We start from the raw sequence: 103,972 nt of genomic DNA on the forward strand, positions 1-103,972 counted from the left end.
TGTCTAAAGAAAAATTTGAACGTACAAAACCGCACGTTAACGTGGGTACAATCGGCCACGTTGACCATGGTAAAACCACTTTAACAGCAGCTATCACTACCGTATTGGCAAAACACTACGGCGGTGCAGCACGTGCATTTGACCAAATCGATAATGCACCTGAAGAAAAAGCGCGTGGTATCACCATCAACACTTCACACGTTGAATATGACACCCCAACCCGTCACTATGCACACGTTGACTGCCCGGGACACGCCGACTATGTGAAAAACATGATTACCGGTGCGGCGCAAATGGACGGTGCTATCTTAGTAGTAGCAGCAACCGACGGTCCTATGCCACAAACTCGTGAGCACATCTTATTAGGTCGCCAAGTAGGTGTTCCTTACATCATCGTATTCTTAAACAAATGCGACATGGTAGATGACGAAGAGTTATTAGAATTAGTTGAAATGGAAGTTCGTGAACTTCTTTCTCAATATGACTTCCCGGGCGATGACACCCCAATCGTACGCGGTTCTGCATTAAAAGCGCTTGAAGGCGATGCCGCATGGGAAGAAAAAATCCTTGAATTAGCAAACCATTTAGATACTTACATCCCGGAACCTGAGCGTGCTATCGACCAACCGTTCCTTCTTCCAATTGAAGATGTGTTCTCTATCTCCGGTCGTGGTACCGTAGTAACGGGTCGTGTTGAGCGCGGTATCATCCGTACCGGTGATGAAGTTGAAATCGTGGGTATCAAACCGACTGCAAAAACCACCGTAACCGGTGTTGAAATGTTCCGTAAATTACTTGACGAAGGTCGTGCGGGTGAAAACATCGGTGCATTATTGCGTGGTACTAAACGTGAAGAAATCGAACGTGGTCAGGTATTGGCGAAACCGGGGTCAATCACCCCGCACACTGACTTCGAATCTGAAGTGTACGTATTGTCCAAAGAAGAAGGTGGTCGTCATACTCCATTCTTCAAAGGTTACCGTCCACAATTCTATTTCCGTACAACTGACGTAACCGGTACTATCGAGTTACCTGAAGGCGTGGAAATGGTTATGCCTGGCGATAACATCAAAATGACCGTATCCTTAATTCACCCAATTGCGATGGACCAAGGTTTACGTTTCGCTATCCGTGAAGGTGGCCGTACAGTGGGTGCCGGCGTGGTAGCTAAAATTATCAAATAATTGATAAGACAAACCAAAGTAAAACTGAAAAGGCGTATCGAAAGGTACGCCTTTTTGTTTGGTATCAAATCAGTAATTTTTAGATTGTTCTTTATCCACGACGACCGGATCTACATAATAAACAGCCGGAATTTCCTGTTTATTGATTTGTTTTAACGCATGCTCAATAGCAATAGCCACTTGTTTTTTCGGCAGCTGATCAATAGTATTTTGCATTTTGCCTTGTTTTACATATTCAATGGCAAGCGGAATACCATCATAGCCGGTAACCAATACTTTGCCTGCCAGACCGGCGTTTTCCACAGCCGTAACCGCACCGATTGCCATATTATCGTTAGCGGCAAAAATACCATTAACATTTGGATTAGCGGTTAAAATATTAGTAGTTACATTAAGTGCTTGTTCGGTTTCCCAGTTTGCTGATTGTGATGCCACGATTTTTATGTCCGGATATTCGGCAAAGGCTTTTAATGCACCACCTTTGCGTTGTTCGCCATTATCAACGCCCGGGATGCCCTCCAAAACCGCGACATTACCTTTCCCACCCAACGCTTCGGCAAGATTTTTCGCTTCCAGATAACCACCGTTAAAATTATCTACGCCCACATAATTAAATTTCAGTCCCGCTGCTTCAGCCGCTTTTGCATCAAGACGAACATCCAGATCAATAATAGGAATCCCTGCTTTTTGTGCTTTTTGTGCTTTTTGGAACGCCGGAATGAAAGCGATAGAATCATTCGGCGTCACAATAATTGCATCGACTTTTTTGGCTATCATATTTTCAACCAAGCCCACCAATTGTTCCGTAGAATCTTCTTTCTCGGCTACCTGAATAATTAAATCAACATTTTTTTGTTTAGCAGCTTCCTCTGCCCCCTGTTGCATTGAAATAAAATATTCGTTGCTTAGTGTTTTCATTAATAATGCAATCTGTGGTTTATCTGCCGCTACCGCAAGCGTTGGTAGCGCAGCAAGCAATGCACCGATTTTGAATAGATTTTTTAATAACTTTAATTTCATATAACACACTCCCTGATTTAAGATTAAATAATTTGTTTCTTGACTTGAAACTGCTCTAGTTTACTGAGATTCAATGTTGAAAACTGTGAACTTTCTCCCATTTTTTGCATAAAAAATAATCTATCCTATGAATTTCTATTTAGCTGAAACGGCGGAGGTTAAATGAGTGAAAATATAATTTTAGAATTAAAAAATATATCCAAGCATTTTTTCGGTGTAACCGTACTAGACGACATTCATTTGGATATTCGTCAAGGGGAGGTACTTTGCCTGATAGGTGAAAACGGTGCCGGAAAATCGACTTTGTGTAAGATTATTGCCGGTATTTATCATTGTGATGACGGCGAAATGTTTTATTCCGGCCGAAAATATTCTCCGGACACCGTCAAACAGGCGCAAGAGGCGGGAATCGGGTTTATTCATCAGGAATTGATGCTAGTCCCTAAATTAACTGTACTGGAAAATATCTTTCTGGGTTCAGAGAAAACCTCCGCTTTCGGGCGCATGAACTGGACGGTCATGCGGGAAAAAACGCAACATATCATTAACGAACTGGAACTGGATATAAAGCCGGACGATTTAATTTCCGACTTATCCATCGCTCAGCAACAAATGGTAGAAATCGCTAAAGCGGTATTCAGCGAATATAAGATCATTATTTTTGACGAACCGACATCGTCCATTTCTCGCAAAAATACCGAGGTATTGTTTAACATTATTCATCAACTAAAGGCGAAAGGCGTGGCAATGATTTATATTTCGCATCGTCTGGAGGAATTCAAATATATCGCCGATCGCGTTACCGTTTTAAGAGACGGGCGAATTACGGGAACGATGCGCTATCAGGATACATCGCCGGAAGAAATCGTACGTTTGATGGTCGGACGTAAAATTGATTTCACTAGATACCTGCGTACAGGTTCCTTTAACCAGGAAAAATTACGGGTGGAAAATTTACACAACAAATATATTAAACCGATTTCTTTCAGTGTACACAAAGGAGAAATCCTAGGCTTTGCCGGACTTGTCGGTGCGGGACGAACCGAAGTACTGAGAGCGATTTATGGTGCGGACCAGACCAGTGGAAAAATTTATATCGACGGGAAAGAGATAAAAATCAATTCTCCGGAAGATGCGGTAAAGCATAAAATCGGGTTAATTACTGAAGACCGAAAATCCCAAGGTTTGGTACTTGGTATGAGTATTCGGGAAAATATCACACTACCGATTTTAAAACACTTTTGGCGTAAATTTTATCTGGATAAAAAACAAGAACGGAGAGTCGCTGAAAAAAACAGAACCAAACTACATATCGTTTCTCACGATCAGGAACAGCAAACCAAAACCTTATCGGGCGGAAATCAGCAGAAAGTGATTTTGGCTCGCTGGTTAGAAAGCGGGGTGGATATTTTATTTTTTGATGAACCGACTCGCGGCATTGATATCGGGGCAAAGTCGGAAATTTATGATTTAATGCACCAATTTACCGAAAGCGGCGGCACTATCGTGATGATATCGTCGGATTTACCAGAATTAATCACCATTTCCGATCGCGTCATAGTAATGCGTAACGGTGAAAAAATAAAAGAAATCGCCGATCGCACCGAGATGACGGAAGAAAATTTAATGCGCCTGATGATAGGTGTTTAGAATAAGGATGACACTATGTTTTCATTGAAAAAAATAATCTCCAAATTAGGGATCGGGTTAGTTTTATTTTTCATGATTTTAGGGATGTCTTTCACATCAGAGGCCTTTTTATCGACTAACAATATTTTTAATATCCTATTACAAGTATCCGTCATTTGCGTGATCTCCGTTGGTATGACTTACGTCATTCTAACCGGCGGTATTGATTTATCGGTAGGCTCGATCGTCGCATTGAGTGCTGTTTGTTTGGGATTATTCACCCATTGGGGAGTAGCTCTTTTAGGTGAAAATCCGACGGAACCTATGCTTTCGATCGTTGTGATAGTATCCGTGCTTGGTTCCATCGGCGTTGGAGCCTTATGCGGGTATGTAAACGGTGTGATTATCGTTTACGGCAAGGTTACTTCGTTTATTACTACCTTAGGCATGATGGGAATTGCACGAGGGCTGGCACTCACGCTGTCTAACGGTAAAACTATCTATAATTTTCCCGAAGCATTACGTTTTTTTGGTAACGGGCGATTGAATATAACGTATGGCTTTGGTATTCCGATACCGGTAATCATTGCTTTAATCGTCGTATTAATCAGCTTTTACATCTTAACCCAAACCGTTTTTGGACGGCAGGTTTACGCGCTTGGCGGTAATCGTGAGGCGGTGAGATTATCCGGCATTAATGTAAATAAACTGGAAATTAAAACCTATGTGATTAACGGCGCACTAGCGGCAATCGGTGCAGTGATATTGGTGGGACGCTTAAATGCCGCCCAACCTATCGCCGGAACAGACTATGAACTGGATGCCATTGCCGCAACGGTGATCGGCGGAACCAGTTTGATGGGCGGCGTCGGTTCGGTGATCAGCACCTCCATTGGCGCGCTGATTATGGGCGTGCTGCAAAACGGACTAACGCTTCTGAACGTCACCTCGTATCTGCAACGTTTGATTATCGGCTTGGTTATTATTCTTGCCGTATTTCTTGATCAATTGCGTCGCGGAGAAGTTTCCACTGGTCGTTTAAGACGTATTTTCTTCAGAGAGTAACGAGTATGCATTATTATTTAGGTATTGACTGCAGAGGTACTTTTATCAAAGCCGCGCTTTTTGATAAAACGGGAAAAATCCACGCCTGCGAAAGAGAAAGTCTCAGTGTAATAAGCGAGCTATGCCGAACGGGATATGGACGAGCTTTGGCGGGCATGTGCCAATGTTATTCGCACTACCATAAAACACAGTAAAATTGAACCGCACTTTATTAAAAGTGTCGGCATTTCCGCCCAAGGTAAAGGCGCTTTTTTGCTGGACAAAGAAAATAAACCGTTAGGGCGGGCAATTCTGTCTTCCGATCAACGCTCGCAACCCATTGTTAAACGCTGGCAGCAAGAGGGGCTGGAAAAGAAAGTTTATCCGCTTTCCTATCAAGGGTTATGGACCGGTCATCCTGTTTCTATTTTACGCTGGTTGAAAGAAAACCAACCGCAACGTTATTATGCGATCAATAAGTTACTCATGGCGCACGATTACCTGCGCTTTTGTTTAACCGGAGAGTTGTATTGTGAAGAGAGTAATATTTCGGAAAGTAATTTATACAATATGGCAATAGGAAATTATGAACCCGAATTGGCTCGATTGCTAGGCATTGAAGAAATCATAGGTAAACTGCCCCCCATTGTAAAACCAAATCAAATTGCAGGCTATATTACACAACAAGCGGCTCACCAATGCGGTTTGGCAGTTGGAACGGCAGTAGTCGGCGGTGTATTTGATGTCACAGCAATGACCTTGTGTTTGACCGATGATAATGACGAAACCAAATTAAATGTGCTGTTAGGCACCTGGTCAATTGTGACAGGAATTTCCCATACGATTGATGAAAACCAAACTCTACCATTCGCCCACGGACGTTATGTCGAACAAAATACCTTCTTGATTCAGGAAGCAAGTCCGACTTCTGCCGGCAATTTAGAATGGTTCATCAAGCAATGGAATTTAACTTATCATCAGACAAATCAAATGGTAGAAGCATTACCGCCGGCACAAAGTGCGGTCATTTTCATCCCATTTTTATACGGAACTAACGCCAAATTAGGCATGACTGCCGGATTCTATGGCATGCAAGCCCACCACACTTTGGCACATTTACTGCAAGCGGTCTATGAAGGTGTATTATTCAGCCTCATGATACACTTAGAGCGGATGTATCAACGTTTTCCTCACGTACAACGTTTGCGTGTAACAGGCGGCCCGGTAAAATCACAAGTTTGGTTGCAAATGCTGGCAGATTTTAGTGGAAAAACCTTGGAAGTTCTGCAAACTGAAGAAGTCGGCTGCCTCGGCGCGGCTTTAATGGCCGCGGAAGGAGCCAATCACGAAGCAGCCACTTTAAAACGTAATCAGAAATTAAAAATTATTCATCCTAATTCCTTTCATTTCGACGCATATCAACAGAAATATCAGAAATATCGTAAGCTAGTTAATCTACTGAGCGAAATGGCATAAAGTGCGGTTAACAACATTTCAGATATTTTTAATGCGCTGAAGTTGCCTTACCTCTTCCAATTCTTCAACGCGTCGGCAAATGCGTTGCCCATAGCGTTATTGGTTCTTGGCGCATTACGTTCTTGACGAGAAGCATTGGTGCGTGGTTTTGCCGATAAAGTGCGGTCGGATTTGCCGTCGTTTTTCACCGCACTTTCATCTAAACGCATCGTCAGCGCAATACGACGACGCGCGACATCCACTTCTAGTACTTTCACTTTGACTATATCACCGGTTTTCACTACTTGATGCGGATCTTCCACGAATTTATCGCTTAAAGAAGAAATATGCACCAAACCGTCTTGGTGAACGCCGATGTCCACAAAGGCGCCAAAATTAGTGACGTTAGTTACCGTTCCTTCTAAAATCATGCCCGCTTTTAAGTCGGTAATCTCCTCCACACCATCCGCGAAGGTCGCGGTTTTAAATTCGCCGCGCGGGTCGCGTCCCGGTTTTTCCAATTCTTTGAAAATATCCTGCACCGTCGGCAAGCCGAATTGTTCATCAGTAAACTGTTTTGCATCAAGCTGACGCACCAAACCGGCATTGCCCATTAAATCCTGAATGGACTGTTCCGTTGCCTGCAGGATTTTTTCCACAACAGGATAAGCCTCCGGGTGTACGCCGGAAGCGTCTAATGGATTGTTGCCCGCCGCAATACGCATAAAACCGGCACATTGTTCAAAGGATTTCGGTCCCAAACGCGGCACTTTTTTCAGTTGCTCACGGCTGTCGAAACGCCCATTTTCATCACGATATGCCACAATATTCTGCGCAATGGTTTTGGTCATTCCCGCCACACGTGCCAATAACGGTACGGAAGCGGTATTCAAATCCACGCCCACGGCGTTCACGCAGTCTTCCACTACGGCGTCCAGTTTGCGCGCCAGCTGGCTTTGATTCACATCATGTTGATATTGCCCTACACCAATGGCTTTCGGTTCGATTTTTACCAACTCCGCCAACGGATCCTGCAAACGACGAGCGATAGATACCGCACCGCGCAACGACACGTCCAATTCAGGGAATTCCTGCGCCGCCAATTCGGAAGCGGAATACACGGAAGCGCCTGCCTCACTCACCACTACCGTTTGCGGTTTATTCTCTTTGATTTCTTTAATCACATCTTTGGCAAAACGCTCCGTCTCACGGGAAGCGGTGCCGTTACCGATGGCGATTAATTCCACATTATGTTGCTTAATTAATTGGAAAATGGACAACATGGCGCGATCCATTTGTCCCGTATGTGGATAAATGGTGTCCGTTGCCAATAATTTACCGGTGCTATCCACTACCGCCACTTTCACGCCGGTACGCAAACCCGGGTCTAGACCCATAGTATTTTTCGCGCCTGCCGGTGTCGCCATTAAAAGTGCGGTCAGATTTCGAGCAAAAACATCAATGGCTTCTTCTTCCGCTTTCTCACGCAACGTTGCCATCAATTCCGTTTCTAAATGCAGCGCCACCTTGATTTTCCATGTCCAGGCGATAACCTGCTCACGCCATTTATCCGCAGGTTGTCCGGTGAAACGAACGCCCAAATAGTCGCGGATAATCTCTTCGCAATAACTTTGGCGGCTTCCTTCTTCCGCGTCGGGATCGGCATTTAAACTTAGCTGCAAAATGCCTTCGTTACGCCCACGAAACATTGCCAACGCACGGTGCGAAGGTACATTTTTGAATAACTCCTGATGGTCAAAATAATCTTGGAATTTTGCACCTTCCGTTTCTTTGCCCTCAAGCACTTTGGAAACCAATAAGGCATTTTTGCTTAAATAATCGCGCACTTTCGCCAGTAAGCCAGCGTCCTCGGCGAAACGTTCCATTAAAATATAACGGGCGCCGTCCAGTACCGCTTTGCTATCGGCAACACCCTTTTCCACATTAATGAATTCATTTGCCGCCGTTTCCGGATCGGTTTTCGGTTCGTTCCAAAGTAAATCCGCCAACGGCTCAAGCCCGGCTTCAATGGCAATTTGTCCTTTGGTGCGGCGTTTCGGTTTGAACGGTAAATATAAATCTTCCAATTCAGTTTTGCTCTGCGTAGCTTGGATTTTGCCACGCAATTCATCCGTTAATTTGCCTTGCTCTTCAATGGATTTCAGAATGGTTTGACGACGTTCTTCCAGTTCATGCAAATAAATTAAACGGGTCTCAAAATGGCGTAATTGGGTGTCGTCCAGCCCGCCGGTGGCTTCTTTACGATAACGGGCGATAAAGGGAATGGTGTTGCCATCGTCTAACAGTTGAATGGCGGCGAGAATTTGGTTATCACACACATTCAATTCCTGCGCGATAAGTTGGCTGATTTGTTGGTTTAACATGATATGTACTTCTTAGTAATGAAAAAAACGGGCATAGCATACTGTTTTTGGACAAGAGGCTCAAATGTTTGTTTTACACCTCCGCATTGCTAATTCAGTGTGACAATAGAATAATGATTTCGTTCTAAAACCACTCAATTCAGAAAGTGAGGTCGTTACGATTTTCATACTTAACAAAATTAATCGCAAATTAACCGCACTTTTTCATATCATGGATTATTTAAGTATGTTCAACAGCCCAATAAATCGCCCAATTGCTGATGAAAGGCGTTTTTCTTTATGGTAAATATAATTTATCCCACGTTTAAATTGAAAACTGTCTAATTCTACAGCCTTCAACATACCCATTTTCAGTTCGTTTTCAACGGAAAATCGAGAAATAATGGAAACCCCTAATCCATTCATTACACAACGTTTAATACCTTCTAAACTATTGATTTCCATAAACTTAAGCAGAGAAATCTGATCTTTTGAAAATTGCTGTAAAAGAAATTTTCGGGTTTGAGAATTCTTCGGTTTAATGATAAATAATTCGTCACAAAGTTGCTCAAAATGACAAGATTCATATGTGGCTAACACATGATCAGGAGGAACAATCAAAATCAGTTCATCAGACAAAAAACGATTAACATCATATTTTTGCGGATCAAAATAAATTTGGTCAGACATAATAATAAAGTCAATGGAATGATTCTCCAGCCCCTGAATCAGCTGTTGGGAAGAAAGAATCTCAAGACGAAGTTCTACATTCGGTGATAATTTTCGATACTCTGCAATAACCTGCGGTAACAAATAAACACCGACAAAATGGCTTGCGCCGATAATAATCTTGCCATAATTAGGATCATCATATTGATGTAGGTGCTCCACTGACATTTCTAAGGTACTAATTATCTGTTCCGCATAACTATAAAAAATTTTACCTTGTTCTGTTAAATACAAGCGGTTGTTGATTCGCTCAAAAAGTACAGTATTTAAGGTCTCTTCCAATTTGCGGATTTTTATACTCACCGCAGGCTGTGTACAAAACAAACGCTTCGATGTTTCAGTCACACTCAAACAATCGGCAAGCACAATAAATGTCTTTAATTGGTTTATATTCATATAATTCCATTAAATTATTTTATGATCCTTATAGGATAATACAATTATTCGTCATGAAATGAAATCACTATAATCGGCATTGACAGATCACTATAAGGAGTTATAGGTTATGAACAAAGCTATTCAGACTACCCCAATAGAGAATAAAGAAACGAATAAACTTCTCAAACAATTAGGTATTCCTCTGGCGCTTGTCATCTTACTACTTTTAATGTGGATGCCTACCCCGGAGGGGCTAACCATTCAGGGACAAAAATCCATTGCAATTTTTGTTGGCGCCTTGATTTTGTGGGTGTGTGGTTCTATTCCTATTTATTTGACATCAATGATTGTCATCATCTTATTATCACTCACCCAGACTGTGGAAAAAGATAAACTTGTTTTTGCCACATTAGGGTATGATGTGATTTGGTTAATGGTATCGGCATTTGTTCTCACCTCGGCTATGATCAAATCGAATATCGCCCGCCGTTTTGCGCTTTGGATGATTACTCATTTTGGACAAACACCGAAGAAAGCCTTATTTGTGCTTGTATTAATTAATTTTATACTTGTTTTCTTTGTTCCTTCAACAACAGCACGAGCCTCATTAATGGTTCCTATTTGCTTAATTCTTTTAGAAATTTATAAAGCCATGCCAGGTGAAAGCAATTTTGGACGATTGATGATGTTACAAGGTGTACAGGCCGATGCGATTGCCATATCGGGTGTGATGACAGGTACTGCTGCCAACATTATTTCCGTTGGTTTTATCAATAGCCAAGCAAACGGCGATATCGGTTATATTGACTGGGTAATAGCCTCCTTCCCTATTGCCTTTATATCCATGATGATTTCTTTTATGGTGGGCTTTAAATTATTTTCTATTAAAAAAGAAACACAATTTATTGAGGCATTGGGGCTCTTACAGGCGGAATTCAAAAAACTTGGTAAATTTACCTTAGATGAGAAGAAAGCCATGGTAATCTTCTTGCTCACCGTGGTGTTATGGGCAACAGAAGATTATCAAAAAATCTTATTTGGTTTCAAAATCAGTGTATATATGACTGCCGTTATTGCAGCCGTACTGTGCTTAATGCCTAAAATTGGATTACTAACCTGGAATGAAGCAAAAATCAAATGGGATTTAATGCTATTTGCTGCCGGTGCTTACGCCGCAGGAAATACGCTTGAGTCAACCAAAGGTGCTCAATGGATTATGGATAAAATTGTTCATGGATTGGGTTTAGAGAGCATGAATCATGCCTTCGTCTATATCGCCGTCATTTTTATTTGCATGTATAGTCACCTGATCTTCACCAGTAAAACCGTACGAACTACGATTCTAATTCCATCTATTATCGCATTAGTCCAATCTTTAGGGATAAATCCGGTGACACTCGCACTCTCAGCATCATTTACTCTTACCTACACTATAACCTTACCGCCACATTCTAAGGTAAATACCATTTATTTTGCGACCGGCTATTTCAGTGTATTAGATCAGATGAAGTATGGATTAATCACCTGTTTCATTAGTGCCTGCATGATCTGCCTTGCAACCTTTACATGGTTCCAATTACTCGGATACGGTTTATAAGGAAAAATAAAATGCGTTTAATTTTATTAAGACATGGTGAAACTTTATGGAATAAAGAACACCGTCTACAAGGACACCTAAATTCTCCACTTTCGGAAAAAGGTATTGCTCAAGCAAAAGCGATTAAACCTTTAATCGAAAAATTTTCCTTAAAAAAAGTTATTTGCTCCGATTTGGAACGCGCCAAGCAAACCGCTGAACTTATCGGTTTTCCCAATGCCACACCGGATAGCCATTTGCGCGAACTTGCCATGGGGGAATGGGAAGGGCGAAAAAAAGACGAGATTATGCAAGAAACCCCATCCTTTACCAAGACTGGAGAAACGGTAACTACACACCTAGAGGTGGTGAGAGTTGGCAAGATTTTTGTCATCGAATTTCAACCGCACTTTTTCAGTGGACAAATAAATCTGATGGAGACATCTTAGCCATCGTACATAGTGGTGTAGTTCGCGCTGCCTGTGAAAGATTAATTTCTTTATCAACCAAGCATCTATTACCGGTAACCCAGGGAACACTTACTATTTTTGACATAACGCCAAATCATCCCATCAAGTTAGAAGCCTATAATCTAGGAAGTTTTGTGCCGGAAATCAATGTGGCAGATTAATAAGCTAAAGCAATTTAAAAGTAAAATACTTTTTACAGACAGGCATTGATCATTTATAACGTTGAATGCGATTTTATGTGCTGCACTTTTAAATTCAGCTCTATTGATAAGATAATTGTATTTTTCATTTGTAAATTCAAAAAGATAGACTAAAGCCTTTACCAAAGACACCTTCCCTGTTCTTGCTAACTTTTTTATGTTTCAACCCTTCGAAAAAAACATTAGCAGCGATTTGCCAAAAAAATGGCAGAATAAATATTAAATTATTTAACGGAACTTTTACTATTCTTTGCTGAAATATCGTACAAAGCATAAATATTGCAATTATCGGTACCGGCAGCGAATGACATTCACTTCCGGCACTTCTACTTTGACCACATCACTGGTTTTCACCACTTGGCGCGGATCTTCCTATCACTTAAGCAAGGAATATGCACCAAACCGTCTTGGCGAACACCGATGTCCACAACGGCGCCTAAATTGGTAGCGTTAGTTACCGCTCTTAAGTCGGCAATCTCTTCCACGCGATCAGCGAGAGCCGCAGTTTTAAATTCACCGCGTGGGTCACACCCCGGTTTTTCCAGTTCTTTAAAAATGCCCTGTTCTGTTGGTAACCCGGAATGATATATACTTCTTAGTAATGAAAAAACAGGTATAAAATCCTATTTTGAGACAATAGGTTCAAATGTTTGAGCCTTTTTCGATATAATTTTGCAGCAGTTGAGGACATTATTATGGCAAAGTCAAATTACATCACCCGACAAGGCTGGAATATGCTGGATCGGGAATTGAAATTTTTATGGAAAGAAGAGCGTCCGCAGGTGACGCAAGCCGTCTCCGACGCGGCGGCATTAGGCGATCGCAGCGAAAATGCGGAATATATTTACGGTAAACGACGCTTACGGGAAATCGATCGCCGTGTACGCTTTCTGACCAAGCGTCTGGAAGTATTGCAAATTGTGGATTATTCCCCCAAACAGGAAAGCAAAGTGTTTTTCGGCGCATGGGTGGAACTGGAAAATGAAGACGGCGAAGTGAAACAATATCGCATTGTCGGCTGTGATGAATTTGATCCGGCAAATAACTGGATTTCCATTGATTCACCGGTGGCACGCGCACTAATCGGCAAGCAGGAAGATGACGAAATTACGGTGGACACGCCTGCCGGTAAAATTTGGCTATGTGTGAATCGAATTTGGTATGAAAAAAACGCATAGCGCCAGAATTGCTTTTCAATAGATGAAAAGTGCGATCGAAAAAACATATAAATTTCTCACCGCACTTTTAGGATACTTAATATTACCGAGCCTTCTCATTATCCGGTTGTTCAGCGAATTCGTGCATCATATCGTGCATTTTTGCGCAATTTCGAGCAAAAGCACGACAGTACGGACAAATAGCCAAATGCATATAAACCTGACTGTGTTGCAACAAGGAAAGCGGTTTTTCCTGACCATCGGAAATTAACTTGGTAACCTGTTTACACTTCATGATGTTTTCCCACTTTATTTCTTTTCATCAAACCAATTATTAGACAGGCAGGCTTGCAACTGTAAGCGTGCGCGATAAAGTAAAACATGCAGATTGGAGACGGATAAATCACATTCCTCACAAATCTGTTCACTTTTCATTTCAAAATACTCGCGCATCATAAATACGCGGGCTTGTTGTGCCGGCAAATGCTCCAAACAAGCTTCAAAAACAACCCAAAATTCCCGTTTATGTACCTGATTATCAGGTTCGTGCCAGGTTTGTGGGGAAAAATGGCTGCGATCCCAGTGACCGCTCTGATCAAAAAAGGCATTGGGCTCATCTGCCTCATCCTCGTCATCATAAATTTCTGACACATTCACCGTACGTTTACGATAATTAATCAAATCAATGATTTGATTCTTCAAAATGGCAAAAAACCAGGTTTTCAGCGCAGAAGCCCCTTTAAATGAGGTCGCATGTTGATACGCTTTCACTAAGGTTTCCTGCACGACATCTTCCGCTAAATCTTCGTCCCTTAACTGTAAAGTGGCAAATTTCAGCATCTGCCGGCGAATATCCTCAATTTCTTGAGATGAAATGTGTTGAAAAGAAAATTGCATTGTTGAGTCCATTTTATTTTAATGAGTAGAAAAGAGAGTATTCTACCATCATATAATACAATGCACCTATAATATCTTAAAAATAAATAATTAAATTCAGCAGCAGGCTAAGATTTTTGCAAAAAAAGGACTTGTTCACCACAAGTCCAAAATAAGTGATTATTTATAATGACTTGGAGTGAAAATTACATTTTGTGATCTTTCATTTCCTTGTCCATTTTATGGTCCATGGACTTACCGTCTTTCATCATTTTGTCTTTTTTATGATCCATCATTTTGCCATCCTTCATGGTTTTATCCATTTTATGGTCCATCATGGCTTTATCATCTTTCATGGTATGCTCCATTTTATGTTCCATACCTTGTTCCATTTTATGGTCCATTGCTTTCATTTCAGCTGAAGCTTGAGTCGCCATTGCCATAGTGAATACACCTGCTAATGTAGCGAATAATGCTGTTTTTTTCATAATAAACTCCTTTAGAGATTGTGAGATTTGTTATTTATAGAAAAGTGCTTTGTACGTGAAAACCTTACGATTTTCACGTATGTGCATTAGACAGAGTTACCTCTGATTTTCTTACAAAAAATTTTAAATTTTTTAAGTTTTTTTATTGAAAGGGAGAAAATAATTTTACCTGATTATGTTACAATGCCTCTAAGATGCATTTTTTGCGAAATCACGAACTGGGTTCCCTAACCCCAATTTAAACTAAAAAGGTAATTTCAAATGACATATTCATTTTCGATCTTTAACGATCAGCAAAAACGTCGGGCATTGGTGCTGCTCAGTTTTTTCCATATTTTTATCATCACCGCCAGTAACTATCTCGTCCAAATTCCCTTTGAAGTGCATGTGCCATTGGCTTTCTTCGGCGCACAGGAAGACTTCATGTTTCACAGCACGTGGGGCACACTAACCTTCCCGTTTATTTTCCTGGCGACAGATTTAACCGTTCGGGTGTTCGGCGCCAAAGAAGCGCGCTGGATTATTTTCGTAGTAATGATTCCGGCGTTAATTATCAGCTATGTAGTTTCCACGCTATTTTCAGACAGCCAATACCAAGGCTGGCAGGCATTAACTGCGTTCAACTTATTCGTGTTCCGCATCGCACTGGCAAGTTTCTGCGCCTATGTGTTCGGGCAATTATTAGATGTATTGGTGTTCAATCGCTTACGCCAACTGAAAACCTGGTGGATTGCACCGACCAGTTCCATGGTATTCGGTTCCATGGCGGATACCTATTTATTCTTCGCCATCGCATTCTACGCCAGCAGCGATCCCTTTATGGCGGCGCATTGGATGGAAATCGGTTTCGTGGATTATTTGTTCAAATTATTCATCGGATTATTGTTGTTCGTACCCGCTTACGGTGTGGTACTAAATGTGATTTTACGCAAGATTCAAACCCTAACGGCAGCCATGCAAACGGAATTTGGCGGAAAAATAGAAGAAGCGAACGGATAACAAAATGCCCTGATAATTCAGGGCATTTTTCATTTGGGAATTAGTCTTTTTGGGAATAAGTGCGGTCTATTTTTCAGGTGTTTTTTCTGCCGCCTGCGGCTTTCGGATTGCCATCATGGATTGCAGACCATCCTTGCGTAATTGTGCAGCCGCCGCAGTGTCACCCACCTGTTCAAACACATAAGACGCCATGGTGATGTCCGCCGGCTCCAATTTATCTTTATTCGCGATTAACGCCTTAAACACCTCATTGGCTTTGGCAAAATCATTGTTGCGCATATACAGATAACCTAAAGCGCGGTTGGCGCCGCATTGCACCGACGGATTAGCGCCTTTTAACCACTTGCTGATAAATTTAATCAATTTCGTATTATCTTCCGGCTGCAAACGGCTAATTTGCTTGAAGAGTTCCTGATTTAGCGGGCTGTTTTCATCGTCCAGTTTCTTCACCAATTCCAACATGAGTTCATAAGCAGATTCATGGTCGTTGGCATCAATTAAACGGCTGATAAGCGCCAGTTTGACATAGGCATCGTTACGACGTTTACGTGGTTGTTCATCCCACCAATCCAACAAACCGTCCACGCCTTCTTCGTTCATTTTTTCATCCAGCAAACCGTCTTCCACCTGATGCTGTAACTGAACAAAGCCTTCTGCCGAGTACAAACCGGATTTTTCCACTTGTTCCAAAATATTATCTAACGCCTGATAGGCTTTGGATTTCAAATAAATATCCACCGCCAGTTTTAATACTTCCTTATTGCGCCCTTCCATCAACAACAAACTGTCTACGGAGCTACGTGCCGCCGGTAGTTTATGCTGTTGTAACAAAATGCGGGTGCGCGCAATTTCCAGAATCAAACTGTCGGAACCGGCAATTTCCGTGGCTTCGATTAAATAACGATTCGCGCTGAATTCATCACCCCGTTGCTGCGCCGCTTCCGCCGCTTTAATGAAATTCAATACCGGCTCATCGGAATGTTTGGCATTTTTGCCGATAAGTTTTTCTGCCTTGGAATAATCGCCTTCATCCATGCGCATTAAGCCTTCCAGCGTTTGTTTTTGCGCTTTTGCCCGTTTACGGCGGGAAAACCAGCTGTAAGTGTTATTGCTCAAACGGAAAAAGCGACTAATCGCCACTTCAATGCTGTACACCAACGCTAGCGCAATCACAAAGAAAATCACCAATGTAGTAATGGACATTTCGATGATGTTGCTTGCGGTTTCAATGCGCACATAACCCTGTTTGCCCGACAAATATGGACCGGCAATTAAGCCTGCCAGCAGCAACAACATTAAAAATAGCACTCTGACCATAATCTATTTCTCCTATTGTTGCCCTTGATTGGAATCTTGGTTTGCTTCATTTGTCGGCGCAGAACCCGCTTCATTTTCGTTTGTAGGTTTGTCGGCAGCCGGTTTGTCCGCGGTATCGGTTAAATCTTTGTCCACGGAAAGGGTGATTTTTTGGACTTCCTGCGGTTGTTTATCCAACAATTTATCCAACGCATTCAAACTATTTAACCGGGTCGGGACATCCACATAAATGGACTGTTCCGCCAGTTCATCAAGGGTTTTCAGGAAAATTTGCGCCACTTCGGTGTTGGTATCAAAATAGCTTCTGATCCAGGATGCCACGGTTTCCAGGGATTGTTTATACAAATCGTCCTGCTGACGCGGTACGGCGAGAATGGCAATTTGCAAACGTAAGCGAATGTTTTCGCGTAAATAAATATCCTGATTCGGCGCTAACAACGCTTTGCTGTCCGCTTTCTTCGGCGTGATACGAATAAAATGATTTAAAAAACTGACCGCACTTTTCTCTGCGTTTTCCTTCCAATCGTCTAAGGAATCCGTCAACTTGTCGCTGCTCGGATCTTCATCAAAATTCACATCCAGTACCGTCAGCTCATCTACGTTATTCGCCAACTGGGATAAATTCTGCATGATGGCGTTTTGATCCACATTGTTAAGGGACAACAATTGTTTTAAATCGGCGTTAATGGCGCTACGCACCTGCGCCACTTGCGGCATGGCGACTTTGGAAAGGGTTTCATCGGCAACTTTCAGCAGGGACACGCTGGTATCCACGTCATTATCCAACACCAATTTGCGCAAAGCGTTATTTAACAGAAAATCCGCTTCGGTCAGCAGCCAATCATTCGGCTGCTCCGCTTTGGCTTGATTGGACAAACGTTGCACCTGTTGTTGCAATGCCGACAGGCTTTGTTCTTTGGCGGACAAACTCTGATTCAAGGCGCTGATTTGATCGCTTGCCACTTGGGAAAATTCCGTTAATTTCGCCAGCTGATTTTTCTCCGCACTAAAGTCCGGCATGCCGGCGGCATCGGCAGAAGCGCCTTTTTGTTGCAATTGGCTTTCAAGTGCGGTCAGTTTTTGCTGTATTTCGTCAACCTGCAGCTGACCGAAATAGTAGCCCGCGCCACCTAAGCCCAACGCAATTAAAAGTGCCAGCAAGCCTAATGCGGAACCGGTTTTCTTCACCACAACGGTTTCATGCACGATCGGTTTTTGCTCTGACGGCGCGATTTTTTCTTCACTTTGTTGCATCGTTTCTGTCTTATCCTCTGCATTTGTTTCAACGTGTTCATTAGGCGTGGTATCTTGTGTCGCTAAATCAAGATCATCGCTGACATCAATTTTATGTTCAATTCCCGCATTGTTTTTCGGATGATTGGATTTCTTGTTAGCCATATTCGTTACCTATAAAAGAAAGTGTTGTTTAACGACATTGTAATAAGGTTTGTAATAAAGTTTGATTATCCGCACGCGGAGAAATCACCACATTTTTCCAGCCTAACGCTTCCGCCAAATGGGCGATTCGTTCGCTTACTGTAATAAGTTGACAACTTTTTAACCAATTATGTTCATTTTGCGGCACAAAATCCACTAATTGGGTGAGAATTTCGGCACTGGTCGCCACAATGGTTTGAATGCCGGCACGCTTACAAATGCTGGTTTGCTCGGCGTTATTATAAACAATGGGCTCACGTCGATAACATTCGACTGTCTCCACGCTCGCACCACGCTGTTGCGCCTGTTCGGCAAATAATTCACGCCCACCGTTGCCGCGCAAAATTAACACGGTTTTATCGGACAGATCCCGCATAGCGCTTAATTGCAATAACCCTTCGCTGTTTTCCTGCGCGGTGGGATAATGCACCGGCATTTCCGTCGTGGCGGCGAAATACTGTGCCGTACCTTGTCCGACGGTAAAATAATGCAAATCCCGGCGCCACACAAACCCTGTTGCCGTTAAGGTTTTGAAAGCAAAATCCACCGCACTTTTTGAGACGGCAAAAACATAATCGCCGTTTTTTAGCTGCGCAAATTTATTCGGCAATTCATTCAGTTCCGCACCGCTTTCGATACGAAATAACGGCAAATGAATGGCGACAACACCGGCTTTCGCCAACATATCCACCAACTGCTGACCGCGTTCATCGGGGCGGGTAACCAAAACTGCCATGCGTTTTCTTCCTTACGCGTAAATGTCCTGCAAAATTTTATCCGCCCCCTGCGCCAGTAGCTGTTCGGCAATTTGCACGCCTAAAACATCGGCGTTTTCCACCGCACTTTTGCCTTCCGCGCGAATAATCGTCGAACCGTCCACACTGCCTACCAAGGCGCGCAAATACAATTCACTATCACGCAACACCGCATAACCGCCGATAGGCACTTGGCAACCGCCTTGTAAGTGATGGTTCATGGCGCGTTCCGCCAGCACGCAAGAGGTAGTTTCCGCATCCGCCAGTGGCGCCAGTAATTGTTGAACCGCAACATCGTCTGTCCGACATTCGATGCCCACCGCGCCTTGTCCGGCAGCAGGCAAGGATTGCTCCACATCAATAAAAGAAGCGATACGCTCTGCTAAACCTAACCGAATCAAACCGGCGGAAGCCAAAATAATGGCATCATAATCACCGTTATCTAATTTACTCAAACGCGTACCCACATTGCCGCGCAAAGAACGAATTTCCAAATCGGGACGTAATGTTTTTAACTGACATTGACGGCGTAAACTGGAAGTGCCGACCACGGCACCTTGCGGTAATTCCGCTAAAGTGCGGTAAGAATTTGAGACGAATGCATCACGCGGATCTTCACGTTTGCAAATCACCGCCAACCCAAGCCCTTCGGGAAATTGCATGGGCACATCTTTCATGGAATGCACGGCAATATCCGCCTCTTTATTCAGCAGCGCATTTTCCAGTTCTTTGACAAACAAACCTTTGCCGCCGATTTTCGCCAACGGCGAATCCAAAATCACATCGCCTTTGGTGACCATTGGGACGAGTTCCACATTCAGATCAGGATATAACTGCTGCAAGAGGTCTTTCACATAATTCGCCTGCCATAATGCCAAGGGACTTTGGCGGGTGGCTATTTTTAAGCTTTTTTGCGTCATGCTGATGAAATATTTCTTAATGATATAATAAGCACTTATCCTATCATTGTTAACCAAGAATGTCAGTTTCCATTTAATTTTTTTGCTTTCGCGACATTACGATGGTAGAGTAAGCGCCAACTCAGTATTGCCGTTGTCACAGGTTAGGATATTACTTGAAGCTTGATCTCAATAAAGCCAGAAAACGCGTGGATTATTTAGATAAACTTCGCATTCAGCGCGCTCTATCCGATACGCCTGAATCCTTTCAACAAGTATTCCGCCTGATTCCGCTGTTGCTCCATTTTAACCACCCCGATTTGCCCGGCTACATTGCTGATGCGCCGTGCGGTATTGTGCATTTCGTCGCTAATAAATTTCAGCAGAATTATCTCAAACACAATTATGCCCCTGACAGCGTAAAAAACATTTTAAAATCCCACCGCACTTTTCACGAACGGGCGATTCTCGGCGTGTATGTGATGGGCAGTATCGCCTCCATTGCGCAAACGCCTTCTTCTGATTTGGACATTTGGCTTTGTCATCGGGAAGATTTAAGTGCGCAATCCCGCCAATTATTACAACAAAAAATCGAATTGATTCAACAATGGGCAAAACGGTTTCATGTGGAAATCAATTTCTATCTAATGGATCAAAAACGCTTCCGTTGCTTTCATGACACCGAACCCGTCGGCATTGAGAATTGCGGTTCGGCGCAATATATGTTGTTGCTTGATGAATTTTATCGCTCCGCCATTCGTCTCGCGGGTAAACCCTTGTTATGGCTACATTTAGCCGTTGAAAACGAAGCGGATTACGAAGCGGAAATCGAGCGTCTGGCACAAAATGGCGAGCTGGATTTAAATGATTGGGTGGATTTCGGCGGATTAGGCACTTTATCGGCAAATGAATATTTCGGCGCCAGCCTCTGGCAGTTGTACAAAGGGATTGATTATCCGTATAAATCCCTGCTCAAAATTTTATTGTTGGAGGCTTATTCGCACGATTATCCGAACACCTTTTTAATTTCCCGCGAATTCAAACAGGCGCTACTGAGCAATCAGCTTAAAGTTGAACACAAATTTGACGCTTATCTTGCCATGTTGCAACGGGTAACCGCCTATTTAACCCGGCAAAAGGAATTCAAGCGCTTAGATTTCGTGCGTTGCTGTTTTTATATCAAAGTGCATGAAAATGAAGTGGGGCCGGAACAAAGCAACTGGCGTCTGGACGAATTACTCAAACTCACCCAGCAATGGGGCTGGAAGTGCGGTCAGCTGGAGCACTTAAATCACCGTGCCCAGTGGAAAATCAAGCAAACCATCAAAGTACATAACGATTTGATTAAATTTCTGATGTTAAGTTATCGCAATTTGGTGAATTTTGCCCGCAAACATCAGGTCAATGCCAGCATTATGCCGCAAGATATGAGCATATTAACCCGCAAGCTCTATACCGCATTTGAAGAGCTGCCGAGCAAAGTGACCTTGCTTAACCCGCAACTTGCGGTGGATTTGTCGGAAAAATACCTGACCTTCATTGAAGTGAAAAACAACCGCCACTTTAGAGACGGCTGGTATCTCGTCAACCAAACGCCGACGGTGCAAGGTTTTAGCCGACCGCGTTACACGGAATATAATGAAAGCCTGAACAAATTGGTGGCATGGGGATACTTCAACCGCCTGCTGACCGCCAACACCGAATTATTCATTACCAGCAAAAACGTGGATCTGAAAACCTTACGCCAATACGTCACCGATTTACGTTTAGCTTTCCCGCTGGAAAACCGATTCGCCAATAATTCCGAGCTGAGCCATCCTTGTGAAATTCGTAATCTGGCGGTCATCGTCAACTTAACGCAGGATCCGACCCGTCATTTAACGGAAGTCAAATCCAGCATTCAATCCAGTGATTTATTCAGTTTCGGACCGAATGAAGAAAGTTTGGTGGGCAGCATTGATCTCACTTATCGCAATGTGTGGAATGAAATCCGCACGTTACACTTTGAAGGGGCAAATGCGATTTTATTGGCGTTAAAAGTGCTTTCCAACAAAATCTATCGTGGCGCGCCGTTGCCGCAACAGGTTCAGGTATTCTGTTACAGCCGTTATTATCGCCACGCCTTGCGCCGCATCGTAACCACCCTGATTAACAAATGTATCAGCATCCAAGTGGGTACCGCCGAACCGCCGAAAAATAACCTGTTACGTGTTGCCGGCAAAAACTGGCAATTCTTCTTTGAAGAACGCGGCATCAGCCTGCAGGAAATTCATCATGCGGACATCGGAAAAACGCACCAATTAGACACCGCACTTAATGCCAAAGTCAAAGCGACAGAGCCGAAAATCGTCAAACTGCAGAAATACCCGCACGAGATTGACATGTTCGCCAGCGAGGGCTTCCTGCAATTTTTCTTTGAAGATAACGCGAACGGCAGCTTTAACGTGTACATTCTCGACGAACTGAATCGAATTGAAATTTATCGCAACTGCGACGGCACGAAAGAGAAAAAAATTCATGAGATAAACCGAATTTATCAGTTATCCGGCTTGGATGAAAATGACAATCCGTATAAAATCGTGCAACGTGATTTTAACTACCCGCAATTTTATCAACTCGTCACGACCAAAGAAGGCACGACCATCGTTCCGTTCCATAGTCGCTTGGCTTTATCCTAAAGGTTTTATATGACTGATAAATTAAAAGTATTAATTATTGATGACCATCCGTTAATGCGTCGCGGAATCAAACAACTCGTTGAGCTGGAAGAGGGTTTTGAATTTGTCGGTGGTGCAGGGAACGGCACTGAAGGCATTAATCTGGCATTACAAACCTCGCCCGATTTGATTATTTTAGATCTGAACATGAAAGGGCTTTCCGGGTTGGATACGCTTAAAGCATTGAGAGCGGAAGGCGTGGATGCACGCATCGTGATTTTAACCGTTTCCGATGCCAAAAATGACATTTTCACGTTGATTGATGCCGGCGCGGACGGTTATTTATTGAAAGACACCGAGCCCGATACTTTGCTTTCTCAGCTGAAACGAATCGCCCGGGGGGAAGTGATTTTAAGCGATTCCATCAAAAATTTATTGCTGGAACGTCAATCTGCTCAAGAACCCATTTATTCCCTCACCGATCGCGAAATGGGCGTACTACGTTTAATCGCCACCGGGCTTTCCAACAAGCAAATTGCAGGACAATTATTCATTTCGGAAGAAACGGTAAAAGTGCATATTCGCAATTTGTTACGCAAATTGAACGTCCATTCCCGTGTTGCGGCAACCGTATTATATTTTGAACATAAAAACGGTTAAGCCCGTTTATTGAATCTACCTTCCAAATAGCCGGCATGATTGTCGGCTATTTTTTATGGAAAACCCTTGACCGACCTCAGAAAATATTTTGGAAATCCACCGCACTTTGCATTGCAGGGCTTTAGCCTAACGGGTACACTACTGGCGTTTGATTTTGAGGTAAATATGAAGCAATCGGGCAATCGGATAACACATTGGGCAGCCAAGACAATTTTCATTTTTTGTTTTCTTTGGCATCCGTCAGTATGTGCGGAACATCTCGTTGATTTGCAAGTCAGCGGCATCAAAAACGAAAAATTAAATGAAAACGTGCAGATTTATACCAATGCCATAGAAAAAGAAGACATGGACGGTTCCGATCGTTATCAGGAATCCGTTCGTCAGGCGGTGGATAAAGGCTTGCGTGCTTTCGGTTATTACGAAAGTGCGGTCAGTTTTGAACTCAAAAATCGCGCCAAGCCCAATAAACCCTTATTAATCACTCACGTCACCGTCGGCAATCCGGTGAAAATCGCCGCCACTGACGTGGTTATCAGCGGACAGGCGGAAGAAGATCCCGAATTTGCCAAGCTGGAAAGAAAAGTGCCGAAACCGGGCACAGTGCTGAATCACGAAACCTACGACGATTACAAAAGTTCGTTGCAACAACTCGCCTTAACACGCGGCTATTTCGACGCGGGGTTTGAAACCTCACGATTGGAAGTCATGCCTTCCACTTATCAAGCCTGGTGGAAGCTCGACTTTAATTCCAAAGCACGTTACCACTACGGCAAAATTCATTTCCAACACGCGCAAATTCGCGAAGATTATTTGCGCAATATGCTGAATATTCAGCCCGGTGAAGACTACTTACTCAGCGATCTTTCCACGCTGACCAATAATTATTCTTCCACCAACTGGTTTAGCTCGGTGCTGTTACAACCGCATTTGGACGATGAAAATAAATTGGTCGATCTGGACGTATTGCTTTATCCGCGCAAGAAAAACATCATGAGCGTGGGTGTCGGTTATTCCACCGATGTAGGTCCGCGCCTGCAATGGAGCTGGACCAAGCCCTGGATTAACGCTCGCGGGCATAGCGTAAGAAGCAATATGTATATTTCTTCGCCAAAACAGACATTGGAACTCACGTACAAACACCCTTTATTGAAAAATCCGCTGAATTATTACTACGAATATTCCGCCGGTTTCGAAAATGAAAATACAAACGACACCAAAACCACCGCCTCTACCCTTGCCGCCTTGCGCTACTGGAATCATCCGACGGGCTGGCAATACTCGCTGGGGTTACGGGTGCGCCATGATTCTTTTACCCAAGCGGAAATCAGCGATAAAACCTTACTCATCTACCCAACAACCTCCCTCACCCGCACCCGGTTACGAGGCGGCGCGTTTCCCGATTGGGGCGATTCACAACGTATCACGTTTGATTTCGGGCGCAAGTTTTGGCTATCCGACGTGGATTTCTGGAAAATTCAGGCATCCACCGCATGGATTCGAACCTACGCGCAAAATCACCGCTTCCTCACGCGATTAGAAGCCGGCGTGTTAAATACCGCCAGCATTCACCGCATTCCGCCTTCTTTACGTTTCTTCGCCGGTGGCGATCGTAGCGTGCGTGGCTACAGCTATAAAAAAATCTCACCGAAAGATCGTAACGGCAAACTCATCGGCGGTTCGCGCTTACTTACCGGTTCCATCGAATATCAATATCAGGTTTATCCGGATTGGTGGCTTGCCACCTTCGTGGACAGCGGGCTGGCGGCAAATTCGTTTGATATGAACGAATTGCGTTATGGCACGGGCGTAGGTGTGCGTTGGGCATCGCCGGTAGGCGCGATTAAATTTGATATTGCCACGCCGGTGCACGATAAAGACAACAGCAAAAATATTCAATTTTATATCGGGTTAGGTTCCGAGCTATAACCAGGATCAGCGAGAACGGATAATGAAATGACAGAACACACGGAACAAGCACCGCAAACCCCTGCACCAAAAACGAAAAAAAGCAAATGGCATCGCCGTCTCTGCGCCGTAAGTGCGGTCGTTTTTTTTGCTGTTTTTGCCCTGTTGGGTATGCTTGCCACAGAAAACGGGCAGCATAAACTGATTCAGTGGGCGGATGATTTCACAGATGCCCTTTCCATTAAACGGATAGAAGGCAATTTGAGCGAAGGTCTGGTGCTAACCAATGTACGTTTCCAAACGCAGGGCATCGGCGTCCAGGTAAACCAAGCCCGCCTGCAAATGCAATTAAGCTGCTTATGGAAATTAAAGGTTTGCGTTGATGACATCAGCCTGCAACAACCCGGTATTCAAATTGATACCGCCCTATTGCCGCCGTCGGGGCAAAAGCTCAAAGAAAGCGCACCGATGAAGCGTATTTCCCTACCGATCTCCGTGCAGGTCAATCAGCTTGCCGTGAAAGATTTGAGCTTGCTGATTGACAAAAACCAAATGCACTTGGCGACATTTCACACCGCCGCCGGTTTAAATAATGAAACGGGGATCACCTTATCGCCAACTCAAATCGACGATTTTCGTTTTGTTCAACAGCTGACTGAAAACACGTCACAGAAAGCCGAGGCTAAATCGGCAGACACCGCAGCAAGCCCGCCGATTAACTGGGAAAAACTGGAACAGGATCTTAGCCGTCCGTTACTTGCCGATTTACCAAAAATAGACTTGCCCTTTGATATGCACGTTCAAGGCATTAGCGGAAAAAACTGGCAATATCAACTGATTAACGATAAACAGGAAACCCTGCAAGACATTCTGGTTTCTTCTGTCGAACTGCAAGCCGACGCAACGGATTATACGGTGCAGTTACAAAAATTTGACGTAAAAAGCTCTCTCGGTGGTTTAACGGCAAGTGGGCAAATGCAGCTCAGCGAAGATTTCCCGTTGCAATTTAAATTATTAGGCGATTTCAACACCTTCAGACACAATAATAACGTGTTGCTTCCTGCAAGCAAAATCGATCTAACGCTTTCAGGATCGCTGAAAAAAAAGACCGCACTTTCCCTGCAAACCCAAGGTGCGTTAGAAGCGACACTGGAAGCGCAGGCACAACCTGCTGCGCCGAAACTGCCGTTAACGCTGCACTTCACTGCCGACAAAGCACAATACCCGTTTAACAATAAAGATCCGCTGCAAATTAACGATCTGGTGTTGGATATTGAAGGAGATTTACTGACGGCACAAGTGAACTTAAAAAGTGCGGTCAGTGGCATGGGAATTCCAACCAACACTCTTAAATTACAGGCAGTTAGCCATTTATCCAATGTGGAAATTCAGCGTCTCTTGCTTAACGCGTTAAGTGGTTCGGCAGAATTACAAGGCAATTTGAACTGGCGTGACGGCATTGCCTGGGACAGCCATTTACAGTTGGAGAAAATCAATGTGGGCAAATATTTATCCGCCTTCCCGGCCCAGTTATCAGGCAAATTAAGCTCGCAAGGCAAAGCCAATCAAAGCGGTTGGCAGGTTGCCGTGCCGGAATTGGATATTCAAGGTACGCTGTCCCAACGCCCGCTGAACCTGAAAGGCAATTTCACTGCGGGCAATCAGCAGTTGCTCAATATCCCGCAGTTATTGCTCACTTATGGCGACAATAAAATTGAGGCGCAGGGCCATCTCGGTGATACATCGGATTTTAACCTGGACATTAATGCGCCGAATTTACAGGGCTTGTGGGCGGATTTATCGGCGGGTTTGAAAGGCAACGTAAAATTAAACGGCAGCATCGCCCGACCAAGCATTCATGCGGATTTAACCGCAAGCCGCTTTGCATTACAACACATGCGCCTGAACCAAGCCCTGATTAAAGGCGAAATCAACAGCGCGGAACAAATTAGCGGTCAGCTTGAAGTGAATTTAAACGGCTTTAATTACGATGACATCAAAGTAAATCAGCTCAAATTGACGGCAAACGGCGACGAACAAAAACACAGTTTGCAGCTACAATCGGACGGCACCCCTGTGGCGACCAACTTAAATTTCACCGGAAATTTCAACCGCACTTTACAGCAATGGAAAGGCACGTTGAGCCAAATAATGATTAAATCGGAATTCGGTAACCTGCAAACCAACAAAAATGTTGCCGTCACTTACAACAATAAAACCACCGAAGCCACTATTTCTGCGCACTGCTGGATACACAGCCACGCGGATTTATGTTTCCCGCAAAGCTTTAACGTGGGCGCAAACGGTGAAGTGCCGTTTGATATTAAGCGCTTTAATCTGGCTTTCATCAATAAACTGCTAGAACAGGAACTACTCAGCGGTCAGCTAAACAGTCAGGGCAAAGTGGCTTGGTTTACCGATAAGCCGTTACAGGCTGAGTTACAACTTAACGGCAATCATGTGTCGCTAACGCAAAAGGTGGATCGTAAAACCTTCCGCCTGGCAATTCCGCAAATCGGTTTAAATGCCAATTTAGCCAACAATAACCTGGCGCTGAAATCCGATATTAATCTTCAGGATCAAGGACGAATCGGCGCCGATTTGAAACTATCGGATATTGCCAATGCCCGTGAGTTGGGCGGTACATTCAGCATTCAAAACCTGAATTTGAATCTGGTGAATCAACTGCTTAACCGTGATGAACAGGTTAATGGCGCGCTGAGAGCCAATCTCACCCTCGGCGGCAGTTTAACCGCGCCGACCCTCAACGGCGATGTTAATCTAAACAAACTTACTGCCAAAATACGCGCATTGCCTTTTGATATTACCGAAAGTGAGCTGACGCTACTTTTTACCGGCACCGGCTCCACCCTGAAAGGGTATGTACAAACTGCCGACAGCCGTTTACACCTGAGCGGTGAGGCAAATTGGAAAAATGTGAATGACTGGCGTACCCGTTTACACGCCGAGGCGGATAAATTTAAAGTGGATATTCCGTCTATGGCAAGACTGAGAATCAGCCCGAATATCGACATCAGTGCGACACCGAAGCTGTTGGAACTTTCCGGCAATATTGATATTCCTTGGGCACGCATTGCCATTGAAAACCTGCCGGACAGTGCAGTGGCGGTCAGCTCCGATGAAGTGATTTTAAATGGCAATAAGAAGAGTACTCTGCCGAAAACATTGCCGAGCGAAACCCAAAGCGGCATGGCAATTCGTTCTGATTTAAGAATCAATATCGGCGATGATGTCAGTTTAAATGCCTATGGCTTGAAAACCCATCTCCACGGGTTGCTCTCGGTGAAACAGGAAAAGGGCAATTTGGGGCTTTACGGCGAGGTCAACCTGAAGAACGGTCGCTACGCCTCTTTCGGGCAGGATTTAATTATTCGTAAAGGGCTCATCAGTTTTGTCGGTCAACCGTCGCAACCGATGCTGAATATTGAAGCAATTCGTAATCCGGAAGCCATGGAAGACGCAAGCGTTACTGCCGGTGTGAAAGTGAATGGTATAGCGACCGCACCCAGTGTAACCATTTTCTCCGAACCGGGAATGCCGCAGGATCAGGCACTATCTTATATTTTAACAGGCCGCTCCTTAGAAAACAGCGGCGATACCGCTTCCAGCGGTTCTGTAGGCGCCGCTTTGCTCGGCATGGGGCTCGCTAAAAGCGGTAATGTGGTCGGGGGAATCGGAAAAGCCTTTGGTATCAAAGATCTGAACCTAAGTACCGCCGGGGTGGGCGACAGATCTAAAGTAGTGGTCAGCGGCACCATTACACCGCGCTTACAGGTAAAATACGGCGTTGGGTTATTTGACGGTTTAGCCGAAGTGACCCTGCGTTACCGATTATTGCCGCAACTTTATGTTCAATCCGTTTCGGGTGTTAATCAAGCCTTTGATCTACTCTATCAATTTGAATTTTAATTATGAATAACGAAAATTTACTAAAGAAAGCTAACGAACTCTACGCCCGACGTGGCGAGGTGCGTGAAATCGCCGCGATCGACTTAGGTTCCAACAGCTTTCATATGATCATCGCCCGCATCGTCAACGGCACGTTACAGGTGCTATCCCGTCTGAAACAGAAAGTCCAGCTTGCGGAAGGCTTGGATGAAAACCAAGTGTTAAGCCAGGCAGCAATTGAACGCGGGGTAAATTGTCTGGCGTTATTTGCCGAACGCTTGCAGGGATTTTCTGCCGAAAACGTGAGCGTCGTCGGCACTTACACCTTACGACGCGCGGTAAATAACGACGTGTTTTTACGCCAAGCCGCCAACGTATTTCCTTATCAAATTAATATTATCAGCGGCAAAACCGAAGCCAAAACCATCTACGCCGGCGTTTGCCACACCCAACCGGAAACCGGACGTAAATTCGTTATTGATATTGGCGGCGGTTCAACAGAGATGATTATCGGCGATAATTTCACGCCGTTAATTTACGAAAGCCGTCATGTGGGCTGCGTCAGTTTTGCGAAAAAATTCTTTCCGAACGGCGAAATCAGCGCGGAAAATTTCCGGCAAGCAAAACAAAGTGCATTGAATAAAATTGAAGATCTCGCCTGGGAATACCGTAACCTGGGTTGGCAATCGGTGCTGGGTTCATCAGGGACAATCAAAACCGTACACCAAGTAATTTACGAAAATATCGATCCCAACGGCACCATCACGGCACCGCGCTTAGACCAATTGATTGAACAAACCTTACAATACTCTCATTTTAACCAACTGAAATTTAATGGCTTAAATCCTGACCGTGCCGATGTTTTTGTGCCAGGATTAGCGATTTTAAGCGCGGTTTTTGAAAATTTTCACATTGAAAAAATGCGCTATTCCGACGGCGCATTGCGCGAAGGCGTAATGTACAGCCTGGAGCAAAATTTTCAGGTCAACAATATTCGGGAACGTACGGCACTGGGTTTGGCGGAGCAATTTAATATCGATCAGGCACAGGCAGAGCGGGTGTATCAAAGCGCGGTTTTATTGTTTAATCAATATAATGCCTGGCAAAACACCGAGCTAATTCCGGAAATGCAGGATGTGCTTTTTTGGGCGGCGCGTTTGCATGAAGTGGGCATTGTGATTAACCATAAAGCTATGCAGAAACATTCCGCATACATTTTATACAACACGGAACTGCCCGGCTTTGACAACGAACAGCATCGCCTGCTTTCTACCCTGGTGCGCTATCATATCGGCAACTTTAAACTGCCGGATATGTTCAAGTTTTCCCGCTATAACGAAAAAGACGTTTTAGCCCTCATCCGTATTTTACGTTTGGCGGCGATTATTAACCGCTCCCGTCAAGCCACCGAGAAAACCGAAAAAATCATCTTGAAAAACGACCGCACTTTTAGCAACTGGCAGTTGGAATTTGAAACGGATTATTTAACCCATAACCCGTTACTGAAAAATGATTTGGCATTGGAAAATCGTTTTTTACAAACCTTGGAATTAAGCCTGTCGGCACGTTGATTTTCGTGATAAATAAAAAACCCCCGTTACATCATATAACGGGGATTTTTGTTATATAAGCCGATTACGCTTTGGGACCGGCAGAAATTAAGGCTTTGCCTTCTGCATTGGTAGCGTATTTTTCGAAGTTCTTCACAAAACGACCGGCAAGATCTTTCGCTTTGGCTTCCCATTGCGCTTTATCGGCATAAGTATCACGCGGATCTAAAATAGCCGGATCAACGCCGGGTAATGCCTTAGGAATTGCCAAATTGAAGATTGGTAACTCACTCATTTGCGCTTTTTCGATAGAACCGTCTAAGATGGCGTCGATAATACCCCGGGTATCTTTAATGGAGATACGTTTGCCCGTGCCGTTCCAACCGGTGTTCACCAAATAGGCTTCCGCACCTGCCGCTTGCATACGTTTTACCAACACTTCCGCATATTGGGTTGGGTGTAAGGTTAAGAACGCCGCACCGAAACAAGCGGAGAAGGTTGGGGTCGGTTCGGTAATACCACGTTCAGTACCGGCTAATTTCGCAGTGAAACCGGATAAGAAGTAGTATTTGGTTTGTTCCGGTGTCAATTTAGATACCGGCGGCAACACGCCGAAAGCGTCAGCGGTTAAGAAAATCACTTTAGTAGCGTGACCTGCGCGGGAAACCGGTTTAACGATGTTATCGATGTGATAAATCGGATAGGAAACGCGGGTGTTTTCGGTTTTGGAACCGTCATCGAAATCCACTGAACCGTCTGCACGCACCACTACGTTTTCTAATAAGGCATCACGACGGATTGCGCGATAAATATCCGGTTCGTTTTCTTCGGAAAGGTGAATGGTTTTCGCGTAACAACCACCTTCAAAGTTGAAGATACCCACATCATCCCAACCGTGTTCATCATCACCGATTAGCTCACGTTTCGGATCGGTAGAAAGGGTGGTTTTACCGGTGCCGGACAAGCCGAAGAACACAGCAACATCACCGTCTTTGCCTACGTTAGCGGAACAGTGCATTGCGCCCACGCCTTTTAGCGGCAGGAAGTAGTTCATCATGGAGAACATACCTTTCTTCATTTCACCGCCGTACCAAGTGCCGCCGATTAATTGAATGCGTTCGGTTAAGTTAAACGCCACGAAGTTTTCGGAATTCAAGCCTTGTTCTTTCCAGTTCGGGTTGGTGCATTTAGAACCGTTCATCACCACGAAACTTGGTTTGAAATCTTTTAATTCGGCGTCTGTCGGACGAATAAACATATTTTTCACGAAATGCGCCTGCCATGCCACTTCAGTCACGATACGCACCGCAATACGGTCTTTTTCGCTGGCACCGCAGAAGCCGTCAATCACGAATAAGCGTTTGCCGGAAAGTTCTTTGGTGACGATGTCTTTTAAACTTGCCCAGGTTTCTTGGGTCATCGGTTTATTATCGTTTTTCGCCGCGTCGGAAGTCCACCATACGGTGTCTTTGGTGGTATCATCTAAAACAATATATTTATCCTTAGGAGAACGTCCGGTAAAAATGCCGGTATCCACAGCGACCGCGCCGGTGGTGGTGACGGTGCCTTTTTCGAAACCTTCCAAGCCCGGTTTGGTTTCTTCTTCAAAAAGTTGTTCATAACTTGGGTTATAAACCACTTCTTTTACATTATGAATGCCAATTGCCTCAAGCTCTTTAACTACGTTGTTTACATCTGTCATATACTTCACCTCATTGTGTTAAAAGTTAAAAATTGGACAACATTCTATGAAAATTTCTCCCTAAAAACTGTTAGCTTGATCAAATATTTGAACATTGCTTTATTTTTTATTGCATTTTAGGTAAATTTACCCGCCGATTTGAGAAGCATTTTCGCTCTATTAAAAATAACGCAAAAAACCACCGCACTTTCAATGGGAACTTATGATTTAGCGCCCGTTCTAAGTAACACAATGATCAACCACCCGGAAGGAATAGCATGAAATTACGCAAAACCTTTTTACTTGTCGCTTTACTTTACTTTCCCGCCGCGTGGGCTGCAGACCTTGCCGGTTTAAACATCAAATACAGTTCCAATTATTTAATGCCGGCTTATGTACATTTCAAATCGGACGGCTTTGAATATACAATTAAAGCTAACATTAACGTGCCTTTATACAACATTCAGTTCACCTCCAAAGGTACGCAAAGTAGCAACTTTTTCAATATGTTAAGTTATCAAGACACGCGTAACAACAAACCTTATGCAAAAGCCAAAATCGCCAATCATAAAATCGAATACGGCAAAGTAAAAAACGGCTTAAAAACCGAAGATTTAACCTTGCCGACCTATGATTTATTCACTGTGGCATTCCAGCTCAGTTATTATGATAAACTGCCGAACAGCTTCCAAATCACCAACGGCAAAAAACTCTACCCAATGGAAAATGTAGTGCTGAACACCAGCAAGAAACAGGTTAAATATAACAAACAAGAGGTGACCGAAATCACCTACAAATTCAAAACCGGCGATAAAGACATTATGGTGAAAAAACACGAGGGAGAAAAATTCCCTCGCTTTATTTCCTACAATCGCGACGGCGATAAGTACGAACTCACCTTCAGCGAGTTTGTGAAAGACTAAAATTTTATCGAAAAACAAGGCCGCCTGAATAAAAAAATTGACTTTTTATTGAAAAGTGCGATCACAAAAAACAACGTTTTTTTAAATCGGGTGAATAAAAATTTATGTATTTTTCACGCAGTTAAACAGGTGCTAAAAATGGACGCTATTCAGCCTGAAGATAAGGGCTTTTGGCTTTTCACTCAGGGATCAACAATACATTTAATTGACGGCAAGCTTCCTTTCGGCAATGCCGCCGAACTGGGTTTCGTCGGGCTTCATGCTATGCGCATCGGCGAATGGCTGGAGCAACCGTTATATTTGGTGGAAACCCAACCGAACGACAACCGCACCTATTTTTCTTTACGCGATCAACTGCCGCTGCCGCAAGCGCAATTTAATCTGTTGAGCTGCGGCGTGGAGTTAAATCATTTCTATCAGACCCATCAATTCTGCGGAAAGTGCGGTGGAAAAACCGAGCAAATGCAGGAGGAATGGGCGGTAAAATGCCGTGCCTGCGGTTTTCATACCTATCCCGTCATTTGCCCTTCCATTATCGTTGCAGTACGACACGATTCACAAATCCTGCTGGCAAATCATATGCGCCACAAAGGCGGCATTTACACCACGTTGGCGGGTTTTGTGGAAGTAGGCGAAACCTTTGAGGATGCGGTACATCGCGAAATTTGGGAGGAAACCCAAATCAAAGTAAAAAATTTGCGTTATTTCGGCAGCCAGCCTTGGGCGTTTCCTAATTCGCAAATGGTGGGTTTTTTAGCCGATTATGAAGGCGGCGAGATTACTATTCAGCGTGAAGAACTTTATGACGCACAATGGTTTGATTGCGACCAACCGTTGCCCGAACTGCCACCGCGCGGCACCATCGCACGCAAATTGATTGAAACCACACTTGAATTGTGTAAACAGTATAAAAATAAACCATGATAAGGAACGGGTATGACTACATTGAAAAATGATCGTTATTTGAGAGCGTTGCTACGCCAACCGGTGGATATGACGCCGATTTGGATGATGCGTCAGGCGGGACGCTATTTGCCGGAATATAAGGCGACCCGTGCACAGGCAGGCGATTTTATGTCCCTGTGCCGCAATGCGGAATTGGCGTGTGAGGTGACGCTACAGCCATTGCGTCGCTATGATTTGGACGCGGCGATTTTATTTTCCGATATTTTAACGATTCCTGACGCCATGGGGCTGGGATTAAGCTTTGGTGCAGGGGAAGGACCGAAATTTGAACGGGTTATCGACAGCAAAAGTGCGGTGGAAAATTTACCCGTTCCTGACCCGGAACAGGAGCTGCAATATGTAATGAACGCCGTGCGCACTATTCGCCGTGAACTGAAAGGTGAGGTGCCGCTCATCGGTTTTTCCGGTAGCCCGTGGACATTGGCGACCTACATAGTGGAAGGCGGTTCTTCCAAAGCCTTCACAAAAATTAAAAAAATGTTGTATGCCGAACCGCACTTATTGCACGCGTTGTTGGATAAACTTGCCGACAGCGTTATTTTGTATTTGAATGCACAAATTAAAGCGGGTGCGCAAGCGGTGATAGTGTTTGACACCTGGGGCGGCGTGTTGGCGCACCGCGATTATCCAGCATTTTCGCTGCACTATATGCACAAAATCGTGGACGGCTTAATTCGCGAACATGAAGAGCGTCGCGTGCCGGTCACGTTATTTACCAAAGGCGGCGGACTCTGGCTGGAAGCCATTGCCGACACCGGCTGTGATGCGGTGGGGCTGGACTGGACGGTGGACATCGCCGAAGCCCGTCGTCGTGTGGGGCATAAAGTAGCGCTGCAAGGCAATTTGGATCCGAGCGTGTTGTACGCACCGGCAAACCGAATTGAAGATGAAGTGCGGTCAATTTTGGCGGCGTTTGGTGCGGGCAACGGCCATGTGTTTAACCTCGGTCACGGCATTCATCAGGATGTGCCGGTAGAAAGTCCGAAACGGTTGGTAGACGCAGTACATCAGCTGTCTCAGCCTTATCATCTCTAAAGTGCGGTGGAAATATGATGCGAAATCCTATTCATAAACGTTTAGAAAATTTAGCCACCTGGCAACACCTGACTTTCATAGCGTGCCTGTGCGAGCGGATGTACCCTAATTATCAGCTGTTTTGCCAAATTACCGAACAACCACAACATGCCAAGGTGTATCACAATATTCTGAATTTGGCGTGGGAATATTTAACCGTTAAAGACGAGAAGATTAATTTTGAAAATCAGCTGGAAAAACTGGAAAACATCATTCCCGATGTGAATGACTATGATTTTTACGGTGTGGTGCCTGCGTTGGATGCCTGTGAAGCATTATCGGAAATGTTACATACCATCATTGCCGGCGATTCCCTAACCCAAGCGGTGAAATTAAGCCAATTATCTTTGCAAACCGTGGCGGATTTGCTAGCGGAACAAAATGAACGCGAATTATCCGAGACAGAATTAAAGGAAAGCGAGGAAATTCAGCAAGAATTGGACGTGCAATGGCAAATTTATCGCGCACTGAAAGACGCGGAAAAGCGCAATGTTGAGCTGATTCTGGGTTTAAAAAATGAGTTACGCGAGGTAGGAATTTCGAATATTTGTGTAAAAATTGACCAATAGTGCGATATTTTCTGCAAAAATAACATTTCCTGCTTTGCTTTAAGTGCAACTTAGATTAAGCTTTGCACTGCACTGATTCCAGTGATTATGGTCATTGAATAGATAATCTTAAACGTTGTTTATTCCACCAATGTCAAATTTATTTAAAAATAGAAGGTACTAGTCTATGAACAAAACAGATTTAATTGATGCTATCGCAAGCTCAGCTGAATTGAACAAAAAACAAGCTAAAGCAGCTTTAGAAGCAACTTTAGACGCTATCACCGGCAGCTTGAAAAAAGGTGAGGCGGTGCAATTAATCGGTTTCGGTACATTTAAAGTGAACGCACGCAAAGCGCGTACCGGTCGTAATCCGCAAACCGGCGCAGAAATCAAAATTGCTGCATCTAAAGTTCCGGCATTCGTTTCCGGTAAAGCATTAAAAGATGCTGTTAAATAATTAGCCCCTGTCTTTAATGAACTTAACCCTGTTTATCAAAACAGGGTTTTTTATTTGCTATTTCCGAAAATTCTTCCGTTTACACCCAGCCTAAATACCGCTAAACTTTCGAACCGAAATTTAATTTGAACTATTTTGACCCAAAAATGACTAAGCGAAACATTCAGACCCGTAATACGCAACAGCGTCGCCACGGCATCATGCAATTATTGCAGGAACGGGGCGAAATCAGCGTCGAGCAATTGGTGCAATTATTCGATACCTCGGAAGTGACTATTCGTAAAGATTTATCGGTGCTGCAAAGTAATGGTTTTCTGCTGCGTCGTTATGGCGGTGCGATTTTAATGCCGCAGGAATTGCTGGAAGATGCGCAAGAAGATTTTCTTTCGGAACGAAAGTTGGCAATTGCGAAAGTCGCGGCGGAACGCATTCGCGATCATAATCGTATTATTATCGACAGTGGTACCACCACGGCAGCATTGATTAAACAGCTAAATCACAAGCAAGGTCTGGTGGTGATGACCAATTCCATGTATGTAGCGAATGAGTTGCGTTCTTTAGAAAATGAACCGACCCTGTTAATGACCGGCGGCACTTGGGATAACCGTTCCGAATCCTTTCAAGGCAATGTGGCGGAACAGGTGTTGCGTTCTTATAACTTTGATCAGTTATTTATCGGCGCGGATGGCATTGATTTTGAACGTGGCACGACCACCTTTAACGAATTGGTTGGTTTAAGCCGTGTTATGGCGGAAGTGGCACGTGAAGTGATTGTGATGGTGGAATCACAAAAAATCGGGCGCAAAATGCCCAATGTAGAATTAACCTGGCAGCAAATTGATGTATTAATTACCGATAGTTTGTTGTCGGAAGAAAGCAAAAACCGTATTGCAGCCCATGGCGTAGAGGTGATCTGCGCCTAAAGTGCGGTGGTTTTCGCAAGCGTTTTTTTATTTAATTCAGGAGAGCTAAAGCTTATGTGTGGAATCGTCGGTGCAGTAGCACAACGTGATATCGCGGAAATTTTAATTAACGGATTGCATCGTCTTGAGTATCGTGGTTACGACTCGGCAGGTTTGGCGGTGGTCAATTCGCAACATGAATTGCAACGTGTGCGCTGCTTAGGCAAAGTGAAAGCGTTAGATGATGCAGTGGAAAAAACGCCATTAATCGGCGGCACCGGGATTGCGCATACCCGTTGGGCAACCCATGGCGAACCTTCCGAAGAAAATGCCCATCCGCACGTTTCCGGCAATTTTGCCGTGGTGCATAACGGCATTATTGAAAATTACGAAGAATTGCGTACATTGTTGAAAGAGCGCGGTTATGTCTTTACCTCCCAAACCGACACGGAAGTGATTGCGCACTTGGTGGAATGGGAAATGCGCACGGCGGGTAGCTTATTGGAAGCGGTGCAAAAAGTGGTGAAACAATTAACCGGTGCTTACGGCATGGTGGTGATGGATCGTATGCAACCGGAACATTTGGTTGCCGCCCGTTCCGGTAGCCCGTTGGTGATCGGTTTAGGGATTGGTGAAAACTTCCTTGCTTCCGACCAGCTTGCGTTGTTAAGCGTGACACGTCGCTTTATTTTCCTGGAAGAAGGCGACATCGCCGAAATTACCCGTCGTTCCGTGGATATTTACGATCGCGACGGCAACAAAGTCGAACGTGAAGCGCACGATTCCAATTTAGAAAACGATGCGGCGGAAAAAGGCAAATATCGCCACTTCATGCAAAAAGAAATTTACGAACAGCCGACCGCACTGATTAACACCATGGAAGGTCGTGTGACCCACAATAACGTGATAGTTGAAGCTATCGGTAACAGTGCCAAAGAAATTCTGGAAAAAGTCGAACATGTTCAAATCGTTGCTTGCGGTACGTCGTACAACTCCGGTATGGTGGCGCGTTATTGGTTTGAAAGCATAGCAGGCGTCAGCTGCGATATTGAAATCGCTTCCGAATTCCGTTACCGCAAATTCGTGGTGCGCCCGAACAGCCTGTTGATTACCCTTTCCCAATCCGGTGAAACGGCGGATACGTTAGCCGCCTTGCGTTTGGCGAAAGAGAAAGGTTACATGGCGGCAATGACCATTTGTAACGTGGCGGGTTCCTCTTTGGTGCGTGAATCCGATTTAGCCTTCATGACCCGCGCCGGCGTGGAAATCGGCGTAGCTTCGACCAAAGCTTTCACTACGCAATTGGCGTCATTGTTAATGTTGGTGGTGGCGATCGGTAAGGCGAAACACACGCTTTCCGCCGAAAAAGAACAGGAAATGGTCAAAGCCTTGCAAGCCTTGCCGGCAGAGATTGAAAAAGCCTTGGCTTTCGATAAACAAATTGAAGCCTTGGCGGAAGATTTCGCCGAAAAACACCATGCCTTATTCTTAGGTCGCGGCGAATATTATCCGATTGCCATGGAAGCGTCCTTGAAGCTGAAAGAAATTTCTTACATTCACGCCGAAGCTTATGCTGCCGGTGAATTGAAACACGGCCCGTTGGCGCTCATTGACGCGGATATGCCGGTGATCGTGGTGGCACCGAACAATGAATTGTTGGAAAAAATCAAATCCAATATTGAAGAAGTACGCGCTCGTGGCGGTCAATTGTACGTTTTCGCCGACAAAGAAGCGGGCTTCACCGAAGCGGAAGGGATGAAAATCATCACCATGCCGACGGTCAACGAAATCACCGCGCCGATTTATTACACCGTGCCAATGCAGTTGTTGGCGTATCACATCGCGCTGATTAAAGGCACCGATGTGGATCAGCCGCGTAACCTGGCGAAAGCGGTCACAGTAGAGTAATCGCAAAAAACGCTTTAAAATTCCACCGCACTTTGGTTTCAGCAATCAAAGTGCGGTTTGTTTTTTGGGAGATTTTGCAATTTATGATCGAGAAAATAATCGCTCTTTACATATCCTCCCGCTTGCTTGCGGGAGAAGGGAGATGAAAGAATTACAATTTCTTCCCAAAGAAATCCGTCAATTTCTCGCTGATTTGTTTCACATATTCAGGCTTCCAGTAGGTTTCGATATGGCTCGCTCCTGGGATTTTCACCAATTCTTTGTCTTGCGAACCTGCTTTTTCAAAGGCTTTGTCGCTCATATAAAGGGTGTCGGCTTTGTCGCCTGCCACGATCAATAATGGCGTGTTGATGAGTTCCGCGTGGTCGGTGGCGTCCCATGTCATTAAGTCTAACAAGCTACCCATGGTGTAACGTGGCGTGCTGTTTGGGTGGCGGTGGGTGATGCCGTAGTATTCAAAACCGTCTTTGTATAAGCCAGCAGGCATTTTCGCCACGTCCGCTTCGGTGATTTTGCTCATATCCGCATTCGCTGCGTATTCCACGTTGCCTTTGGCTTCTTCGGTACGCGCTGCCGCCGCTTGTGCAAGGCGTTCTTGAATAGTAGAAACTTGGCTTCCGCCTAAGCCGTTACGACGCACATCACCTGTGTTGAACAAGCTCACGGTTGCCACGGCGTGCAAGCGTTTGTCGCTTTGTGCTGCCGCGAAGGTGTAACCGCCACCGCCACAAATGCCTAATGCCCCGATACGGTTGGTATCTACGCCTTGATATTTTTCAAGGAAGTCCACCATTGCGTGAACATCGTTGATACGGTTTGCCGGTTTGTCGGTTTGACGTGGTTCGCCACCGCTTGCACCTTGGTATGCCGCATCAGCCGCGATGGTGATATTTGTTCGGCTAATTTTTGGGCGTATAAGCCTGCCACTTGCTCTTTCACGCCGCCGTTCGGGTGCGCTACGGTAATTGCCGGGTATTTTTTGTTTGGGTCAAAGTTGGCTGGTGTGTAAACGTTGGCGGAAATTTTAATGCCGTCGTTATTAACGTAAGTCACCGGGTGAATATTCACTTTGCCTTTCACGTTTTCGGTGATTGCCCCGTCATAAGCCAAGGTGAACGGATTTTATTTGTAATCTGCTGCCATTGCATTTGCTCCTAAAAATGATGTACCAATTAATGTGGCTAAAAGGGTGGTTTTTAAAAGTTTCTTCATAAGATGTCCTGTTTGAGGTTGTTTCGTCATTTGATGTGTGCATTATAGCGAAGCCCTATGATAAGATAAACCACCTTTTCCTTAATATATTAGAAAGCAATGCTTAACAATCTTCCCAACCTCAACGAGCTTTATTATTTTATCCAAGTGGTTCAGGCAGGCTCTTTTGCCAAAGCGGCGAACAAGCTGGGCGTAACGTCATCGGCACTCAGCCAGAATGTGAAAAGCTTAGAAAAATCGCTGGACTTACGGCTGCTCAACCGCACCACACGCAGCATTTCCCCCACCAACGCAGGGGAAAAATTACTCGCCCAAATCACACCGCACTTTCACGCCATCGTAGGCGGACTCAATCAGTTAGACGACTGGCGAAATTCCCCCCTTGGCACCATCCGCATCAACACCAGCGAAGTGGCGGCGAATTTGTTGCTTTACCCGAAATTAAAAACGCTCATGCAACGCTACCCCGAACTGAAAATCGAAATGGTGGTGGAAAACCGTTGGGTGGACATTGTGGAACAGGGCTTTGATATGGGCGTGCGGCTGGGATATGCCTTGTATAAGGATATGATTGCAGTAAAAATTTCTGACCCCGTCCGAATGGCGGTGGTGGCAAGCCCCGATTATTTGCGTGGCAAACCGTCCGTGCAAGCCATCGCTGACTTGCCCGCCCATCTCCTGATTGGTCTGCGACTTTCCAACCAACACGGCGAAGCCCACTGGGAATTTCAACACAAGGGCGAACGCATCACCTTCCAACCCGAACCACATTTTTCCGTGAATAACGGCTTACGCCACCAAGCCGCCCTAGACGGCTTAGGCATTGCGTGGCTGCCAAAAATCGTGGTGGAAAAGGATTTGGAAGCGGGGTGGTTAGTGGAATTGCTCGACGAATACGCAATGGAATACGAACCGCTGTATCTCTACTACCCAAACCGACAAGGGCATTCACGAGCGTTTGAGTTGGTGGTGGAGGCGTTGCGGGTGTAGCCGTCCGTGGGTATAAATACCCACGGTTAAGCATAGCTATACCCCATTGGGGTATTAAAAGAATCAGCCCAGAGGGGCTGAACTATACCTAACCGAGGGTAACTTGTTACCCTCGGCTTTATAATTATTACGAAGTGATTACTTATCCAACCCCTTTGCCTTCAACCAGCGCGCCATTTCTTCCGCCACTTTATCATTGTTCAAATCGCTAAACATAAAGTGCGTGTTGCCTTTGATGCCGATTTTCGGCAGATGAATTAGCTCCGCTTTGCCGCCGTGTTTGTTGATGGTATCCACAAATTGTTGTGCCATTTTCATTCGGATAAACCATTGCTCGCCGCCTTGCGTGCCGTCTAAATGGTCGGGAATGAAGTCGCCAAAGTAGATGACAATTGGCATTTTAGTGAGTTTTTCAAATTGCGCTTTCGGCACAGTCAGCGGAGCAACATCACCAAATTTGCTCTCTAATTTCGCAGGCGTTTCGCCTTCGGGGAAGAAAAACGCACCGGGTTCATAAGCAACCACGCCTTTGACTTTATCGCTTGCCATCGCTGTTGTCCAACCGATAACCCCGCCAGCGGAGTGGGTCACAAATACGCCACCGCCTGTTTTATCAAAGAGTTTCACCATACTATCGGTGATAACCGGCACATCAAATGCCCCCGTGTCTGGCGTCATCATTCGGAAGAATTGTGCTTGGCTTTCCGCATCTTTCGGGAATGCCACGCCTTCGTTCATCTTCGGATAAACACCGATACGGAATTGGGCATACCAAAATTGGTCGTCAGGTGTGGCTGGCACATTGGCATCAACAGTACTGCGTCCTGCTTGTCCGCGACGAGGTTGATCCACCAAATAAACTGGGTAGTTGCGTTGCAAGAAAAGCTCGTTAAAGCCTTCGTGTCCGTCTGGTGTGGTCATCCAACCGCGTGCAGATTGCCCGTAGCCTTGCAAGAACACCAACGAATTTTGTTTCGCATTGGTTGGAATTTGGTAAAACACGCTGGCATGATCACCGTGTAGCGTCATTCCTCCTGCTTTCACCGCCTCGCCGTACACATCAAAAAATGCCGAGCTTTGGCGGTTTTTAATCGCATCAGGGATTGGCGTATAAGTGCCTTCCGAGGTTTTCACCGTGCCGCCCACGGCAAAGGAGCCTTGCTTCTCAATGGAAAGTGGGGCAGCGTAGGCTTGTACGGCTAAGGCACAAGCGGTTAAAAGTGTAGAAATTTTTGCGAATTTTTTCATGGAGTTTCCTTTTGAAAGTGGGGGGGACTCTCGCCCACTTGCGGGTTATGGTAGGGTGGGATTTATCCCACCATTAAACAATCAATCTTATTATCGGTGGGATAAATCCCACCCTACGCTTCCTTTGTGAAAAAGCCTAAAACTTCATACTCGGCGCCAACAAACGCTGCAACTTCGCATCGTGATGTTGTTTCACTTCCACTTGGTTATCAAAAATCATCACATTGCCGTTTTCGCGGGTGTAAGCGTCCCATTGCGGTAAGCCTTCACCGTTCGGGTTACCTGCTTTAGCGAAGTTCGTCCACGCACGGGCCATTTTATCCGCCAACGCTTGAGCTTCATCACCACCGCCTGTGGCTTGTGCCATACGTTGAATATTGTTGAACACAAAGGCAATTTCTGCGGTGTGGTAGCTCATTGGCGTGCCATTAAACACAGGCGTATCCCAGGTAAACAAATAGTTATACACAGGTGCACCTTTTTGATCTTGATTTCAAGCCCGCGGTTTTTAACGCAGGGGCACGCAAGAAGCTATCTACATATAACGCATCGGCAAGCATACGATCTGGGTACGCTTCACGGAATGCAGCCACGATTTCATCGGTTTTCTCGCCATATTTCGCTTTTAATTTTTCTTGAACTTGTGCTTCCGTCCAAATGAAACGGTTGTCTTTTTGAGTGTTGACAAGATCAAGCTGTGCCCCAAAACTTTCCCATTCCGTTAAGTTTGAACCAATCAGAAGTGGAATATCTTTCGCGATTTCTGGGTATTTTTGCCCACAGGCTCCTGCGGGATATAATCGCCGTCCATTGTTGGTGCCCACGCTAAGCCATAGCCCGTTCCGCGTAATGGTGTGATTTTTTGTTCTTCTGCGGTTTGTTTTAAGGCTTTATTGGCGGCAGCATTAATTTGATCCGGTGTAAAGCTATTAAGTCGATTAAGTGCGGTCGGTTTTACGCCTAAATTTGCAAGGGTCAGCTCCGCCACGCGTTGCCCTGTTTTCGGTGACGTAAGCGTCATACCCATTTTTTCTACCGCACCACTTTGCACAATCGCTTTGTTGAACAAGCCTTTTGCTGCTGGTGTCGCCATTAAGGTTAACACTTTCGCACCACCGCCACTTTCACCGAAGATGGTCACATTATTCGGATCACCGCCAAATTGTTCAGCATTCGCTTTCACCCATTCCAATGCAGCCACTAAATCTTGAATACCCGCATTTGCTGAATTTTTATACTGTTTTCCGTAAGCAGAAAGATCTAAATATCCCATGGCATTTAAACGGTGATTAACCGACACAACGACTACATCACCTTTGCGGGCTAAGTTTTCGCCATCGTAACTGTCTAAATCATTTGATGCGCCCGATTGAAAACCGCCGCCGTGAATCCACACCATCACCGCCCGTTTTTTACCGTCATTTTTCGGCGCCCAAACGTTTAAATTTAAACATTGCTCACTTTCCGTCATTTCAGGTCCGGTAAAGAAGAAACTACGACCGCCCATCGGCACTTGCGGGCAGACATCGCCATAAGTCAACGCCATTTTTGTCCCTTGCCAATTCTCCACCGGTTTTGGTGGCATAAAACGTTCTGCTGTGGCATACGGAATGCCTTTATAGGTCAAAATATCGTTATGAATATAACCTTGGATTTCACCCGATTGGGTTTGTACCACGGCAATGCCGTTGCCCGCTTGAATAGTATCGTTAGTGGCATAGCTTAAATTTGTTACACTTAAGCCACTTGCAATAGCAAGAGCTAACGTCAATTTGGAAGGGAAAAGTTTCATCGGATTCTCCTAAAAGTGTCATCATCAAGAAAGTGCGGTTATTTTAGCGAGCGTTTTTATTTTGATAAATGGGGTTTTATTGGAAAGGCTATTGAGTGAAATTCAATAATTAAAATGCCAAGTTTTATTCCTAGGGTAACAAGTTACCCTAGGTGACGCATAGTTCAGCCCCTTTGGGGTTGAATTTTATCCTCTCGCCCGCTTGCGGAAGAGAGGATTTATCTATTAACGATTAATCAATGCCTGCCCTGCCGCACTATAACGCTCGCCCACAATCTGAATTTGCGAAAGTGCGGTTTGAATTCGAGTTAAATCTTCTGCGCTTAAATGCACGTCCGCACCACCTAAATTTTCCACTAAACGATGAGGTTTCGTGGTGCCGAAAATCGGGGCAATCCATGGTTTTTGCGCCAACACCCAAGCCAAGGCAACTTGTGCTAGAGTTACGCCTTTTTGAGCGGCGATGTTTTTCACCAATTCGGCTAGCCCAAGGTTGCTTTTCAGCGCATCGCCTTGCAAACGGGGAACGCTGTTGCGGAAATCGTTGGCGGCAAATTGGGTATCGGCGGTGATCGTTCCGGTAAGCAAGGATTTTGCCAATGGACTAAATGGCACGAAGCCAATGTTTAATTCTTCTAGCAGTGGGAAAATTTCCGCTTCAGGTTCACGCCACATCAACGAATATTCGCTTTGCAATGCCGACACAGGTTGAACGGCGTGAGCGCGACGGATAATCTCCGCACCCACTTCAGACAAGCCGAAATACTTCACTTTGCCCTCTGCAATCAAGTCTTTCACCGCGCCCACCACCTCTTCAATCGGCACATTCGGATCGACGCGGTGCTGATACAACAAATCAATATAATCGGTGTTCATGCGTTTGAGTGATTGCTCCACCACTTGGCGAATGCGTTCAGGACGGCTGTCCAGCCCCTCCGCCACATTACCATTTTTGAAACCGAACTTGGTCGCAACCACTACCTGATCACGAAATGGCGCAACAGCTTTCCCCACTAACACTTCATTCGCTTCACCATAGGCTTCGGCGGTATCAAAAAACGTGACGCCTAAATCAAAGGCTTGCCGAATGAGTTTTACCCCCTCTGCTTGAGGAATTTCCGTGCTATAGCCGAAAGTTATGCCCATGCAGCCCAAACCAAGCTCAGAAACCGTTAAACCTTGTGAGCCAAGTTGTCGAGTTTGCATATTGTTCTCCTTGTTTTTCGTAAGATAGGGTGGTTTGTCACCCTATCAAGCAAAAGGTTAATTTTACCCTCTTGCCTGCGCCAACCACACAATCATTTTGGGATCGCGGTGATTGAAGATGATTTCATTGCGGTTGAGGGTTGCGATGTCGGCTAAATCTTGTTCATCTAAGGTGAAGCCGAAAATATCGCGGTTTTCAAGCATACGTTCCACTTTCACCGATTTCGGGATAATCGCCACGCCACGTTGGTTTAACCAGCGCAACACCACTTGCGCCACCGATTTACCGTGTTTTTCGGCAATTTTGGTTAATACAGGGTTGGTAAAAATGTCAAATTTCCCTTCTGCCAACGGGCCCCAAGATTGTTGCAAAATGCCGTGTTCTTTGTGGAACGCAATTTCTTCATCACGTTGATAGAACGGGTGGGTTTCAATTTGATTCACCGCCGGCACGATGTCGTGGCAGGTGATTAAATCCATTAAACGGTCAGTGTGGAAGTTACTCACGCCGATGGCACGAGCTTTGCCGGCCTTGTATAACTCTTCCATCGCACGCCATTCTTCGTGTACATCGCCCAACGGTTGGTGCATTAAATATAAATCCACATAATCCAACCCTAAACGTTCAAGGGAATCTTCCAAGGCTTTTTTGGTGTTTTCATAACCGTTTTTACGTTGAATCCACAGTTTGGTAGTGACGAAAATGTCTTCACGCGGAATGCCACTGGTTTTAATGGCACGCCCTACGCCCGCTTCGTTGGCGTACACTGCGGCGGTGTCTAATAAACGGTAGCCTGCTTTGAGTGCTTCCAATACCGCTTTTTCGGTTTCTTCATCGCTCACTTGATATACGCCGAAACCTACCATTGGCATTTCTACACCGTTGTTTAATTTGAATACTTTTTCCATTTTGTTTTTCCTTGTTTTATTGAATTTTGGGGCTACCTTATCCCCTCTCTCGCTTGCAGGACAAATGCTTGCATTTGAGCGTTGGCTCTGCCAACGACCCCGAAGGGGCGAGCGAAGCGAGTATTGGGTGGAGAAAATTCGCAGAATTCTCGGAGGGAGAGGGGAAAATCAATATCGTTCCCCCTCTCTCTGACGAAAATTGCCTGACGCAATTTCCGTCTCTCTCTCCCTCAAGCGGGCGAGAGGATTATTCCGCGTTTCGTTTTGATTTGTGCATTATAAAAAACTTTGATTCATTTGATTAGTAGGAAAAAATCGGATAGCCTTGTGAATAATATTCAACAATAGAACACCGCCTATGATCGACAACATCAACGAACTTCGCACCTTTATCACCGCGGCGCAAGAAGGCAGTTTCACCAAAGCCGCCGCAAAATTAAACGTTTCCACCTCCGCATTAAGCCATTCCATTCGCAAGCTGGAAGAACAGCTCAACATCAAACTGTTCAACCGCACCACACGCAGCATTGCCACCACGGAGGCGGGCGAGCAGTTGTTTCAAAATCTCTTGCCGTTGTTTGAAAGTATTGAAGATAATCTCAACGCATTAAGCACCTTTCGCAACACGTTGAAAGGGAAATTACGCATTAACGGTAACGATCATGTTTTTTTATCCATTTTGTGGGATAAATTGATGGCGTTCGCGGAACAATACCCCGAAATGGAATTGGAATTGACCAGTGACACCAAATTTGTGGATATCGTGGCGGGGCGGTTTGATGCGGGTATTCGCTTAGGATCGGACGTGGCACAAGATATGATCGCCGTGAGATTAAGCGACAAAATGCAAATGGCGGTGGTCGGCACGCCAGAGTATTTCGCCAAAAAAGCCACACCGAAGAAAGTAGAAGACTTGGGCGAACACGAGTGCTTGCTGGTGCGTTTGCCAACTTCAGACAGCATTATGACGTGGGAATTTCAGCCTGCAAAAAAATCCGCGCCTGTGGTGAAATTCCACCCGAAAGGACAACTTTGTTTTAACAACAGCCATTTAATCAGCCGTGCCGTGTTGGTGGGCAAAGGCTTGGCATGGTTGCCCATCGACACCATGCAGCCTTATTTAGACAGCGGCGAATTAGTAGAAGTGTTGAGCAATGTCGCTATCAGCTACGACGGCTATCATCTCTACTACCCAAATCGCCGCCAAAATTCACCGCTCTTTAAAGCCTTGGTGGCGGCATTGAAAATCTAACCGCAGGAAAAACACGTTGAAAACAAACCGCACTTTGGTTTCAGCAATCAAAGTGCGGTTTGTTTTTAGGGTGAATTTTAACTTATCCGATAATACAGGAAACGATAAGATTTGCGCACGAAGGGCACAATCCACATGATGGCGGCTTGCAACAAGCCGATACGTTTCCAGGCGGGAAAATCAAACATATACTTCGCCGAAATCAGGTGGAGATTATCCGCCCAACGTTCCATTTCATGATCATCATCGCAGCCGTAATCAAACTGTGCCCGCATATGTTTCATCACGTCATGGTGTTTTTGCGAATTGCGACTCATCCAAGTGCTGCCGATGTCAAAGGCGATTTCGCCACCACTAAAACGGACGGCAAGATCTTCAAACAGCTTTTTCACCTGCGCTTCATTGAAATACATCAATACGCCTTCAATAACAAATAAAAACTGTGCCTGCGGATAGGTGGAGCGTAATTCGTCCATCCAATCCGTGTCAAACGCCGACGCGGCAAGCAAAATTTCATTTTCCGCCGGCGGCATCAGTTGCTTGCGCAATGCGATCACATCGGGCAAATCCAGCTCATAGAACGGCACATTTTTGCCGATGTCACCCACGCGCTCATGACGCGCATCCAGCCCGCAACCGATCATCACGATAATCGGTTGTTGGTGCTGTTGAATAAAGGCTTTGGTGAGGCTATCCAAATAGGTAGCGCGAATAGCCGACCCTACTGAACTGCGGATAGCAGTGTCAAACTTACTGAAATCATAATCAATTTGCGGCACCAGGCGTAGCGCCGATGCGTCGTGAATAATCGGATCGGGTTTGAGGGACTCGTGATAGCGCATATAGAGCGGAATAAGCAGGGTCTCGCTGACCGCATCCTGAATTTTAAACATCATTACCTCCTTGTGGAAACGCGCGGTTAAACCGCGTAGAGAGTCATGTGTGGCGGACAGTACGGCGCAAGCTGCCGTCGGGAAAAGACGAATGTTGTCTTCTTGAGAACAGGATGATTATAGATGAGAATTATTCTTAATTAAAGGCTGGGATTAAGGGGGTGAAAAACGTTTGGAAAAATATTCATAAATCACTGAAGTGATTTATTCACCCCTTCGGGGCCCTTGGCATAACCAACGTTCAAAAAACGGAATTTTTTGTGACCGCACTTTTGGGTATGAGATGCTTATGTTGCAAGCCCAATAGCGAAAAGTGCGGTCATTTTTACGGGTGAATTTTACTTCTTAAACGCGCCCAGAATACCGCGCATAATTTGTTTTGTCACTTGGTTGCGAATATTGCGACCGACGGATTTTGCCACACTGCTGACGACTTGTTCGGTAACCGAGAGTTGTTCGCCGCGTTTTTTGGTGCCGAAAATCATGCGGCTGAGACTGCCCATGATGCCGTTTTCTTCTTCCTGTTTGGCTTGTTCCGCCTGTTTTTGCGCTACGGCGGCGAGATCTGCCTGCGCATTTAACACTTCAAATGCCGATTCGTTATCCACATAATCTTTATAGAACGCGTACAAATCGTCGTCTTTCACCCATGCGGCGCGTTGTTCGGCGCTAATCGGTGCCAATTGGCTTTTCGGCGGGAAAATGTAGGCGATTTCCACCGGTGTCGGCATACCTTTTTCATCCAGGAAAGAGACCAGCGCTTGCCCCACGCCAAGGGTGGAGATAGTTTCCACCACGTTGACTTTTAGGTTGGTGCGGAAAGTTTCCGCCGCCGATTTCACTGCTTTTTGATCACGCGGCGTAAAGGCACGCAGGGCGTGTTGTACGCGGTTACCTAATTGCCCAAGCACGGTGTCCGGCAAATCCAGCGGGTTTTGGGTCACGAAATAAATGCCCACGCCTTTGGAGCGAATCAGGCGCACAACCTGTTCCACTTTATCCACCAATACACTTGGCGCGCCGTCGAACAGCAAGTGAGCTTCGTCAAAGAACATGACGAATTTCGGTTTGTCGGGGTCGCCCACTTCCGGCAATTGCTCAAATAATTCCGCCATTAACCAAAGCAGGAAGGCGCTGTACATGCGCGGAGAATTGATCAGTTTTTCCGAATTTAACACATTGATGACACCACGACCGTCACGGGTTTGCAACCAGTCTTCCAGATTCAGCGCCGGTTCGCCGAATAAATTTGCCGCGCCTTCATTTTCCAGCGTTAATAATGCCCGTTGGATGGCTCCCACGCTGGCAGCGGATACATTACCGTATTCCACTTGGAAGGTTTTGGCATTTTCCGCCACATATTTCAACATGGCGCGCAGATCTTTTAAGTCGATAAGCAATAAGCCTTTGTCGTCGGCTACGCGGAACACCAGATTGAGCAAGCCTTCTTGGGTGGCGTTCAAATTCAATAAACGGGAGAGCAACAACGGCCCCATTTCGGAAATGGTGGTGCGCAGCGGAATGCCGGTTTCGCCGAAGACATCCCAAAAGGACACGGGATAGCCGCTTAAATAGCTTTCGCCGCCTAAATTGAACTGTTCGATACGCTCGGCGACTTTGCCTTGCATCGCGCCTGCTTGCACCAAGCCCGATAAGTCGCCTTTTACATCCACTAAAAATACCGGCACGCCGTCATCACTGAAGGTTTCCGCCATTTTGCGTAAGGTGACGGTTTTACCGGTTCCAGTGGCGCCGGCGATTAAGCCGTGGCGGTTTGCCATTTTGGCGGAAATGCCGAATTGTTGATTTTGTTCGGTTTGGGCGAGTAAATATTGCATGTTGAGTGTTCCTGATTGATGACGGATAAATTTCCCGCATGATATTTAAAAATAGAAGTGCGGTCAAAAAATAAGTTGTTTTTACGGTATAATTCCGCAGATTTTAGAAAATAACAGGGAAAGTGATGGCAACGGCAGAAATTTTGATCATTAAAATCGGCAAGGTGCAACAGCTTACCTTTGCCGACGGTTCGCTGTATGAAAGCGCCATTCGCAAAGTGCCGGTGGAGGCGGTGAAAATTCACTCACTTGGTGCGGAAGGCAATGATGTGGGATTGAAAGCCCATCATGGCGGTGTGGATAAAGCGTTATTTTTTATGTCGGCAGATGCCTTTCCTGCGTTAAATGCGTTATTAGACGAAAATTTTTCGTATCAGGACACAGCAGTTTACGGCGAGAATTTTGTGGTTTCCGCGCTGAATGAAGATTCCGTGTGTGTGGGCGATATTTATCAAATCGGCTCCTGCGTGGTGGAGGTGTCGCAGCCGCGTAAACCTTGTGAGCGCTTATCGAAAAATACCAATAATCCGAACACGCAACAAACCGTGTATCGCTCCGGCTGGTCGGGCTGGTATGTGCGGGTGGTACGCGAGGGGGAAATTCAGCGGGGCGACAAATTAATTTTGCAGGCGCGTCCGCATCCCGACTTTACCATTCGCCATTTGAACCGCTTGCTTTCGGCGCCCGACACGATTAACGAATTGGAACAGGCGTTGGCACTTGAGGTGTTGGCGCCGGCGTTTAAACGCTCGTTGCATTCTCAGCTTACCAAGTTACAACAAAAACAGAGTTAAAAATGACCGCATTTTTAGATTCCTATTGCCCTTGTCACTCCCATAACACCTATGGGGAATGCTGCGGGCGTTTTCATGCTTACGTGCAGTTTCCCGAAACTACCGAGCAGCTCATGCGCTCGCGCTATGCCGCGTATGTGTTAAAAAATGTGCCTTATATTGTGGAAACCACCGTGCCGAACCAACAAAAGCTGCTGAACGTGCAGGCAATTCAAACCTGGGCGGAAAATACGCAATGGCTTGGCTTACAGATTCTGAATACGGAAACCCTGACGAAGGTGCAAAGTGCGGTGGAATTTAACGCCATTTTTCAGGGCGAAGAAGGTGAGCAGGCGCATCATGAACGTTCGATTTTTGTGAAAATTGACAGGCGTTGGTATTTTGTGGATCCGACGGTGCCGCTACCGACCATGAAACAGCCTTGCATATGCGATTCCGGCAAAAAATTTAAGCATTGTTGCGGAGGATTTTTATGATTGATCTAAAAACCTTTTGTGCGTTGTTTTGGCAACGTTTTAATCAAAATAAACTCACGCAAGCCGCCGGTTATCTGACGTACAGCACCATGCTCGCCATTGTGCCGCTGATTATGGTGGTGTTTTCCATCTTCTCCGCTTTTCCGGTTTTTAACGAAGTTACCGGTGCATTGAAAGAGTTTATTTTTACTAATTTCGCTCCCTCCGCCGGTGACGTGGTGGGGCAATATATTGATGAATTTGTGAATAATTCCAAACAGATGAGTGCGGTGGGTATCATCAGTTTAATTGTGGTGGCATTGATGTTGATTAATTCCATCGACCGCACCCTGAACGGCATTTGGCATGACACCAGTACCCGCCCGATTTTTACCTCTTTTGCGATTTATTGGCTGATTTTGACGTTAGGTCCGCTGTTAGTAGGCACCAGTATTGCCGCCAGTTCTTATGTGAAAACCATGTTTGAGTATTCTGCAGCTTCTTCTTTCGGTTTGAAATTACTCAGTTTTGTGCCGTTTCTTTCCACCTGGTTTATTTTCACCGTGATTTATATGGTGGTGCCGAATAAAAAAGTCAGTATTAAACATTCTGCTGCCGGTGCGCTGATTGCCGCGGTGTTTTTTACGCTGGGTAAGCAGGCATTTGCTTGGTACATTGTGACTTTTCCCTCTTATCAATTAATTTACGGCGCCATGGCGACCTTGCCGATTATGCTGCTATGGATTCAGTTAAGCTGGACTTTCGTGTTGCTCGGCGCACAACTGGCGGCGGTGCTGGCGGAAGTGCAGTCGAAAAAACAAGTAAATCATCAGGAGGTAAAACAGTGATTGCGTTAATTCAACGGGTAACACAGGCGAAAGTGGAAGTCGGTGGCGAAGTGGTCGGGCAAATCGGCAAGGGATTGTTGGTGCTGCTGGGCGTGGAAAAGGATGATGACCGACAAAAAGCGGATAAACTGGCGGAGAAGGTGTTGAATTATCGCGTGTTTAGCGACGCAGATGACAAAATGAATCTGAATGTACAGCAAATCGGCGGCGAATTATTGGTGGTGTCGCAATTTACCTTGGCGGCAGATACGCAAAAAGGGCTACGCCCGAGTTTCTCTAAAGGAGCATCGCCGCAGTTAGCAAATGAACTTTATGCGTATTTCGTGCGAAAGTGCGGTGACAAATTAAAGGTGAAATGCGGACGTTTTGCGGCGGATATGCAGGTGAGTCTGGTTAATGACGGTCCCATCACATTTTGGTTAAGTTGTTAGACCGGATGAAATTTTTATGCGTTTCCCTGGCAGTCGCCCGATTTTTCTGCTAAATTGAAATTCCTTCCGTGATCGATAAAAATTTTTTATTCTTCGCATAAAAATTCCTGGTGTTTAGAATGATTAGCAATAACCGGGACTTCATCATTAAAAAGAGGATGTTCTATGACTTTCAATACTTTTGAAACCCTCGCATTGGCGGGCTTTGTGCTGTTGCTTGGGTATTTTCTGGTAAAACGTATTTCCTTATTGAAAAGCTATAATATTCCTGAGCCGGTTGTGGGTGGTTTCTTAGTCGCGATTATTCTCACCGTTTTATATCAAGGCTGGGGATTGTCTTTTATGTTTGATACGAATTTGCAGTTCACCATGATGTTGGTATTTTTTTCTTCCATCGGTTTAAGTGCTAACTTTGCGCGCTTGGTAAAAGGTGGTAAACCGTTAATTATTTTTGTGATTGCAGCGACATTATTGATTACTGTACAAAATATCGTGGGTGTAACAGGTTCGGTCTTACTCGGCATCGACCCTGCTTACGGTCTAATTGCCGGTTCGGTCACCTTAACCGGCGGACATGGTACCGGTGCGGCGTGGGCCGGTAAATTAACAGAGTTATTCCACCTTGAAGGCGCCTTGGAATTAGCCATGGCTTGTGCCACCTTTGGTTTGGTCTCCGGTGGTATTATCGGCGGTCCGGTAGCACGCCATTTATTAGGGAAAATGAAACATGGCGAGAATCCGGAAAGCGATGATGTCGATGATGTACAAGAAGCTTTTGAGCACCCTACTTACCAACGTAAAATTACAACCCGTTCACTGATTGAAACGATTACCATGATGACGTGCTGTTTACTTATCGGTCAGTTCTTGGATGCACACACAAAAGGTAGCGTCATTGAATTGCCAACATTCGTATGGTGTCTGTTTACCGGGGTAATCATTCGTAATTCTTTGACCCATATTTTCAAATTTAATGTTGCTGATTCTGCCGTAGATGTTTTGGGTAACGTGGGTCTGTCCTTATTCTTAGCTATTGCATTAATGTCCTTAAAATTATGGCAATTAGCAGGGTTGGCGTTACCGGTCATGGCCATTTTGGCAATTCAGGTTGTTCTTATGGCAATCTTTGCGGTTTATGTGACTTACCGCATAATGGGTAAAGATTACGACGCAGTAGTATTAAGTGCCGGTCACTGTGGTTTCGGCCTTGGTGCAACACCGACGGCAGTAGCGAACATGCAGGCGGTGACAAGCCGTTTTGGACCGTCACACAAAGCTTTCTTAATTGTACCGATGGTTGGTGCGTTCTTCATTGACTTGGTAAATGCTTCCGTGCTCAAAGTCTTTTTATTTGTGGTATCGGCATTGCACTAATTGAATTTATAGAAACAAAAAACCCATTGAGTTGTTCAATGGGTTTTTTGTTAAATTATTTTGCCACCCAAAGTGGTAAGCGTAAGATAACGGCTAAGCCACCCAGATCAGCTTTCCCTGCCCAGACTGCGCCGTGATGGTCCTTCGCTGTATTGGCAACAATGGATAAGCCTAAGCCGGTGCCACCGGTTTCGCGGGTACGCGTTTCATCAACGCGATAAAACGGCTTAAAGATTTTTTCATATTCATCTTCCGGTAAGCCTGCACCGTTATCTTCAATGCGAATAAATAAGTCATTTTCATGAGTATAGATGTGGACGGAAATTGCTGATTTTGTATATTTCAACGCATTTCTGACAATATTTTCCACCGCACTTGCAAGAAGTCCGTGGTTACCATTGAGATAATACTGTTCAGGATGGGCGATGCCTTGCTCCACGTGAAAACGAATATTTCGTTGAGCTGCTTCAAATTTTGCATCTTCTAAAATTTCTTTCCAAAGTAAAGGTATCGGGAAGATGTCTTTTTCCAGATGGCTATTCAACTGTTGACGGGAAAGCTGTAGCAAGTCACTGACCATTTTATCTAAACGTTGTGCTTCCGTATCAATACGCTGAATTTCGTTACTGTCGCCTAAGCGACGACGCAATAACGCCGTTGCCAGTTGTAGACGGGTCAGGGGGGTTCTTAATTCATGAGAAATAGAAGATAATAACGATTGCTGATTTGACAATACCTCTTCAAGAGAAAGCATCATGCGGTTAAAACTTTGTCCTACTTGACGTAACTCGATCAACCCTTTGGTTTCAAGATTTTTATTAATTTTTAAATTTCCTATGGCAACGGCATTTGCTGCAAGTTGTAGGTTACGAATAGGCTGACCTATACTGCGTGATAGCCACCACAATAACGGTGTGGAAATTAAAATGACCAAGATGATCAGGAAAAACGGGCGATCAAAAATGTAGTTTAGGATCTCTTTCTGTGCATTGATCTGATTGACAAAATATAAGCTATAAGATTGATTATGCTCAGGATTTAGGTACAGAGAAAACGGACCGACAATTTGAATATTGGAATAGATTTTTTTTAACGGTTGATCCAATGAAGCGTTGTTAAAAATAAATTGACGTACTGATTTTTCTTCTTCAGTGAGTGCACCGAGAATTTGTCCACTCGGCGAGATTAGTACAGGATGGGGGGTAAATCGATCATTAGGGAAACTTGGAATTCCTGCTAAAATACGGGAAATTTGGTTGTTACGCATCGAAGTTGTAATTTCTTTTTGATACTTTACCATTTCATGCTCTTTTAAATCCGAGTAAATATGCGCATCAAAATAAGGTAATAAAAAAATAAAGATTAGTAAAATGGAAAATGTGAGCCAGAAGAAAGTGAAAATTCGTATGGTGAGTGAGTTAAAAATAAATTCTTTTCTGAACATGATAATTAGGTGTGAAAAAGGCTATATAAAAATAGCCTTTATTGTTATTTTTCCGCTATTAATAAATAACCGCGACCACGAAGTGTTTTAAACCATGGTAGATCATCGGAGCGAGCCGGTAATTTTTTTCGTAAATTCGACATATGCATATCAATGGCACGATCGAAAGGCGTAAGTGGCTTGCCCAAAACTTCAAGACTTAACTCTTCACGAGTCAGAATTAACCCGGGATGAGTAATAAGTTTTAGTAATAAAGCAATTCGGTGCCGGTGAGTTCAAGATCTTTTGAACCCAACATTGCCTGTTGGCGTCCCGGATAAAACACGATGCCGCCGAACTCGATTTTATCCACATCTGTCGGATCTTTCGCGTTATTTGCCTGTGCTGTACGTCTTAAAATCGCTTTAATTCGCGCAACCAATTCACGATCGTTAAACGGCTTCGGTAGGTAGTCGTCCGCACCTAATTCAAGACCTAAAATACGATCAATATCATCACCGCGGGCAGTCAGCATCATGACCGGCGTGGAATAGTTTTTTCTGATTTGTTTTAATGTTTCAATACCGTTTAAGACCGGCATCATAATATCTAATAAGATGAGATCATAACTATGGTCAAGTAATTCCAATGCTTCTTTACCATTGTTTGCGACATTCACCTGAAAGCCTTCTAAATCGAGTAATTGTGCTAACAGTTCGGTGAGCTCCGCATCATCATCAACAAGTAAAATTTTAGCCATAGGTTAAACCTTATTTGGGTTACAAATAAAAAGAGTAAAGATTATTTCCAGAATTGCCACCAACGCTTAGCTTGAGCGTCAGGTGCTGTGATAATGGTATTATTCACTTCGACTTTATCGTCATTCGGTAACGGTTTGTCCAAGTCAAAGTTGCTTACGGCACCATTTTGGTCAAAATTTACGACCAGCGTGTGCTGTTCCGGCGTTTCATAGGCTTTTTGTTGTAAGTAAACATAATACCAGGTGTGGTTACTGTAAGGATCGATGAGAACCGGTGTACCGAGTAAATACTGAACTTGTTGGGCTGTCATGCCGGTTTTTAATTGTGTAACTTTTGAAGCTTCCAAATAGTTACCTTGTGGCACATCAATACGATAAACGACTTTATTGACGGTGGAGCAGGCGGTAACACTGAGCGCGAAAATAAGTGCGGTTACGACAGATCTGAATTGCATTTCTTTGCCTTTTTATTCTCTGGATAATGTGAATGATGATACCGAAAGTTTAATTAATTGCCAAACTAATTCTGTTCTTTTAACTGGCGCTGCAACTGATCGCGTAAATTTGGCGGAAGCCCTTTGATTGTAAGCGTGTCGGCGGCTTCATCCCAAAAGATACGTTGATTAATTAACTCCGTATCAAAACTGATGGTCACTCCTTTGCCGGAACCGGAGAATTTCGTGAGCGACTTAAGTGCGGTGCGAACCGGCGGTATATTTTCTTCCAAGCCGTAATTTTGCGCTTGAGTAAACTCGGCAAAAGGTTGTTGGTTTAGCGTCGGCAGCTCGCCGGAAAGTTCCGCAAGTTCAATTTCTTCGCCGCTATTTATCTGCCCTTTGCAGTATTCAAACACCTGTTTTTTTACCGCTTGGGTTTGTTCACGATTTAACTCGCCTTGTGCGCAGTAATCACTCACCGCCTGTAATAAACATTGATTTTGTACTTGTGGGTTAAGCCCTTCTTCCGCACCCAGAAAATCCATAAAGAAGTCCGCGATTTTGCGCCCGACGCGCCCTTTGATGAAGGTTAAGTAACGATTGGAATTGGCATTAAGTTGCAGGTCGGTTAAATTAATACGTGCTGCCACATCAAATTGGGTGATGTCCAAATATTCGGTACGCTGAATTTCTAATTTGTCATCCACCAACATACTGACGCGACTGTCCAATAACGCGATAAACAGGTAATCGGTGGCGAGAAAATTATATTGGCATAAAACCAAAGTGCCGCTATCGGCAAAATTATATTTACCCAGTTCGTTAATCAATAAATTCGTTGCTTCATAGCTGAACGGCAGGAATTCCAGTTCATTTTCCAACAAGCGATTCAGACTTTGGGCAAACACCGAGGAGTCCAGGAAAATACCATAACCTTTCGCTTTGTTTTGATAGCCTTGGTGTAGCTGCAACATCATTTGTTCTACTTCCGGCGTGATTGTCAGCACTTGTTTACGTAGCACGCTATTCAGTTGCGGCACGCTTTCCGCTTCGGTTTGATTGGATTTGGTAATTTGGTGGAGAATAATTTGTTTAACTGTAATGCTCATGAAATTGTCCTTAAAAAACTCTGTCTATTATAACCGCACTTTTTACCGGAACTAACAAAATATGTTAGGATTAGCGCAATTATCGGTTAATATATGCGGCATTTTAAATCGGCAGACCAACCAAACATGGCAATTCAATCAAAATATCAAGATAAACAAATAGATGAAATTCTCAACGACATGATTGCAGTGCTGGAAAAACACCAAGCGCCGCTGGATTTATCTTTAATCGTGTTAGGCAATATGACCACCAATTTACTGCTCGGCAGTGTCGGAAAACAGCAACGACAAGTGCTGGCAAAAGCCTTCTCCGACGCTTTGCTGAACTCTCTTAATACGACGAACCAATAGCATTATGTGGAAATTTAACAGCAAACAATATCGAGAAGAAACCTCGCAAAAAATTTCGTGGGGTCACTGGTTTGCTTTTTTTAATATTTTATGGGCGATTTTTATCGGCGCCCGTTATGCTTTTATTATCGACTGGCCCGACACCCTATTCGGTAAAGTGTATTTTTTCATCAGCTTATTGGGGCATTTCAGTTTTATTGTTTTCGCCTTTTATCTGTTGGTGATTTTCCCCCTCAGTTTTATCGTCAAAAACCACCGCACTTTTCGCGGGCTGACCGTTATTCTTGCGACCATTAGCAACACCTTATTATTAGTGGATACGGAAGTTTTTGTTCGCTTTAATCTTCACCTTTCCTCCTTAGTCTGGAATTTACTGGTGAATCCGGAAAACGGTGAACTCTCCCGCAACTGGCAACTTTTTTTCGTACCTATGCCGTTGATTTTATTAATACAAATGCTATTTTCACGTTGGTCTTGGCAAAAATTACGCAGTTTAGAACGGCAAAAATGGCTGAAAGGCATAGGCATCTTTTTTGTTTGCACATTTAGTGCCACCCACCTGATTTATGCGTGGGCGGATGCTTATTTGTATCGTCCGATTACGATGCAGCGTTACAATTTTCCGTTGTCCTATCCGATGACTGCCCGCTCATTATTAGAAAAGCGTGGTTTTATCAACAAGCGGGAATACGCCGAACGGTTGGCACAGGAAGGCCGCTTGGATGCGTTGGCGATTGAATATCCTAAAAAGCCACTGACGTTTGATGAGCCGACGGAGAAGCAAAATATCATTCTGATTACCATTTCCGGGCTGCGTTATGATGCCATTAATGAAAAGAGCATGCCGAATTTAGCACGGTTCACCACCGATTCCACGCAATTTACCAATCATTACAGTAGCGGAAATAACAATAACGCCGGGTTAACAGGCCTATTTTATGGTTTGAATGCAAATTATACCGACAGCTTATTGAGCAGCAAAATCCCTTCCGCACTGGTTGAACACATAACGCAACAGAAATACGTGCAAGGGCTGTTTTCCGGCAGGAAGTTTAATTCCAGCATTTTACGGCGTGCGATTTATCAGCAAACCAAACTGATCGGTGACACTTCCAATCAAGGGGCAGTAAATGCTTTTCAACATTGGCTGGAGACGGCAAAAACGCAGGAAAAACCGTTCTGGGGCTATTTGAGCTTGGATATTAAACCGAATTTATCACCGGAAAATTATGCGCAGGAACGTACCAAAATTGATGAATTATTAGGGCAGATTTTGCCGCAATTGGATTTACCTAATACCCTGGTGATTATTCTGCTGAGCATGGCTATACCTTCCGGCAGCTCACGGAGAAAGAGGAAAATCGCTATTTCGCCCAAGATAAAGTGCGGGTGCCGATGATCGTACATTGGCAAGGTTTGGCGAAAGGTAAAGTGACAAAATTAACCTCTCATGTGGATGTGCTGCCGGCGTTAATGAAACACGTTTTCAAGGTGAGAAATCCGATTGGCGATTACGCGCAGGGACGTGATTTGTTTGACTTGAATCAGACCCCGGATTGGGTTTTGGTGTCTAATTATCGCTGGAATGTGATTATTCAGCCGGATGGCACGCAATATCATATTGATACGCGCGGAAACTATCAAAAATATGACCGCACTTATCAGAAAATTTCCTCTAAAAGACCGCCATTAGGGCTGTTTTTGGAAGTGTTTAATCAAGAGCGTTCATTTTTAGAAAAATGATTAAAAATACGCCTGACCAATAGTCAAAATCGATTATGTTTTTGAGGTTGCTCGCTTTATACTAGCGGGCAATTTATATCGGGACAAATACGATGTTATTAATTAAAAATCTGCGAATTTTTTATAACATTATCCGTTATTGCAATGAATCCGTTTCATTGTTCGCCCTTCTTTTTTCAATTAATAAACGATCCTCTTTTGAGGATTTTTTCTATTTGCGCCCATCACATTTTCCAATTTGCCTACCACGGAGTAATCATGACGAAGAATCATGTTCGGAGTTTCAAAACCTATATTCGAGATGAAATTATTAAAAAAGGTGGCTGGGTTAATGCACATGCGCATGCCGATCGCGCTTTTACCATGACCCCGGAAAAAATCGGGATTTATCACAGCAGTAATTTGCAGCAAAAATGGGACTTGGTGGACGAGGTAAAACGCACCTCCTCCGTGGATGATTATTACGCCCGTTTTTGTCAATCTATCGAATTGATGATTTCCCAAGGGGTTACGGCGTTCGGTACCTTTGTGGATATTGACCCGGTGTGTGAAGATCGCGCCATTATTGCCGCCCACAAAGCGCGCGAAGTGTATAAAAATGACATTATCCTGAAATTCGCCAACCAAACGTTGAAAGGCGTGATTGAACCGACGGCACGCAAATGGTTCGACATCGGTTCGGAAATGGTGGATATGATCGGTGGCTTGCCTTATCGTGATGAATTAGATTACGGACGCGGTTTGGACGCCATGGATATTTTGTTGGATAAAGCCAAGTCTCTCGGCATTATGTGCCATGTGCATGTGGATCAGTTCAATTCGCCGCAGGAAAAAGAAACGGAGCAGTTATGCGATAAAGCCATTGAACATGGTATGCAAGGTCGGGTGGTGGCGATTCACGGTATTTCTATCGGTTCGCATTCCAAAGAATATCGCTATCGTTTATATGAAAAAATGCGTCAGGCGCAAATGATGATGATTGCCTGTCCGATGGCATGGATTGATAGTAACCGAAAAGAGGAACTGATGCCGTTCCATAATGCACTCACGCCGGCGGATGAAATGATTCCGGAAGGCATTACGGTAGCGATTGGTACGGATAATATTTGCGATTACATGGTGCCTTTATGTGAAGGCGATATGTGGCAGGAGCTGAGCTTGCTGGCGGCAGGTTGCCGCTTCCCGGATTTGGATGCCATGGTGAATATTGCCAGCATCAACGGGCGTAAAGTGTTGGGCATTGATTAGAAAGAAAAATACCGAGTTTAGCGCTCGGTATCTTTGATTGGGCAACAAAGTGCGGTCAATTTTTTTCGTGTTTTTTAAAGGAAAAGTGCGGTGGGTTTTAGCGGTGTTTTTCTTCCTGCTTCACTTCATCCCATAACAGATCCATTTCGACCAGAGACGCGTCTTCCAAAGAACGATGTTGTTGCTTTAATTTTTCTTCTACGCGACGGAATCGTTGTTCAAATTTTTGGTTCGCTTTGCTTAGGCTTTCTTCCGCCTGACATTTCAAATGACGGCTTAAATTGACGGTAGCAAATAACAAATCGCCCATTTCTTCTTCGATTTTCTGTTGATCTTGCGGAGAGCGTTCCATTTCCTGTTTCACTTCCTGTAATTCCTCTTCCACTTTGGCAAAAACCGGTGCAATGTCTTTCCAGTCAAAGCCGACTTTGGCACAGCGTTTTTGCAATTTTTCTGCTCGCATTAAGGCGGGAAAGGCATGCGGAATGTTATCTAAAATGGAGGTGTAACCTTGATTTTGATGCTCCTGCGCTTTCATGGCATTCCAATTCTGTAAGGCTTCCTGTTCATTATTGGCATGCTTGTCACCGAACACGTGGGGATGGCGACGCACGATTTTTTCCGCAACGTCTTGTACGACTTGATCAAAGGTAAACTTTTTCTCCTCCGCTGCTAATTGACTGAGAAAGACCACTTGTAAAAGTAAATCGCCCAATTCTTCCTTAAGATTTTCCACATTGTTTTGTTCAATGGCTTCAATAACTTCGTAGGCTTCTTCTTTCAGGCATGGAATCATGGATTGGTAGGTCTGTTTAATATCCCACGGACAACCGTGTTCGGGATCACGCAGTTGGGCAATGAGTTGGGTAAAATCATGAATAGAATAGGTCATTTTATGTTCAAAATTAGTTAAAAAAGGGTTTCGGATCCTAACACAAAAGGCATTTGGGATCATTTTTTTCATTGTAAATGAAAGTTTTTCTCAAAATGTGATCCAGCACATATTTTTTTTTATATCCCGGTGCTACTATATAACTAAAGTAAATTAATCCTGATCGGGTAAGGAGTTGATTATGTACAAACATGTGTTAGTTGCGGTTGATCTTTCAGAAGAAAGTGCGTTCTTGTTGAAAAAAGCGGTCGGCGTGGCAAAGCGTTATGATGCGAAGTTATCCATTATTCATGTGGATGTTAACTTCTCGGATCTTTACACAGGGCTTATTGACGTAAATATGGTATCAATGCAGGATCGCATTTCCAGCGAAACCCAACAGGCGTTGATCAAACTCGCCGAACAAGCGGGTTACCCGATCACCGAAAAACTCAGTGGTAGTGGGGATTTAGGGCAAGTGTTAGCCGATGCCATCGACAAATATGATGTGGACTTACTTGTCACCGGCCACCACCAAGACTTTTGGAGTAAATTGATGTCATCCACCCGTCAGGTGATGAATTCAATTACTGTTGATATGCTTGTTGTTCCTCTTCGTGACGAATAAAGCAAGTAGTAAATAAGTTGTCCAAAAACTAACCGCACTTTTATGATTTCTGAATGTGAGTGCGGTTTTTTCGTCTTGTCGGAAAAATAAAGCATTATAGCTAAAAAGGTTTTTTATAAATGGGAAAAGTGTGTAACAATACGCGGCTACCCAATTACCTTTTAATTCTAAAGATATTTTAAGAAAGCAAGGCTTGTAAATGAAGACAACAGCACAAATCCGACAATCATATCTTGATTTTTTCCATAGCAAGGGGCATCAAGTTGTAGCAAGTAGTTCTTTGGTTCCGGAAAATGACCCGACATTACTGTTTACCAATGCGGGAATGAACCAATTTAAAAATGTTTTTTTAGGTTTGGAAAAACGCCCTTATAGCCGTGCCACTACCGCTCAACGCTGTGTGCGTGCCGGAGGAAAACATAATGATTTAGAAAATGTGGGTTACACAGCCAGACATCATACATTCTTTGAAATGCTCGGAAACTTCAGTTTTGGGGATTATTTTAAACAGGACGCGATCCACTTCGGTTGGGAATTTTTAACTTCCCCGCAATGGTTGGGATTACCGAAAGAAAGATTATGGGTCACCGTGTACGAAACCGATGAAGAAGCCTATAAAATTTGGCATGATGAAATCGGCATTGTGGCAGAACGCATTATTCGTATTGGCGATAACAAAGGCGCGCCTTATGCTTCCGATAATTTCTGGCAAATGGGCGATACCGGTCCTTGCGGTCCTTGTACCGAAATTTTCTACGATCATGGCGATCACATTTGGGGCGGACCGCCGGGATCGCCGGAAGAAGATGGCGATCGTTACATTGAAATCTGGAATATCGTGTTCATGCAATTTAATCGCCATGCCGATGGCACCATGGAAAAATTGCCGAAGCCTTCTGTGGATACCGGTATGGGCTTGGAGCGAATCAGTGCGGTGTTGCAACATGTGAATTCCAACTACGATATTGATATTTTCCAAAAATTAATTGCTAAAACGGCGGAATTAACCGGTGAAAAAGATTTAACCAATAAGTCTTTACGTGTGATTGCCGACCACATTCGTTCTTGCGCCTATTTAATCGTAGACGGTGTGGTACCTTCCAACGAAGGACGTGGCTATGTGCTGCGCCGTATTATTCGCCGCGCTGTGCGTCACGGGCATTTATTGGGTGCCGCCGAAGCGTTTTTCTATAAGCTCGTGCCAACCTTAATTGAAGTGATGGCGCAGGCGGGCGAAGAAGTGAAAAAACACCAAGCCACTGTGGAGAAATTGCTGCGTTTGGAAGAAGAACAATTTGCGCGTACGCTGGAACGTGGTTTAACCTTATTAGATGAGGCTTTAGCCGAGGTGAAAGGCAAGGTATTATCCGGCGAAGTGGCGTTCAAGTTATATGATACTTACGGTTTCCCGCTGGATTTAACTGCCGATGTTTGTCGTGAACGCGGCATTACCATCGATGAGGCGGGATTTGAACGCGAGATGGAAAATCAACGTTTGCGCGCGCAGTCCGCCAGCCAATTCGGTATGGATTATAACAATGTTATTCGTGTTGATGGCATAACCCGTTTTGAAGGCTATACTGAATCGGAAACGCTGGCAAAAGTGACCGCACTTTTCCATGACGGCAAACCGGTAGATACCATCAGTTCCGGTCAAAGTGCGGTGGTGATTTTAGATAATACGCCATTCTATGCGGAATCCGGTGGTCAAATCGGAGACATCGGGCGCTTAGAAGGCAACGGTTTTAATTTTGACGTAAAAGACACCCAAAAATATGGTCAGGTATTCGGTCATATCGGTGAACTTACCCAAGGTAGTTTATCCGTCGGGCAGTCCGTGAATGCAGTGGTTGACGAGGTTCGCCGTCAACGTATTTCATTAAATCACTCTGCAACCCATTTGTTGCACGCCGCGTTACGTCAGGTCTTAGGCGAACACGTCGCTCAGAAAGGATCGCTTGTTTCTGATGCATTATTGCGTTTTGACTTTGCTCAACATGAACCTATCAGTAAAGCGCAATTAGCCGAAGTAGAACGCATAGTTAATCAGCAAGTTAGAGCGAATAACCCGATTAAAACGGATATTATGGAGCTGGAAGCCGCCAAAGCGAAAGGTGCGATGGCGTTGTTCGGCGAGAAATATTCCGATCAAGTACGCGTACTAACTATGGGAGATTTTTCCATTGAATTATGTGGTGGGATCCATGCGAAACGTACCGGCGACATCGGGCTGTTTAAAATAGTAACGGAAACGGCAGTGGCGGCAGGCATTCGTCGTATTGAGGCGATTACCGGTGAAACTGCAATCGAATGGTTACAAAACCAACAATCTTTATTAAATCAAAGCGCCGAATTACTGAAATCGGATGTTAATTCCATTACGGATAAGATTTCTCTGTTGCAAGATAAATTTAAGAAAGTTGAAAAAGAGCTACAAACATTAAAAGAAAAAGCTGCGCTGCAAGCCGGTAATGACCTGGCACAAAGTGCGGTGAAAATTAATGGTGTTTCTGTCATTGCGCAACAACTTGATGGTATTGAAGCGAAGTCTTTACGTTCAATGGTCGATAGCCTGAAAAATCAATTAGGTTCGGCAGTGATTGTATTTGCTTCCGTAGTAGATGAAAAAGTTAATCTTATTGTAGGGGTAACTCAGGATCTGACAGGGAAAGTAAAAGCCGGCGAATTAGTGAATTTGATGGCTCAACAAGTTGGCGGTAAAGGCGGTGGTCGTCCTGATATGGCCATGGCCGGCGGTACTCAGCCGGAAAATGTAAACAAAGCGTTATCGGTTTGCTCCGATTGGTTGAAAGCGAATTTATAAGCTTTTTACATCTTAGAGTTCGGTTTTTGTGTTGGTTGTAAAGAGAATACCGAATCGAATAAAAGTAATGTTTAACGCTTTGTGAGGAAATTATAAACAAACTATAAAGGTGAGGAGTTTATATGCTGATCTTAACCCGGAAAGTTGGTGAAAGCTTGCTCATCGGCGATGATGTTTCTATCACGATTCTGAATATACGAGGTAACCAAGTCAAAATCGGTGTGCAGGCGCCGAAGGATGTTTCTATTCATAGAGAAGAAATTTACCAACGTATTCATCAAGCAAGGGATGAACAGAAAGCGTAGCAAATTTTATGATCAATGAAGATGGTGAATTATGACTAAACTGACTTGCTTTAAAGCTTATGATATCCGTGGTCGCTTGGGTGATGAATTAAACACAGATATTGTTTATCGCATAGGTCATGCATTCGGGCAGTTTTTAACGCCCAAAACGATTGTCGTTGGTGGCGATGTTCGCTTAACGAGTAAAGAGTTAAAAAGTGCGGTAACAAATGGATTATTGGATTCAGGTGTTAATGTAATTGATTTAGGTGAAACGGGGACAGAGGAAGTCTATTTTGCTACATCATTTTTGAAAACTGACGGTGGTATTGAAGTGACTGCAAGCCACAACCCGATGGACTACAACGGCTTAAAATTAGTGCGTGAAGGGTCCCGTCCGATTAGCGCGGATACCGGGTTGGCGGATATTCAACGTCTGGCGGAGGAAAATAATTTCCCGCCGGTGACCAAACGCGGCGAGTATAAACAACTTTCCGTACTTGATGATTATGTTGAGCACCTCTTATCTTATATTAATCTCGATTCGCTAAAACCGTTGAAGTTAGTGATTAACTCAGGTAATGGCGCCGCAGGGCACGTGATTGATGCGATTGAAGCGCAATTTAAAACAAAACACATACCTGTCGAGTTCATCAAAGTACATAATAATCCGGACGGCACCTTCCCGCACGGTATTCCTAATCCGTTGTTGCATGAAAACCGCCAGGATACCATTGATGCGGTGCTAAAACACAAGGCGGATATGGGCATTGCGTTTGATGGCGATTTCGACCGTTGCTTCCTGTTTGATGAGCACGCAAATTTCATTGAAGGTTATTACATTGTTGGCTTGTTAGGTCAGGCATTCCTGCAAAAAAACCAAGGTGCGAAAATTATTTATGACCCGCGCTTAATCTGGAATACTGTGAAATTAGTGGAAGAAAACGGTGGTGAAGCCGTGATGTCGAAATCCGGACATTCTTTCATTAAAGAAAAAATGCGCGCTGTCGATGCCATTTATGGCGGTGAAATGAGTGCACACCATTATTTCCGTGACTTCTTCTATTGCGACAGCGGCATGATTCCATGGTTGTTGGTGATGGAATTGGTTTCCGTTACCGGTAAATCCCTGAGTGAACTGGTGAATAATAGCGTGAATACATTCCCGTCTCCCGGGGAAATTAATAGCAAATTAGTCGATGCAAAAAGCGCCATTGCCCGCGTGCTCGCCGCTTATGAAAAAGACGCTATTCGCGTAGATGAAATTGACGGCATTAGCATTGAATATCCGAACTGGCGTTTCAACCTGCGTTCATCAAATACCGAGCCGGTCGTTCGTTTGAACCTGGAAACCCGTGGCGATAAGCAATTAATGGCGGAAAAAACAGAAGAAATTCTGGCGTTATTACGTCAATAAAATGCGTTGAAAACTAACCGCACTTTTCTTTATCAGAAAAGTGCGGTCATTTTTATCTAACAGAAGGAAAACTAAATGAAAGCGATTATTCCTGTTGCAGGCTTAGGTACACGTATGTTACCTGCTACTAAAGCCATTCCGAAAGAAATGTTAACTTTAGTGGATAAACCGCTAATCCAATATGTGGTAAATGAATGTGTCGCCGCCGGTATTAAAGAAATCGTCCTGGTGACTCATTCCTCAAAAAATGCCATAGAAAACCATTTTGATACTTCCTTCGAATTGGAAACGATGCTGGAAAAACGCGTAAAACGCCAATTATTGGAAGAAGTGCGTTCCATCGTGCCCAAAAATGTCACAATCATGCACGTTCGCCAAGGTAATGCGAAAGGGTTGGGGCATGCCGTATTGTGCGGTCGTCCGCTGGTGGGTAACGAGCCTTTTGCCGTGGTGTTGCCGGATGTGTTGCTGGCCGAGTTTTCCGCTAATCAGAAAAAAGAAAATCTGGCGTTAATGTTAAAACGCTTTAAACAAACCCAAGCCAGCCAAATCATGGTGAACCCGGTTAAACCTGAAGAAGTCAGCAGTTACGGTATCGCCGACTGTGGTGGTGTGGAAATTCCTCCGGGTGAAAGTGCCAAAATTGATAGTATCGTAGAGAAACCAAGTGTGGATGAAGCACCGTCTAATTTGGCTGTTGTAGGGCGTTATGTGTTCTCGGCAACCATTTGGGATTTATTGGAAAAGACCCCGGTGGGCGTGGGCGATGAAATCCAGTTAACCGATGCCATTGATATGCTGATTGATAAGGAAACCGTCGAAGCCTTCCACATGACAGGCATTTCTTACGACTGCGGCGATAAAATCGGTTATATGAAAGCCTTTGTGGAGTACGGGCTGCACCACAATAAACTTGCCAGTGAATTTAAAGCTTACCTCAAAGATTTGGTGAAAACATTTTAATTCAACTCGGGCGAATAAAAGGCATCTGAAAGGTGCCTTTCTTTTTGTCTGTTTGTGATATGGAAATCTAGCAGTCTTCACGGCTAGATTGTTATTATCCTTATTTTTTATTAGAATATTGCCCCAAACAATGAGGTTATTTCAGGAATCAACTATGGCGGATTGGAACGGACAATATATTAGTCCTTATGCGGAACACGGAAAAAAAAGCGAACAAGTTAAAAAAATCACGGTATCCATTCCGATTAAAGTGCTTGAAATTCTGACCAACGAGCGTACCCGCCGTCAAATTCGTAATTTACGCCATGCCACCAACAGCGAACTGCTGTGTGAAGCCTTCTTGCACGCCTTTACCGGTCAACCTTTGCCAACGGATGAGGATCTGTTAAAAGAACGCAGTGACGAAATCCCGGAAGAAGCAAAAGTTATTATGCGCACACTGGGAATTGACCCGGATAATTGGGAATATTAATTTCGCATTTTTCCTTTTGTATTTTCATTTTGTCGCCGGCTTTTCTGTTATGATAGAACAAATTATTTTTAGCCAATTGTTCTATCATGCGAGTGCCTCGAATTTACCATCCAATCCCGCTTAATCAGCACACAACCTGCGCGCTTTCAGAAGACGGCGCCAATCATGTCGGTCGTGTCTTGCGTATGCGGGCAGGCGATCAACTTGAACTTTTCGATGGTAGCAACCATATATATCAAGCCGTCATTACCGCCGTCGCGAAAAAATCCGTTGAAGTGGATATTTTAAGTCGCCAATTTGACGATCGCGAAAGCCCGTTAGCCATCCATTTAGGACAAGTCATTTCCCGTGGCGAACGCATGGAATTTACCATTCAGAAGTCCGTTGAATTAGGGGTGAATGTGATTACGCCATTATGGTCGGAACGTTGCGGTGTGAAATTAGACGGCGAGCGGATGGATAAAAAAATTCAGCAATGGCAGAAAATCGCCATTGCCGCCTGTGAACAATGCGGGCGCAATAAAATCCCGGAAATTCGTCCGTTAATGAAATTACAACAATGGTGTGCGGAGCCTAATGACGCGCTCAAATTGAATTTACATCCGAGAGCACGCTATTCCATTCGCACCTTGCCTGAAATCCCGGCAGCGGGTGTGCGTTTATTAATTGGTTCGGAAGGCGGTTTATCACCACAGGAAATCGCACAAACCGAGCAACAGGGATTTGTGGACGTGTTATTGGGAAAACGAGTATTACGCACCGAAACCGCCGCTATGGCGGCAATTACCGCCTTGCAGGTGTGTTTCGGTGATTTAGGATAGAGAAGAAAGAAATATGATGGATTTACAAGATCACTTGCTGATTGCCATGCCCAATTTAGATGACAGCTATTTTTATCGCACGGTCATTTATATTTGCGAGCATAATGAAAAAGGTTCCATGGGGTTGGTGTTAAACCAGCCGACGGATTTAAGCATTGCAGAGCTGGGCGCCAAAATGAATTTCATGATGGTTACCCACCGCACTTATAACGATAAACTGGTGCTTGCCGGTGGACCGGTGAATATCGATCGCGGCTTTATTTTGCATACCAACACCAAAGTGCCTTTTGATCACAGTTATCGGGTCAGCGACAACCTCATGCTCACCACCTCCGCAGATGTGGTGGACACCTTTGGGACGATGTTAGAACCGGAAAAATACCTGGTGACGCTAGGCTGTGCCAGTTGGGAAGCCAATCAGCTTGAACAGGAAATAATGAATAATTCCTGGTTAGTTGTGCCGGCAGCGGAACAAATCCTATTTGATTTGCCTTATGAACAACGTTGGTGGGCGGCGAATCAATTATTAGGCATTGATTCCCATAATTTCGCCGGTCAGGTGGGGCACAGTTAATGGGTATCACGGTGCTTGCTTTCGACTTCGGGACGAAAAGTATCGGCTGTGCCGTCGGGCAAAGCATCACCGGCACGGCACAATCCTTGCCGGCGTTTAAAGCGCAGGACGGTATTCCCAATTGGGATGCCATTGAGAAATGTATTCAGGAATGGCAACCGGCGCGTATTGTGGTCGGTTTGCCACTGAATATGGATGGTACGGAACAGCCCTTAACGTTGCGTGCCAAAAAGTTTGCTAAGCGTTTGCACGGACGTTTTAACGTGCCGGTGGATTTACAGGACGAACGTCTTACCACCACCGAAGCGCGTAGCGAAATTTTCAGTCGTGGTGGTTATCGCGCCTTAAATAAAAGCAAAGTGGACGGCATTTCCGCCTGTTTGATTTTGGAAAGTTGGTTTGAGAATTACGCAGGTTAAACGGCGTTAAAAAACACATAAAAAACCCACCGCACTTTTGTTGAAAGATAAAAAGTGCGGTGGGTTTTTACTACGTTTTAATCAGCGCTTACAAATTAAGCCTGACCTTTAACCGCTTTTAAACCTGGGAACGGCGCCGGTGTACCTGCACGTTCTAAAGCTTCTTCAATACGGATTAATTGGTTGTATTTCGCGATACGGTCGGAACGACTCATAGAACCGGTTTTGATTTGACCTGCTGCGGTACCTACTGCCAAATCGGCGATGGTGGCATCTTCGGTTTCACCGGAACGGTGAGAGATAACCGCAGTGTAGCCGGCATCTTTCGCCATTTTGATCGCAGCTAAGGTTTCTGTTAAAGAACCGATTTGGTTGAACTTGATTAAGATAGAGTTTGCGATACCTTTCTCAATACCTTCTTTCAGGATTTTGGTGTTGGTGACGAATAAGTCGTCGCCCACTAATTGAACGCGGTCGCCTAATACTTTAGTTTGATATGCAAAGCCTTCCCAGTCGGATTCGTCTTGACCGTCTTCGATAGACACGATTGGGTATTGTTTGGTTAATTCTTCAAGATAGTGTGTGAATTCTTGAGAAGTGAATGAACGACCTTCGCCTTTCATTTCATATTTGCCGGTTTCTTTGTTGTAGAATTCGGAAGAAGCGCAGTCCATGGCTAATGTCACGTCTTTGCCTAATACATAACCCGCTTTTTCAACAGCTTCTTTAATGCAAGCCAATGCTTCCGCGTTAGAAGCAAGGTTTGGTGCGAAACCGCCTTCGTCACCTACTGCAGTATTTAAGCCTTTGGCTTTTAATACTTTCGCTAAATTATGGAACACTTCCGCACCGATACGAAGGGCTTCACGCAAGGTTTTCGCGCCCACCGGTTGAATCATAAATTCTTGAATATCCACGTTGTTGTCTGCGTGTTCACCGCCGTTGATGATGTTCATCATTGGTAATGGCATAGAGTACACGCCTGGTGTGCCGTTGAGTTCTGCGATGTAAGCGTAAAGTGGAAGACCTTTAGATGCCGCAGCCGCTTTGGCGTTAGCAAGAGAAACGGCAAGAATGGCGTTTGCGCCGAATTTGGATTTGTTATCTGTGCCGTCTAAATCGATCATGATTTGATCGATTTCAGCTTGGTTTAAACCATCTTTGCCGATGATCGCGTCTGCAATCGGGCCGTTTACTGCCGCAACTGCTTTTAATACACCTTTACCTAAGAAACGGGATTTGTCGCCATCGCGTAATTCCAATGCTTCACGTGAACCGGTGGAAGCACCTGATGGCGCTGCCGCAAGACCGACGAAACCGCCTTCTAAATGCACTTCTGCTTCAACAGTTGGATTACCACGAGAGTCGATAATTTCACGACCAATGACTTTAACGATTTTTGCCATTTTATTTTCCTCATATAAGTTAATTAAAACCAGTTAGAGCAAGCCCTAAAATGCTCGGTATGATAAAGCTATTTTGCCATTTTGTCTTGTAAAAAATGCGCCGAACTTGATTTGGATCCAATTTCCGGAACGAAAGTGCGGTCAACATATTTGGCGTTTTTTACCCGCCCGGAAAGAATTGTCAAACGTTATCGGACTAATGTCCGAACACTTGGCATTATTGCCGAGCAGTTTCACCTAACAGGGAAAATTCTCAATATCTTGCGGTCTCGGCGGTCTCTCTGGCTTGCGTTGGAAAAATATGCCCGTAGGCAACGGAAGAAGAGCGTAATGACAGCACGGACAATTTCTTCTGCGTTGTGGGTGGAAACACTAAGATACAACTCCGCATGTTGGATCGCAATCAAATCTATCTGTGCGGAGGAATGGTTTTTAATACGACTTTACAAGACTTTCACCGACATGGATCAGCTATTTAATCACTGAACTGCAAAGCATACTTCGTATATTACAACCAAAAACGGTTTAAACCGGATTCAAAAAGATTGAGATCTACACAATATAGAATAGGACTCAGTATCTAGTTTACCGGCCTATCCAACTTTTAGGGGCAAGCCACTTTTAATTCAAATCGTATTTATTTTAATTGCTTTTCAATGATGCCGCCGCCAAGGCAAATTTCGTCTAAATAAAACACCGCCGATTGTCCCGGAGTGACCGCAATTTGTGGTTCGTCAAATATAACTTTAATGGTTTCATCATCTATAGGTTCAATAATGCAAGGTACATCCGTTTGACGATAACGGGTTTTCACCGTGCAACGCAATGGCGCGCGAATCGGCAGGCAATCAACCCAATGTAATTGCTGTGCGATTAAACCGGTGGAAAGTAAAGCGGAATGGTCATGCCCCTGCGCCACAATCAGCTCATTATTAATGAGATCTTTTTCCACTACATACCAAGCGTCTTCACCGGCGCCTTTCACGCCACCGATGCCTAAGCCTTTACGTTGTCCTAACGTGTGATACATCAAACCGTCATGGCGACCGATAATTTCGCCGTCCACCGTGCGAATATTGCCCGGTTGCGCCGGCAAATAACGCGCCAAGAAATCCTTAAATTTCCGCTCCCCGATAAAACAAATGCCGGTGGAGTCTTTTTTCTTCGCCGTCACCAAACCTAACTCTTCCGCAATTGCACGCACGATAGGCTTTTCAATATTGCCCACCGGAAACAGACTCTGTCCCACTTGGGTTTTGCTTAGGGTGTATAAGAAATAGCTTTGGTCTTTATTGTTGTCCAAGCCACGTAATAACTGCGCGTTGTCATCAGCACCGCGACGACGCACATAATGCCCGGTGGCAATATAATTGGCGCCTAAATCTTCCGCCGCGTATTCCAAAAAAGCTTTGAACTTAATTTCTTTATTACACAGAATATCCGGATTCGGCGTGCGCCCTGCTTTGTATTCGCTAAGGAAATGTTCAAACACATTGTCCCAATATTCCGCCGCAAAATTGATTTTATGTAGTTTAATACCGAGCTTGTCACACACTGCCTGCGCATCCGCCAAATCTGCCGCCGCCGTGCAGTAATCGGTGTCATCATCCTCCTCCCAATTTTTCATGAACAAGCCTTCCACTTGGTAGCCTTGCTGTTGCAGAATAAACGCAGACACGGAAGAATCCACCCCGCCGGACATCCCGCAAATGATTTTTTTCGTCGCATTTTCGGCAAGTTGTTGCGCCGTGAGTTTCGGGAAATGATTTTCGTAAGTTTGTGATTTCATAGTTTGATAATAAGAACTTGGCTAAAATAGGTACTCGGGCATTTGTAAGATTATATTCATGATTATTGCATCGTCTATCGGGCAGTCACCATTTTTCCATTGAGCCCTAATTATCTATATAATAGCAATCGTTTCAGGATCTTTATGCAACAGTTTTTATAATAAGTGTATCACGTATTGAACTAATTCTGCCTTTACTACTCCGTCGATACTTTTTCCACCGATCACTTTAATCTCAACATAAAGCATATTAATTTAGCTTATTTCACTTCATAAAACTGCGTTTGCACGTTATTGGTGAATTTTTGTTCATATTCTACTTTGGCTTGCTCATCTCCCGCGTCTAATTTAGATTGCAGCGTGTCGCACGGTTTGTCGCAGTCGCAGGCTTTAGCAATACCTAAGGAAGATAAGCCGCCGCAGCTACCTTTGAGAGCTTGGCGTTTCACGATGTAACCCAATGCCATGGCAAGAATAATAAGCAGGAAAATGCCTAAGGTGAGCAAAAATAGTTTCATAATTGATCCATAAATTAACTTATCTGAATTTTAACCGCACGTTACAGCTTTAAAGTGCGGTTGTATTTTTCGGTGTTTTTACTGTGCTAAAAATTGTTTGAATGTGGTAGACATTTCTGTGCGGTAGCCCTTGCTGTCTTTAATAATCATAAAAATCGGTAATTTTTCCTGTTCCGCCACGTCCAACGCTTTCTGTTCCCCTAACACAAATAACCCGGTGGAAAGCCCGTCAGCAGTCATGGAAGTCGGCGCTAACACCGTGATCGATGCCAATGCATGCTGAATCGGGTAACCGGTGTGCGGATCGATTTCATGGGAAAAACGCACGCCGTCTTGTTCAAAATAATTACGATAATCGCCTGATGTCGCCATCGCCATATTATTCAAACCGATGACTTGTTGTGCCACCTGCTTGCCATCCAGGGTTGGACGTTCGATAGCAATTTGCCACGCTTTTCCTTCGGCATTCTTCCCTTTGGCGCGAATTTCACCGCCGATTTCCACCATGTAATTTTGTACGCGAATGCTTTCCAGATAATCCGCCACTTGATCCACCCCAAAACCTTTGGCGATAGAAGAAAGATCCACATAAAGTTGCGGTACGGCTTTTGCCAGGAAAAACTTACCGCCCTCTTCAGTGAGTGACAACTTATCAATGCCCACCCATGCCTGACGTTCGGCAATTTGTGCTGATGTCGGCCGTTTATCCACCCGCTTTTCCGGACCGAACCCCCAAAGATTCACTACCGGCCCGACTGTAATATCCAAGGCACCCTGCGTCACCTGATTTAACCGAATGGCTTCTTTAACCACTTTGGCAAGATCCGCCGAGATTTCAATGGGCGTGTTAATTTGCGTATTTTGATTAAAACGGCTGAGCTCGGAATCTTTGATGTAAGTGGACATTTTCGCATTCACATCCTTCAAAATTAGTTCGATTTGTTCATGTGCCTGTTGCGACGCCGTTGAGACTTCGCCGTTGTTTGAATATTTGATGTGGTAGGTTGTCCCCATGGTTTTACCGGTGAGGGAAACAATTTCATTTTTTGCTGCCATGGCTTGTTGTGTGTCCGCTTGTTGTGACGGATTCGGTTTATCGCAGGCCATCAGTGCCAATGCCATGGCAGCAAGTGCGAATCCGCGAACGAGAGGTTGTTTTATGTTCATAATACTTTCCTGATATTAGATGGATCACACGCAAACCAACGGTTTAAATTGGTTTGCGTGTGATGAATCAATATGAAAAACGCTGTAAATTTCGACCGCACTTCATGCAAAGTGCGGTCATTTTTTACGGTGTTTTTAAACTGCAAGGCGTTAGCCGCCGAAATCATCTAACAAGATATTTTCATCTTCAACACCAAGGTCTTTCAACATTTTGATTACCGCAGCGTTCATCACCGGAGGTCCGCACATGTAGTATTCACAATCTTCCGGCGCTTCGTGATTTTTCAGATAGTTTTCATAAAGCACATTGTGAATAAAGCCAGTGTAGCCTGTCCAGTTGTCTTCCGGCAATGGATCGGATAATGCCACATGCCATTGGAAATTCGGATTTTCCGCTTGCAATGTATCAAAATCTTCTACATAGAACATTTCACGTTTAGAACGGGCACCGTACCAGAAGGACATTTTACGTTTAGAGTGTAAACGTTTTAATTGGTCGAAGATGTGTGAACGCATTGGTGCCATACCTGCACCACCACCGATAAAGACCATTTCAGCATCGGTTTCTTTCGCGAAGAATTCACCGAACGGACCGGAAATAATCACTTTATCACCCGGTTTTAAAGACCAAATATAAGAAGACATTTGTCCCGGAGGCGCATCAGGTTGACGTGGAGGAGGCGTTGCAATACGCACATTCAGCATGATAATGCCTTTTTCTTCCGGATAGGATGCCATGGAATAAGCGCGGATAATATGCTTATCCACTTTTGATACATAGCGCCACAGATCATATTTATTCCAGTCTTCGTGATACTCTTGCGGAATATCGAAGTCTTTATAGTAAACCGTGTGTGGTTCTGCTTCAATTTGGATATAACCACCGGCACGGAACGGCACTTCTTCTCCTTCCGGAATCGCCAATTTAAGCTCTTTAATGAAAGTCGCTTTGTTATCATTGGAAATGACGGTGCACTCCCATTTTTTCACACCAAAGATCTCTTCCGGCAATTCAATATCCATATTACCTTTCACGTTCACTTGGCAAGAAAGACGATAGCCTTCTTTGGCTTCACGTTTGGTGATGTGGGAAAGCTCGGTCGGTAAAATTTCGCCGCCACCGCTTTTTACCCGTACTACACATTGACCGCAGGAACCACCGCCGCCACAAGCGGAAGATACGAAGATGCCCTTGCCGGCAAGTGCGCTGAGTAACTTACCGCCGGCCGGCAAAGTGATGGCTTTGCTCGGGTCATCATTAATCTTAATGGTAATGTCGCCGGAGTCCACCAATTTGGATTTCGCAAACAAGATGATTGCAACAAGCACTAAAACAATGGCTGTAAAGGCTGCAACACCAAGTAAAAGAATTGTAGTTTCGCTCATTTATGCACTCCTTATAGCTGAATACCGGAGAATGACATAAAGCCGAGCGCCATTAAGCCTGCGGAGATGAATGTAATCCCTAAACCGCGTAAACCTGCCGGTACATCAGAATATTTCATTTTCTCAGTTAAGCCCGCTAATGCAACAATCGCCAACATCCAACCTAATCCTGCACCGATACCATATACGGCAGATTCGGCGAAAGTATATTCACGCTGGATGGCAAAGGATACGCCACCGAAGATCGCACAGTTTACGGCGATAAGCGGTAAGAAGATCCCCAGTGCGTTATATAATGCCGGAAAGAATTTATCTAAAGTCATTTCAAGTAATTGAACCAGACCGGCGATAATCCCGATAAACGTGATGAAGTTTAAGAAGGATAAATCCACCCCTTCAACTAAAGCACTTTCTTTTAGGACATGCTCGTATACGAATTGGTTTGCAGGAACCGCAATGCCAAGCACAACAACGACAGCAATGCCCAAGCCAAACGCTGTTGACACCTTCTTAGATACAGCAAGGAAAGTGCACATTCCCAAAAAGAAGGAAAGTGCCATGTTTTCAATGAAGATCGCCTTCACAAATAGGCTAATATAATGTTCCACTGATTATTTCTCCTGTTGCTCAGGTTTCCACGTTCTTACGCCCCAGATCACGAAGCCAATGATAAAGAACGCACTCGGTGCAAGAAGGAATAAACCGTTCGGTTGATACCAACCACCATCCTGAATCGTTTGTAATATCGGGAAACCGAACAAACGACCTGAGCCGATTAACTCACGCAAAGTCGCCACAATTAAGAGAATAGCGCCGTAACCTAAACCGTTACCGATACCGTCAACAAAACTCTCTAATGGACGGGATTTCATAGCGAAAGCTTCTGCACGCCCCATGACGATACAGTTGGTGATAATCAAACCGACGAATACCGATAATTGTTTGGATAAACCGTAAGCAAAGGCTTTTAACACTTGGTCAACCAAAATTACCAACGACGCGATAATCGCCAATTGCACAATGATACGAATACTATTCGGAATATAGTTACGAATCATTGCAATGAACATGCTGGAAAAACCGGTTACCAAACATACCGCAATTGCCATGACTAACGCCGTTTGTAATTGGGTGGTCACCGCTAATGCGGAACAAATTCCTAAGATTTGTAGTGCAATCGGGTTGTTTTTCGCGATTGGATCAAGCAAAAGTGCTCTTAAATTGCTTTTTGCATCAGCCATTATCTTGCCCCCGCTTTAAATTTTGCTAAGAATGGACCAAAACCGTTTTGACTAAACCAATAATCAAATGAGCCTTGTACGCCGTTTGAAGTCAAGGTTGCACCGGATAACGCGTCAATGCCGTGTTCTTTGTCGGAAGAGGCGTTTTTGGCAATACGAATCGCCACATTTTGGTTATCATCAAACAGTTTTTTATCAACGAAAAATGCCTGCCAGCGCGGATTGGCAATTTCACCGCCAAGACCGGCGGTTTCACCTTGGTCATAATAGGTAATACCTTTAATGGTATTGGCATCCGGCGCGACGGAAACAAAACCATACATAGTGGACCATAAGCCGCGACCATACATCGGCAATACTACTTGGTTTACAGTACCTTGCTCATCTTTTACCAAATAAACCACGGCCTGTTTCGCCCGCACTTTTAAGCCCGCCTTATCCTGGTCAGCAGGAATCGGCTGACTAAGTGCGGTGTCTTTTATCGCCGCTTTCGGATCAAACTTTTCGGCTTCTTCTTTTGTTGCCTGAACGAAATCACCGCTTTGTAAATCCACCAAACGAGGCTCGATAAATTTGTTGTAAGTCTCTTTGATAACGGAAGCGTTATCTTCTTTCATTAAACCGGCAACAGTTAAAATATTGCGTTGAACGTCAAGGGCTTTTTGTTCATCCTGTTTTGATTTAAGGGCAACGGCGGCACCTGAAACCACAATAGAACAAACCAGACTCAATAACACAACAACGGTTACGGTGCCACTTACGCTATCTTTATTAAATTTAGCCATTTGTTCTTGCTCTCCGACGTTTGATATTTGCCTGAACCACGATGTAATCGAAAATCGGTGCAAATAAGTTTGCAAATAAAATCGCTAACATCATCCCTTCAGGATAAGCCGGGTTGATGGTACGAATTAACACCGCCATGACACCGATCAATGCACCATACCACCATTTACCGGTGTTAGTGAATGAGGCTGAAACAGGGTCCGTCGCCATAAACACCATACCTAATGCAAAACCACCTAATACAAGGTGCCAATACCAAGGCATTGAAAACATATGGTTAGTTTCTGAACCGATTAAATTAAACAATGTTGAAGTTGCAATCATACCGATCATCACACCCGCGATAATGCGCCATGCCGCAATACGGGTGAACACAATAATCGCACCACCAATTAAAATTGCTAAGGTTGACACTTCCCCCATTGAACCCGGAATATTACCAATGAAGGCATCCATCCAAGAAATTGATTGACCGGTTACAGTATGCTGCAATGCGTCTTGACCGCCTTGTGACCATTGTGAAAGTGCAGTCGCACCGGAGAAACCATCTGCCGCAGCCCATACTAAGTCACCGGAAATTTGTGCCGGATAAGCAAAGAATAAAAAAGCACGACCTGCCAATGCCGGATTCATAAAGTTACGACCGACACCACCAAAAATTTCTTTTGCCACCACGATACCAAAGCTGATACCAAGTGCAGCCTGCCATAATGGCAATGTTGGCGGAACAATTAAGGCAAACAGAATGGTTGAAACAAACATCCCTTCATTCACTTCATGACCGCGCACCACAGAGAATAATAATTCCCAAATCGTACAAACAGTGAAGACGACTAAATAAATTGGTAGGAAAAAAATTGCACCAAGTGCCATTTTACTACCCCAGCCTGCATTTAAAGTTAAATCTAACCCTAAACCATTTGCCAACGCATAATGCCAATTGCTTGAAATCAGCTGCTCTAAATTACCTAATTGATTTAACGCAGGAATTGCTTGGTTACCCACATTGTACATGCCATAAAAAATTGCAGGGAACAATGCAAGGAAAACAGTGATCATCATACGTTTTGAGTCTAACGCATCACGAACATGCGTGTTTTTGTGGGTTACCGTACCCGGTGTATAAAGCAAGGTATAAATCGATTCAAAGATCGGATAAAGCTTGCTGTATTTACCGCCCGGTAAAAACGCGGGTTCCATTTTTTCTAAAAGACTTTTCAAACCCATTTTTAACCTTCCTTCTCAATCTTATCTAACGCTTGACGCAAGATTGAACCATATTCATATTTGCCCGGGCAAACAAATGAACAAAGCGCTAAATCTTCTTCATCCAACTCCAAACAACCTAATGCTTGTGCACCATCAGTGTCGCCTGCAATCAAATCACGTAACAATAAAGTTGGTAAAATATCCAGCGGCATCACGCGCTCATAACTACCGATCGGCACCATTGCGCGTTCACCACCATTTTCGGCAGTTGTAAAGTTAAATAACTTTTTACTAAAATGACCCAATACGGTCCGGGTAATGGAATATTTATTTGGTTGAGGTGTAATCCAGCCAAACAACTCTTTTTCATTACCTTCTGCAATTACAGACACCTGCAAGGCATAACGACCTAAATAATCATGTGCACCTTTCGCGGTATTACCACAAAGTACAGAGCCTGAAATCACACGATTTTCACCCGCACTTATCTCATCTTTGGTTAATTGAGAAAGATTTGCACCGATCACGGTACGGACCAAACGTGGTTTTTTCACTTGCGGGCCGGCAAGAGAAATCACACGTTCAGTGTAAAGTTCACCGGTGGTGAATAATCTACCGATAGCAATTACATCTTGATAGTTGATATACCAAACGGTTTTCTGAATGCCGACAGGATCGATAAAGTGAATATGGGTACCGCTCAAACCGGCAGGGTGAGGGCCTGAAAATTCGTTCACAATCACATTACTTGCATGTGATCCTGGAATTTTATTGTCAGGCGCTTTACATAAATGAATGTTACCTTCATGTAAACGGCTTAACACCGTTAAACCATTTACAAAATCATTTTCCGCTTCGGCAATCACCACTGAAGGATCCGCCGCTAACGGATTCGTATCCATGGCATTGACGAAAATAGATGAAGGTATGCTATCTACTGCAGGCACTTTACTGAACGGACGGGTACGAAACGCTGTCCACAAACCCGATTCCTGTAAGTTTTTACGTACTTGCTCAGCGGTTAACGCGCTTAGCTCAGCCGCCGGGTATTTATCGAAAGAAAGCGCAGCATCGCCTTCAATTTTAATCACTACAGACTGTAACACGCGCTTCTCGCCGCGGTGAATCGCAGTGATCATGCCGCCGGCAGGTGCGGTAAAAACAACGCCCGGATTCTTTTTGTCTTCAAAAATCACCTGACCTTTTTTCACCACATCACCTTCGCGAACCTTCATAGAAGGGCGCATTCCCACATATTCTTCACCAAGCAAAGCAACTTCGCTGACCGCATTACCGTCACGGATTACCTGCTCCGGTTTTCCTGCAATAGGAAGATCCAAGCCTTTTTTAATCGTAATCATATTGTTTGCACTATTTTTGCCAGATTAAAATACAGCAATAACCGAAAGGTTATTACCTCGTCTTGAGTGATGGTTGTTGAAATGATTAAAGAAGAAAGCGACGAAATACCACATTACGCCCGAATAACCACTCTCCAACCGATAAAAATAAAACTCAAATTCTGTATTGATTTTACGGACTTCCGCGCCCATAAAAACGTTAAATTTTTGCTAAAATAAACGCTTTATTTTAACTAAATAATAACGTCCACGCCACTTTGAAAGCCGTCTGTTTGCGCATTTTTCGTGAAAATATGCACTTTTCTTGCACAAAATCAATTTTTGCATTTTTCGCGCATAATACCAAAGAGGTAGATTATTGCCCCACGCCGGTACAATTTGGTGATTTCGGGAATTGTTGCCCTAAGGCCTTCCACTCGGATAACGTATAAAGATGGAGCGCCAAGGCATGAATGCCTTGCTGCAAATCCTGTACTAAGAATTGGTAAATTTTGCGATGACGGGCGACTTTACCGATCCCCTCAAATACATCGCTCACTAACACCACTTTGAAATGCGAATCGGCACCCCGCCCGGAACTGTGCATATAACTTTCGTTTTCAACCGCAATAAAGTGCGGTCGAAATTCCTGCCGTAAGCGCTGTTCCAATTCTTGTTGTTTTGTCATAATCATCTGTCCTCAAAAAACAATAATTAAGCCCCCGGTACTATACTTTACGCCGTAAGTTTGTAAGAATAGCCTCGTTTTATTTAATATTATAGAGGATATTATGAAATTTAAGATGAAGTCTCTTACCCTGGGTGCGGTTTTACTTTCCGGCGTATTATTAACCGGCTGCCAAAGCGAACCGAACACACTCACCTTCACCCTGGCGCCACCGAAAGCCTCAATGAATGTCAACCAATCCGCCGTGGTTTATGTCACCACCCGCGATTTGCGTAACACCCCGGAAATCAGCAGTTATGTAAAAGACGGACAATTACTCAAATTATCCGCCTCACCGGAACTGACCCAATTGTTCCAACAAATTGAACAACAGGATTTGGTCAGCAAAGGCTTCCGTATCGGCATGGCGAACAATTCCAATGCTGCCGTCACCGTAGATATTCAGCAATTTTATGCCAAAGTGAATCAAGGCAATTTACGCTACGACATTGACAGCAAAATTCAGCTTGCCATTCATGTTCAAGGTCGCAGAGGTCAATTCACGAAAAATATAAATGCCGGGCGCACGCACTCCGGTGCATTTTTCGCGCGAAATTGGGAAATTCAAAAAGTGTTAGGCGAAACCTTTAATGAAGTGGTGGAATCAATTTATAAAGACCAGGAAGTTGCTAACGCCATTAATCAATACGCCAACTAAAAAACTTTTCTAAAATCCACCGCACTTTACGCTTAAAAGTGCGGTAGATTTTTCCGGTGTTTTTTAATTTGCCCCCACACAAAAGCGTAAAACCGGAAAAAAACAAAAGCCGCTAATTTCTTAGCGGCTTTCTCGAATTTGGCTCCTCCTGCTGGACTTGAACCAGCGACATATGGATTAACAGTCCACCGTTCTACCGACTGAACTAAGGAGGAATAGTGGTGCCTCGAGGCGGAATCGAACCACCGACACGGGGATTTTCAATCCCCTGCTCTACCGACTGAGCTATCGAGGCAACTCGTCAGTGGTGCGTATTAAACGTTTTTTTCTATTTCAAGTCAATATCTATTTTTGAAAATAGTGAAAATTATTAACTTAGTTGCGCATTTAACAAGCGAAACGTATATAAACGCTACATTTTCAACAAATTTATTGACTTCTCATATAAAATCATGCTCATTTAAAAAGACCTAAGGTGGGCATAATAAAATGGCGATCAATTAACGACGCACACGATAACTCTTCTGTGCTTTATCCACTTTAACCAGGTAATTTCTCGCCTGTGCAGACGGATGGTTGGTAGTTAAAATTCGATATATCTGTTCCGGATAAAGCCGGTTGATTTGCATTATCGCCACATCTTTATCATCATTGAACACACGCAACACCGCACCGGCACCGCTGTTATAGGCGGAGATCATCGCAAAGCGTTTCGAGGTCGGATTGGTAATGCCGTCCAAATATTTATTTTGCAGCAACCATAAATAAGAGGCGCCAGTATCAATATTTTTCTCCGGATCGAACAAGTAAGCCTTGCTTGGCTGACCGCTCATGCCTTTCATTTGGAACACATCACGCCCTGCGGTATGCGGCACTACCTGCATCAGTCCCATCGCGTTCGCATAACTGATGGCATACGGGTTGAAACTGGATTCCGTTTGCATAATACCGAGAATCAGGCTTTCATCCAGCCCGTAATGACGCGCCACTTTACGCACGATCGGCAGGTATTTTTGCGCCCGCACTTCAACGTGGTTGGCAATCATCGGAATCACCACGAACTGTACCTGATGGCCATTCGCCAAACGGCGGGTTTGCAATTTATTCCGAATTAAATAAGTAGCGAAATTGCCTGCAGTAAATTGATCTATAATTGACTCGCCTTGATTATCAATCACCTGCCCCACTAAAAACGGGCGGGAACTAATCGGCACATCGCCGGAAGTAAATAAATCAATACCGTTGGCATCGGAACCCATCAACAACGTATGCACAATGGCATTATGCAAACGGTTTAAATCCGCTTGCGTTTCAATGGTAATCAACCCTTCGTCGAAACTGACGTGGCTACGGGTGTAGTAACGATCCGTATATTTCACATAGTCTTTGCGGCTCGCCACCAATAACTCATTAACCCCCCAAATGCGGTCGATATTATTGGCGAATTGTCCGGTTAAAATATCCAATCCGCGCGTATCTTTCGCAAAGGCCTCATCATAATCCAATCCCTTTTTATATGACATACCGCCACCACACGCATACAAAAAAGGAATCAAGGCTAAAATCAAATATTTCTTCATCTTTATTCTTTCGCTTCCGGCGGTGTATAACCTTCAATATGCACATCTTTGCCTTCAAACAAAAAATTCACCATTTCCTGCTCCAGCAGTTTGCGGTGCTCCGCATTCATCATATTTAACTTTTTCTCATTCACCAGCATGGTTTGTTTTTTCATCCACTCGCCCCACGCCTGTTTACTAATAGAATCAAAAATGCGTTTGCCCAATTCGCCCGGATACAATTGAAAATCCAGCCCTTCGGCTTCCTGTTTTAAACGCTCACAAAACACCATTCTTGCCATAATGATTCCTTACATATTGAGTTAATAAATTCTTCACGGGCGCTGCTAACCCGATAGGTTCAGGATTTTGTGGATCATACCAATATTTAACCGCACTTAATAGGTCTGATTGATATTCCCCCGCCGTTTCAGCCACTTTTTGCCGGTGGGAACGGTTCTCTTCCGCCAACGCTTTCGGCGTGTCCACTTGCGCATAAATCGGATAAATATCCAGATGGAAATGGCTGAAGGTATGGCGAAATGCCGTCCACTCCTGATATTGCCGAATTCCGTTTGCCGCTAAATACGCCAGCAATTCCTGCTTCTCGGAAAATTGCGGAAAACAGTACAACCCGCCCCATAAACCGGCATTGTCCCGTTGTTCCAACGCAATTTTGCCATCTTTTTCCAACAGCAAAAAATAACTTTCCCGCTCCGGCAAGACTTTCTTCGGTTTTCTGCCGGGATACGCCTGCCAGTTTTGTTCGGCGTTCGCCTTGCAATCGCTTTTCAGCGGGCAAAGTTCGCATTTCGGCTTGGAACGGGTACACACCATGGCGCCGATGTCCATCATCGCCTGATTAAAATCTGCCACCTGTTCTGTCGGCGTCACCTGCGCCGTTAAGTGCCACAAATGATCTTCCGTTTTCTTTTCGCCCGGCCAGCCGCTCACCGCAAAATAACGGGACAGTACCCGCTTCACATTGCCGTCCAAAATCGGATAAGGCGCATTTAAACAAGAAGACAACACCGCCCCCGCCGTGCTGCGCCCCACGCCGGGCAACGCCCATACCTGTTCAAATTCCGTCGGGAATTCGCCGCCGTGTTGATCACGCATGATCTGCGCCGCTTTATGCAAATTGCGCGCCCGCGCGTAATAGCCCAAGCCCGTCCACAAATGCAACACTTCGTCCAAAGGCGCATTGGCAAGTGCGGTCAAATTCGGGAACGTTTTTACAAAGCGCTCGAAATAAGGTATCACCGTCGTCACTTGCGTTTGCTGCAACATTACTTCGGACAACCAAACGCCGTATAAAGTTTTATTTTGCTGCCACGGCAAATTTTTCCGCCCGAACTTGGCGTACCACGTCAGCACGGCGTGGGCAAAAGGCGCATTGGAAGATGATTGAGCCGGCATAAATCCTGATAATTCAATAAAAGTGCGGTTATTTTTAACTGTGTTTTTCACCCCGTGGGCGACATCAAACCGGCAGAGTTTAACACAAAGCGCAAACCTTCTTCACTAAAGATTAACAAATGCGTTTTTTGTTTCATCGGCTAAATTGCTAATCATAAGGAAACCGCCTATAATCAGCCGCTAAAATTTTCCGCACACAACAATTTCAAAGAACGCATGTTAGAAACCCAATCATCAGATTCCATACAACCGACCTTTGCCGACCAAAAACGCAAAACCGTTGAATCCGCCGAATTTACCGCCGATGGGCGCTACAAGCGCAAAGTCCGCAGCTTCGTGTTACGCACCGGACGTTTAAGCGATTACCAAAAAAACGCCATGAACCAAAACTGGGCGACATTCGGCTTGGACTACCAACCACAACCTTTTGATTTCCAAGCGATTTATGGCAACGACAATCCCGTGATTTTAGAAATCGGCTTCGGCATGGGCAGTTCGCTGGTGGAAATGGCGGCGCAAAATCCCGATAAAAACTATTTGGGCATTGAAGTGCACACCCCGGGCGTGGGTGCTTGTATTGCATACGCCGTGGAAAAAGGCGTGACCAATTTGCGTGTGATTTGTCACGATGCCACCGAAATTCTGCGCGACAGCATTGGCAATCACAGCCTCGGCGGGTTACAACTGTTCTTCCCCGATCCGTGGCACAAAGCCAGACATCACAAACGCCGCATTGTGCAACCACATTTTATTGACGGTTTATTGAACAAATTACACGAAGGCGCCTTTATTCACATGGCGACCGACTGGCAAGACTATGCCGAACACATGCTGGAGGTGCTAAGCCAATACCCGCAGCTGCGCAATACCTCCGTCGCTAACGACTATATCCCGCGTCCCGATTTTCGCCCGCTGACTAAATTTGAACAACGCGGTCACCGTCTCGGACATGGCGTGTGGGATTTGTATTTCGTCAAATCATAATTTCACCAACCCCAACAGAAGGAAATCATCATGGCTATTAAACGTAATCAAAGACAACGCAAAAAAATGCACCTCGCCGAATTCCAGGAATTAGGCTTTTTAGTGCAATGGCAATTCGCCGAGGGCACTTCCGTAGAACAAATCGACAACACCGTCGACCGCTTCATCAGCGAAGTGATCCAACCAAACGGCTTGGCATACGAAGGCAGCGGTTACTTACATTGGGAAGGCTTGGTTTGCCTGGAGAAAATCGGCAAATGCGACGCGTCTCACCAAGAATTAGTGAAAAACTGGCTAACCCAAAACGGCTTACAACAAGTGGAAGTGAGCGAGTTGTTTGATATTTGGTGGGATTATCCTGCGAAAGACTAATTTGCTTTATTAAAGTGCGGTTATTTTTCAAGTGTTTTTATTAAACAAATTTAAAACACATTAAAAATTCACCGCACTTTTATTCACTCCTACGACCAATTTAAACTGATAATTATTTGCATTTCGGAAATTAGACTTTTAGAATAAAAATATTCATGCAATTTTAATATGTTGCAGAATAAACCATCGTATAAAGAACATTTAAAAGGAGTTTTCAAATGAAGATTAATCAATTCAAACTTGCAGCTCTTGCTACTGCGTTAGCTTTCTCTACTGCCGCTTTCGCCGACATCACTGTATATAGCGGTCAGCATAAAGAAGGAGCAAAAGCTGTCGCCGATGCTTTTACCAAAGAAACCGGGATTAAAGTAACACTTAACAGTGCGAAAAGCGAGCAACTTGCCGGTCAGTTAAAAGAAGAAGGCGATAAAACCCCTGCCGATGTCTTCTATTCGGAGCAAACTGCACCATTTGCTGCGTTATCCGAAGCGGGATTGTTAGAACCGCTTTCTGCCGAAACCATTAAACAAACAGAGTACAAAGGCGTGCCTGTAGCGCCAAAAAAAGACTGGATTGCGTTAAGTGGTCGCTCTCGTGTAGTGGTTTATGATAAAAATAAACTCTCTGAGAAAGACATGGAAAAATCTGTATTGGATTACGCCACGCCGAAATGGAAAGATAAAATCGGTTATGTGCCGACTTCCGGGGCATTTTTGGAACAAGTTATTGCTATCACTAAATTAAAAGGTGAAAAAGCCGCGTTGGATTGGCTGAAGGGCTTAAAAGAAAATGGCAAACTTTATGCAAAAAACAGCGTAGCACTCCAAGCGGTAGAAAACGGCGAAGTTCCGGCAGCACTAATTAATAATTATTATTGGTATGCTTTAGCAAAAGAAAAAGGCGAAGATAAACTAAACTCCCGTTTATATTTCATTCGCCATCAAGACCCGGGTGCGTTGGTGACCTATTCCGGCGCTGCAGTGTTAAAAGGATCGAAAAATAAAGAAGAAGCGAAAAAATTTGTGGATTTCTTAGCCGGTAAAAAAGGTCAGGAAGCCTTTACTGCTGTGCGTGCAGAATACCCGCTACGTCCTGACGTACACTCTCCATTCAACATGGAACCTTACGCAAAATTAGAAGCTCCTGAGGTCAGCGCAACCACTGCAAAAGATAGGAAAAATGCCAATAAATTGATTGAACAGGCAGGATTGAAATAACACACCCAAAGAAGAAAGGTACGCTTTCCACGCGTGCCTTTCTTTTCTGCTAAATAACAATATAAAACAAAGGACTTTCCTTGAACCGTCGCCTCCCATTCTGGCTCACCATTTTGATTCTACTTATCAGCCTGCCGTTACTGTTGCCGTTTTTGTATGTTGTCGTACGGGCAATTGAGGTAGGTTGGGATCGTAGTATTGAACTGTTATGGCGTCCCCGCATGTGGGAATTATTAAGCAATACCCTGCTTCTGATGGTTTGCGTGACCTCCGGTGCCATTACCCTTGGCACTTTTTGTGCATTCTTGCTGGAGCGCTATCGTTTTTGGGGAAAATCCTTTTTTCAGGTGTCAATGACATTACCCTTGTGTATCCCTGCCTTTGTCAGTTGTTTTACTTGGATTAGTCTTACTTTCCGCGTTGAAGGCTTTTGGGGCACTATCGGAATTATGACCTTAAGCTCGTTTCCTCTTGCTTATTTACCTGTCGCTGCCACTTTAAAACGATTGGATCGTTCACTGGAAGAAGTCAGTTTTTCCCTTGGCAAGAACCTAAGCTACACCTTTTGGCACGCTATTTTCCCGCAGCTAAAACCGGCCATCGGCAGCAGTTTTTTACTCATTGCGTTACATATGCTGGTGGAATTCGGTGCGGTATCCATTCTCAATTACCAAACCTTCACTACGGCTATTTTTCAAGAATACGAAATGTCCTTTAACAACAGCACGGCGGCATTACTTTCAGCAGTATTGATGGTGATTTGTGCCTTTATTGTCTTTGGTGAAATTTTCTTTCGTGGACAACAAACCCTTTATAACAGTGGCAAAGGTGTCGTCCGTCCTTATCCTGTAAAAAACTTAAGTGGTGGCAAACAAGCACTGATTATCGTCTTTTTCATGACGATCCTTATCCTCAGTATAGGCATACCTTTTACCATGCTGATTTACTGGCTGATAGTGGGGCATTCTATTGAAAGTGCGGTCGATTTCCATGCTTTTTTTGAAGCCTTCAGTAACTCATTGGTCATTTCGGCTTTAGGTACAATACTGACCGTCGTCTGCGCCCTGCCTTTGGTGTGGAGTGCCGTGCGCTATCGTAGCCGTCTCACCATCTGGATTGATCGCCTGCCTTATTTATTGCATGCCGTACCGGGCTTGGTTATCGCATTGGCATTAGTATATTTCACTATCAACTACGCCTATTCCTTCTACCAAACCTTTCTCATGGTGGTCATCGCCTATTTAATGCTCTATCTGCCTATGGCACAAACCACCTTGCGTAGCTCTTTGGAACAAATCTCCGACAAGATGGAAAAAGTGGGACAAAGTCTCGGCAGAAGTCATTTTTATATTTTCCGTACACTCACCTTTCCCGCAATTTTACCTGGCATCGCCGCAGCGTTTGCATTGGTGTTTCTAAATCTGATGAAAGAACTTACTGCTACTTTATTGCTCACCCCAAATGACATCAAAACCCTTTCCATTGCTGTCTGGGAATACACCAGCGACGCCCAATATGCCGCCGCCACGCCTTATGCCGTAATGCTTGTACTCTTTTCCGGTATTCCGGTGTTTTTGTTGAAGAAATATGCGTTTAAATAGGAACGACTCACACTTATGCAAATGAACTTACCATTGCTTCAAATCGACCATCTCAACAAATATTTCGGGCAAACACATGTTCTGCACGATATTTCGTTGCAACTTAACAGTGGAGAAATCTTGTTTTTATTAGGTCCCTCCGGCTGTGGCAAAACCACATTGTTACGTGCCATTGCCGGCTTTGAACAGCCTGATAGCGGCGAAATTCGCCTAAAAGAGCGGTTGATTTTCGGTGCAAATTGTAATGTGCCGACCCAACAGCGCCATTTAGGTTATGTCGTGCAAGAAGGCGTGCTATTTCCTCATTTGAACGTATATCGCAATATTGCTTATGGCTTGGGTAACGGCAAAGGTAACAGCCCGAAAGAACGCGCACGGGTTGAACAGGTAATGTTGCTTACCGGTATTGTTGAACTTGCCGAACGTTTTCCTCATCAGCTTTCCGGTGGGCAACAACAACGCGTAGCGCTCGCTCGGGCTATCGCCCCCAATCCTGAATTAATTTTGTTGGATGAACCCTTTAGTGCCCTGGATGAACACCTGCGCCAGAAAATTCGTCACGATATGCTGCAAGCCCTGCGCCAAAGCGGCACCTCGGCGATTTTCGTCACCCATGATCGCGATGAGGCCCTACGTTATGCCGATAAAATCGCGGTGATCCAAGACGGGCGAATTCTACAAATCGCTGATCCGCACACCCTTTATCACGCTCCGCAACACCTCGCTGCCGCTACCTTTATCGGCGATGCCATCACATTACCCGCAACCTTAAATAACGCTTCAAATGCACATTGCCAACTCGGTGATATTCCCATTATCGACAAAAGCGGCGGACATGCTACCGGTACGCTACTCCTGCGCCCGGAACAATTCAGTCTGCTAAAAACACCGAAAAAACCCACCGCACTTTTTAACGCGATTGTTAAACAGGTAGAGTTTAGAGGCAAAACAACCATTGCTCAGATTAAGGTAAATGGAGTGGAAGTGAATTTAGAAGAGCGTTATAGCGAGGGATTACGTGTTAGTGAAGAAGTTGAGATTTATTTATATGGCGAAGGGTTATTTTATGAATAATCGGCGGATTCCCGGCTTACTTAAATCCGGATTGTTATTGAGATGTTTTTTATCCACATAATAGGAATCCAAAATTCCTTTTAACTTACGCCCATCATCACAGCGCTTCACCATCTCAAACAGATCAGCAGCTTCTGCGTATTCATATTTTAAATACTGCAACCACTGCTTAATGCGCGCCACATGATAAAACCCGCTGTCATGGCAGTTTTCCAGTGCGGCGTATTTACGCAGAATCGGCATGATTTCAGCCCAGCTTAAGGGCGCGGCATTACGTTTCAACACCCGACTTAAATTCGGGATATTTAACGCACCACGCCCCACCATAAGATCCTCGCAGCCGGTGACGTCACGGCATTGTTGTCCGTCCGCCCAACGCCAAATTTCGCCGTTGGCGATAACGGGAATCTTCAATTTTTGACGGACTTCGCCGATTTTTTGCCAATTGATGCGATCGGCGCGGTAGCCATCGGTTTTGGTGCGTCCGTGAATGGCGATTTCCGTGGCGCCGCCTTGTTGTACCGCGTCGGCAATGTCGTAAGCGAATTCCGTAGAATCCCAACCTAAGCGCACTTTCACGCTAACGGTGTGATGTTGCGGGACGGCGAGACGAATGGCTTTAGTGGCTTGGTAAATGAGTTCGGGTTGTTTTAACAAGGAAGCGCCGCCGTTACTGCCGTTCACCGTTTTCGACGGGCAGCCGCAGTTTAAATCCACGCCGTGGGAACCTAATTGAACGGCAAGTTCGGCATTTTCCGCCAACCATTGGGGATGTTGTCCGAGCAGTTGCACGCGTACCGGTGTGCCGCTTGGGGTGAAGCCCCGTTGGTGTAACTCGGGGCAAAGGCGATAAAACACTTTCGGCGGAAGCCGTTGATCCACCACGCGCACGAATTCGGAAATGCACAAATCGTAATCGTTCACTTCCGTTAATAATTGACGCACGAGCGGATCAAGCACGCCCTGCATGGGGGCTAAAATAACGCGCAAAGGTTATTTCCAACCTTTGGCTTTGCAGATCAAATCGCATGCCGCTTGAATTTGTTGTGCTTTTTCTTTCGCCATTTCCATCATTTCCGGCGGCAAACCTTTCGCCACCAGTTTGTCCGGGTGATGTTCGTTCATTAAACGGCGATACGCCCGTTTCACCGTATTTTGATCATCATTGGCGCCGACGCCCAGCACTTTATAAGCATCGTCTAACGTCGGGCCGGAAGACTGACCATAAGAATGTTGTTGGTAATCGTTGTATTGATAACCACTTTGTTGATAAGAGCCTTGCTGATAGCCGCCCTGTTGGTAATAACCGCCGCGGCTGAATTGACGCGCCGCCATTTCCATCGCCAGCATTTGTTCAAACTGAAAGCGGGATAGACCCAGTTCTTCCGCCACCACAAACAACAGTTCTTTTTCATTTTCATGCAAATGATCATCGGCAAATGCCGCCTGAACCTGCACATGCAGGAACATGCGCAACAAATCGGCGCGCTGTCCGCAGCCGATACGAAATTCGCGAATCACCTGACGAATAGGGAAATCCGCCTGTTTGCCACGATTAAACGCGTCCTGTGCCAAACGGCGTCCCGCATCGTCCAGCTGCAATTGATTCATCAAATGATTGGCAAGCTGAATGTCGTTTTCCGTCACGCGTCCTTTGGCTTTGCTGATATGCCCGAGCACCGCGAAGGTGGTTTGCATGAACAGCAATTGGCGGGTGGTTTTATTTTTGAAGAAAGAAGAATTTACTGTGCCCAGTTCATACAGTTTTTTGTCGGCGAGATGACCGAGGAAAATCCCTGTTAACATGCCGAAAAAACCGCCTAATCGAAAACCGATCAAGGCACCTAAAAATTTTCCGATAAAATTCATTGTTGCTCCGTTGGGTTAAAAAGTGCGGTGGATCTTCAGCGTGAATTTAAAAACGCCTGCAAAAATGACCGCACTTTCGTGTTATTTAATGCCGTATTGTGCTCGGTAAGCGCGCATTGCCGGCAAATATTGTTGATATTCCGGTTGGGTTTTAATAAACGCCATTAGATCGGCAAAATCAACGATGGATAGCACGTTGCATTGGTAGTCGCGCTCCACTTCCTGAATGGCTGAAAGCTCGCCATTACCGCGTTCCTGACGATTTAACGCAATCAGCACGGCGCTTAATTGTGCGCCATTCGCCTGAATAATTTGCATGGATTCGCGAATTGCCGTGCCGGCGGTGATCACGTCGTCCACCAACAACACTTTGCCTTGTAGCGGACTACCGATTAAGTTGCCGCCCTCGCCGTGATCTTTGGCTTCTTTGCGGTTAAAACACACCGGTTTATTGACGTTAAAACAGTTAAATAAGGCAATCGACACCGTGGTGGCGATGGGAATGCCTTTGTATGCCGGGCCGAAAATCACATCATATTGCAAACCGCCGGCTTGCAGGGCGGCGGCATAAAATTCGCCCAAGCGGGCAAGATCCGCGCCTTGGTTAAACAACCCGGCGTTAAAGAAATAAGGGCTGACGCGCCCTGATTTCAAGGTGAACTCGCCGAATTTTAACACCTGACGCGCCAATGCGAATTCAATAAACTGTTGTTTGTAATTTTCCATTGTGCGTCCTTATTCCGCCAGCGTGGCGCGTTGGGTTTGGAAAATCATGTCGCAACCTTGTTTGGCAAGATCGAGCAAGGTTAAGAGTTCTTCGTGGCTGAAAGGCTTGCCTTCCGCCGTGCCCTGCACTTCAATCATACGACCGTCTTCCATCATCACCACGTTCATGTCCGTTTCGGCGGCGGAATCTTCCACATATTCCAAATCGCACACCGCTTCGCCGTTCACAATGCCCACAGAAATGGCGGCAACCAAACCTTTCAGCGGGTTTTTCGCCAGCGTGCCGTTTGTCACCAAGCTGTTCAGCGCATCGCATAACGCCACGCAAGCACCGGTAATGGATGCCGTGCGCGTGCCGCCGTCCGCTTGGATCACATCGCAATCCAAGGTAATACAACGCTCGCCTAGGGCTTCCAAATCCACCATGGCACGCAAGGAACGGGCGATTAAACGCTGAATTTCCAAGGTGCGTCCGCCTTGTTTGCCTTTCGCCGCTTCACGTTGCATACGGCTGTGGGTGGAACGCGGCAACATGCCGTATTCCGCCGTCACCCAACCTTGTCCTTGCCCTTTTAGAAAGCGCGGTACACTCTCTTCGACCGAGGCGGTACACAACACTTTGGTATCGCCGAATTCCACCAACACGGAACCTTCCGCGTGTTTGGTGTAATGACGGGTGATCTGAATCGGGCGGGGTTGGTGATTGGCACGTTGATTCGGGCGCATGAAAAATTCCTCGTTAAGCAATAAAAAATCGCGCCATTTTAGCACGCAAACTGACAGAAACGAAATTTGGCAGTACAATAGAACGCAATTTTACGGGATAAAAATGAAGGAATTATTATGATTTATAGCATGACGGCATTTGCTGCGTTAGAGATAAAAAAAGACTGGGGCAACGCAGTTTGGGAAATTCGCTCGGTGAATCAACGTTATCTGGAAACCTTTTTCCGCCTGCCGGAACAGTTCCGCAGCTTAGAAAACACCTTGCGCGAAAGCCTGCGTCAAAAGCTCACCCGTGGCAAAATCGAATGCACATTGCGCATCGATAATAAAAAACAAACCGCCGCCGAATTGCACATTAACCAAGAACTCGCCGGTCAAGTGCTGCAATCCTTACAATGGCTGAAACAACAAGCGGGCGAAGGCGAATTCAATTTAACCGATGTATTGCGCTATCCGGGCGTGGTGGAAGTGCCGGAACAAGATGTGGATTTAATCAGTCAGGATTTATTGGCGGCATTTGAACAAGTGGTCGGCGAATTTATCGCCATGCGTCAGCGCGAAGGGGAAAAAATCCATACCTTACTGGAACAGCGCCTTGACGCCATCAACGTCGAACAGCAAAAAGTGCGGTCAAAAATGCCGGAGATTTTACAATGGCAGCGTGAGCGGATGCTGCAACGCTTCGAGGAAATTCAACTGCAACCCGATCCACAACGTTTAGAGCAGGAGCTGATTATGCTGGCGCAACGCATTGATGTGGCGGAAGAACTGGATCGGTTACAGTTACACGTGAAAGAAACCCAAAATATTCTGCGCAAAGGCGGCGCGGTGGGACGTAAGCTGGATTTTATGATGCAGGAACTAAACCGCGAATCCAACACGCTGGCGTCCAAATCTATTAATGTGGACGTCACCAATTCCGCCATTGAGCTTAAAGTGTTAATCGAGCAAATGCGTGAGCAAATTCAAAATCTTGAGTAATTTATTGATATTTTTAAGGAAAGTACGATGGCATATGCACTTTTAACGGCACAACAGGACGACATCATCTGCCCGCTCAGCCATTACACCCTCATTGAAATGGCGGGTGTGGATGCGGAAAAATATTTGCAGGGGCAACTCACCTGCGATGTGACAAAACTGGCGGCAGGCGAATCCACCCTCACCGCCCATTGCGATCCGAAAGGCAAAATGAGCGCGCTATTCCGCCTGATTCGACAAGACGAACAGACCTTTTATATGTTGCTGAAAAGTGAATTATTGCCGTCGGCATTGGATCAACTGAAGAAATATGCGGTGTTTTCCAAAGTCACCTTCACCCCGTTAGATTGGCAAATTATCGGCGCGGCAGGTGCGAAAGGCATCGAAAAGTACGGTCAGATTTCCGCGCAAATTCGTGTTGCAGTTAACGATCGACAACCACGTGTCATTTTGTTAAATCCGACCCGCTTATCCATCGAACCGACTGCCGAAGCAAACGTGTGGGATTTGTTGGATATTCAGGACGGCGTGCCCGGTTTAGCGGTGGCAACCCAACTACAATTCATTCCGCAGGCGTTAAATCTGCAAAGCATCGAACAAGCGATTTCCTTCCACAAAGGCTGTTACATCGGGCAAGAAACGGTGGCGCGCGCCAAATATCGCGGCGCCAACAAACGCGCCTTGTTTATCTTTGCGGCACAAACGGAAAGCCTACCTGACATCGGTTCGCCGTTGGAAATGGCGCTCGGCGACAACTGGCGCTGCACCGGCACGATCATAAGTGCGGTCAATTTTCACGACGTTTTATGGTTGCAGGCGGTGCTTAATACGCCGTTGGAAGACGGGCAGGCATTCCGTTTACCAGACAGCCAAACGACGTTGACATTACAACCTTTACCTTACGAGTTAAGCTAAATGCAAGTCGGACTGGTATTAGAAGGCAGCGCCATGCGCGGGATATTCACCGCCGGTGTGCTGGATGTGTTCCCGGATGAGCGGATTCCTATCGACGATCGTCAGCGTCCGCCGGGCCTTGTTCGGCGTGAATTTGCCGTCGAAACAAAAAGGGCGCGTTGCGTTACAACAAAAATACCTGAACGACAAACGCTATATGGGCTTCCACAGCCTGTTCACCACGGGCAACATCGTCAACAAAGATTTCACTCTTTATCAACTGCCTTTTGAACTAGATATATTCGATCAGGACGAATTCGCCCGCGCCGGCATCGACTTTAGTTGCTTTAGGAGTGTTGATATTTATCATCGGCGGGGTACTTCGGACAAATCATTATCTATTTATCCTCGTCAAAAAATCCGCTGGAAACCGACCGCACTTTATGGTATAAAGCACGCCGTTATTTTGCTGTTTAAAAATAACGTTCAATTTTTAATCAAACTTACTAAAACACACACATATCAGTAAGGCTAAATCGGGGTGCCAAACGGTCGATTGGCTGGGTATGTGGAGGCTAAACCCCAAACAAAAGGAAAATTATTATGGCACAAGTTTCTATGCGCGATATGCTTCAGGCAGGTGTTCACTTCGGTCACCAAACCCGTTACTGGAACCCAAAAATGAAACCGTTCATTTTCGGACCACGCAACGGCGTTCACATCATCAATCTTGAAAAAACCGTTCCAATGTTCAACGCGGCATTAGCCGAGTTAACCCGCATTGCAAGCAACAACGGCAAAGTGTTATTCGTTGGTACCAAACGCGCAGCGACCGATGCAGTTCAAGCAGCGGCATTAGAATGTCAACAATACTATGTAAATCACCGTTGGTTAGGCGGTATGTTGACCAACTGGAAAACAGTTCGTCAATCCATCAAACGCTTAAAAGATTTAGAAACCCAATCTCAAGACGGCACCTTCGACAAATTAACCAAAAAAGAAGCGTTAATGCGTAGCCGTGAGATGGAAAAACTTGAATTAAGCCTTGGCGGTATCAAAGATATGGGCGGTTTGCCGGATGCGTTATTCGTTATCGGTGCGGATCACGAACATATCGCGGTTAAAGAAGCAAACAACTTGGGCATTCCTGTATTTGCTATCGTTGATACCAACTCCGATCCGGACGGCGTAGATTTCGTTATTCCGGGTAACGACGACGCAGCGCGCGCCATTCAACTTTACTTGGCTTCGGCGGTTGCAGCGATCAAAGAAGGTCGTGGTAACGAAGAAGCGGTTGCTGAAGAATTAGCGCAAGCCGCAGAATAATTCAAGCGATTGCAATAAGGCGTAAGCCCTTATTAATCAGACGATTAATTGGTTAGCAGGGGGCTGAAACAGCTCCCTGTATTTTTTGAGCTAAAAGTGCGGTTAAAAAACAAGTTATTTTTCAACCGCACTTTAACCGACAGAGGATTTTAAAATGGCTGAAATCACAGCATCATTAGTAAAAGAACTGCGTGAACGTACCGGCGCAGGCATGATGGAATGTAAAAAAGCATTAGTTGAAGCAAACGGCGACATCGAATTAGCCATCGACAACATGCGTAAATCCGGTCAAGCCAAAGCGGCGAAAAAAGCCGGTCGTGTTGCCGCTGAAGGTGTGATCATCGCGCGCGTACAAAACGGTTTCGGTGTGGTGGTTGAATTAAACTGCGAAACCGACTTCGTGGCAAAAGATGCCGGCTTCTTAGGTTTAGCCAATGAAGTGGCTGACTACGCAGTCGCACACAAAGGCACCTCCATCGAACAATTACAAGCGGAATTTGAAGAAAAACGTGCGGCATTGGTAGCCAAAATCGGTGAAAACATGACTATTCGTCGTGTAGCTTACATCGAAGGCGACGTGGTAGGTTCTTACTTACACGGCGCGAAAATCGGCGTATTGGTTGCAGGTAAAGGCGCAGACGACGAGTTATTAAAACACATCGCTATGCACATCGCGGCAAGCCGTCCTGACTACGTTAACCCAAGCGACGTGCCTGCCGACGTGGTTGAACACGAGCGCAACATCCAAGTGGATATCGCTATGCAATCCGGCAAACCACGCGAAATCGCAGAAAAAATGGTTGAAGGCCGCATGAAGAAATTCACCGGCGAAGTGTCCTTAACCGGCCAACCGTTCGTCATGGTTCCATCTAAATCCGTTGGCGATTTATTAAAAGAAAAAGGTGCCGAAGTCTCTAACTTCATCCGTTTAGAAGTGGGCGAAGGTATCGAGAAAGTGGAAACCGACTTTGCCGCAGAAGTGGCTGCAATGTCTAAAGCTTAATTGATGATTTAAGCAAAAAAGCAGGTGTCAAAACCTGCTTTTTTATTCTCCGGCATTTCTCGATTCTCACGCTTGCCCGATAGTTCAAGCGTCCACGCTTAGACCGATAAAATAGCGCAGACCTGAACATTTACACTACCGTCAATCAGTGCCGACATTTCCGTTATAACCCATTCCCTTTTATTCTAAAATCCCACGCAAAAATCCCACAAAGTGCGGTGTGAAATCTGCTAGAATAAGCGCAATTTTTTATCGGCGAAAAGGGCGACATCATCGAAAATTGGCAACGCGGTTTCGTGCTACATCGCAAATCTTACAGCGAAACCAGCTTACTGATCGATTTACTCACGGAAGACTTCGGGCGGATCAGCGTCTTGGCAAAAGGCGCACGGGCGAAGCGTTCCATGTTAAAAGGCGTGTTGCAGCCTTTCACGCCGTTGTTGTTACGCTGGAGCGGACGCGGTGAGCTGAAAATCCTGACCAAAGCGGAACCCGCCGCCATTGCGCTTCCGTTGCAAAATATCGCTTTATACAGCGGGTTTTATTTAAACGAACTCCTCTGCCGCGTGCTGGAACCGGAAACCGCCTATCCGCAACTGTTCCAACAATATTTGCAATGTTTAACCCAACTGGCGATGAATCAACAGCAAGTGGAACCCGCTCTGCGCACCTTTGAATTTCAGCTGTTGCGCACCCTTGGATACGGCATTGATTTCACCCATTGCGCCGGTTCGGGCAACACGGTAGAAGCGGACATGACCTATCGTTACCGCGAAGAAAAAGGCTTTATCGCCTCCTTAATTAAAGACAATTTAACTTTTTACGGGCGCGAATTGCTGGCATTTGAGCAAACCCGATTTGACGACCCGAGCATATTAGTGGCGGCAAAACGTTTTACACGCATCGCCTTAAAGCCTTATTTAGGTGACAAGCCATTGAAAAGCCGAGAATTATTTACACAACATAGCTTATATTCCAAATAACATGGCATTACTTTACAGCGGAACCAAACCGAAAAAAAATACCGCCAATTTCACCGCCCACATCCTTGATTTGGATTATCAGGGGCTGGGCGTAGCGAAAATGAACGGCAAAACCTGGTTTATCGAAAATGCGCTACCGCAGGAAAGCGTGGAAGTGCGTGTGCTGGAAGAAAAACGCCAATACGGACACGGCATAGCACAGCGCATTTTGCACCCAAGCCCGCAACGCCAAACGCCACTGTGTACCTATTTTACGCAATGCGGTGGCTGCCAAAATCAACATATTCCCATCGAATTACAACGTTCCGCCAAACAAAAGGCGCTGATTCAACGCCTCAGTCGTTTGCAACCCGAGCCGATTCAGTTTATGCCGTTATTACAGGGCGAACCTTGGCATTATCGCCGTCGGGTGAGATTAAGTGTGGGCTTTGATAGTAAAACGCGCAAGCTGAGTATCGGCTTACGGCGTAAAAATGCACAACAAATTATCCCGATTGAACATTGCCCTGTGCTGGAACAACCGCTCAACGATTTACTGCCGAAACTGACCGCACTTTTCGCGCAGTGGTCCGCCCCGCAACAACTGGGTCACATTGAGCTAGTGGCGGCGGACAACGGTGTCGCCATGCTGTTGCGGCACATCAAAAACGTCGCCGAAAACGACCGCACTTTATTGCTGAAATTCGCCGAGCAGCACAACCTCATGTTATTCGTGCAAGAACTGGATGCCATTGAACATTGGCACGGCGAACAACCTTTTTATCGTTTGGATAACGACCTGACCTTGCAATTTGATATTCGTGATTTCATACAAATTAACGCCGAATTAAACCGCCAAATGATCAACACCGCGCTGGATTGGTTAGCGTTAAACGAACGGGAGCATGTGCTGGATTTATTCTGCGGTATGGGCAATTTCACCTTGCCGATCGCCCGTCGGGTAAAAAGTGCGGTGGGAATTGAAGGCGTTTCCGCGATGGTGGAAAAAGCCCGTAGAAATGCCGAACGAAACCGCTGTCACAATGTCCAATTCTATCAAGCAGATTTGGATAAATCGTTTGTCAATCAAGGCTGGGCGCAGCAACCTTTCAATAAGATTCTGCTCGACCCGCCACGCACAGGAGCGGCATTTGCGTTAAATGCGCTCTGTCAATTACAGGCTGAAAATATCCTGTATGTTTCTTGCAATCCTGCAACGCTCGTGCGAGATACGGAAATCTTGCGTAATGCAGGCTACCAACTGGATAAAGTCGCCATGATCGATATGTTCCCGCATACCGGTCATTTGGAATCGATAAGTTTATTTCGGAAAAAATAAGGATTCGTTATGGTCGCTGTGAGAGGATCTCATTTATTAAATCCTAAAGATTTTGAGATTGAACAATGGTGCGCTAATTTAAATGTGGCAGACAATATCAAAACCGGTCTCACCGCCTGTTGGCACTATTCGCAGCAAAAAATCGCACTGCGTGCCGAGCATCATACGGAAGAGGCGCATTTGTTGTCCTTCGGTGTGGAAATGGTGGAAATTCTGCACAGTTTAAACATGGATTGCGACAGCCTGCTCACGGCGATGTTATTTCCAATTGTGAACGATCAGCTGGTGGATTTTGCACAAATTGAAGCAGATTTCGGCGCCAATATCAGCAAATTGGCAAAAGGCGTCATCGAGATGGACAACATTCGTCAGTTAAACGTCACCCACTCCGCCAGCGGCCTGCAAGTGGATAATGTGCGTCGTATGTTGCTTGCCATGGTGGACGACTTCCGCTGCGTCATTATCAAACTCGCCGAAAGAATCGCCTTCCTGCGAGACGCGGTGAATAACAATTACACCGAAGAACAACGGGTACTCGCCGCCAAGGAATGCGCCAATATTTACGCCCCACTCGCCAACCGCCTCGGTATCGGACAACTCAAATGGGAGCTGGAAGACTATTGCTTCCGCTATCTGCACCCGGAACAATACCGCGCCATCGCCAAACTGTTGCAAGAACGCCGCATTGACCGCGAACAATATATCGCCGATTTTATCACCGAACTCACCGGCTATTTGCAGGAAAACATCCAACAGGTGGAAGTGTACGGACGTCCGAAACACATTTACAGCATTTGGCGCAAAATGCAGAAAAAAAATCTGGAATTCAGCGAGTTATACGACGTTCGCGCGGTGCGTATTATCGTGCAAAAATTGCAGGATTGTTACACCGCACTTGGCATCGTACACACCCATTTCAAACATTTACCGAAAGAATTCGACGATTATGTCGCCAACCCAAAACCGAATGGCTATCAATCCATTCATACCGTGGTGCTAGGCAAAGGCGGCAAGCCCATTGAAGTGCAAATCCGCACCCAGCAAATGCACGATGATGCCGAGCTGGGTGTAGCGGCGCACTGGAAATATAAAGAAGGCGCCACCGCAGGGCGTTCCGGCTACGCAGAAAAAATCGCCTGGTTACGCAAACTGCTGGCATGGCAGGACGATATTACCGACTCCGGCGAAGTCATGGCAGAATTGCGTAGCCAAGTATTCGACGACCGCGTATATGTGTTTACGCCGAAAGGCGAAGTGGTGGATCTGCCCACCGGCTCCACCCCGCTGGATTTCGCTTATGCCATTCACAGCGAAATCGGGCACCGTTGTATCGGCGCCAAAGTGGGCGGACGCATTGTGCCCTTCACGTATCAGCTGCAAATGGGCGATCAGGTGGACATCATCACCCAGAAAAACCCGAACCCAAGCCGCGACTGGCTGAACCCGAATCTTGGCTTTACCCACACGGCGAAATCCCGCGCGAAAATTCACGCGTGGTTCAAAAAACAGGATCGCGATAAAAACATTCCGGCAGGCAAAGAATTGCTGGAAAGCGAGATTAACCGCTTAGGCATCAGTTTAAAACAGGTAGAACAGCAGGCGCTGCCCCGTTACAACCTGAAAAATCTGGACGATTTATATGCCGGCATCGGCGGCGGTGATATTCGCATCAGCCCGCTGATTAACTTCCTACAAAACAAATTTATCAAAACCTCCGCCCAGGAAGTGGACGAAGAAATTTTGCGCCATGTGAGCAACAAAAGTGCGGTCAATTCTCAGCAAAAATCCGAGCGCAAAGACTGTGTGATCGTGGAAGGCGTGGGCAACCTCATGCACCATATCGCCCGCTGCTGCCAACCTATTCCGGGCGACAGCATCGTGGGCTACATCACCATGGGACGCGGTATTTCCATTCACTGCTGCGACTGCGACCAATTCCTCGAATTGCAAGCCGCACACCCGGAACGCGTGGTGGAATCCCGCTGGGGCGACAATTATTCCAGCGGCTTCTATCTCAACATCCGCATCGTGGCGTCGGATCGCAACGGCTTATTGCGCGACATCACCACCGTGCTGGCAAATGAAAAAATCAGCGTACTCGGCGTTTCCACTCACACGGACAGCAAGCGCCAAGTGGCGAATATTGATATGCAAATTGAACTGAATAACGTGGAAATGTTAAGTAAAATTCTGTCCCGTTTGGAAAAACTGGATGATGTCATTGAAGCCAAACGCCTCTAATAAAAAGAAAAAAAGGAAAATCAAATGGATAAAACCACGGGACTGACCCACTTAATTAAATCTACCCAATATTCGATGAAAGGCTTAAAAAGTGCGGTCAAATATGAAACCGCTTTTCGCCACGAGCTTTTTTGCTGCATTTTCATGATCCCGCTGGCGTTATGGCTCGGCGAAAATGCCATTGAACGCGCCTTGATGATTGGTTCCGTGTTGTTGGTGTTGGTGGTAGAACTGCTCAACAGCGCCATTGAAGCCGTGGTCGATCGCATCGGCACCGAACGCCACGAACTCTCCGGGCGCGCCAAAGATCAAGGCTCCGCTGCCGTGTTTGTCGCCTTAGTTATCGTAGTGGTCACTTGGGGATTAATGTTGTTTAACTAAAAAACGTCGGCAAAAATGACCGCACTTTGCTCTGCACCCCAAAACCTGGACACCTAATTTGAGGTGCAGATTATGTCTTACTCTTATCAATTTCGTTTAAAAATTATCAAACAGGTCACCGAGCAGGATTTGGGTATCCGTGAGGTGGCTAAATTTCATCAGATTTCTCGTTCTCAAGTCATTTATTGGAAAAGCCTTTCGTGAAAGAGGGCTTAATGGCGTAAAATCCCCTTATATAAACCCTCAACGCCCTAAAATAGTGAAGCCAAAGATGAAAAAGAAAGCGATTGAAATCCCGGAACAAACAGACTTTTCCCCAAAAGCGTTTAAAAAGCTGCAACGAGAGCTGGCATTAGCACGTGCACA

Annotated in this window: 88 protein-coding genes, 2 tRNA genes and 9 pseudogenes; 55 read left to right on the forward strand and 44 right to left on the reverse strand. The window is 45.0% G+C overall.

What is annotated here, in order from left to right; all coding sequences use genetic code 11:
• Nucleotides 1-1,184 (forward strand): elongation factor Tu (gene tuf, locus A3CS_RS0106630; protein WP_019518341.1); only part of this gene is annotated, 1,184 nt, incomplete at its 5' end.
• 69 nt (nucleotides 1,185-1,253) lie between these two features.
• On the opposite strand, the gene A3CS_RS0106635 is transcribed toward tuf, so the two are convergent.
• Nucleotides 1,254-2,204 (reverse strand): sugar ABC transporter substrate-binding protein, encoded by a 951-nt coding sequence (locus A3CS_RS0106635; RefSeq protein WP_019518342.1) that lies wholly within the window; start codon nucleotides 2,202-2,204, stop codon nucleotides 1,254-1,256.
• Nucleotides 2,205-2,366: 162 nt separating this feature from the next.
• On the opposite strand from A3CS_RS0106635, the gene A3CS_RS0106640 reads away from it, so the two are divergent.
• The 3 genes and pseudogenes from A3CS_RS0106640 (at nucleotide 2,367) to A3CS_RS01000000110970 (ending at nucleotide 6,353) form a co-directional block, all read left to right on the forward strand.
• Nucleotides 2,367-3,854 (forward strand): sugar ABC transporter ATP-binding protein, encoded by a 1,488-nt coding sequence (locus tag A3CS_RS0106640; protein ID WP_005546999.1) that lies wholly within the window; start codon nucleotides 2,367-2,369, stop codon nucleotides 3,852-3,854.
• 15 nt (nucleotides 3,855-3,869) lie between these two features.
• Entirely contained in the window at nucleotides 3,870-4,898 is a 1,029-nt protein-coding gene (locus tag A3CS_RS0106645) for an ABC transporter permease (RefSeq protein WP_019518343.1), read from the forward strand.
• A 5-nt stretch (nucleotides 4,899-4,903) separates the two neighbouring features.
• A pseudogene (locus A3CS_RS01000000110970) lies at nucleotides 4,904-6,353 on the forward strand (FGGY-family carbohydrate kinase).
• A 47-nt stretch (nucleotides 6,354-6,400) separates the two neighbouring features.
• On the opposite strand, the gene A3CS_RS0106655 reads toward A3CS_RS01000000110970, so the two are convergent.
• Both A3CS_RS0106655 and A3CS_RS0106660 read right to left on the reverse strand, forming a co-directional pair.
• Complete coding sequence (locus A3CS_RS0106655) at nucleotides 6,401-8,716, reverse strand: Tex family protein (RefSeq protein ID WP_005546992.1); 2,316 nt, start codon at nucleotides 8,714-8,716, stop codon at nucleotides 6,401-6,403.
• Between the two features lie 216 nt (nucleotides 8,717-8,932).
• Nucleotides 8,933-9,820, reverse strand: a complete 888-nt coding sequence (locus A3CS_RS0106660) for a LysR family transcriptional regulator (RefSeq protein ID WP_005546989.1) — start codon at nucleotides 9,818-9,820, stop codon at nucleotides 8,933-8,935.
• A gap of 109 nt (nucleotides 9,821-9,929) precedes the next feature.
• On the opposite strand from A3CS_RS0106660, the gene A3CS_RS0106665 reads away from it, so the two are divergent.
• Both A3CS_RS0106665 and A3CS_RS01000000110975 read left to right on the forward strand, forming a co-directional pair.
• A complete protein-coding gene (locus tag A3CS_RS0106665; RefSeq protein ID WP_019518344.1) occupies nucleotides 9,930-11,399 on the forward strand; it encodes an SLC13 family permease in 1,470 nt (489 codons plus the stop codon).
• Nucleotides 11,369-12,009: pseudogene (locus A3CS_RS01000000110975) on the forward strand (histidine phosphatase family protein). Before A3CS_RS0106665 ends, A3CS_RS01000000110975 begins: the two are co-directional and overlap by 31 nt.
• Before the next feature lie 333 nt (nucleotides 12,010-12,342).
• Here A3CS_RS01000000110975 and A3CS_RS1000000111565 read toward each other — a convergent pair.
• Nucleotides 12,343-12,626, reverse strand: a pseudogene (locus tag A3CS_RS1000000111565) (S1 RNA-binding domain-containing protein); the annotation flags it as partial.
• Between the two features lie 117 nt (nucleotides 12,627-12,743).
• Here A3CS_RS1000000111565 and greB point away from each other — a divergent pair.
• Nucleotides 12,744-13,226, forward strand: a complete 483-nt coding sequence (gene greB, locus A3CS_RS0106675) for a transcription elongation factor GreB (RefSeq protein WP_005546979.1) — start codon at nucleotides 12,744-12,746, stop codon at nucleotides 13,224-13,226.
• Between the two features lie 82 nt (nucleotides 13,227-13,308).
• Here the strand turns inward: greB and A3CS_RS0106680 are convergent, their stop codons facing one another.
• The 3 genes from A3CS_RS0106680 to A3CS_RS0106690 all read right to left on the reverse strand — a co-directional run bounded on the left by A3CS_RS0106680 (nucleotide 13,309) and on the right by A3CS_RS0106690 (nucleotide 14,569).
• The gene (locus tag A3CS_RS0106680) at nucleotides 13,309-13,500 is read right to left on the reverse strand and encodes a zf-HC2 domain-containing protein (protein WP_005546977.1); all 192 of its coding nucleotides are present in this window, start codon (nucleotides 13,498-13,500) and stop codon (nucleotides 13,309-13,311) included.
• A gap of 14 nt (nucleotides 13,501-13,514) precedes the next feature.
• Nucleotides 13,515-14,102, reverse strand: a complete 588-nt coding sequence (locus tag A3CS_RS0106685) for a sigma-70 family RNA polymerase sigma factor (protein WP_005540532.1) — start codon at nucleotides 14,100-14,102, stop codon at nucleotides 13,515-13,517.
• 185 nt (nucleotides 14,103-14,287) lie between these two features.
• Nucleotides 14,288-14,569 carry a hypothetical protein gene (locus tag A3CS_RS0106690; RefSeq protein WP_005540529.1) on the reverse strand — a complete coding sequence of 94 codons (282 nt, stop codon included), beginning with the start codon at nucleotides 14,567-14,569 and terminating at the stop codon, nucleotides 14,288-14,290.
• A gap of 261 nt (nucleotides 14,570-14,830) precedes the next feature.
• On the opposite strand from A3CS_RS0106690, the gene A3CS_RS0106695 reads away from it, so the two are divergent.
• Entirely contained in the window at nucleotides 14,831-15,568 is a 738-nt protein-coding gene (locus A3CS_RS0106695) for a 7-cyano-7-deazaguanine/7-aminomethyl-7-deazaguanine transporter (protein ID WP_005546974.1), read from the forward strand.
• Nucleotides 15,569-15,634: 66 nt separating this feature from the next.
• Here A3CS_RS0106695 and A3CS_RS0106700 read toward each other — a convergent pair whose 3' ends face one another.
• Genes A3CS_RS0106700 through hemC form a run of 4 tightly spaced genes read right to left on the reverse strand, consistent with a single transcriptional unit; the run spans nucleotide 15,635 to nucleotide 19,997 of the window.
• Entirely contained in the window at nucleotides 15,635-16,885 is a 1,251-nt protein-coding gene (locus tag A3CS_RS0106700; RefSeq protein ID WP_005546972.1) for a heme biosynthesis protein HemY, read from the reverse strand.
• Nucleotides 16,886-16,897: 12 nt separating this feature from the next.
• Entirely contained in the window at nucleotides 16,898-18,283 is a 1,386-nt protein-coding gene (locus A3CS_RS0106705; protein ID WP_005546970.1) for a uroporphyrinogen-III C-methyltransferase, read from the reverse strand.
• A 28-nt stretch (nucleotides 18,284-18,311) separates the two neighbouring features.
• Nucleotides 18,312-19,058, reverse strand: a complete 747-nt coding sequence (locus tag A3CS_RS0106710) for a uroporphyrinogen-III synthase (protein WP_005574357.1) — start codon at nucleotides 19,056-19,058, stop codon at nucleotides 18,312-18,314.
• Nucleotides 19,059-19,070: 12 nt separating this feature from the next.
• On the reverse strand, nucleotides 19,071-19,997 hold the full coding sequence (gene hemC, locus A3CS_RS0106715) for a hydroxymethylbilane synthase (protein WP_005546966.1): 927 nt from the start codon (nucleotides 19,995-19,997) through the stop codon (nucleotides 19,071-19,073).
• Between the two features lie 155 nt (nucleotides 19,998-20,152).
• Here hemC and A3CS_RS0106720 point away from each other — a divergent pair, with 155 nt between their 5' ends.
• From A3CS_RS0106720 to ppx, 5 genes are all read left to right on the forward strand, one after another.
• The gene (locus A3CS_RS0106720) at nucleotides 20,153-22,654 is read left to right on the forward strand and encodes a class I adenylate cyclase (protein ID WP_005546964.1); all 2,502 of its coding nucleotides are present in this window, start codon (nucleotides 20,153-20,155) and stop codon (nucleotides 22,652-22,654) included.
• 9 nt (nucleotides 22,655-22,663) lie between these two features.
• Nucleotides 22,664-23,293: a response regulator gene (locus tag A3CS_RS0106725; RefSeq protein WP_005546963.1), complete on the forward strand. Its 630-nt coding sequence runs from the start codon at nucleotides 22,664-22,666 to the stop codon at nucleotides 23,291-23,293.
• Nucleotides 23,294-23,359: 66 nt separating this feature from the next.
• Complete coding sequence (tamA, locus tag A3CS_RS0106730) at nucleotides 23,360-25,219, forward strand: autotransporter assembly complex protein TamA (protein WP_005574348.1); 1,860 nt, start codon at nucleotides 23,360-23,362, stop codon at nucleotides 25,217-25,219.
• Nucleotides 25,220-25,246: 27 nt separating this feature from the next.
• Nucleotides 25,247-29,128 carry an autotransporter assembly complex protein TamB gene (gene tamB / locus A3CS_RS0106735; protein WP_019518345.1) on the forward strand — a complete coding sequence of 1,294 codons (3,882 nt, stop codon included), beginning with the start codon at nucleotides 25,247-25,249 and terminating at the stop codon, nucleotides 29,126-29,128.
• Between the two features lie 2 nt (nucleotides 29,129-29,130).
• Complete coding sequence (gene ppx / locus A3CS_RS0106740; protein ID WP_005546956.1) at nucleotides 29,131-30,678, forward strand: exopolyphosphatase; 1,548 nt, start codon at nucleotides 29,131-29,133, stop codon at nucleotides 30,676-30,678.
• Between the two features lie 64 nt (nucleotides 30,679-30,742).
• On the opposite strand, the gene pckA is transcribed toward ppx, so the two are convergent.
• Nucleotides 30,743-32,359 carry a phosphoenolpyruvate carboxykinase (ATP) gene (gene pckA / locus A3CS_RS0106745; protein WP_005546953.1) on the reverse strand — a complete coding sequence of 539 codons (1,617 nt, stop codon included), beginning with the start codon at nucleotides 32,357-32,359 and terminating at the stop codon, nucleotides 30,743-30,745.
• A gap of 257 nt (nucleotides 32,360-32,616) precedes the next feature.
• Here pckA and A3CS_RS0106750 point away from each other — a divergent pair, with 257 nt between their 5' ends.
• The 7 genes from A3CS_RS0106750 to glmS all read left to right on the forward strand — a co-directional run bounded on the left by A3CS_RS0106750 (nucleotide 32,617) and on the right by glmS (nucleotide 39,119).
• Entirely contained in the window at nucleotides 32,617-33,261 is a 645-nt protein-coding gene (locus tag A3CS_RS0106750; protein ID WP_005546951.1) for a hypothetical protein, read from the forward strand.
• Nucleotides 33,262-33,399: 138 nt separating this feature from the next.
• Nucleotides 33,400-34,185, forward strand: coding sequence for an NAD(+) diphosphatase (gene nudC / locus A3CS_RS01000000110980; protein WP_032995967.1), 786 nt, complete (start codon nucleotides 33,400-33,402; stop codon nucleotides 34,183-34,185).
• A 12-nt stretch (nucleotides 34,186-34,197) separates the two neighbouring features.
• Nucleotides 34,198-35,262, forward strand: coding sequence for a uroporphyrinogen decarboxylase (hemE, locus tag A3CS_RS0106760; RefSeq protein WP_005546946.1), 1,065 nt, complete (start codon nucleotides 34,198-34,200; stop codon nucleotides 35,260-35,262).
• A 17-nt stretch (nucleotides 35,263-35,279) separates the two neighbouring features.
• Complete coding sequence (locus A3CS_RS0106765; protein ID WP_005574341.1) at nucleotides 35,280-35,870, forward strand: YjaG family protein; 591 nt, start codon at nucleotides 35,280-35,282, stop codon at nucleotides 35,868-35,870.
• A gap of 166 nt (nucleotides 35,871-36,036) precedes the next feature.
• Nucleotides 36,037-36,309, forward strand: a complete 273-nt coding sequence (locus A3CS_RS0106770; protein ID WP_005541993.1) for an HU family DNA-binding protein — start codon at nucleotides 36,037-36,039, stop codon at nucleotides 36,307-36,309.
• 146 nt (nucleotides 36,310-36,455) lie between these two features.
• Nucleotides 36,456-37,232, forward strand: a complete 777-nt coding sequence (locus tag A3CS_RS0106775; protein ID WP_005562331.1) for a DeoR/GlpR family DNA-binding transcription regulator — start codon at nucleotides 36,456-36,458, stop codon at nucleotides 37,230-37,232.
• A 54-nt stretch (nucleotides 37,233-37,286) separates the two neighbouring features.
• Nucleotides 37,287-39,119 carry a glutamine--fructose-6-phosphate transaminase (isomerizing) gene (gene glmS, locus A3CS_RS0106780; RefSeq protein WP_005546941.1) on the forward strand — a complete coding sequence of 611 codons (1,833 nt, stop codon included), beginning with the start codon at nucleotides 37,287-37,289 and terminating at the stop codon, nucleotides 39,117-39,119.
• 151 nt (nucleotides 39,120-39,270) lie between these two features.
• Here the strand turns inward: glmS and A3CS_RS1000000112275 are convergent.
• Nucleotides 39,271-40,229, reverse strand: a pseudogene (locus A3CS_RS1000000112275) (alpha/beta hydrolase).
• A gap of 201 nt (nucleotides 40,230-40,430) precedes the next feature.
• On the opposite strand from A3CS_RS1000000112275, the gene A3CS_RS0106790 reads away from it, so the two are divergent.
• On the forward strand, nucleotides 40,431-41,321 hold the full coding sequence (locus A3CS_RS0106790) for a LysR family transcriptional regulator (RefSeq protein WP_005574335.1): 891 nt from the start codon (nucleotides 40,431-40,433) through the stop codon (nucleotides 41,319-41,321).
• A 138-nt stretch (nucleotides 41,322-41,459) separates the two neighbouring features.
• On the opposite strand, the gene A3CS_RS0106795 is transcribed toward A3CS_RS0106790, so the two are convergent.
• From A3CS_RS0106795 to A3CS_RS0106815, 4 genes and pseudogenes are all read right to left on the reverse strand, one after another.
• Nucleotides 41,460-42,569: an alpha/beta hydrolase gene (locus A3CS_RS0106795; RefSeq protein WP_005546931.1), complete on the reverse strand. Its 1,110-nt coding sequence runs from the start codon at nucleotides 42,567-42,569 to the stop codon at nucleotides 41,460-41,462.
• A 136-nt stretch (nucleotides 42,570-42,705) separates the two neighbouring features.
• A pseudogene (locus A3CS_RS1000000112465) lies at nucleotides 42,706-44,361 on the reverse strand (carboxylesterase/lipase family protein).
• A 225-nt stretch (nucleotides 44,362-44,586) separates the two neighbouring features.
• Nucleotides 44,587-45,567, reverse strand: a complete 981-nt coding sequence (locus tag A3CS_RS0106810; RefSeq protein WP_005546926.1) for an aldo/keto reductase — start codon at nucleotides 45,565-45,567, stop codon at nucleotides 44,587-44,589.
• Nucleotides 45,568-45,630: 63 nt separating this feature from the next.
• Nucleotides 45,631-46,476 carry an aldo/keto reductase gene (locus A3CS_RS0106815; RefSeq protein ID WP_005546924.1) on the reverse strand — a complete coding sequence of 282 codons (846 nt, stop codon included), beginning with the start codon at nucleotides 46,474-46,476 and terminating at the stop codon, nucleotides 45,631-45,633.
• A 358-nt stretch (nucleotides 46,477-46,834) separates the two neighbouring features.
• On the opposite strand from A3CS_RS0106815, the gene A3CS_RS0106820 reads away from it, so the two are divergent.
• Entirely contained in the window at nucleotides 46,835-47,728 is an 894-nt protein-coding gene (locus tag A3CS_RS0106820) for a LysR family transcriptional regulator (RefSeq protein ID WP_005546922.1), read from the forward strand.
• 77 nt (nucleotides 47,729-47,805) lie between these two features.
• Here the strand turns inward: A3CS_RS0106820 and A3CS_RS0106825 are convergent, their stop codons facing one another.
• Together A3CS_RS0106825 and A3CS_RS0106830 are read right to left on the reverse strand one after the other, a co-directional pair.
• On the reverse strand, nucleotides 47,806-48,621 hold the full coding sequence (locus A3CS_RS0106825) for a class I SAM-dependent methyltransferase (protein WP_005546920.1): 816 nt from the start codon (nucleotides 48,619-48,621) through the stop codon (nucleotides 47,806-47,808).
• A gap of 338 nt (nucleotides 48,622-48,959) precedes the next feature.
• On the reverse strand, nucleotides 48,960-50,459 hold the full coding sequence (locus A3CS_RS0106830; protein WP_005570754.1) for a helicase HerA-like C-terminal domain-containing protein: 1,500 nt from the start codon (nucleotides 50,457-50,459) through the stop codon (nucleotides 48,960-48,962).
• A 125-nt stretch (nucleotides 50,460-50,584) separates the two neighbouring features.
• Here A3CS_RS0106830 and A3CS_RS0106835 point away from each other — a divergent pair, with 125 nt between their 5' ends.
• The 5 genes from A3CS_RS0106835 to gltS all read left to right on the forward strand — a co-directional run bounded on the left by A3CS_RS0106835 (nucleotide 50,585) and on the right by gltS (nucleotide 54,361).
• Complete coding sequence (locus A3CS_RS0106835) at nucleotides 50,585-51,253, forward strand: MOSC domain-containing protein (RefSeq protein WP_005546916.1); 669 nt, start codon at nucleotides 50,585-50,587, stop codon at nucleotides 51,251-51,253.
• A 2-nt stretch (nucleotides 51,254-51,255) separates the two neighbouring features.
• On the forward strand, nucleotides 51,256-51,729 hold the full coding sequence (locus A3CS_RS0106840) for a YchJ family protein (RefSeq protein ID WP_005574329.1): 474 nt from the start codon (nucleotides 51,256-51,258) through the stop codon (nucleotides 51,727-51,729).
• The gene (locus A3CS_RS0106845; protein WP_005546913.1) at nucleotides 51,726-52,556 is read left to right on the forward strand and encodes a virulence factor BrkB family protein; all 831 of its coding nucleotides are present in this window, start codon (nucleotides 51,726-51,728) and stop codon (nucleotides 52,554-52,556) included. The genes A3CS_RS0106840 and A3CS_RS0106845 overlap by 4 nt, the downstream gene beginning before the upstream one ends.
• The gene (gene dtd, locus A3CS_RS0106850) at nucleotides 52,553-52,987 is read left to right on the forward strand and encodes a D-aminoacyl-tRNA deacylase (RefSeq protein WP_005546911.1); all 435 of its coding nucleotides are present in this window, start codon (nucleotides 52,553-52,555) and stop codon (nucleotides 52,985-52,987) included. Before A3CS_RS0106845 ends, dtd begins: the two co-directional genes overlap by 4 nt.
• 165 nt (nucleotides 52,988-53,152) lie before the next feature.
• Nucleotides 53,153-54,361, forward strand: a complete 1,209-nt coding sequence (gene gltS, locus A3CS_RS0106855) for a sodium/glutamate symporter (protein WP_005588866.1) — start codon at nucleotides 53,153-53,155, stop codon at nucleotides 54,359-54,361.
• Between the two features lie 55 nt (nucleotides 54,362-54,416).
• On the opposite strand, the gene cpxA is transcribed toward gltS, so the two are convergent.
• From cpxA to yejK, 4 genes and pseudogenes are all read right to left on the reverse strand, one after another.
• On the reverse strand, nucleotides 54,417-55,805 hold the full coding sequence (gene cpxA, locus A3CS_RS0106860) for an envelope stress sensor histidine kinase CpxA (RefSeq protein WP_005546145.1): 1,389 nt from the start codon (nucleotides 55,803-55,805) through the stop codon (nucleotides 54,417-54,419).
• A 44-nt stretch (nucleotides 55,806-55,849) separates the two neighbouring features.
• Nucleotides 55,850-56,544 (reverse strand): annotated as a pseudogene (locus tag A3CS_RS01000000110990) (response regulator).
• A gap of 41 nt (nucleotides 56,545-56,585) precedes the next feature.
• Nucleotides 56,586-56,999: an outer membrane protein assembly factor BamE gene (bamE, locus tag A3CS_RS0106870; protein WP_005546147.1), complete on the reverse strand. Its 414-nt coding sequence runs from the start codon at nucleotides 56,997-56,999 to the stop codon at nucleotides 56,586-56,588.
• A gap of 65 nt (nucleotides 57,000-57,064) precedes the next feature.
• The gene (gene yejK, locus A3CS_RS0106875; RefSeq protein WP_019518347.1) at nucleotides 57,065-58,090 is read right to left on the reverse strand and encodes a nucleoid-associated protein YejK; all 1,026 of its coding nucleotides are present in this window, start codon (nucleotides 58,088-58,090) and stop codon (nucleotides 57,065-57,067) included.
• 126 nt (nucleotides 58,091-58,216) lie between these two features.
• On the opposite strand from yejK, the gene A3CS_RS0106880 reads away from it, so the two are divergent.
• From A3CS_RS0106880 to A3CS_RS0106890, 3 genes and pseudogenes are all read left to right on the forward strand, one after another.
• Complete coding sequence (locus A3CS_RS0106880; protein WP_005546151.1) at nucleotides 58,217-58,441, forward strand: YejL family protein; 225 nt, start codon at nucleotides 58,217-58,219, stop codon at nucleotides 58,439-58,441.
• A 4-nt stretch (nucleotides 58,442-58,445) separates the two neighbouring features.
• Nucleotides 58,446-60,184, forward strand: a pseudogene (locus tag A3CS_RS01000000110995) (DUF3413 domain-containing protein).
• Between the two features lie 258 nt (nucleotides 60,185-60,442).
• Nucleotides 60,443-61,432, forward strand: coding sequence for an amidohydrolase family protein (locus A3CS_RS0106890; RefSeq protein WP_005546155.1), 990 nt, complete (start codon nucleotides 60,443-60,445; stop codon nucleotides 61,430-61,432).
• 97 nt (nucleotides 61,433-61,529) lie between these two features.
• Here the strand turns inward: A3CS_RS0106890 and mazG are convergent, their stop codons facing one another.
• The gene (gene mazG, locus A3CS_RS0106895) at nucleotides 61,530-62,324 is read right to left on the reverse strand and encodes a nucleoside triphosphate pyrophosphohydrolase (protein ID WP_005546158.1); all 795 of its coding nucleotides are present in this window, start codon (nucleotides 62,322-62,324) and stop codon (nucleotides 61,530-61,532) included.
• Nucleotides 62,325-62,505: 181 nt separating this feature from the next.
• Here mazG and uspA point away from each other — a divergent pair, with 181 nt between their 5' ends.
• From uspA to ruvX, 9 genes are all read left to right on the forward strand, one after another.
• A complete protein-coding gene (uspA, locus tag A3CS_RS0106900; protein WP_005542026.1) occupies nucleotides 62,506-62,931 on the forward strand; it encodes a universal stress protein UspA in 426 nt (141 codons plus the stop codon).
• A 199-nt stretch (nucleotides 62,932-63,130) separates the two neighbouring features.
• Nucleotides 63,131-65,755, forward strand: coding sequence for an alanine--tRNA ligase (alaS, locus tag A3CS_RS0106905; protein WP_012820889.1), 2,625 nt, complete (start codon nucleotides 63,131-63,133; stop codon nucleotides 65,753-65,755).
• A 122-nt stretch (nucleotides 65,756-65,877) separates the two neighbouring features.
• Complete coding sequence (csrA, locus tag A3CS_RS0106910; RefSeq protein WP_005542029.1) at nucleotides 65,878-66,060, forward strand: carbon storage regulator CsrA; 183 nt, start codon at nucleotides 65,878-65,880, stop codon at nucleotides 66,058-66,060.
• A gap of 31 nt (nucleotides 66,061-66,091) precedes the next feature.
• Nucleotides 66,092-67,456 (forward strand): phosphohexomutase domain-containing protein, encoded by a 1,365-nt coding sequence (locus A3CS_RS0106915; RefSeq protein WP_005546162.1) that lies wholly within the window; start codon nucleotides 66,092-66,094, stop codon nucleotides 67,454-67,456.
• A gap of 75 nt (nucleotides 67,457-67,531) precedes the next feature.
• Complete coding sequence (gene galU / locus A3CS_RS0106920) at nucleotides 67,532-68,419, forward strand: UTP--glucose-1-phosphate uridylyltransferase GalU (RefSeq protein WP_005546163.1); 888 nt, start codon at nucleotides 67,532-67,534, stop codon at nucleotides 68,417-68,419.
• Between the two features lie 154 nt (nucleotides 68,420-68,573).
• Nucleotides 68,574-68,891, forward strand: coding sequence for a met regulon transcriptional regulator MetJ (gene metJ, locus A3CS_RS0106925; RefSeq protein WP_005546165.1), 318 nt, complete (start codon nucleotides 68,574-68,576; stop codon nucleotides 68,889-68,891).
• Nucleotides 68,892-68,977: 86 nt separating this feature from the next.
• Nucleotides 68,978-69,712 carry a 16S rRNA (uracil(1498)-N(3))-methyltransferase gene (rsmE, locus tag A3CS_RS0106930; protein WP_005546167.1) on the forward strand — a complete coding sequence of 245 codons (735 nt, stop codon included), beginning with the start codon at nucleotides 68,978-68,980 and terminating at the stop codon, nucleotides 69,710-69,712.
• 16 nt (nucleotides 69,713-69,728) lie between these two features.
• Nucleotides 69,729-70,286: a YqgE/AlgH family protein gene (locus A3CS_RS0106935; RefSeq protein WP_005574309.1), complete on the forward strand. Its 558-nt coding sequence runs from the start codon at nucleotides 69,729-69,731 to the stop codon at nucleotides 70,284-70,286.
• Entirely contained in the window at nucleotides 70,286-70,705 is a 420-nt protein-coding gene (gene ruvX / locus A3CS_RS0106940; RefSeq protein WP_005568231.1) for a Holliday junction resolvase RuvX, read from the forward strand. Before A3CS_RS0106935 ends, ruvX begins: the two co-directional genes overlap by 1 nt.
• 95 nt (nucleotides 70,706-70,800) lie before the next feature.
• Here ruvX and eno read toward each other — a convergent pair whose 3' ends face one another.
• From eno to A3CS_RS0107005, 11 genes are all read right to left on the reverse strand, one after another.
• A complete protein-coding gene (eno, locus tag A3CS_RS0106945; protein WP_005546172.1) occupies nucleotides 70,801-72,111 on the reverse strand; it encodes a phosphopyruvate hydratase in 1,311 nt (436 codons plus the stop codon).
• 637 nt (nucleotides 72,112-72,748) lie between these two features.
• The gene (gene mnmA / locus A3CS_RS0106950) at nucleotides 72,749-73,900 is read right to left on the reverse strand and encodes a tRNA 2-thiouridine(34) synthase MnmA (protein WP_005546178.1); all 1,152 of its coding nucleotides are present in this window, start codon (nucleotides 73,898-73,900) and stop codon (nucleotides 72,749-72,751) included.
• Between the two features lie 260 nt (nucleotides 73,901-74,160).
• Nucleotides 74,161-74,418: a (Na+)-NQR maturation NqrM gene (gene nqrM / locus A3CS_RS0106955; RefSeq protein WP_005542966.1), complete on the reverse strand. Its 258-nt coding sequence runs from the start codon at nucleotides 74,416-74,418 to the stop codon at nucleotides 74,161-74,163.
• Between the two features lie 78 nt (nucleotides 74,419-74,496).
• Nucleotides 74,497-75,585: an FAD:protein FMN transferase gene (locus A3CS_RS0106960; RefSeq protein WP_005546180.1), complete on the reverse strand. Its 1,089-nt coding sequence runs from the start codon at nucleotides 75,583-75,585 to the stop codon at nucleotides 74,497-74,499.
• Between the two features lie 150 nt (nucleotides 75,586-75,735).
• Nucleotides 75,736-76,971, reverse strand: coding sequence for an NADH:ubiquinone reductase (Na(+)-transporting) subunit F (gene nqrF, locus A3CS_RS0106970; RefSeq protein ID WP_005546182.1), 1,236 nt, complete (start codon nucleotides 76,969-76,971; stop codon nucleotides 75,736-75,738).
• Nucleotides 76,972-76,982: 11 nt separating this feature from the next.
• Nucleotides 76,983-77,579: an NADH:ubiquinone reductase (Na(+)-transporting) subunit E gene (nqrE, locus tag A3CS_RS0106975; protein ID WP_005542957.1), complete on the reverse strand. Its 597-nt coding sequence runs from the start codon at nucleotides 77,577-77,579 to the stop codon at nucleotides 76,983-76,985.
• Nucleotides 77,580-77,582: 3 nt separating this feature from the next.
• A complete protein-coding gene (locus A3CS_RS0106980; RefSeq protein WP_005542950.1) occupies nucleotides 77,583-78,212 on the reverse strand; it encodes an NADH:ubiquinone reductase (Na(+)-transporting) subunit D in 630 nt (209 codons plus the stop codon).
• Nucleotides 78,212-78,997 (reverse strand): Na(+)-translocating NADH-quinone reductase subunit C, encoded by a 786-nt coding sequence (locus A3CS_RS0106985; RefSeq protein WP_005542948.1) that lies wholly within the window; start codon nucleotides 78,995-78,997, stop codon nucleotides 78,212-78,214. The genes A3CS_RS0106980 and A3CS_RS0106985 overlap by 1 nt, the downstream gene beginning before the upstream one ends.
• Nucleotides 78,990-80,225, reverse strand: a complete 1,236-nt coding sequence (locus A3CS_RS0106990; RefSeq protein WP_005546185.1) for an NADH:ubiquinone reductase (Na(+)-transporting) subunit B — start codon at nucleotides 80,223-80,225, stop codon at nucleotides 78,990-78,992. Before A3CS_RS0106990 ends, A3CS_RS0106985 begins: the two co-directional genes overlap by 8 nt.
• Nucleotides 80,226-80,227: 2 nt before the next feature.
• Nucleotides 80,228-81,568 carry a Na(+)-translocating NADH-quinone reductase subunit A gene (locus tag A3CS_RS0106995; protein ID WP_005546187.1) on the reverse strand — a complete coding sequence of 447 codons (1,341 nt, stop codon included), beginning with the start codon at nucleotides 81,566-81,568 and terminating at the stop codon, nucleotides 80,228-80,230.
• Nucleotides 81,569-81,923: 355 nt separating this feature from the next.
• Nucleotides 81,924-82,235: a BolA family protein gene (locus A3CS_RS0107005; protein ID WP_005546193.1), complete on the reverse strand. Its 312-nt coding sequence runs from the start codon at nucleotides 82,233-82,235 to the stop codon at nucleotides 81,924-81,926.
• Nucleotides 82,236-82,338: 103 nt separating this feature from the next.
• On the opposite strand from A3CS_RS0107005, the gene A3CS_RS0107010 reads away from it, so the two are divergent.
• Nucleotides 82,339-82,932 carry a YajG family lipoprotein gene (locus A3CS_RS0107010; protein WP_005546195.1) on the forward strand — a complete coding sequence of 198 codons (594 nt, stop codon included), beginning with the start codon at nucleotides 82,339-82,341 and terminating at the stop codon, nucleotides 82,930-82,932.
• Between the two features lie 139 nt (nucleotides 82,933-83,071).
• Here the strand turns inward: A3CS_RS0107010 and A3CS_RS0107015 are convergent.
• From A3CS_RS0107015 to mutY, 5 genes are all read right to left on the reverse strand, one after another.
• A tRNA-Asn gene (locus A3CS_RS0107015) sits at nucleotides 83,072-83,147 on the reverse strand.
• A gap of 4 nt (nucleotides 83,148-83,151) precedes the next feature.
• A tRNA-Phe gene (locus A3CS_RS0107020) sits at nucleotides 83,152-83,227 on the reverse strand.
• A gap of 205 nt (nucleotides 83,228-83,432) precedes the next feature.
• Nucleotides 83,433-84,512: a membrane-bound lytic murein transglycosylase MltC gene (gene mltC / locus A3CS_RS0107025; protein ID WP_005546197.1), complete on the reverse strand. Its 1,080-nt coding sequence runs from the start codon at nucleotides 84,510-84,512 to the stop codon at nucleotides 83,433-83,435.
• Between the two features lie 2 nt (nucleotides 84,513-84,514).
• Nucleotides 84,515-84,793 (reverse strand): oxidative damage protection protein, encoded by a 279-nt coding sequence (locus A3CS_RS0107030; protein WP_005542927.1) that lies wholly within the window; start codon nucleotides 84,791-84,793, stop codon nucleotides 84,515-84,517.
• Complete coding sequence (gene mutY / locus A3CS_RS0107035; protein WP_005546199.1) at nucleotides 84,771-85,910, reverse strand: A/G-specific adenine glycosylase; 1,140 nt, start codon at nucleotides 85,908-85,910, stop codon at nucleotides 84,771-84,773. The genes A3CS_RS0107030 and mutY overlap by 23 nt, the downstream gene beginning before the upstream one ends.
• Nucleotides 85,911-86,126: 216 nt before the next feature.
• Between mutY and trmB the strand changes: the two genes are divergently transcribed.
• The 5 genes from trmB to A3CS_RS0107065 all read left to right on the forward strand — a co-directional run bounded on the left by trmB (nucleotide 86,127) and on the right by A3CS_RS0107065 (nucleotide 91,158).
• Nucleotides 86,127-86,894, forward strand: a complete 768-nt coding sequence (trmB, locus tag A3CS_RS0107045; protein WP_005546201.1) for a tRNA (guanosine(46)-N7)-methyltransferase TrmB — start codon at nucleotides 86,127-86,129, stop codon at nucleotides 86,892-86,894.
• A gap of 30 nt (nucleotides 86,895-86,924) precedes the next feature.
• Nucleotides 86,925-87,266 carry a YggL family protein gene (locus tag A3CS_RS0107050; protein WP_005546203.1) on the forward strand — a complete coding sequence of 114 codons (342 nt, stop codon included), beginning with the start codon at nucleotides 86,925-86,927 and terminating at the stop codon, nucleotides 87,264-87,266.
• A 218-nt stretch (nucleotides 87,267-87,484) separates the two neighbouring features.
• The gene (locus tag A3CS_RS0107055; RefSeq protein WP_005546204.1) at nucleotides 87,485-88,483 is read left to right on the forward strand and encodes an iron ABC transporter substrate-binding protein; all 999 of its coding nucleotides are present in this window, start codon (nucleotides 87,485-87,487) and stop codon (nucleotides 88,481-88,483) included.
• A gap of 80 nt (nucleotides 88,484-88,563) precedes the next feature.
• On the forward strand, nucleotides 88,564-90,084 hold the full coding sequence (locus A3CS_RS0107060) for an ABC transporter permease (protein WP_005546207.1): 1,521 nt from the start codon (nucleotides 88,564-88,566) through the stop codon (nucleotides 90,082-90,084).
• Nucleotides 90,085-90,099: 15 nt separating this feature from the next.
• The gene (locus A3CS_RS0107065) at nucleotides 90,100-91,158 is read left to right on the forward strand and encodes an ABC transporter ATP-binding protein (RefSeq protein WP_005546209.1); all 1,059 of its coding nucleotides are present in this window, start codon (nucleotides 90,100-90,102) and stop codon (nucleotides 91,156-91,158) included.
• Here A3CS_RS0107065 and dusC read toward each other — a convergent pair.
• From dusC to rph, 4 genes are all read right to left on the reverse strand, one after another.
• Nucleotides 91,144-92,148, reverse strand: a complete 1,005-nt coding sequence (gene dusC, locus A3CS_RS0107070) for a tRNA dihydrouridine(16) synthase DusC (protein WP_005574291.1) — start codon at nucleotides 92,146-92,148, stop codon at nucleotides 91,144-91,146. The two genes, A3CS_RS0107065 and dusC, sit on opposite strands and share 15 nt — an antisense overlap.
• Nucleotides 92,149-92,151: 3 nt before the next feature.
• Complete coding sequence (gene djlA, locus A3CS_RS0107075) at nucleotides 92,152-93,027, reverse strand: co-chaperone DjlA (RefSeq protein WP_005546214.1); 876 nt, start codon at nucleotides 93,025-93,027, stop codon at nucleotides 92,152-92,154.
• An 81-nt stretch (nucleotides 93,028-93,108) separates the two neighbouring features.
• On the reverse strand, nucleotides 93,109-93,753 hold the full coding sequence (gene pyrE, locus A3CS_RS0107080; RefSeq protein ID WP_005546215.1) for an orotate phosphoribosyltransferase: 645 nt from the start codon (nucleotides 93,751-93,753) through the stop codon (nucleotides 93,109-93,111).
• 9 nt (nucleotides 93,754-93,762) lie between these two features.
• Complete coding sequence (gene rph / locus A3CS_RS0107085; RefSeq protein WP_005568249.1) at nucleotides 93,763-94,479, reverse strand: ribonuclease PH; 717 nt, start codon at nucleotides 94,477-94,479, stop codon at nucleotides 93,763-93,765.
• Nucleotides 94,480-94,596: 117 nt separating this feature from the next.
• On the opposite strand from rph, the gene A3CS_RS0107090 reads away from it, so the two are divergent.
• The 10 genes and pseudogenes from A3CS_RS0107090 to A3CS_RS01000000111000 all read left to right on the forward strand — a co-directional run.
• Entirely contained in the window at nucleotides 94,597-95,460 is an 864-nt protein-coding gene (locus A3CS_RS0107090) for a YicC/YloC family endoribonuclease (protein WP_005546220.1), read from the forward strand.
• A gap of 27 nt (nucleotides 95,461-95,487) precedes the next feature.
• A complete protein-coding gene (gene ygfZ, locus A3CS_RS0107095) occupies nucleotides 95,488-96,375 on the forward strand; it encodes a CAF17-like 4Fe-4S cluster assembly/insertion protein YgfZ (RefSeq protein WP_005546222.1) in 888 nt (295 codons plus the stop codon).
• A pseudogene (locus tag A3CS_RS1000000112470) lies at nucleotides 96,376-96,694 on the forward strand (patatin family protein); the annotation flags it as partial.
• Between the two features lie 263 nt (nucleotides 96,695-96,957).
• Nucleotides 96,958-97,680 carry a 30S ribosomal protein S2 gene (gene rpsB / locus A3CS_RS0107105; RefSeq protein WP_005542886.1) on the forward strand — a complete coding sequence of 241 codons (723 nt, stop codon included), beginning with the start codon at nucleotides 96,958-96,960 and terminating at the stop codon, nucleotides 97,678-97,680.
• Between the two features lie 154 nt (nucleotides 97,681-97,834).
• On the forward strand, nucleotides 97,835-98,683 hold the full coding sequence (gene tsf, locus A3CS_RS0107110) for a translation elongation factor Ts (protein WP_005546227.1): 849 nt from the start codon (nucleotides 97,835-97,837) through the stop codon (nucleotides 98,681-98,683).
• A gap of 296 nt (nucleotides 98,684-98,979) precedes the next feature.
• Nucleotides 98,980-99,666, forward strand: coding sequence for a DNA repair protein RecO (recO, locus tag A3CS_RS0107115; protein ID WP_005546229.1), 687 nt, complete (start codon nucleotides 98,980-98,982; stop codon nucleotides 99,664-99,666).
• A 1-nt stretch (nucleotide 99,667) separates the two neighbouring features.
• Nucleotides 99,668-100,984 carry a 23S rRNA (uracil(1939)-C(5))-methyltransferase RlmD gene (gene rlmD / locus A3CS_RS0107120; protein WP_005546231.1) on the forward strand — a complete coding sequence of 439 codons (1,317 nt, stop codon included), beginning with the start codon at nucleotides 99,668-99,670 and terminating at the stop codon, nucleotides 100,982-100,984.
• Nucleotides 100,985-100,993: 9 nt separating this feature from the next.
• Nucleotides 100,994-103,225: a GTP diphosphokinase gene (gene relA / locus A3CS_RS0107125; RefSeq protein ID WP_005546233.1), complete on the forward strand. Its 2,232-nt coding sequence runs from the start codon at nucleotides 100,994-100,996 to the stop codon at nucleotides 103,223-103,225.
• 24 nt (nucleotides 103,226-103,249) lie between these two features.
• Nucleotides 103,250-103,606 carry a diacylglycerol kinase gene (locus tag A3CS_RS0107130; protein WP_005542871.1) on the forward strand — a complete coding sequence of 119 codons (357 nt, stop codon included), beginning with the start codon at nucleotides 103,250-103,252 and terminating at the stop codon, nucleotides 103,604-103,606.
• Between the two features lie 72 nt (nucleotides 103,607-103,678).
• Nucleotides 103,679-103,972 (forward strand): annotated as a pseudogene (locus A3CS_RS01000000111000) (transposase); the annotation flags it as partial.

It is taken from the genome of Aggregatibacter actinomycetemcomitans DSM 8324 (genome assembly GCF_000372365.1).
Lineage (GTDB): Bacteria > Pseudomonadota > Gammaproteobacteria > Enterobacterales > Pasteurellaceae > Aggregatibacter > Aggregatibacter actinomycetemcomitans.

Coding starts and splice junctions, on each gene's coding strand:
- A3CS_RS0106705 (WP_005546970.1), bottom strand. CDS start 18,283: ATGGCTAACAAGAAATCCAATCATCCGAAAAACAATGCGGGAATTGAA.
- rlmD (WP_005546231.1), top strand. CDS start 99,668: ATGGCATTACTTTACAGCGGAACCAAACCGAAAAAAAATACCGCCAAT.
- A3CS_RS0106660 (WP_005546989.1), bottom strand. CDS start 9,820: ATGAATATAAACCAATTAAAGACATTTATTGTGCTTGCCGATTGTTTG.
- A3CS_RS0107005 (WP_005546193.1), bottom strand. CDS start 82,235: ATGACAAAACAACAAGAATTGGAACAGCGCTTACGGCAGGAATTTCGA.
- relA (WP_005546233.1), top strand. CDS start 100,994: ATGGTCGCTGTGAGAGGATCTCATTTATTAAATCCTAAAGATTTTGAG.
- A3CS_RS0106795 (WP_005546931.1), bottom strand. CDS start 42,569: ATGAAAAAATTCGCAAAAATTTCTACACTTTTAACCGCTTGTGCCTTA.
- nqrM (WP_005542966.1), bottom strand. CDS start 74,418: ATGAAACTATTTTTGCTCACCTTAGGCATTTTCCTGCTTATTATTCTT.
- metJ (WP_005546165.1), top strand. CDS start 68,574: ATGGCGGATTGGAACGGACAATATATTAGTCCTTATGCGGAACACGGA.
- A3CS_RS0106790 (WP_005574335.1), top strand. CDS start 40,431: ATGCTTAACAATCTTCCCAACCTCAACGAGCTTTATTATTTTATCCAA.
- nqrF (WP_005546182.1), bottom strand. CDS start 76,971: ATGAGCGAAACTACAATTCTTTTACTTGGTGTTGCAGCCTTTACAGCC.
- A3CS_RS0106825 (WP_005546920.1), bottom strand. CDS start 48,621: ATGTTTAAAATTCAGGATGCGGTCAGCGAGACCCTGCTTATTCCGCTC.
- A3CS_RS0106640 (WP_005546999.1), top strand. CDS start 2,367: ATGAGTGAAAATATAATTTTAGAATTAAAAAATATATCCAAGCATTTT.
- uspA (WP_005542026.1), top strand. CDS start 62,506: ATGTACAAACATGTGTTAGTTGCGGTTGATCTTTCAGAAGAAAGTGCG.
- A3CS_RS0106690 (WP_005540529.1), bottom strand. CDS start 14,569: ATGAAAAAAACAGCATTATTCGCTACATTAGCAGGTGTATTCACTATG.
- A3CS_RS0106770 (WP_005541993.1), top strand. CDS start 36,037: ATGAACAAAACAGATTTAATTGATGCTATCGCAAGCTCAGCTGAATTG.
- A3CS_RS0106665 (WP_019518344.1), top strand. CDS start 9,930: ATGAACAAAGCTATTCAGACTACCCCAATAGAGAATAAAGAAACGAAT.
- A3CS_RS0106840 (WP_005574329.1), top strand. CDS start 51,256: ATGACCGCATTTTTAGATTCCTATTGCCCTTGTCACTCCCATAACACC.
- nudC (WP_032995967.1), top strand. CDS start 33,400: ATGGACGCTATTCAGCCTGAAGATAAGGGCTTTTGGCTTTTCACTCAG.
- cpxA (WP_005546145.1), bottom strand. CDS start 55,805: ATGTTCAGAAAAGAATTTATTTTTAACTCACTCACCATACGAATTTTC.
- A3CS_RS0106835 (WP_005546916.1), top strand. CDS start 50,585: ATGGCAACGGCAGAAATTTTGATCATTAAAATCGGCAAGGTGCAACAG.
- mnmA (WP_005546178.1), bottom strand. CDS start 73,900: ATGAAATCACAAACTTACGAAAATCATTTCCCGAAACTCACGGCGCAA.
- rsmE (WP_005546167.1), top strand. CDS start 68,978: ATGCGAGTGCCTCGAATTTACCATCCAATCCCGCTTAATCAGCACACA.
- A3CS_RS0106845 (WP_005546913.1), top strand. CDS start 51,726: ATGATTGATCTAAAAACCTTTTGTGCGTTGTTTTGGCAACGTTTTAAT.
- mazG (WP_005546158.1), bottom strand. CDS start 62,324: ATGACCTATTCTATTCATGATTTTACCCAACTCATTGCCCAACTGCGT.
- A3CS_RS0106645 (WP_019518343.1), top strand. CDS start 3,870: ATGTTTTCATTGAAAAAAATAATCTCCAAATTAGGGATCGGGTTAGTT.
- greB (WP_005546979.1), top strand. CDS start 12,744: ATGGCAAAGTCAAATTACATCACCCGACAAGGCTGGAATATGCTGGAT.
- eno (WP_005546172.1), bottom strand. CDS start 72,111: ATGGCAAAAATCGTTAAAGTCATTGGTCGTGAAATTATCGACTCTCGT.
- mutY (WP_005546199.1), bottom strand. CDS start 85,910: ATGCCGGCTCAATCATCTTCCAATGCGCCTTTTGCCCACGCCGTGCTG.
- rph (WP_005568249.1), bottom strand. CDS start 94,479: ATGCGCCCGAATCAACGTGCCAATCACCAACCCCGCCCGATTCAGATC.
- A3CS_RS0106750 (WP_005546951.1), top strand. CDS start 32,617: ATGAAATTACGCAAAACCTTTTTACTTGTCGCTTTACTTTACTTTCCC.
- A3CS_RS0106775 (WP_005562331.1), top strand. CDS start 36,456: ATGACTAAGCGAAACATTCAGACCCGTAATACGCAACAGCGTCGCCAC.
- tsf (WP_005546227.1), top strand. CDS start 97,835: ATGGCTGAAATCACAGCATCATTAGTAAAAGAACTGCGTGAACGTACC.
- A3CS_RS0106890 (WP_005546155.1), top strand. CDS start 60,443: ATGACGAAGAATCATGTTCGGAGTTTCAAAACCTATATTCGAGATGAA.
- A3CS_RS0106655 (WP_005546992.1), bottom strand. CDS start 8,716: ATGTTAAACCAACAAATCAGCCAACTTATCGCGCAGGAATTGAATGTG.
- hemE (WP_005546946.1), top strand. CDS start 34,198: ATGACTACATTGAAAAATGATCGTTATTTGAGAGCGTTGCTACGCCAA.
- ygfZ (WP_005546222.1), top strand. CDS start 95,488: ATGGCATATGCACTTTTAACGGCACAACAGGACGACATCATCTGCCCG.
- A3CS_RS0106695 (WP_005546974.1), top strand. CDS start 14,831: ATGACATATTCATTTTCGATCTTTAACGATCAGCAAAAACGTCGGGCA.
- pyrE (WP_005546215.1), bottom strand. CDS start 93,753: ATGGAAAATTACAAACAACAGTTTATTGAATTCGCATTGGCGCGTCAG.
- galU (WP_005546163.1), top strand. CDS start 67,532: ATGAAAGCGATTATTCCTGTTGCAGGCTTAGGTACACGTATGTTACCT.
- alaS (WP_012820889.1), top strand. CDS start 63,131: ATGAAGACAACAGCACAAATCCGACAATCATATCTTGATTTTTTCCAT.
- A3CS_RS0106915 (WP_005546162.1), top strand. CDS start 66,092: ATGACTAAACTGACTTGCTTTAAAGCTTATGATATCCGTGGTCGCTTG.
- A3CS_RS0106680 (WP_005546977.1), bottom strand. CDS start 13,500: ATGAAGTGTAAACAGGTTACCAAGTTAATTTCCGATGGTCAGGAAAAA.
- djlA (WP_005546214.1), bottom strand. CDS start 93,027: ATGAATTTTATCGGAAAATTTTTAGGTGCCTTGATCGGTTTTCGATTA.
- A3CS_RS0106820 (WP_005546922.1), top strand. CDS start 46,835: ATGATCGACAACATCAACGAACTTCGCACCTTTATCACCGCGGCGCAA.
- A3CS_RS0106980 (WP_005542950.1), bottom strand. CDS start 78,212: ATGGCTGATGCAAAAAGCAATTTAAGAGCACTTTTGCTTGATCCAATC.
- A3CS_RS0107055 (WP_005546204.1), top strand. CDS start 87,485: ATGAAGATTAATCAATTCAAACTTGCAGCTCTTGCTACTGCGTTAGCT.
- A3CS_RS0106765 (WP_005574341.1), top strand. CDS start 35,280: ATGCGAAATCCTATTCATAAACGTTTAGAAAATTTAGCCACCTGGCAA.
- gltS (WP_005588866.1), top strand. CDS start 53,153: ATGACTTTCAATACTTTTGAAACCCTCGCATTGGCGGGCTTTGTGCTG.
- A3CS_RS0106985 (WP_005542948.1), bottom strand. CDS start 78,997: ATGGCTAAATTTAATAAAGATAGCGTAAGTGGCACCGTAACCGTTGTT.
- A3CS_RS0106935 (WP_005574309.1), top strand. CDS start 69,729: ATGGATTTACAAGATCACTTGCTGATTGCCATGCCCAATTTAGATGAC.
- A3CS_RS0106725 (WP_005546963.1), top strand. CDS start 22,664: ATGACTGATAAATTAAAAGTATTAATTATTGATGACCATCCGTTAATG.
- trmB (WP_005546201.1), top strand. CDS start 86,127: ATGTTAGAAACCCAATCATCAGATTCCATACAACCGACCTTTGCCGAC.
- A3CS_RS0106710 (WP_005574357.1), bottom strand. CDS start 19,058: ATGGCAGTTTTGGTTACCCGCCCCGATGAACGCGGTCAGCAGTTGGTG.
- hemC (WP_005546966.1), bottom strand. CDS start 19,997: ATGACGCAAAAAAGCTTAAAAATAGCCACCCGCCAAAGTCCCTTGGCA.
- A3CS_RS0106815 (WP_005546924.1), bottom strand. CDS start 46,476: ATGGAAAAAGTATTCAAATTAAACAACGGTGTAGAAATGCCAATGGTA.
- yejK (WP_019518347.1), bottom strand. CDS start 58,090: ATGAGCATTACAGTTAAACAAATTATTCTCCACCAAATTACCAAATCC.
- A3CS_RS0106635 (WP_019518342.1), bottom strand. CDS start 2,204: ATGAAATTAAAGTTATTAAAAAATCTATTCAAAATCGGTGCATTGCTT.
- ruvX (WP_005568231.1), top strand. CDS start 70,286: ATGGGTATCACGGTGCTTGCTTTCGACTTCGGGACGAAAAGTATCGGC.
- A3CS_RS0106880 (WP_005546151.1), top strand. CDS start 58,217: ATGGCAATTCAATCAAAATATCAAGATAAACAAATAGATGAAATTCTC.
- A3CS_RS0106990 (WP_005546185.1), bottom strand. CDS start 80,225: ATGGGTTTGAAAAGTCTTTTAGAAAAAATGGAACCCGCGTTTTTACCG.
- A3CS_RS0106810 (WP_005546926.1), bottom strand. CDS start 45,567: ATGCAAACTCGACAACTTGGCTCACAAGGTTTAACGGTTTCTGAGCTT.
- A3CS_RS0107050 (WP_005546203.1), top strand. CDS start 86,925: ATGGCTATTAAACGTAATCAAAGACAACGCAAAAAAATGCACCTCGCC.
- bamE (WP_005546147.1), bottom strand. CDS start 56,999: ATGCAATTCAGATCTGTCGTAACCGCACTTATTTTCGCGCTCAGTGTT.
- A3CS_RS0107065 (WP_005546209.1), top strand. CDS start 90,100: ATGCAAATGAACTTACCATTGCTTCAAATCGACCATCTCAACAAATAT.
- A3CS_RS0107010 (WP_005546195.1), top strand. CDS start 82,339: ATGAAATTTAAGATGAAGTCTCTTACCCTGGGTGCGGTTTTACTTTCC.
- A3CS_RS0106700 (WP_005546972.1), bottom strand. CDS start 16,885: ATGGTCAGAGTGCTATTTTTAATGTTGTTGCTGCTGGCAGGCTTAATT.
- A3CS_RS0107130 (WP_005542871.1), top strand. CDS start 103,250: ATGGATAAAACCACGGGACTGACCCACTTAATTAAATCTACCCAATAT.
- csrA (WP_005542029.1), top strand. CDS start 65,878: ATGCTGATCTTAACCCGGAAAGTTGGTGAAAGCTTGCTCATCGGCGAT.
- A3CS_RS0107030 (WP_005542927.1), bottom strand. CDS start 84,793: ATGGCAAGAATGGTGTTTTGTGAGCGTTTAAAACAGGAAGCCGAAGGG.
- A3CS_RS0106995 (WP_005546187.1), bottom strand. CDS start 81,568: ATGATTACGATTAAAAAAGGCTTGGATCTTCCTATTGCAGGAAAACCG.
- tamB (WP_019518345.1), top strand. CDS start 25,247: ATGACAGAACACACGGAACAAGCACCGCAAACCCCTGCACCAAAAACG.
- A3CS_RS0106960 (WP_005546180.1), bottom strand. CDS start 75,585: ATGAACATAAAACAACCTCTCGTTCGCGGATTCGCACTTGCTGCCATG.
- glmS (WP_005546941.1), top strand. CDS start 37,287: ATGTGTGGAATCGTCGGTGCAGTAGCACAACGTGATATCGCGGAAATT.
- A3CS_RS0107090 (WP_005546220.1), top strand. CDS start 94,597: ATGATTTATAGCATGACGGCATTTGCTGCGTTAGAGATAAAAAAAGAC.
- pckA (WP_005546953.1), bottom strand. CDS start 32,359: ATGACAGATGTAAACAACGTAGTTAAAGAGCTTGAGGCAATTGGCATT.
- mltC (WP_005546197.1), bottom strand. CDS start 84,512: ATGAAGAAATATTTGATTTTAGCCTTGATTCCTTTTTTGTATGCGTGT.
- A3CS_RS0106685 (WP_005540532.1), bottom strand. CDS start 14,102: ATGCAATTTTCTTTTCAACACATTTCATCTCAAGAAATTGAGGATATT.
- rpsB (WP_005542886.1), top strand. CDS start 96,958: ATGGCACAAGTTTCTATGCGCGATATGCTTCAGGCAGGTGTTCACTTC.
- A3CS_RS0106830 (WP_005570754.1), bottom strand. CDS start 50,459: ATGCAATATTTACTCGCCCAAACCGAACAAAATCAACAATTCGGCATT.
- ppx (WP_005546956.1), top strand. CDS start 29,131: ATGAATAACGAAAATTTACTAAAGAAAGCTAACGAACTCTACGCCCGA.